This window comes from Mesorhizobium sp. NPDC059025, from assembly GCF_042739655.1.
Taxonomy (GTDB): Bacteria; Pseudomonadota; Alphaproteobacteria; order Rhizobiales; family Rhizobiaceae; genus Mesorhizobium.
Map to the genome: position 1 here is coordinate 1 of NZ_JBHYIM010000015.1, position 112,403 is coordinate 112,403.

107 protein-coding genes, 1 tRNA gene and 1 pseudogene (1 of these 109 running past the window's edge) are annotated in these 112,403 nt (G+C 64.0%); 55 read left to right on the forward strand and 54 right to left on the reverse strand.

The annotated features are described in order from the left end of the window. From ACFWYE_RS26625 to ACFWYE_RS26645, 5 genes and pseudogenes are all read left to right on the forward strand, one after another. A pseudogene (locus tag ACFWYE_RS26625) lies at positions 1-318 on the forward strand (tryptophan synthase subunit beta); the annotation flags it as partial. Then, complete coding sequence (locus tag ACFWYE_RS26630; RefSeq protein ID WP_379064608.1) at positions 315-560, forward strand: hypothetical protein; 246 nt, start codon at positions 315-317, stop codon at positions 558-560. The pseudogene ACFWYE_RS26625 and the gene ACFWYE_RS26630, both read left to right, overlap by 4 nt. Positions 561-666: 106 nt before the next feature. Next, on the forward strand, positions 667-1,506 hold the full coding sequence (trpA, locus tag ACFWYE_RS26635; RefSeq protein ID WP_379115171.1) for a tryptophan synthase subunit alpha: 840 nt from the start codon (positions 667-669) through the stop codon (positions 1,504-1,506). Positions 1,507-1,560: 54 nt separating this feature from the next. Next, complete coding sequence (accD, locus tag ACFWYE_RS26640; RefSeq protein ID WP_379064612.1) at positions 1,561-2,484, forward strand: acetyl-CoA carboxylase, carboxyltransferase subunit beta; 924 nt, start codon at positions 1,561-1,563, stop codon at positions 2,482-2,484. A gap of 31 nt (positions 2,485-2,515) precedes the next feature. Beyond that, the gene (locus tag ACFWYE_RS26645; protein WP_379064614.1) at positions 2,516-3,847 is read left to right on the forward strand and encodes a bifunctional folylpolyglutamate synthase/dihydrofolate synthase; all 1,332 of its coding nucleotides are present in this window, start codon (positions 2,516-2,518) and stop codon (positions 3,845-3,847) included. A 5-nt stretch (positions 3,848-3,852) separates the two neighbouring features. On the opposite strand, the gene ACFWYE_RS26650 is transcribed toward ACFWYE_RS26645, so the two are convergent. The 15 genes from ACFWYE_RS26650 to ACFWYE_RS26720 all read right to left on the reverse strand — a co-directional run bounded on the left by ACFWYE_RS26650 (position 3,853) and on the right by ACFWYE_RS26720 (position 24,013). Next, positions 3,853-4,617, reverse strand: a complete 765-nt coding sequence (locus tag ACFWYE_RS26650) for a TSUP family transporter (protein WP_379115172.1) — start codon at positions 4,615-4,617, stop codon at positions 3,853-3,855. A gap of 48 nt (positions 4,618-4,665) precedes the next feature. Beyond that, complete coding sequence (locus tag ACFWYE_RS26655; RefSeq protein ID WP_379064618.1) at positions 4,666-4,947, reverse strand: cupin domain-containing protein; 282 nt, start codon at positions 4,945-4,947, stop codon at positions 4,666-4,668. A gap of 233 nt (positions 4,948-5,180) precedes the next feature. Then, entirely contained in the window at positions 5,181-5,504 is a 324-nt protein-coding gene (trxA, locus tag ACFWYE_RS26660; RefSeq protein ID WP_024924257.1) for a thioredoxin, read from the reverse strand. A 73-nt stretch (positions 5,505-5,577) separates the two neighbouring features. Next, positions 5,578-9,096: a double-strand break repair helicase AddA gene (gene addA / locus ACFWYE_RS26665; RefSeq protein ID WP_379115173.1), complete on the reverse strand. Its 3,519-nt coding sequence runs from the start codon at positions 9,094-9,096 to the stop codon at positions 5,578-5,580. After that, a complete protein-coding gene (gene addB / locus ACFWYE_RS26670; protein ID WP_379115174.1) occupies positions 9,093-12,221 on the reverse strand; it encodes a double-strand break repair protein AddB in 3,129 nt (1,042 codons plus the stop codon). The genes addA and addB overlap by 4 nt, the downstream gene beginning before the upstream one ends. Further along, positions 12,218-12,964, reverse strand: coding sequence for a nucleotidyltransferase family protein (locus ACFWYE_RS26675; protein ID WP_379115175.1), 747 nt, complete (start codon positions 12,962-12,964; stop codon positions 12,218-12,220). Before ACFWYE_RS26675 ends, addB begins: the two co-directional genes overlap by 4 nt. Further along, positions 12,964-14,472, reverse strand: a complete 1,509-nt coding sequence (tsaE, locus tag ACFWYE_RS26680; protein ID WP_379115242.1) for a tRNA (adenosine(37)-N6)-threonylcarbamoyltransferase complex ATPase subunit type 1 TsaE — start codon at positions 14,470-14,472, stop codon at positions 12,964-12,966. Before tsaE ends, ACFWYE_RS26675 begins: the two co-directional genes overlap by 1 nt. Beyond that, positions 14,469-17,030 carry an ATP-binding protein gene (locus ACFWYE_RS26685; protein WP_379115176.1) on the reverse strand — a complete coding sequence of 854 codons (2,562 nt, stop codon included), beginning with the start codon at positions 17,028-17,030 and terminating at the stop codon, positions 14,469-14,471. The genes tsaE and ACFWYE_RS26685 overlap by 4 nt, the downstream gene beginning before the upstream one ends. A gap of 289 nt (positions 17,031-17,319) precedes the next feature. After that, on the reverse strand, positions 17,320-18,720 hold the full coding sequence (gene ahcY / locus ACFWYE_RS26690; RefSeq protein WP_379115177.1) for an adenosylhomocysteinase: 1,401 nt from the start codon (positions 18,718-18,720) through the stop codon (positions 17,320-17,322). A gap of 321 nt (positions 18,721-19,041) precedes the next feature. Then, positions 19,042-19,710, reverse strand: a complete 669-nt coding sequence (locus tag ACFWYE_RS26695) for a hypothetical protein (protein WP_379115178.1) — start codon at positions 19,708-19,710, stop codon at positions 19,042-19,044. Positions 19,711-20,185: 475 nt separating this feature from the next. Then, positions 20,186-20,482: an HPr family phosphocarrier protein gene (locus ACFWYE_RS26700; protein ID WP_379064630.1), complete on the reverse strand. Its 297-nt coding sequence runs from the start codon at positions 20,480-20,482 to the stop codon at positions 20,186-20,188. After that, entirely contained in the window at positions 20,479-20,880 is a 402-nt protein-coding gene (locus ACFWYE_RS26705) for a PTS sugar transporter subunit IIA (RefSeq protein ID WP_144378785.1), read from the reverse strand. Before ACFWYE_RS26705 ends, ACFWYE_RS26700 begins: the two co-directional genes overlap by 4 nt. Positions 20,881-21,043: 163 nt before the next feature. Beyond that, complete coding sequence (locus ACFWYE_RS26710; protein WP_379115179.1) at positions 21,044-21,508, reverse strand: HPr kinase/phosphorylase; 465 nt, start codon at positions 21,506-21,508, stop codon at positions 21,044-21,046. Positions 21,509-21,513: 5 nt separating this feature from the next. Further along, the gene (locus ACFWYE_RS26715; protein ID WP_379064634.1) at positions 21,514-23,295 is read right to left on the reverse strand and encodes a stimulus-sensing domain-containing protein; all 1,782 of its coding nucleotides are present in this window, start codon (positions 23,293-23,295) and stop codon (positions 21,514-21,516) included. A gap of 16 nt (positions 23,296-23,311) precedes the next feature. After that, positions 23,312-24,013 (reverse strand): response regulator transcription factor, encoded by a 702-nt coding sequence (locus tag ACFWYE_RS26720; RefSeq protein ID WP_326894229.1) that lies wholly within the window; start codon positions 24,011-24,013, stop codon positions 23,312-23,314. A gap of 366 nt (positions 24,014-24,379) precedes the next feature. Between ACFWYE_RS26720 and ACFWYE_RS26725 the strand changes: the two genes are divergently transcribed. From ACFWYE_RS26725 to ACFWYE_RS26740, 4 genes are all read left to right on the forward strand, one after another. Next, a complete protein-coding gene (locus tag ACFWYE_RS26725) occupies positions 24,380-25,990 on the forward strand; it encodes a phosphoenolpyruvate carboxykinase (protein WP_379115180.1) in 1,611 nt (536 codons plus the stop codon). A gap of 82 nt (positions 25,991-26,072) precedes the next feature. After that, entirely contained in the window at positions 26,073-26,510 is a 438-nt protein-coding gene (gene arfB, locus ACFWYE_RS26730) for an alternative ribosome rescue aminoacyl-tRNA hydrolase ArfB (protein WP_379064638.1), read from the forward strand. 85 nt (positions 26,511-26,595) lie between these two features. After that, positions 26,596-27,066 carry a peptidoglycan-binding protein LysM gene (gene lysM, locus ACFWYE_RS26735; RefSeq protein ID WP_379064640.1) on the forward strand — a complete coding sequence of 157 codons (471 nt, stop codon included), beginning with the start codon at positions 26,596-26,598 and terminating at the stop codon, positions 27,064-27,066. Between the two features lie 106 nt (positions 27,067-27,172). Further along, the gene (locus tag ACFWYE_RS26740) at positions 27,173-27,787 is read left to right on the forward strand and encodes an alpha-ketoglutarate-dependent dioxygenase AlkB family protein (RefSeq protein ID WP_379064642.1); all 615 of its coding nucleotides are present in this window, start codon (positions 27,173-27,175) and stop codon (positions 27,785-27,787) included. A 15-nt stretch (positions 27,788-27,802) separates the two neighbouring features. Here the strand turns inward: ACFWYE_RS26740 and coaA are convergent, their stop codons facing one another. Genes coaA through hisB form a run of 9 tightly spaced genes read right to left on the reverse strand, consistent with a single transcriptional unit; the run spans position 27,803 to position 33,548 of the window. Further along, on the reverse strand, positions 27,803-28,762 hold the full coding sequence (gene coaA, locus ACFWYE_RS26745) for a type I pantothenate kinase (protein WP_379064644.1): 960 nt from the start codon (positions 28,760-28,762) through the stop codon (positions 27,803-27,805). Positions 28,763-28,785: 23 nt separating this feature from the next. Continuing rightward, positions 28,786-29,112, reverse strand: coding sequence for a phosphoribosyl-ATP diphosphatase (locus ACFWYE_RS26750; protein WP_379064646.1), 327 nt, complete (start codon positions 29,110-29,112; stop codon positions 28,786-28,788). Positions 29,113-29,121: 9 nt separating this feature from the next. Further along, positions 29,122-29,916, reverse strand: a complete 795-nt coding sequence (gene hisF / locus ACFWYE_RS26755; protein WP_144378778.1) for an imidazole glycerol phosphate synthase subunit HisF — start codon at positions 29,914-29,916, stop codon at positions 29,122-29,124. After that, positions 29,913-30,761 (reverse strand): arginase family protein, encoded by an 849-nt coding sequence (locus ACFWYE_RS26760; RefSeq protein ID WP_379115181.1) that lies wholly within the window; start codon positions 30,759-30,761, stop codon positions 29,913-29,915. Before ACFWYE_RS26760 ends, hisF begins: the two co-directional genes overlap by 4 nt. Further along, positions 30,758-31,504 (reverse strand): 1-(5-phosphoribosyl)-5-[(5-phosphoribosylamino)methylideneamino]imidazole-4-carboxamide isomerase, encoded by a 747-nt coding sequence (gene hisA / locus ACFWYE_RS26765; RefSeq protein ID WP_379115182.1) that lies wholly within the window; start codon positions 31,502-31,504, stop codon positions 30,758-30,760. The genes ACFWYE_RS26760 and hisA overlap by 4 nt, the downstream gene beginning before the upstream one ends. After that, entirely contained in the window at positions 31,505-31,795 is a 291-nt protein-coding gene (locus ACFWYE_RS26770; RefSeq protein WP_326894135.1) for a DUF1330 domain-containing protein, read from the reverse strand. It abuts the gene before it with no gap. A 10-nt stretch (positions 31,796-31,805) separates the two neighbouring features. Next, complete coding sequence (hisH, locus tag ACFWYE_RS26775) at positions 31,806-32,456, reverse strand: imidazole glycerol phosphate synthase subunit HisH (protein WP_379073216.1); 651 nt, start codon at positions 32,454-32,456, stop codon at positions 31,806-31,808. A 1-nt stretch (position 32,457) separates the two neighbouring features. Beyond that, on the reverse strand, positions 32,458-32,946 hold the full coding sequence (locus ACFWYE_RS26780; protein ID WP_379064652.1) for a DUF2628 domain-containing protein: 489 nt from the start codon (positions 32,944-32,946) through the stop codon (positions 32,458-32,460). A gap of 2 nt (positions 32,947-32,948) precedes the next feature. Then, complete coding sequence (hisB, locus tag ACFWYE_RS26785; protein ID WP_379115183.1) at positions 32,949-33,548, reverse strand: imidazoleglycerol-phosphate dehydratase HisB; 600 nt, start codon at positions 33,546-33,548, stop codon at positions 32,949-32,951. A gap of 237 nt (positions 33,549-33,785) precedes the next feature. On the opposite strand from hisB, the gene hslV reads away from it, so the two are divergent. The 11 genes from hslV to ACFWYE_RS26840 all read left to right on the forward strand — a co-directional run bounded on the left by hslV (position 33,786) and on the right by ACFWYE_RS26840 (position 43,694). After that, the gene (hslV, locus tag ACFWYE_RS26790) at positions 33,786-34,337 is read left to right on the forward strand and encodes an ATP-dependent protease subunit HslV (RefSeq protein ID WP_054312621.1); all 552 of its coding nucleotides are present in this window, start codon (positions 33,786-33,788) and stop codon (positions 34,335-34,337) included. A 2-nt stretch (positions 34,338-34,339) separates the two neighbouring features. Continuing rightward, complete coding sequence (locus ACFWYE_RS26795; protein WP_379115184.1) at positions 34,340-34,867, forward strand: GNAT family N-acetyltransferase; 528 nt, start codon at positions 34,340-34,342, stop codon at positions 34,865-34,867. Beyond that, on the forward strand, positions 34,864-35,463 hold the full coding sequence (locus ACFWYE_RS26800; protein ID WP_379115185.1) for a DUF2585 domain-containing protein: 600 nt from the start codon (positions 34,864-34,866) through the stop codon (positions 35,461-35,463). The genes ACFWYE_RS26795 and ACFWYE_RS26800 overlap by 4 nt, the downstream gene beginning before the upstream one ends. Before the next feature lie 16 nt (positions 35,464-35,479). After that, positions 35,480-36,634 carry a hypothetical protein gene (locus ACFWYE_RS26805; protein WP_379115186.1) on the forward strand — a complete coding sequence of 385 codons (1,155 nt, stop codon included), beginning with the start codon at positions 35,480-35,482 and terminating at the stop codon, positions 36,632-36,634. Positions 36,635-36,646: 12 nt separating this feature from the next. Beyond that, positions 36,647-37,954 (forward strand): ATP-dependent protease ATPase subunit HslU, encoded by a 1,308-nt coding sequence (hslU, locus tag ACFWYE_RS26810; RefSeq protein WP_129412125.1) that lies wholly within the window; start codon positions 36,647-36,649, stop codon positions 37,952-37,954. A gap of 46 nt (positions 37,955-38,000) precedes the next feature. Continuing rightward, positions 38,001-38,294, forward strand: coding sequence for a hypothetical protein (locus ACFWYE_RS26815; protein ID WP_379064660.1), 294 nt, complete (start codon positions 38,001-38,003; stop codon positions 38,292-38,294). Between the two features lie 239 nt (positions 38,295-38,533). Next, the gene (locus ACFWYE_RS26820) at positions 38,534-39,454 is read left to right on the forward strand and encodes a DUF1402 family protein (protein ID WP_379115243.1); all 921 of its coding nucleotides are present in this window, start codon (positions 38,534-38,536) and stop codon (positions 39,452-39,454) included. Positions 39,455-39,647: 193 nt separating this feature from the next. Beyond that, positions 39,648-40,646: an inositol 2-dehydrogenase gene (gene iolG / locus ACFWYE_RS26825; RefSeq protein WP_379115187.1), complete on the forward strand. Its 999-nt coding sequence runs from the start codon at positions 39,648-39,650 to the stop codon at positions 40,644-40,646. Positions 40,647-40,649: 3 nt separating this feature from the next. Continuing rightward, the gene (locus ACFWYE_RS26830; protein ID WP_379115188.1) at positions 40,650-41,483 is read left to right on the forward strand and encodes a TIM barrel protein; all 834 of its coding nucleotides are present in this window, start codon (positions 40,650-40,652) and stop codon (positions 41,481-41,483) included. Positions 41,484-41,547: 64 nt separating this feature from the next. Beyond that, positions 41,548-42,342: an SDR family oxidoreductase gene (locus ACFWYE_RS26835; protein ID WP_379115189.1), complete on the forward strand. Its 795-nt coding sequence runs from the start codon at positions 41,548-41,550 to the stop codon at positions 42,340-42,342. A 260-nt stretch (positions 42,343-42,602) separates the two neighbouring features. Further along, positions 42,603-43,694 carry a 3-deoxy-7-phosphoheptulonate synthase gene (locus tag ACFWYE_RS26840; RefSeq protein WP_379115190.1) on the forward strand — a complete coding sequence of 364 codons (1,092 nt, stop codon included), beginning with the start codon at positions 42,603-42,605 and terminating at the stop codon, positions 43,692-43,694. A gap of 41 nt (positions 43,695-43,735) precedes the next feature. On the opposite strand, the gene ACFWYE_RS26845 is transcribed toward ACFWYE_RS26840, so the two are convergent. After that, positions 43,736-44,845 (reverse strand): Gfo/Idh/MocA family protein, encoded by a 1,110-nt coding sequence (locus ACFWYE_RS26845; RefSeq protein WP_379115191.1) that lies wholly within the window; start codon positions 44,843-44,845, stop codon positions 43,736-43,738. A 151-nt stretch (positions 44,846-44,996) separates the two neighbouring features. On the opposite strand from ACFWYE_RS26845, the gene ACFWYE_RS26850 reads away from it, so the two are divergent. From ACFWYE_RS26850 to iolB, 6 genes are all read left to right on the forward strand, one after another. Beyond that, the gene (locus ACFWYE_RS26850) at positions 44,997-45,818 is read left to right on the forward strand and encodes a MurR/RpiR family transcriptional regulator (RefSeq protein ID WP_379064672.1); all 822 of its coding nucleotides are present in this window, start codon (positions 44,997-44,999) and stop codon (positions 45,816-45,818) included. A gap of 119 nt (positions 45,819-45,937) precedes the next feature. Next, the gene (gene iolC, locus ACFWYE_RS26855; RefSeq protein ID WP_379115192.1) at positions 45,938-47,869 is read left to right on the forward strand and encodes a 5-dehydro-2-deoxygluconokinase; all 1,932 of its coding nucleotides are present in this window, start codon (positions 45,938-45,940) and stop codon (positions 47,867-47,869) included. Between the two features lie 22 nt (positions 47,870-47,891). Then, positions 47,892-49,742 (forward strand): 3D-(3,5/4)-trihydroxycyclohexane-1,2-dione acylhydrolase (decyclizing), encoded by a 1,851-nt coding sequence (gene iolD, locus ACFWYE_RS26860; RefSeq protein ID WP_379115193.1) that lies wholly within the window; start codon positions 47,892-47,894, stop codon positions 49,740-49,742. A 35-nt stretch (positions 49,743-49,777) separates the two neighbouring features. Further along, complete coding sequence (gene iolE / locus ACFWYE_RS26865; protein ID WP_379115194.1) at positions 49,778-50,695, forward strand: myo-inosose-2 dehydratase; 918 nt, start codon at positions 49,778-49,780, stop codon at positions 50,693-50,695. A gap of 16 nt (positions 50,696-50,711) precedes the next feature. Continuing rightward, positions 50,712-50,957 (forward strand): DUF3329 domain-containing protein, encoded by a 246-nt coding sequence (locus ACFWYE_RS26870; protein WP_379064677.1) that lies wholly within the window; start codon positions 50,712-50,714, stop codon positions 50,955-50,957. A gap of 9 nt (positions 50,958-50,966) precedes the next feature. After that, positions 50,967-51,764: a 5-deoxy-glucuronate isomerase gene (gene iolB, locus ACFWYE_RS26875; RefSeq protein WP_379115195.1), complete on the forward strand. Its 798-nt coding sequence runs from the start codon at positions 50,967-50,969 to the stop codon at positions 51,762-51,764. Between the two features lie 76 nt (positions 51,765-51,840). Here iolB and ACFWYE_RS26880 read toward each other — a convergent pair whose 3' ends face one another. From ACFWYE_RS26880 to ACFWYE_RS26905, 6 genes are all read right to left on the reverse strand, one after another. Next, positions 51,841-52,941 (reverse strand): DUF1513 domain-containing protein, encoded by a 1,101-nt coding sequence (locus ACFWYE_RS26880; RefSeq protein ID WP_379115196.1) that lies wholly within the window; start codon positions 52,939-52,941, stop codon positions 51,841-51,843. 101 nt (positions 52,942-53,042) lie between these two features. Continuing rightward, positions 53,043-54,131 (reverse strand): imelysin family protein, encoded by a 1,089-nt coding sequence (locus tag ACFWYE_RS26885; protein ID WP_379115197.1) that lies wholly within the window; start codon positions 54,129-54,131, stop codon positions 53,043-53,045. After that, positions 54,128-55,615, reverse strand: a complete 1,488-nt coding sequence (locus tag ACFWYE_RS26890; RefSeq protein WP_379115244.1) for a di-heme oxidoredictase family protein — start codon at positions 55,613-55,615, stop codon at positions 54,128-54,130. The genes ACFWYE_RS26885 and ACFWYE_RS26890 overlap by 4 nt, the downstream gene beginning before the upstream one ends. 146 nt (positions 55,616-55,761) lie before the next feature. Then, entirely contained in the window at positions 55,762-56,247 is a 486-nt protein-coding gene (bfr, locus tag ACFWYE_RS26895; RefSeq protein WP_379064687.1) for a bacterioferritin, read from the reverse strand. Then, a complete protein-coding gene (locus tag ACFWYE_RS26900; RefSeq protein ID WP_101939490.1) occupies positions 56,213-56,524 on the reverse strand; it encodes a (2Fe-2S)-binding protein in 312 nt (103 codons plus the stop codon). Before ACFWYE_RS26900 ends, bfr begins: the two co-directional genes overlap by 35 nt. Before the next feature lie 92 nt (positions 56,525-56,616). Beyond that, on the reverse strand, positions 56,617-57,921 hold the full coding sequence (locus ACFWYE_RS26905) for an imelysin family protein (RefSeq protein WP_379115198.1): 1,305 nt from the start codon (positions 57,919-57,921) through the stop codon (positions 56,617-56,619). A 567-nt stretch (positions 57,922-58,488) separates the two neighbouring features. On the opposite strand from ACFWYE_RS26905, the gene ACFWYE_RS26910 reads away from it, so the two are divergent. Both ACFWYE_RS26910 and ACFWYE_RS26915 read left to right on the forward strand, forming a co-directional pair. Then, the gene (locus tag ACFWYE_RS26910; RefSeq protein WP_379115199.1) at positions 58,489-59,733 is read left to right on the forward strand and encodes an NAD(P)/FAD-dependent oxidoreductase; all 1,245 of its coding nucleotides are present in this window, start codon (positions 58,489-58,491) and stop codon (positions 59,731-59,733) included. Between the two features lie 129 nt (positions 59,734-59,862). Beyond that, complete coding sequence (locus tag ACFWYE_RS26915; RefSeq protein WP_379115200.1) at positions 59,863-60,738, forward strand: DMT family transporter; 876 nt, start codon at positions 59,863-59,865, stop codon at positions 60,736-60,738. Positions 60,739-60,809: 71 nt separating this feature from the next. On the opposite strand, the gene ACFWYE_RS26920 is transcribed toward ACFWYE_RS26915, so the two are convergent. Next, positions 60,810-62,084: a 4-aminobutyrate--2-oxoglutarate transaminase gene (locus ACFWYE_RS26920; protein ID WP_379115201.1), complete on the reverse strand. Its 1,275-nt coding sequence runs from the start codon at positions 62,082-62,084 to the stop codon at positions 60,810-60,812. A gap of 250 nt (positions 62,085-62,334) precedes the next feature. Here ACFWYE_RS26920 and ACFWYE_RS26925 point away from each other — a divergent pair, with 250 nt between their 5' ends. The 4 genes from ACFWYE_RS26925 to ACFWYE_RS26940 are packed head-to-tail and all read left to right on the forward strand — an operon-like array spanning position 62,335 to position 68,078. Further along, on the forward strand, positions 62,335-63,477 hold the full coding sequence (locus tag ACFWYE_RS26925) for an efflux RND transporter periplasmic adaptor subunit (RefSeq protein WP_379115202.1): 1,143 nt from the start codon (positions 62,335-62,337) through the stop codon (positions 63,475-63,477). Then, entirely contained in the window at positions 63,474-64,538 is a 1,065-nt protein-coding gene (locus ACFWYE_RS26930) for an efflux RND transporter periplasmic adaptor subunit (protein WP_379115203.1), read from the forward strand. The genes ACFWYE_RS26925 and ACFWYE_RS26930 overlap by 4 nt, the downstream gene beginning before the upstream one ends. A gap of 10 nt (positions 64,539-64,548) precedes the next feature. Further along, the gene (locus tag ACFWYE_RS26935; protein WP_379115204.1) at positions 64,549-67,611 is read left to right on the forward strand and encodes an efflux RND transporter permease subunit; all 3,063 of its coding nucleotides are present in this window, start codon (positions 64,549-64,551) and stop codon (positions 67,609-67,611) included. Beyond that, entirely contained in the window at positions 67,608-68,078 is a 471-nt protein-coding gene (locus tag ACFWYE_RS26940; RefSeq protein WP_379115205.1) for a hypothetical protein, read from the forward strand. Before ACFWYE_RS26935 ends, ACFWYE_RS26940 begins: the two co-directional genes overlap by 4 nt. Before the next feature lie 27 nt (positions 68,079-68,105). Here the strand turns inward: ACFWYE_RS26940 and ACFWYE_RS26945 are convergent, their stop codons facing one another. The 6 genes from ACFWYE_RS26945 to ACFWYE_RS26970 are packed head-to-tail and all read right to left on the reverse strand — an operon-like array spanning position 68,106 to position 75,191. Next, positions 68,106-68,561: a MarR family winged helix-turn-helix transcriptional regulator gene (locus tag ACFWYE_RS26945; RefSeq protein WP_379115206.1), complete on the reverse strand. Its 456-nt coding sequence runs from the start codon at positions 68,559-68,561 to the stop codon at positions 68,106-68,108. Next, the gene (locus tag ACFWYE_RS26950; RefSeq protein ID WP_379115207.1) at positions 68,558-69,142 is read right to left on the reverse strand and encodes an amino acid synthesis family protein; all 585 of its coding nucleotides are present in this window, start codon (positions 69,140-69,142) and stop codon (positions 68,558-68,560) included. Before ACFWYE_RS26950 ends, ACFWYE_RS26945 begins: the two co-directional genes overlap by 4 nt. After that, positions 69,135-70,028, reverse strand: coding sequence for a UPF0280 family protein (locus tag ACFWYE_RS26955; RefSeq protein WP_379115208.1), 894 nt, complete (start codon positions 70,026-70,028; stop codon positions 69,135-69,137). Before ACFWYE_RS26955 ends, ACFWYE_RS26950 begins: the two co-directional genes overlap by 8 nt. Then, positions 70,025-71,560 carry a 6-hydroxynicotinate reductase gene (locus ACFWYE_RS26960; RefSeq protein ID WP_379115209.1) on the reverse strand — a complete coding sequence of 512 codons (1,536 nt, stop codon included), beginning with the start codon at positions 71,558-71,560 and terminating at the stop codon, positions 70,025-70,027. The genes ACFWYE_RS26955 and ACFWYE_RS26960 overlap by 4 nt, the downstream gene beginning before the upstream one ends. Next, positions 71,557-74,337 (reverse strand): molybdopterin-dependent oxidoreductase, encoded by a 2,781-nt coding sequence (locus ACFWYE_RS26965; protein WP_379115210.1) that lies wholly within the window; start codon positions 74,335-74,337, stop codon positions 71,557-71,559. The genes ACFWYE_RS26960 and ACFWYE_RS26965 overlap by 4 nt, the downstream gene beginning before the upstream one ends. Then, a complete protein-coding gene (locus tag ACFWYE_RS26970; RefSeq protein WP_379115211.1) occupies positions 74,334-75,191 on the reverse strand; it encodes an FAD binding domain-containing protein in 858 nt (285 codons plus the stop codon). The genes ACFWYE_RS26965 and ACFWYE_RS26970 overlap by 4 nt, the downstream gene beginning before the upstream one ends. Before the next feature lie 265 nt (positions 75,192-75,456). Here ACFWYE_RS26970 and pncA point away from each other — a divergent pair, with 265 nt between their 5' ends. The 3 genes from pncA to ACFWYE_RS26985 all read left to right on the forward strand — a co-directional run bounded on the left by pncA (position 75,457) and on the right by ACFWYE_RS26985 (position 78,254). Continuing rightward, positions 75,457-76,056, forward strand: coding sequence for a bifunctional nicotinamidase/pyrazinamidase (gene pncA, locus ACFWYE_RS26975; protein ID WP_379064717.1), 600 nt, complete (start codon positions 75,457-75,459; stop codon positions 76,054-76,056). A gap of 94 nt (positions 76,057-76,150) precedes the next feature. After that, entirely contained in the window at positions 76,151-77,548 is a 1,398-nt protein-coding gene (locus ACFWYE_RS26980; protein WP_379115245.1) for a sodium:proton antiporter, read from the forward strand. A 73-nt stretch (positions 77,549-77,621) separates the two neighbouring features. Then, complete coding sequence (locus ACFWYE_RS26985; RefSeq protein ID WP_379064719.1) at positions 77,622-78,254, forward strand: HAD family hydrolase; 633 nt, start codon at positions 77,622-77,624, stop codon at positions 78,252-78,254. Between the two features lie 30 nt (positions 78,255-78,284). Here the strand turns inward: ACFWYE_RS26985 and ACFWYE_RS26990 are convergent, their stop codons facing one another. From ACFWYE_RS26990 to ACFWYE_RS27015, 6 genes are all read right to left on the reverse strand, one after another. Then, positions 78,285-79,052, reverse strand: coding sequence for a class II aldolase and adducin N-terminal domain-containing protein (locus ACFWYE_RS26990; RefSeq protein ID WP_379115212.1), 768 nt, complete (start codon positions 79,050-79,052; stop codon positions 78,285-78,287). Between the two features lie 75 nt (positions 79,053-79,127). Then, entirely contained in the window at positions 79,128-79,568 is a 441-nt protein-coding gene (locus tag ACFWYE_RS26995) for a DUF3995 domain-containing protein (RefSeq protein WP_379064723.1), read from the reverse strand. Between the two features lie 41 nt (positions 79,569-79,609). Continuing rightward, the gene (locus ACFWYE_RS27000; RefSeq protein ID WP_379064725.1) at positions 79,610-80,212 is read right to left on the reverse strand and encodes a glutathione S-transferase family protein; all 603 of its coding nucleotides are present in this window, start codon (positions 80,210-80,212) and stop codon (positions 79,610-79,612) included. 57 nt (positions 80,213-80,269) lie between these two features. After that, positions 80,270-80,863 (reverse strand): hypothetical protein, encoded by a 594-nt coding sequence (locus ACFWYE_RS27005; RefSeq protein ID WP_379064727.1) that lies wholly within the window; start codon positions 80,861-80,863, stop codon positions 80,270-80,272. Positions 80,864-80,886: 23 nt separating this feature from the next. Continuing rightward, positions 80,887-81,243, reverse strand: a complete 357-nt coding sequence (locus ACFWYE_RS27010) for a GFA family protein (protein WP_379115213.1) — start codon at positions 81,241-81,243, stop codon at positions 80,887-80,889. An 85-nt stretch (positions 81,244-81,328) separates the two neighbouring features. Continuing rightward, complete coding sequence (locus ACFWYE_RS27015; RefSeq protein WP_379115214.1) at positions 81,329-81,586, reverse strand: DUF1272 domain-containing protein; 258 nt, start codon at positions 81,584-81,586, stop codon at positions 81,329-81,331. Positions 81,587-81,852: 266 nt separating this feature from the next. Here ACFWYE_RS27015 and ACFWYE_RS27020 point away from each other — a divergent pair, with 266 nt between their 5' ends. From ACFWYE_RS27020 to ACFWYE_RS27030, 3 genes are all read left to right on the forward strand, one after another. Further along, on the forward strand, positions 81,853-82,107 hold the full coding sequence (locus ACFWYE_RS27020; RefSeq protein WP_326894184.1) for an acyl carrier protein: 255 nt from the start codon (positions 81,853-81,855) through the stop codon (positions 82,105-82,107). Positions 82,108-82,117: 10 nt separating this feature from the next. Continuing rightward, on the forward strand, positions 82,118-83,326 hold the full coding sequence (locus tag ACFWYE_RS27025) for a beta-ketoacyl-[acyl-carrier-protein] synthase family protein (protein ID WP_379115215.1): 1,209 nt from the start codon (positions 82,118-82,120) through the stop codon (positions 83,324-83,326). 184 nt (positions 83,327-83,510) lie between these two features. Then, on the forward strand, positions 83,511-84,215 hold the full coding sequence (locus ACFWYE_RS27030; protein WP_379115216.1) for a glutathione binding-like protein: 705 nt from the start codon (positions 83,511-83,513) through the stop codon (positions 84,213-84,215). 99 nt (positions 84,216-84,314) lie between these two features. Here ACFWYE_RS27030 and ACFWYE_RS27035 read toward each other — a convergent pair whose 3' ends face one another. The 4 genes from ACFWYE_RS27035 to ACFWYE_RS27050 all read right to left on the reverse strand — a co-directional run bounded on the left by ACFWYE_RS27035 (position 84,315) and on the right by ACFWYE_RS27050 (position 87,030). Continuing rightward, positions 84,315-84,932: a nucleoside triphosphate hydrolase gene (locus tag ACFWYE_RS27035; RefSeq protein WP_379115217.1), complete on the reverse strand. Its 618-nt coding sequence runs from the start codon at positions 84,930-84,932 to the stop codon at positions 84,315-84,317. Positions 84,933-85,014: 82 nt separating this feature from the next. After that, positions 85,015-86,115, reverse strand: coding sequence for a hypothetical protein (locus ACFWYE_RS27040; protein ID WP_379115218.1), 1,101 nt, complete (start codon positions 86,113-86,115; stop codon positions 85,015-85,017). A gap of 274 nt (positions 86,116-86,389) precedes the next feature. Beyond that, positions 86,390-86,465, reverse strand: a tRNA-Ala gene (locus ACFWYE_RS27045). A 175-nt stretch (positions 86,466-86,640) separates the two neighbouring features. Continuing rightward, positions 86,641-87,030, reverse strand: a complete 390-nt coding sequence (locus ACFWYE_RS27050) for a TIGR02300 family protein (protein WP_379064738.1) — start codon at positions 87,028-87,030, stop codon at positions 86,641-86,643. A 203-nt stretch (positions 87,031-87,233) separates the two neighbouring features. Between ACFWYE_RS27050 and aroA the strand changes: the two genes are divergently transcribed. Then, positions 87,234-88,586: a 3-phosphoshikimate 1-carboxyvinyltransferase gene (gene aroA, locus ACFWYE_RS27055; RefSeq protein WP_379115219.1), complete on the forward strand. Its 1,353-nt coding sequence runs from the start codon at positions 87,234-87,236 to the stop codon at positions 88,584-88,586. A gap of 119 nt (positions 88,587-88,705) precedes the next feature. Next, the gene (locus ACFWYE_RS27060) at positions 88,706-90,328 is read left to right on the forward strand and encodes an ABC-F family ATP-binding cassette domain-containing protein (protein WP_379115220.1); all 1,623 of its coding nucleotides are present in this window, start codon (positions 88,706-88,708) and stop codon (positions 90,326-90,328) included. 71 nt (positions 90,329-90,399) lie between these two features. Here ACFWYE_RS27060 and ACFWYE_RS27065 read toward each other — a convergent pair whose 3' ends face one another. Beyond that, positions 90,400-90,930 carry a dihydrofolate reductase family protein gene (locus ACFWYE_RS27065; protein WP_379115221.1) on the reverse strand — a complete coding sequence of 177 codons (531 nt, stop codon included), beginning with the start codon at positions 90,928-90,930 and terminating at the stop codon, positions 90,400-90,402. Between the two features lie 163 nt (positions 90,931-91,093). Here ACFWYE_RS27065 and cmk point away from each other — a divergent pair, with 163 nt between their 5' ends. From cmk to ACFWYE_RS27080, 3 genes are all read left to right on the forward strand, one after another. Then, the gene (cmk, locus tag ACFWYE_RS27070) at positions 91,094-91,744 is read left to right on the forward strand and encodes a (d)CMP kinase (RefSeq protein ID WP_379115222.1); all 651 of its coding nucleotides are present in this window, start codon (positions 91,094-91,096) and stop codon (positions 91,742-91,744) included. 232 nt (positions 91,745-91,976) lie between these two features. Continuing rightward, entirely contained in the window at positions 91,977-93,677 is a 1,701-nt protein-coding gene (gene rpsA, locus ACFWYE_RS27075) for a 30S ribosomal protein S1 (protein ID WP_379064750.1), read from the forward strand. Positions 93,678-93,852: 175 nt separating this feature from the next. After that, positions 93,853-94,227, forward strand: coding sequence for a VOC family protein (locus tag ACFWYE_RS27080; protein ID WP_379064752.1), 375 nt, complete (start codon positions 93,853-93,855; stop codon positions 94,225-94,227). A gap of 186 nt (positions 94,228-94,413) precedes the next feature. Here the strand turns inward: ACFWYE_RS27080 and ACFWYE_RS27085 are convergent, their stop codons facing one another. Genes ACFWYE_RS27085 through ACFWYE_RS27100 form a run of 4 tightly spaced genes read right to left on the reverse strand, consistent with a single transcriptional unit; the run spans position 94,414 to position 98,328 of the window. Then, complete coding sequence (locus ACFWYE_RS27085; RefSeq protein ID WP_144378733.1) at positions 94,414-95,121, reverse strand: SDR family NAD(P)-dependent oxidoreductase; 708 nt, start codon at positions 95,119-95,121, stop codon at positions 94,414-94,416. A 59-nt stretch (positions 95,122-95,180) separates the two neighbouring features. Then, a complete protein-coding gene (locus ACFWYE_RS27090) occupies positions 95,181-96,758 on the reverse strand; it encodes a 5-guanidino-2-oxopentanoate decarboxylase (RefSeq protein ID WP_379064754.1) in 1,578 nt (525 codons plus the stop codon). Further along, positions 96,755-97,486: a TetR family transcriptional regulator C-terminal domain-containing protein gene (locus ACFWYE_RS27095; protein ID WP_379064756.1), complete on the reverse strand. Its 732-nt coding sequence runs from the start codon at positions 97,484-97,486 to the stop codon at positions 96,755-96,757. Before ACFWYE_RS27095 ends, ACFWYE_RS27090 begins: the two co-directional genes overlap by 4 nt. After that, a complete protein-coding gene (locus ACFWYE_RS27100; RefSeq protein ID WP_379115223.1) occupies positions 97,456-98,328 on the reverse strand; it encodes a dimethylarginine dimethylaminohydrolase family protein in 873 nt (290 codons plus the stop codon). Before ACFWYE_RS27100 ends, ACFWYE_RS27095 begins: the two co-directional genes overlap by 31 nt. A 211-nt stretch (positions 98,329-98,539) precedes the next feature. Here ACFWYE_RS27100 and ACFWYE_RS27105 point away from each other — a divergent pair, with 211 nt between their 5' ends. The 6 genes from ACFWYE_RS27105 (at position 98,540) to ACFWYE_RS27130 (ending at position 104,388) form a co-directional block, all read left to right on the forward strand. Continuing rightward, positions 98,540-99,355: an ABC transporter ATP-binding protein gene (locus tag ACFWYE_RS27105; RefSeq protein WP_379115224.1), complete on the forward strand. Its 816-nt coding sequence runs from the start codon at positions 98,540-98,542 to the stop codon at positions 99,353-99,355. Positions 99,356-99,422: 67 nt separating this feature from the next. Then, entirely contained in the window at positions 99,423-100,220 is a 798-nt protein-coding gene (locus ACFWYE_RS27110) for a transporter substrate-binding domain-containing protein (RefSeq protein WP_379064762.1), read from the forward strand. Positions 100,221-100,460: 240 nt separating this feature from the next. Then, positions 100,461-101,210 (forward strand): ABC transporter permease, encoded by a 750-nt coding sequence (locus ACFWYE_RS27115; protein ID WP_379115246.1) that lies wholly within the window; start codon positions 100,461-100,463, stop codon positions 101,208-101,210. After that, positions 101,210-102,010 carry an ABC transporter permease gene (locus ACFWYE_RS27120; protein ID WP_379064764.1) on the forward strand — a complete coding sequence of 267 codons (801 nt, stop codon included), beginning with the start codon at positions 101,210-101,212 and terminating at the stop codon, positions 102,008-102,010. Before ACFWYE_RS27115 ends, ACFWYE_RS27120 begins: the two co-directional genes overlap by 1 nt. Before the next feature lie 154 nt (positions 102,011-102,164). Further along, complete coding sequence (locus ACFWYE_RS27125; RefSeq protein WP_379073221.1) at positions 102,165-103,166, forward strand: Ldh family oxidoreductase; 1,002 nt, start codon at positions 102,165-102,167, stop codon at positions 103,164-103,166. 244 nt (positions 103,167-103,410) lie between these two features. Then, a complete protein-coding gene (locus ACFWYE_RS27130; protein WP_379115225.1) occupies positions 103,411-104,388 on the forward strand; it encodes a complex I NDUFA9 subunit family protein in 978 nt (325 codons plus the stop codon). A gap of 83 nt (positions 104,389-104,471) precedes the next feature. On the opposite strand, the gene ACFWYE_RS27135 is transcribed toward ACFWYE_RS27130, so the two are convergent. Continuing rightward, on the reverse strand, positions 104,472-105,410 hold the full coding sequence (locus ACFWYE_RS27135) for an undecaprenyl-diphosphate phosphatase (RefSeq protein WP_379064768.1): 939 nt from the start codon (positions 105,408-105,410) through the stop codon (positions 104,472-104,474). A 252-nt stretch (positions 105,411-105,662) separates the two neighbouring features. On the opposite strand from ACFWYE_RS27135, the gene ACFWYE_RS27140 reads away from it, so the two are divergent. From ACFWYE_RS27140 to ACFWYE_RS27165, 6 genes are all read left to right on the forward strand, one after another. Beyond that, a complete protein-coding gene (locus ACFWYE_RS27140; RefSeq protein WP_379064770.1) occupies positions 105,663-106,355 on the forward strand; it encodes a glutathione S-transferase family protein in 693 nt (230 codons plus the stop codon). Beyond that, positions 106,336-107,502, forward strand: coding sequence for a tRNA epoxyqueuosine(34) reductase QueG (gene queG / locus ACFWYE_RS27145; RefSeq protein ID WP_379115226.1), 1,167 nt, complete (start codon positions 106,336-106,338; stop codon positions 107,500-107,502). The genes ACFWYE_RS27140 and queG overlap by 20 nt, the downstream gene beginning before the upstream one ends. After that, the gene (locus ACFWYE_RS27150) at positions 107,499-108,401 is read left to right on the forward strand and encodes an SDR family oxidoreductase (RefSeq protein ID WP_379115227.1); all 903 of its coding nucleotides are present in this window, start codon (positions 107,499-107,501) and stop codon (positions 108,399-108,401) included. The genes queG and ACFWYE_RS27150 overlap by 4 nt, the downstream gene beginning before the upstream one ends. A gap of 207 nt (positions 108,402-108,608) precedes the next feature. Beyond that, entirely contained in the window at positions 108,609-109,703 is a 1,095-nt protein-coding gene (gene mepA / locus ACFWYE_RS27155) for a penicillin-insensitive murein endopeptidase (RefSeq protein WP_379115228.1), read from the forward strand. Between the two features lie 172 nt (positions 109,704-109,875). Then, a complete protein-coding gene (locus ACFWYE_RS27160) occupies positions 109,876-110,892 on the forward strand; it encodes a glucokinase (RefSeq protein ID WP_379115229.1) in 1,017 nt (338 codons plus the stop codon). 173 nt (positions 110,893-111,065) lie between these two features. Beyond that, a protein-coding gene (locus ACFWYE_RS27165) for an ABC transporter ATP-binding protein (protein WP_379064780.1) crosses the window boundary here: on the forward strand, positions 111,066-112,403 show its 5' portion. Its footprint extends 504 nt past the window's final position; only the first 1,338 of its 1,842 coding nucleotides appear in the window; its start codon is at positions 111,066-111,068; its stop codon lies beyond the right edge, outside the window.

Genomic DNA, 112,403 nt, shown 5'->3' on the forward strand with positions numbered 1-112,403 from the left:
GATGACGGGCAGATCCTGGAGGGCCATTCGATCTCGGCCGGCCTCGACTATCCCGGCGTCGGTCCCGAGCACAGCTTCCTGCGCGACACGGGCCGTGTCGACTACCAGCCGATCCTCGACGACGAGGCGCTGGAAGCGTTCCAGCTGTGCACCCGCACTGAAGGCATCATCCCGGCGCTGGAATCGGCGCATGCGATCGCCCATGCCGTCAAGATCGCCCCCACCATGGCCAGGGACAAGATCATCATCGTCAACCTGTCAGGCCGCGGCGACAAGGATGTCCACACCGTCGCAAAGATGATGGACATGGAGATATGAGCACTTTCGAGATCTATCACTCCAGGCACAATCCCCACCACTATGTGGCGGTGGAGGCCGGTGACCAGCGCGAGAACGCCAAGGGCGTGCGCGACAGCCAGAACCTGAAGTTCCTCACCAATGTCGCCGATGACGGCGAGCCGCGCATCGCCTTCGATCCGAACCAGGCGCGCAGCCGCATCGCTCGCGACGGCTTCTATGCCTTCGCCGTGACCATCGAAATCCGCGAACATCCTGAATGAGACGGATGCCTGCGTTCCTCGACCTTGCAGTGCCCGGCTCCGCAGCCGCCGGCGCAACAACTCCGGTTCATTCGACCCAGATCCATTCGACTATGAAGGGCATGGCATGACCACCCGCATCGACCGCCGCATGGCGAAGCTGAAGCAAGAGGGCCGTCCGGCGCTCGTCACCTATTTCATGGGCGGCGATCCGGACTACCAGACCTCGCTGTCGATCATGAAGGCACTGCCGAAAGCCGGCAGCGACATCATCGAGCTCGGCATGCCGTTCTCCGACCCGATGGCCGACGGCCCGGCGATCCAGGCCGCCGGCCTGCGCGCGCTGAAGGGCGGCCAGACGCTGCAGAAGACGCTTGCCATGGCGGCCGACTTCCGCACGGGCGACGACGAGACGCCGATCGTGCTGATGGGCTATTACAACCCGATCTATGTCTATGGCGTCGACCGCTTCCTGACCGAGGCCAGGACCAGTGGCATAGACGGGCTGATCATCGTCGACCTGCCGCCGGAGATGGACGAGGAACTGTGCATCCCGGCGCTGAAGGCCGGCATCAACTTCATCCGCCTGGCCACGCCGACGACCGACGACAGGCGCCTGCCCAAGGTGCTCGAGAACACGTCCGGTTTCGTCTACTACGTGTCGATGACCGGCATCACCGGTTCGGCACTGGCTGACACAACCAAGGTGGCGACCGCAGTACAGCGCATCAAACAGCATACCGAACTGCCGGTCTGTGTCGGCTTCGGCGTCAAGACCGCCGAGCAGGCGCGCACCATCGGTGCCTCCGCCGACGGCGTGGTGGTGGGCACGGCGATTGTCAATGCGGTGGCCAATGTGCTCGGCCCGAAAGGCGAGAAGACCGCCGATCCGGCCGAGGCAGTGGCCACGCTGGTCAGCGGGCTTGCACAAGGCGTGCGGTCGGCCCGCCTTGCTGCTGCCGAATAGTTTTCCTACCTCTTTCCAGATAAGCCCTACGAAACAAGGGCAGGAGCCGAAGCGATGAACTGGATCACCAACTTCGTTCGCCCGAAGATCAATTCGATGCTGGGTCGCCGGGAAGTGCCGGAGAACCTCTGGGTGAAAGACCCGGAAACCGGCGAGATGATCTTCCACAAGGATCTGGAGGGGAACCAGTTCGTCATCCCCTCGTCCGGCCACCACATGAAGATCTCGGCCAAGGAACGGCTGAAGTTCTTCTTCGACGACGGCAAGTACGAGGTCATCGACAACCCCAAGGTCGCTGTCGATCCGCTGAAATTCCGCGACGAGAAGCGCTACACCGACCGCCTCAAGGAAGCGAAGACCAAGACCGGGCTTGAAGACGCCATCCTCAACGCCACCGGCACGATCGAGGGTCTGCCCGTCGTGGTCACGGTGCAGGACTTCGCCTTCATGGGCGGGTCGCTCGGCATGGCCGCCGGCGAAGCCATCATCCGTGCCTTCGAGGTCGCGCTGCAGCGCAAGCGCCCGCTGATCCTGTTTGCCGCATCCGGTGGCGCACGCATGCAGGAGGGTATCCTCTCGCTGATGCAACTGCCGCGCACGACGGTTGCCGTCGACCGCCTGAAGGAAGCCGGCCTGCCTTATTTCGTCGTGCTCACCAACCCGACCACCGGTGGCGTCACCGCCTCCTACGCCATGCTGGGCGACGTGCACATCGCCGAGCCAGGCGCACTGATCGGCTTCGCCGGCCCGCGCGTCATCGAACAGACGATCCGCGAGAAGCTGCCCGAAGGCTTCCAGCGCTCCGAATATCTGATGCAGCATGGCATGGTCGACATGGTCGTCTCACGCCTGGAGATGAAGAAGACCGTGGCCGGCCTGCTCAAGCTGCTGCTCAAGCAGCCGGCGGAAAAGAAGGCCGCAGAGCCGGAAATCCTGCCACCGGTCGTGGCCAAGCCGGAAGCACGGCCGCAGGCATAAAACCTATCCAAGTGCAGCGCGGAGGCACCGCATGACCACACTCTCCGCCGAGCGTCAGATCGAACATCTGATGACGCTGCATCCGAAAGGCTTCGACCTTTCGCTGGACCGCGTCAGCCGACTGCTGGAGCGGCTGGGCAATCCGCAGGACAAGCTGCCGCCGGTGATCCACATCGCCGGCACCAACGGCAAGGGTTCCTGCGCGGCCTTCTCACGCGCGCTGCTCGAAGCTGCCGGCTATCGCGTGCATGTGCACACCTCGCCGCATCTGGTGAACTGGCACGAACGCTACCGGCTCGGTGCCGAAGGCGGCGGCAGGCTGGTCGAGGACAAGGTCTTCGCCGATGCCATTGCCCGCGTCGCGGAAGCCAATGCAGGCGAGACCATCACCGTCTTCGAGATCCTGACCGCCGTCGGCTTCCTGCTGTTTGCCGAGCATCCTGCGGATGCCGCGATCATGGAAGTCGGCCTCGGCGGGCGGTTCGACGCCACCAACGTCATCAAGCGGCCGGCGGTCTCGGTGATCATGCCGGTGTCGCTCGACCATGAGGCTTATCTCGGCGACCGCGTCGAGCTGATCGCGGCGGAAAAGGCCGGCATCATCAAGCGCGGCTGCCCGGTGGTGGTCGGCGCACAGGAATTCGAGGCGGCACAGCTGGTGCTGATCGAGACGGCCGAGCGGCTGCGTGCGCCGCTCTCGGTCTATGGCCAGGATTTCCTCGCCTTCGGCGAAAACGGCCGCATGGTCTATCAGGACGGCGACGGGCTGATGGACCTTTCGCCGCCGCGCCTGCCCGGCCGCCACCAGTTCGCCAACGCCGCGGCAGCCATCGCAGCCATCAAGGCGGCTGGTTTCGAGATCGGCGAACGCGACGCCGACCAGGCGATGACCAGTGTGTCCTGGCCAGGCCGCATGCAGCGGCTGACGCAGGGACGGCTGGTCGATCTGGCACCGCGCGGTGCCGAGATCTGGCTGGACGGCGGTCACAATCCCGGAGCCGGCACGGTGATTGCCGAGGCGCTCGCAGAACAGGAAGAAAAGACGCCGCGGCCGCTTTTCCTGATCTCGGGCATGATCAACACCAAGGACCAGACCGGCTATTTCCGCGCCTTCAAGGGTCTGGCCAGGCATGTCTACACGGTGCCGGTGTCGATGAGCGATTCCGGCGTTCCCAACGACGAACTGGCGGCACGTGCCGCGGAAGCTGAGCTGTCGGCCGAGCCGGTCAGTTCAGTCGCCAATGCGCTGATGCTGTTGCGCGATACCTGGGACGAGAGTGAAGTCCCGCCGCGTATCCTGATCGGCGGGTCGCTCTATCTCGCCGGTGCCGTGCTGGCCGAAAACGGCACCCCGCCGAGCTGAAGCCGCTAAGCCACAAGATGCAGGGCGGCCGGCAACGCCAGCGACAGGCCTGACAGGAAGAGCAGGACGAAGACGATCCTTCGCATCGCCTGCTGCGACAACGACGGTGGCCAGCGGCGCGCCGCATAAGTCATCAGCATCACCGTCGGTATGGCCAGGACGAGCGCGACAGGCGACATGGACGGCATGTTGCCGCTTGCCACCACCACGACGAGCCGGACCGCCTGAGCGACGCCGAAAGCGGTGACCAGCGTTTCGCGGATGCGTGCATGCGACAAGGGCTGACGGAAGAGATGATAGACGAGCGGAGGGCCGCCGGTCGCAAACAGCCCGCTCATCAGGCCCGAGATCACGCCGAAGCCGACAAAGCTCGCGTCGGATGACCGTTTTTCCAGTCCGGCCGGCCTGACGGCGAGTTGCAGACTGGACAGCATGATGACCAGTCCCAGTCCGATCTTGAGAAGGTCCGCACGCGTGTCCGCCAGCCACTCCAGCAGCGCGTAACCCACGAACAGCGAAGGCAGGCTCGCAACCAGGATCAGCCGCAGCTCCCGAGGCGCCACCTCGCGCCAGCCACCCTGGACCAGCATCTGGGTGGCATTGACCAGGGTCAGCATGCCAACCATGGCAGCGGCATCCGGCAGCGGCAGCAGGCCGACAAGCGCGACGGCGCCCATCATGACCAGGCCGAAGGCAAAGCCCGTCAGCGTCTGGACGTAGGCGGCGACGGCAGCAAAGCCGACAAAGACAACGAGAGGCCCTAAACCCATGACATCCCGGCTGGCGCACGCAAGCTGGCTGCTGAGGTCACGACGCGTCTATTTCAGCTCGATTTCGATGAAGGCGTACTCGCCGTCATTGGCGTTGATGACATCGTGCTCGACGCCTTCGCCACGGAAATAAGGCACGCCCTTCTTCATCTCGGCGAGACTCTCGCCGTCCTTGGTCAGCAGCTTCACCTTGCCATCCATCAACGGCACGACGACATAGTCGTGGCCATGGCGATGCCAACCCGTATTGGCGCCCGGCGCGAAGCGATACTCGGTGACGATGACACGATCGTTGTCGATGAAGACGGTGGCTTTTGCGGTTCCGGTCATGTGCTTCTCCTCCCCGAGCAATTCCAGGAAAAGTGTCTGACGGTTTTCCGTCCGGAATTGCGTAAAACAAAGCGCTGGAGCGTTTCCGCGTTTCCATGGAAGACGGAAACGCTCCAGCGGAAAAAGCAAAAGGCATCAGGCGTGACAATGCGAGGGCCAGTACCAAGGTTCGGTGGGGGCAAACAAAAAGCCCGGCACGAGGCCGGGCTTTCTGGATCGATATCGTGATGGGATCAGGCGACGGCGCCGTTGATCCAATGCGACAGCGCGGTCTTGGGCGCGGCGCCAACCTTGATGTCGGCCACTTCGCCGCCCTTGAAGATCATCAGGGTCGGGATCGAACGAACGCCGAACTGCGCGGCGAGTTCCGGGTTCTCATCGATGTTGAGCTTGGCGACCTTGACCTTGGCGCCCAGTTCGCTCGCGATGTCTTCCAGCGCCGGGGCGATCATCTTGCAGGGACCGCACCACTCGGCCCAGAAATCGACGACGACCGGCACATTGGCCTCGAGCACGTCAGCGCGGAAATTGTTGTTGTCGACCTTGACGGTGGCCATAGCCAAGTCCTTTCGGATGTTTCGTTGTGCTAGATGTGGTGCTGCAGGCAGCTCCATTCAAGCAGAGTTTGTGTCACGCCTCGGTGAGTCGGGCAAGGGCATCGTCCATCGCCGCCGTCGGCAGCTCGATCAGCCGCGGCGCTTCGGTGAAGAGCAGGCCGGCTGCGACTTCCCTGCCGGGATAGAGCGGTTTGAGCAGGGCGCGATAGAGGCAGAGCTGCAGGATATAGGCCGCCGGCACGTCGACCAATGTCGCGGGCGCCGGGCGATTGGTCTTGTAGTCGACGATGAAGACCCGATCGGCGCCGACCGCCAGCCGGTCGATCTTGCCGGAGATGATGCGCGGCTTGCCTTTCACCGTCAGGCTGCCCATCACCGAGACCTCCGCACGCGAGCCGGGCGCAAACAGCGGCGCGAAAAGCGGATCGACAAGGATGCTGGCGACCGATGCCAGTGCCTGCTCGCGATCGGCCTCCGTCCAGTCGCTGCCGGCCCGCGCCAGATAACGACGGGCCGCAGCCATATGCTGTTCCTGCGCGAGGTCGGGCAGCATCTGCAGCAATTTGTGCATGGCCAGGCCGCGCCGCACCGCCATTCCGGGCTCGCCGTCAGCATCCAGCACCGGCGAGCGGCGGTCCGGGATCGGTTCGACCGTCTCATCGATCAGCGCCGATGCGCCGGACGGCGACAGCGGCCGCGGCAGCTCTTCGACCGTCGGCAAGGGCTCGAACAGGGACGCTGGCACCGATGCGAAAGTCTCGGCTTCGAGCTGCTCGCCGGCTTCAGCGGCGGCGAGCGGCGGAAACTTCGTCCAGCGGAAGCGAAACACATCACCTTCGTCGACCGGATGCGGACGGCTCTCGGTCTCCTCGGCGCCGGCGAGAGCCCGCATCACCAGGGAATGCCAGGTGCCTGGGCTGGGTGTGCGCTTGCCGTGATAGCCGCAGACGATCAGCCTGTCTTCAGCACGGGTCATGCCGACATAAAGCAGCCGGCGGTACTCGTCGTCGGCGAGATCCCGAGCGCGCGCCGCTACGGATTGGGAAAAACCATTGGCGACTTCAGCGGCCGAGCGCCACAGGAAACCCTTGCCGAGCCAATGCCTGCCGGATCCGTCGAACGGCATCAGCCGCGGCAGATGCTGGTCGCTGAAGGGCGCGGCACCGCCATCGACCAGGAAGACCACCGGCGCCTCCAGGCCCTTGGCGGCGTGCACCGTCATCACCCGGACCTCGTCGCGGGTCTGGTCCATCTCGCGTTTGATCTCGGGGCCGGCATTCTCCAGTGTCGACAGGAAGGCTTCCAGTCCCGGCAGGCCGGCGCGTTCTTCGGCCAGGCAGAAATTGAGAAACTCGTCGAGGATGTCGCCGGCCTCCGGCCCCAGCCGGGCGATCATCCTGCGCCTGACGCCATCGCGTGCGAGCAGCCCGGCATAGAACTCGAACACCGGCTTGAAGGCGACCTCGTTGGCCCAGGCATCGAGCTGCGCGACGACGTTTGCCAGCGTTTCGTCGCTGTCAGCGGCGGCACGCAATGTCCTGTAGAGCGAGGTGCCGCCAGTGCGATGCGCGGCAAGCTCGAACAGGGTCTCTTCGGCCAGGTCGAAGATCGGGCTGCGCAGCAATGCCGCCAGCGAAAGGTCGTCCTGCGACTGGATCAGGAAGCGGCCAAGCGCAACCAGATCCTTCACCGCGATATGGCCGGGCAAGCTCAGCCTGTCGGCGCCGGCAACCGGGATGCCCTTCTCCTTAAGGCTCCGGGACAGCGCATGCACGAAGCGGTCGCGCTTGCGCACCAGCACGACGACGTCGCCGGCCTTCAGCTTGCGGCCCTTGCCTTCTATGACCTCGCCGCTGTCGATCCAGCGCTTGACGGTCCTGGCGATCTGTTCGGCCAGCCGCACCGCCGGCGCGCTGACATGGTTGACCGGCAACGTCCAGTCGTCGGGCTCCTCGATCACATCCGCCCCGAGCGACGGCCAGACCTCGACATAGCCCGGCGCATCGTTGCGGATCGCCCTGTGGTCGAGCGGATCGGGATCGTTGCTGATGCCACGGCGCGTTTCCGACGTGGCGAAGACGCGGTCGACGGCGGCCAGCACGTCGCCTGTCGAGCGGAACGACCAGGTCAGTTTCAGATCGGCAAAGCCCGCCTCGGCTTCCCGTACGCGGCGCGCGAACAACTGCCGGCTCTCGTGGAAGGAATCCGGCGCCGCGCCCTGGAAGGAATAGATCGACTGTTTTTCGTCGCCAACGGCAAAGATCGTGCGCCGTACCAGCCGCGCACCTTCGCCGGCAAAGAACTCCTCGGCCAGACGCCTGACGACGCCCCATTGATCCGGGCTGGTATCCTGCGCCTCATCGAGCAGGATGTGGTCGATGCCCTGGTCGAGCTTGTATTGCACCCAGGGGCCGGCGTCGGTGCGCGACAAAAGGTTGACCGTGCGCGTGATGAGATCGTTGAAATCGAGGAAACCGCGCCCGCGCTTCAGCTGTTCGTAGCGGCTGATCAGCCAGTCGGCGACCGTCAGCGCCGCGACGGTGCCCTCCAGCATGCGAAACAGCGCCAGCCGGTCGGCGGTGCGGACAATGGCGGAGGCGGCGGCCTCGTACCTTTGAGGCAAATCGGGCAGCCGGTCCAGCAGGGCTTTCTTGAATGTCTTTGCCGGATCGTAGGGATCGCCATCCGAACGCAGGAAACCTTTCGCGAGCAGCGGCAATCGCCGCACCGGGTCCGCCTCGGAGAAGCCAAGGCCTGCGTAAGGCACGATGTTGTTGAGCACAGCCCGGGCATCGGTCGCCTCGGCGGCTTGCACGAAAGCCGCGAAATAGGAAGGTTCGAAGCCCGGCAGCGGCCACAGCGAAGCGGCAATGCCTGCGGCCGTTTCGCCGGGGCCGAAACCGAACTCGTCGAAAAGCGGGCGGAAGCCGTGGCCATCGCCGCCGATGGCATCGATGAAACCACGCAGGCCATCACGCTTGCGCATGATTTCGGACAGCAGATCGTCCAGACCTTTCTCGCCGCCGCGCTCGAGCACGGTGGCAAAAGCCTCGGCCAGTTCCTTACCGCCCGGCGCACCGGCGCCGGTGATCATGTCGCGCCGCGCCTGCGTCAACAGCGCCTGCTCCATCTGCGGGTCGAGCATTTCGAAATGCGCGGCGATGTTGGCTTCCAGCGGAAACTGGTGCAGCACCGATTCGCAAAAAGCGTGAATGGTCTGGATCTTCAGGCCGCCCGGCGTCTCAAGCGCTTCCGCAAACAGCCGCCGCGCCCGGCGCATGGTTTCGCCGTCGGGGATGTGGCCGTCGAGCGCGGTGATCTTCTTCTCCAGTTCCGCATCGGGCAGGACGGTCCATTCCGACAGGGTCGAGAAGACACGGTTCGACATGTTGGCGGCGGCGGCGCGCGTATAGGTCAGGCAGAGGATCTTCGACGGATCCGTGCCGCGCAGCAAAAGGCGGATGACGCGTTGCGCCAGCACATGCGTCTTGCCGGAGCCGGCATTGGCCGACACCCATGCGGATGTGCGCGGGTCGGAGGCACGTGCCTGGCTTTCGGCGGTGCCGGACGGAATGGGATAGAGCTTCTTCAAACCTCCCCTCCCTCATCCGGGCCATCGCCGCCGGCAGACCATTCCAGGACACGGGCGAGGTGATCATAGTCGCCGTCGGTCTCGCCCTCACGAAAGGGCAAGGCCCGCGACAGGTAGCCGGTCTGCGGATCGGCGTAGTGGAGCAGCAGCTTCTCGAGTCTGGCCCAGGCCTCCTCACCGAGGTCGGACGCGGTGCGCGGCTTGCGGTTGTATTCGAGGATCGACTCCTGCTCGACCTCGCCATTGGCCTTGAGCCTGACGAAAGCGAGTTCGGCCGGGTCGCGTGCGCCGACGTCGCGGAAAGCACCGCGCTTCAGGAGAGCGGCCTCCAATGCCAGCTGTGGCGCCAGCAAGGTATGCGCCTGCGCCTTCGATGGTGATGAACCCGTCTTGAAATCAAGAATATCGGCCATGCCGGCGGCGAGAATGTCGACCCGGTCGGCGTAGCCGGACAAGGTGATGCCGGATTGCCCCACAACCGTCTTCTCGGCGCGTTCTTCCGACTGCCGGCGCACCACATTGTCCGCACGCGAGCGCTCCCACTCGATGATGCCGGAGGCCAGTTTCTCGAAGCGCGGCCACCAGACGGCTTCGACATCGGCCGGCAGCGCGGCCTCGGCGAAACAGGCGCGACCGGCATCGAGGAGCATGCCAAGCGCTTCCGGCGCACGGGGATCGGCTACTGCCTGCGAGAAGTGATGCAGGATGGCGTGGAACAGCGTGCCGCGCTCGGCGGCGCCCGGGTCGCGGATCACCGGCTCAAGCGGCATCAGTTTCAGGATGCGGCGGGCATAGACGGCGTAGGGATCGCGCCGCAATGTCTCGATCTCGGTCACCGAGAAATGTTGCGGCCGGCTTTCCAGGGGTGGTTTGGGTTGCGGCCTGGACGCGAAATCCACCTTCGGACCGGCGTCGAGACCCCTCGCCCAGGCAAGCAGTTCATTGCCTCGCCGGCGCAACGGCTCCGCCTGATCCTTGCCTATGAAGGTGAGCAGCCGCTGCAGCCAGCGCGATGCGACGGCGGGCGCATCACCGGCACGCGCCGAACGGGTCAGCACGACGGTCGGTGCCCCCATCGCCATCTGGAAATCGTGGGCGGCAAGGCCGATGCGCCGCTCGGGCGGCTCCAGGTCGATGCCGGTCTTCATCAGCCGCGACATGAAACGGTCACCCTCAGGCTTGCGCGGCCAGACACCTTCGTTGAGACCGCCGACAACGAGCGTGTCGACGTGCTGCAGACGGGCTTCCAGCGTGCCCCAGATGGCGATCGCCGCATCGGCGCCGCGCGCCGGCTTGACCATTTCCGGCGCGATCAGCGCCATCGCCACATCAGGCCATTCCTGCGGCGAAAGCGTGAAGACCGCATCGGCGCCGACAAGGCCGCGCAGCAATTCAGCCAGCTTCTCGCCGGCGTCACCATCATAGAGTTCTGAAAGAGAACCGTCCTCGGATCGGCCAAGTGCCTCCAGCGCGACGACGCTTGCACGCACCAGGGACGCGACATCGCTTTCCGGCTCGCCGCGGCAGGCCGCTAGCGGGGCCAGGGCATCGGCCAGGTGCGAGAGCATGGCCTGCGCTTCCTCGATGCGCTTTGCCGACAGCCGCGCCAGCCAGAATGGCCGGCGTTCGGCTTCCTGCGCCAGCGTCCAGCGGGCCTCGAACAGCTCGGCCAGCGAAACGATGTCGGGCCGGCCGGTACCGCCGCGCAGGGTCACCAGTTCGACCGTCTCGGCAGCACGCCGTACGTCGGAACGCGGCAGGCCGAGACCGAGCAGCGGATGCTTGAGCAGCGCCAGGATCGCCACCGGATCGCCGGGCCGCAGCACGGTGTCGAGCAGCAGCCGCAGCAGGCTGGCCGGCGGTGTGTCGGCCAGCGGCCGGCCGCCTGAATCGTCGGCGACGATGCCAAACCGCAGCAATTCGGCGGAGACGCGGCGCGCCAGTGCGCGATCGCCGGTGACCAGTGCCGCGCGACGGCCCGGCTCAGCGACCGCCCGACGCAAGGCAAGCGCGATGCAGGCCGCCTCGTCGCGTTCGTTGGCCGCCTCCACCAGGGTGACCTCCTGCAAGGCAGCGGAAATCTGCGACGCCTGGAAAGCTGCCCGCGTCTCGGTCCACAATTCGGTGGTTTCGGCCGGTCGCAGCGCTTCGGAGACCAGGGCAGCGCGCCGGACCAGGGCATCGTTGGCGGTGCCGATCTCCTCGACATCGCCGCGCAGGATGCCGATCGTGCCGATCAGCCTGGCGAGACCATATTGCGGATGACCCAGCAGCGCCGGCCGGGGATCCGGCGCAGTGAGTGCGTCGAAGGATGGCCGATCGATCGCCGTATCGAGTCCAGGCAACACCACGGCACCATTCGGCAGCCCCGCGATCACGGCCAGAAGATCGGCTGTGGCGGGGATCGAACCGGTCGAGCCCGCGGCAATCACCGGTCCGGCCGGCGGATTGTGCCTGAGACGCTCGGCCTCCAGCCGGATCAGCGCGCTGCGGTGCGCCGCCGGGTTCGAACGATCGCGTTCGACCAGGATACCCGGCCAGGCTTCGGTGACGATCTTCAGGAAATCCAGTGTCACCTGCCACCAGCCGGCCAGATTGCCCTCGACCAGCCCGGCAAGCCGGGTCCAGTCGGAACCTTCCGTCTCGATCTCGTCCATCAGCCGGGCGAGGTCGCGCGCCAGCCACACGGCATCGGCCGCCGAAGCCGGGACGATGACCTCCTCGTCGAACAGGGCCGCGACATGGGCCGGGAGATGGCGTTTCCAGGCGCGCACCAGCGGCGCCAGCAACAAAAGCCTCTCCAGGGCGGCGATGGGTGGCGCGAGGTCGATGGCGCCAGCATCCTCGCCGTCCTGGTCGAAGGCCGCTTCGTCCTCGTCGAATTCACCGAGCGGCTTGATGACCGGGAGGATGGTCGAGGCTCCGCCCAGACGTTCGGCGAAAACGCCGCGCAGGGCGCGGGCGGCGCGGCGCGTCGGCACATAGAGGGTTGTGCCGGCCAGGGCCAGGGGATCGCCGTCATGCCGGAAACCCGGGATCAGGTCACCTTCGATCAGCGCATCGGCGAGCGTCGACAGGAACGGCGAGCCGGGCGCAATTGTGAAGACGCGGGGCGGACCGCTCATCGCTGGTCTGGGCGGGGCGCGTCGGCGAAGGCCCTTGTGACCGCAGCTTCCGCCGGTGCGATGGCATCCGGCGTGCCGACCGTGACCCAGTGGCCCTGCATCACCAGGCCGAACAGCCTGCCGGCAGCGATGGCACGGTCGAAATAGGCGTTGAGTGAATGCGGCTCGGCAGCAACGGCTTCGAACAGGCCCGGATCGGCGATGGCCGCGCCGGCATAGATCAGCCCGCTCGGGTCGCCTTTGGCGCGGGACAGGCGCCCGTCCGGCGCGATCAGGAAATCGGTGCCGCCCGAATGGCCGGTGGTGAAAGGGAGTTCTGCCAGCATCAGCAGAATATCCATCGCCGAACCATCCCAGGCAAGGGCGAGCCGTTCGAGATTGGGCTTGCCGGCATCGAGCCAGAACGTGTCCGCGTTGACGATGTAGAAGGGCTTGCCGCCGAGTTCGGGCAGCGCCTTGACGATGCCGCCGGCAGAATCCAGCAGCCGCTCGCTCTCATCCGAGATGACGATCCGTGGCCGGGTGCGCGCCGCGACATGGCGCACGATCTGTTCCGGCAGGTAGTGGACATTGACCACCGCCTTTTCGACGCCAACCTGCTGCAGGCTGTCCAGCCCCCAGTCGAGCAAGGTCTTGCCGGCGATCGGTACCAGCGGCTTCGGGATGGTATCGGTGACCGGCCGCATGCGCTTGCCGAGCCCGGCGGCGAGCACCATCGCCGTGGTGGGGCGTTCGGCGGCCATCAAGCCGGCTCCTCGAGCACGCCGAGACGATCATAAAGCACCCGTACTTCAGCCAGGGCGGGATGGACCAGCAGCCGGCGGAGATAGTCGCGGATGCGCGGCAGATGTTTCAGATAAAACGGCTTGCCGTCACGCCGGTCGAGGCGCACGAAAATCCCCAATATCTTCGAATGCCGCTGCGCGCCCATGATGGCATAGGCCACGTCGAAGGCCGACCTGTCAAAACCGCCGGCCGCGGTGCGGGCAGCGACATAGGCGTCGACGACAGCATGTTCGAACGCAGGCTCGATGGTGACGCGCGGATCGAGCGCGAGCGATGCGACGTCGTATGCCGAAGGGCCGATCAGCGCATCCTGGAAATCGATGACGCCGAGTCTGTCGAAGCCGGTACGGCCTCCACGCCAGATGAAATTCGGTGACTGAACGTCGCGCAGCATCAAGCTCAGTTCGCCACCGCGCAGACGGTCCAGCACGGTGTTCCAGGCGACACGAAACGCATTCCGCTCCTCCTCGCTTGCCGCATGTCCGCGAATGGCGGGCAGATACCAGTCGATCAGCAGTTCCGCTTCGATCAGCATCGCGTCGCGGTCGAAGGGCGGCACGACATGGATTTTGTCCGATGTCACGGCGCTTCGATCGGGCCAGCGCTTCCGATGCATGAAGGCAAGCAGTTCGGAAACCAGCGCATAGCGCTCCAGGATGGGCGCACCGTCGGAAGCCAGAATGCCCTCGGTCCCCAGATGATCGATAAGCAGGAACCCGTCGTCGAGATCCTGCGCATGGATTTCCGGCGCAGCGATGCCAGCTTCGCGAAGCAGCCTGTCGACCCCGACGAAGGCGGCAACTGTCTGCGCGGTGTGGGCTATCTCGGCGTAGGGTTTGCCGTCGCGCACCGGCGGGCCAAGCACCAGCCGTGGCGAATTCATCAGGACGCGCGGCGCATGGTCGGCCAGCGAGACGATTTCGTAGGAGCGTGCCGAGGCGTCGCCGACGAAATGCCGGCGCCGTGCCGCGCCCCAGCCGGAACCCTGCAGGAAATCGCGCATGGCCAGCGATCGCGCTATGCGCTGATAGCCGGCACCGTCGCCCAGGATGCGCACGGAGCGGCCTTCATCCTGGTGCGCAAGCTCGACGGCGATCGTGGTATCCGGCAAGCGATCGTCCGCCCGCTCGGGCCATTCGATCAGGGCGGCGCCATCCTTCAGCACGTCGGGAAAACCGAGTTCTTCCAGCTCGTCGGAGAAAGAGAGCCGATAGAGATCGAAGTGATGCACCGGCACGCGTGTGTCGTAGCTCTGCACCAGGGTGAAGGTCGGGCTTGGCACCTCGAGCGTGGTGTCGTCGGCCAGCGCGCGGATCAGCGCGCGCGCCAGCGTCGACTTGCCGGCTCCCAGGTCGCCGTGGAGTGCCAGCACGTCGCCCGGGCGCAGGGCCATGGCGAGATCCTCGCCGAGACGCATCGTCGCCGCTTCGTCGGCAAGAAACCGCTCCAGCATCGGCAACGCTATTCGGCCGCTGCGCGGATGCCGGTCGGGGCTGCCGGAAACAGGCAGATCACCGTGGTGCCGCGGTTTTCGCCAGTCTCGATGCGGACGCTGCCACCATGCAGCTCCACGAAACTCTTGACGATGGAGAGTCCGAGGCCGGCGCCACGCCGACGACCGCCGTTCACGCGCGGTTCAAAACGGCGGAACACCGAATCGAGAACATCCGGCGGCATGCCGGGTCCGTCGTCGTGAACGGAGAACTCCACGCCTTCGGCGGTTTCGCGGCAGGTCAGCGCGATCGTGCTCTTCTCGGGCGCATAATTGGCGGCATTGCTGAGCAGATTGTAGAGGATCTGTCGGACGCGGGTCTCGTCGCCGTGGAAGCTCTCGGGCGCCGCGGCGATGTCCACGCCCAGCCGGATCGAGTGCTCGGCCAGCCGGTCGGCGACCAGTTCCGCGGCAGCCGCCACGGTGCTCTCGACCTTAACCTCGGAAATTTCCAGCTGCATGATGCCGGCATCGACGGTGGCAAGGTCGAGAATGTCGTTGACGATGGTCAGCAGAACCGAGGACGACGAGCCGATATGGTCGAGATATTCCTGCTGCCGGGTGGTCAGGGGGCCTGTTGCCGGCAGGGACAGCAGTTCGGTGAAGCCGATGATGTTGGTCAGCGGTGAACGCAGTTCGTAGGAGACGTGCTGGACGAACTCGTTCTTCAATTGATCCGACTTCAGCAGCGCGTCGTTCTTCTCCTTCAGCGCCCGCTCGACATTCACGCTGTCGGTGACATCGACAAACGTCAGCATAACCTGGCCATTCGGCAGGTGGATGACAGCATAGCGCAGCGTGCTGCCGTCCTCCAGCGTGACCTGGCCATGCCGGTCGCGGCGCTCGTCGTCAAAACCGGTGACTGCCGCAACGAAGCCGGCCCAGGGCCCGTCCGCGGCACGCGTGGCGCAGAGGTCACGGATCAGGGAGACGTGAATGCCCGGCTGCGTCGCATCGTTCGGCAGGGCCCACATGGCGGCGAAGGCCGGATTGGACAACCTCAGCCGGCCGTCCGGCCCGAACACCGCGACGCCCTCGGCCAGATTGTCGAGCGTTTCGCCCTGTACGCGCACGGCCGTCTGGTAGCGGCTCTCGAGATCGATCTTTTCCGTCAGGTTCTCGAAGACCCAGGTGACGCCGCCCTTCGGCTGTGGATTGCCGACCACGCGAATGGTCTTGCCGTCAGGCAGATGCCACCAGTGTTCGACCGGCTCGACCGAACGGTACGCCGACAGCAGGCTTTCCTTCCAGCGGCGCCACTCCGGCTGCTCGGCGATCTTGCCGCCACTGCGCAACCGGTCCAGCAGAAGCGCATTGTCGGGCGTGCTGACGAGAAAGGCCGTGTCGAGCCCCCACAGCTTCTGAAAGGCCTGGTTGTAGAAGCGCAGCTTCTCGTCGGCGTCGAATATCGCCACCGCGGTGTTGAGCTGATCGAGCGTATCGGCATGGCTGCGCACGGTGCGCTCATACTCCTCGCGCACGGTGTCTGCGGCACTGACATCATAGGCAAGGCCAGCCGACCCTTCGATGCCGGCAACATCGGTGACGGAGAAGACATGCCGGTCACCGGCAATGACGGTCGACAGCGTCTGTTCGAACACCGGCCGCTGCTGGTGCTGGCTGATGATGGCGTCGCGCGCCTGCCCACCGAGGAACTCGCGACCGTCCCTCAGGGCGGCTTCGCGATCGCTGGCCTCGACTGCGCTCCAGTAGGCGCGGTTAACCCACTTCAGGCGACCATCGGCACCGCGCAGCCAGAACGGCATTTTCAGCGCATCGAACAGACCGAGCATGGTATCGTGCTCGGTCGCGACCTGCTGGTGTTCCAGCCTGAGCCGCGCCAGATTGCGCTGTGTCTCCGACAGGGAAATGAACCGCACGATGGCGTGCGCGGCACTCTTGCGCCCCTGCACATCGAGCGGCGCACCGGCCTGGGTTTCCGCGACGAGATCGAAGGAAGTGCCCTTCTCCCGCAACGCAGCGATCGCATTCTCCAGTGCCGCGGCCGAACGCGGCATCAGCCAGCGCCCGAAAGCGAGGAACGCGGCGCGTTCATCCGGCGCTCCGGTCTCGATCGGCAGGCTGCCGACGATGTCCGACTTCCTGTTGTCAGCCGCCCACATGACCACGCGCTGATCGCGCAGGTTGAGCAGTGCTTCGGAGCGCTGCAGCGAGACATTGGCATCGGCAAGGCGGGCGCGCAGATCGGTGTTCTCGACCGAAGTGCGCTGGCGTTCGCGGATCAGTACAATGGCGGAGATGAGTGCCGCGCCGAGCACCCCGACGGTGACGGCCAGCTGAATGACTTCGATGGTGCCGATCGGCAGGCTGGTGGCCTTGACCGTTGTCTCCTGGGCCTGGGCGGCCAGGTTGCCAAAGGAGAAGGCCAACGCCGTGCCGCCAAGCAGGCGCGAAAGACGTCGGCGCGGCGAAAGCCCTATGCCGGCTGCCGCGAGGCGATCGATGATCGCCGAATCCTCTTTGCCGCCGGTTACGGCCTGTCCCGCCTCGTGCGGGTCTTCCCCCGGCATATGCTGGTCCTCTCCGCCTGAATACAAGCCGCCCCCGACCCGCCATCGTCCCGAATCCGGAGCACTGCGTGGTCCGCCCCGGACACGCAAAGAACGCCCCGTTACCGGAAACCCGCGCATCATGCCGTGAGTTGGATCGGATCGCGGCCGCGCGCGAGCAGGAAGCTTCGCGAATCACCTCACAATACCTGCTCGCCGAATCGACGTGAAGGCGGCGGTTCCGCAAAAATAAGGCCGGACGAAATGTCAATCGCCCGGCCTCAATATCTTGTAGTACAATCAGATAGGGTTAATAGCGGTAGTGTTCCGGCTTATAAGGCCCCTGCGGCGTCACGCCGATATAGGAGGCCTGCTCACCGGACAGTTCCGTAAGCTTGGCGCCGAGCTTGCCGAGATGCAGGCGAGCCACCTTCTCGTCGAGGTGCTTCGGCAGCGTGTAGACCTTGTTTTCGTACTTGCCGGGCTGCGTCCACAGCTCGATCTGCGCCAGCACCTGATTGGTGAAGGAAGCCGACATCACGAAGCTCGGATGGCCGGTGGCGTTGCCGAGATTGAGCAGACGGCCCTCCGACAGCAGGATCATGCGCTTGCCGTCCGGGAAGGAGATCATGTCGACCTGCGGCTTGACATTGGTCCATTTGAGATTGCGCAGCGAGGCAACCTGGATCTCGTTGTCGAAGTGGCCGATATTGCCGACGATCACCATGTCCTTCATGGCGCGCATGTGGTCGAGCGTCACGACATCCTTGTTGCCGGTGGTTGTGATGACGATGTCCGCGGTCGGAGCGGCATCTTCCAGCGTGACCACCTCGAAACCGTCCATGGCAGCCTGCAAAGCGCAGATCGGGTCGACTTCCGTGACCTTCACGCGGGCGCCGGCGCCGGACAGCGACGCGGCCGAGCCTTTGCCGACATCGCCATAACCGCAGACCACGGCGACCTTGCCGGCCATCATGACGTCGGTGCCGCGACGGATGCCGTCGACCAGGGATTCCTTGCAGCCGTACTTGTTGTCGAATTTCGACTTGGTGACCGAGTCGTTGACGTTGATCGCCGGGAAGGGCAGCAGGCCCTTCTTCTGCAGCTGGTAGAGGCGGTTGACGCCGGTGGTGGTTTCTTCGGTGACGCCGCGGATTGCCTCACGCTGCCTTGTGAAGAAGCCGGGGGAAGCCTGGAGACGCTTCTTGATCTGCGCGAACAGGATTTCCTCTTCCTCGCTGCCTGGCTTCGACAGCACGTCCTCGCCGGCCTCGGCGCGCGCGCCGATCAGGATGTACATGGTGGCGTCGCCGCCATCATCGAGGATCATGTTGGAAACGCCGCCATCGGCCCACTGGAAGATCTTGTCGGTGTATTCCCAGTACTCTTCCAGCGACTCGCCCTTGACGGCGAAAACCGGAATACCTGTTTCGGCGATCGCCGCGGCGGCGTGGTCCTGGGTCGAGAAGATGTTGCAGGAGGCCCAGCGGATTTCCGCGCCGAGCGCCTTCAGCGTCTCGATCAGCACGGCGGTCTGGATGGTCATGTGCAGGGAGCCGGTGATGCGGGCGCCCTTGAGCGGCTTTTTCTCGCCGAATTCCTCGCGGCAGGCCATCAGGCCCGGCATTTCCGTCTCGGCGATCTCGATTTCCTTGCGGCCCCAGCCGGCAAGCGAAATATCGGCGATCACATAGTCCTTGCTACCCGTCATGGCGGTGCTCCGGTTGATTTGCTGTGCTGACGCGCTCGCGCCGGATGGCGCAAAAGATGAACGCGGCGTTGGCGACTGCCTAGCAGATCAAGCCGAAACAGACAACGGGATATAAAGAAATCTTTATCTGCGCATATGACACAAGCTCCGCGGCGCGGGCTGGGCGACCAGCAGTCTTTCAGGCGTTTCGGAGAACCGGTTCCCCGTGCGTCGCAGGCTCCGCCCGCATTCCTCGTTCCGCCGGTTCTGGCCTGGACCCGGACTGGCGAACCGTCCTGAGAAGCCCAGGCCGCGCAGGCTGGCGCCGGCATCCGCTCCGTGTCAGGCGTCGCGGGGTCTCAGCCGCCCGGTGTTTTCGACAAGCCAGCCGTCGTGCAACCACAACTCAGTTGTTCTGCGCCCTTGAAGATTGGCCCAGACGATATCGCGCTCGAAAACCATCACCTCGCGATCCGCGCCGACGATGACCCAAAACCAGCGACCATCGGCGGTATCACGCATCTTGACCTTCATTCCCGGAAGAGTGACGGGGCCACCCTCGACACGAACCTGTTCGTCATGGGGTGCGATGAAGCTGATCCGCAGGTTCGGCAGAAGGTCGGGTGCATGGCTGGAAAGAAAGCGCATAGCGATTGTTCTCGCCTCTTCCTGGCTCGGAAGCGTGCCATCGCGAAGCGCCATATCCATCCGGGTAAAGCCCTTCAGCTTTCCGGACAGGTCAACGACCACGCTGAAGTGCTCACCGCCGAGCCCGGGATTTCTGCCGTCCCTTCGCTCATAACGAATGAGGCGCGCCGGCGATCCGTCGACGGCAATATCGGCATCACGGACACGACCGTAACCTGCGGGGATGGGCAGCGAGGCCAGCATGGTTTCGAAACCTGTTGAGACCCGGCCGTCTGCTCCTCCGGCAAAGGCTGTCGTGATGACCCCGAAGGCGATGAGCGCCAGTGCGGAAACATGAATCAGAGGCCTTTGCATGCGGTTCATTCGACTGCTCCTTCTGAAAACTCGCACGGAAACGGGTACAGGGCTTTTTTAACGAAACGGCACGTTCTGTATCCATTATCTAAACGGCCCGTTTCGTTGTGTCAAGGATGCACATTCAAGAGGATCGCCACGAAGTCGGAATTCAAAGCAGCGGCGCTTATGGCGACCGCCGGATGGAAGTCCGACCCGACGCGCACCAAACGGACAACGGATATAAGAAATCTCCAGCCGGCTGAGCCAGGCGATGCCGGGCGAAACGACTGTCGAGGCCAGGTCGACATCCAGCTTTTCCAGTATCCTGCGGAAGCCCGGCACAACCATAACCGTGCGACCCGTGCCGTTTGCGCCGCTGGCCGAGCCGCCACCACGCTCTCGGCCGGATCGACGATCGCATAGCTGCCTATGCCGGCGTCAAACACCGCTATTGGTTCCGACAGAGATGAAGCTCAGGACAAGCCCGGCGGGACCGTGAAGGTCAGATCTCTTCGCCGAACTTCGAGGCGACGAGTTCATCGAGCGCGGCGATCACCTGGGCCGCCTCGCGCCCCGTGGCCGTGACGCGGATCGAGCAGCCGGGGCTGGCGGCCAGCATCATCAGTCCCATGATCGAGGTGCCACCGACCTTGGTGCCATCCTTCTCGACATGAACGTCTGCTTCGAAGCTGCCCGCCACCTGGACGAATTTGGCGGAAGCACGGGCATGCAGTCCGCGCTGGTTGATGATCCGCATATCGCGGACAACATAGCCGGCGTCGGAGGACATGGTGTTCATTTGCTGGTCAGGAGCTGGCTGGCGACGTTGATGTATTTGCGACCGGCTGTCTGCGCCTCGTCGAGCGCCGTGACCATGTTGTCGCTCTTGCGAACGCTGGAGAGCTTGATCAGCATGGGCAGGTTCATGCCGGCGATGACTTCGATGCGGCCCGCCTCCATCACCGAGATGGCGAGATTGGACGGGGTACCCCCGAACATGTCGGTCAGCAGGATGACGCCGGCGCCGGTGTCGACACGCCGTACCGCTTCGACGATGTCGCTGCGGCGCTGCTCCATATCGTCTTCGGCACCGATCGCAACGGTTTCGAAATTGTCCTGCGGTCCCACGACGTGTTCCACGGCAAGGCGGAACTCATCGGCCAGTCGACCGTGCGTCACGAGCACGAGTCCGATCATTCTTTGGCGGCTCCCGTCATGGCCCCTTCACAGGCGCATCTTATTCTCGCCATCTGTCCAGACGGCGGGAGCGCTATCTTGTCGACGCAAGTCGCGTTGACAAGCCCCAATTTGCGCCAGTGCGAGCCATTTTGACGCATTGCAGCATAAAACTTCCGTTGCGTCATCGAAAAGACGCGATCGACAGCCGCGCCGAAATCGCTGCCACGGCGGCAGTGACGTTGCGGGCCGCGACGTCGAGCGCAGGGATCTCGCAACCGGCGATGGTAACGGTTGCGTCAGCCTGAAACCGCTGCATCTCCGGGGCCGGAACCAGCCGGACACACAGATCGATCAACGCTTCCGGCTGATACGCCACCGGTTGCGGGCCAATGCCGGCAACCTCGGCCAGACCGGCGATGGCGGGTGGTGCGGCACAAAGCAGCCGGCCGTCATGGCTGGAAATCAACAGCTGGTCGTCGGCGATCAGTCGCGAAAACAGGCCCTGTCCGCGAAAATAGCCGACCAGCGCCAGAGCCAGCGTCGATTTTCCAGATCCCGATGCGCCGGTGATGAGGATGCCGCGATCGCCGGTCAGCAGCGCGGTGCCGTGGATGTTCGGCGCAGGCTTTGCCCCGTCTGCGGCCAAGGCGTTCAGCCTTCGGCCGGAAGGGCGACGACGAAGCGGGCGCCCCGGATTTCGCCCGGCTTGGTGCCGGGGATGTTCTCGGCGGTCAGGGTGCCGCCGTGGGCCTCGACGATCTGCCGGCTGATCGACAGGCCAAGGCCCGAATTCTGCCCGAACGCCTCGCCGGCGGGCCGATCCGTGTAGAACCGCTCGAAGATGCGCTCGATGTTCTCGGCGCGGATGCCCGGACCATTGTCGTCCACCGTCAGGATGTTGAACTTGCCCGACCGGGCGAGCGACAGCGTGATCTGGCCGTGACCGTCGGGTACGAACGAACGCGCGTTCTCGATCAGATTGGTGATGACCTGGCCGAGGCGCAGGTCGTGGCCCTGGACATGATAACCCTTGGCGCCCTGCGGCAGCTTGGCGACCTTGAGTTCGATCTCGACCGACTTCTTGTGATGGGAAGCCTCACGTGAAACGCTGACCAGATCGGAAACGAATTGCTTGAAATCGACCCTGGCGGCATCGTCACGCGCCAGTTCGGCGTCGAGGCGCGAGGCATCGGAAATGTCGGTGATGAGGCGATCCAGCCGCCTGACGTCATGCTGGATCACTTCCATCAGCCGGCTGCGCGAGGTCTCGTTCTTCGCCAGCGGCAAGGTCTCCACGGCACTGCGCAGCGACGTCAGCGGGTTCTTCAGCTCATGCGAGACGTCGGCGGCGAAACTTTCGATCGCCTCGATACGGGCATAAAGCGCATTGGTCATGTCGCGCACCGCGATCGACAGGTTGCCGATCTCATCCTGGCGGTCGGAAAAGTCGGGTATCTCCTCGCGGTTCTTGATCGAGCGGCGCACGCGCACCGCGGCAGCCGACAGGCGGCGCAGCGGATTGGCGATGGTGGAAGCAAGCAGCATCGACAGGATCGCCGTCACCAGCGCCGCCACGCCGAAGACACGCAGGATCGCCTTGCGTTCGGTCGCCACGATCTTGTCGATGTCGCCGCCTTCGGTGGACAGCATCAGCACGCCCAGCACCGCTCGGGGGCGCTGGATGGGAACGGCGACCGAGACGATCTGCTCACCCCTCTCGCTAACTCTGACAAAGGTGGACGGTCCACCTGTCAGGGCCTTCATCACCTCCGGGAAGACGGTACCGTTGCCGCCCGGCTGTTCCTTGTAGACCGGCAACGAACGGTTCGAGAAAATGTCGAAGACGAATTTCTGGACGCGCTCTACGAGGTTCGGCTCCTCATCCTCCAGAGGCGGCAAATCATAGCGCAGAACCTGGCCTTTTGAATAAAGATGCCTGGAATCGAGCAGCAGGTTGGCATCGCGGTCATAGATGCGGGCGCGGGTGCGGGTCGGCGAAATCAGCCGCCGCAACAGCGGCGCCACCCGCTCGGGGTTGATCGGAAAATCGAGATTGTCGAGCTGATCCGCTGAAGGGCCAAGGCTTTGGCCGGCCTGCAGCTCAAGCAGCTTTTCCGGATCGATGCGGATGGCATCGGTCTCGACCGTCGCCGAGGAGGCGACCGCACCGGCGATGATCTCGCCCTGTGTCATCAGGCTTTCGACGCGCGCGTCGATGAGGCCGTCGCGGAAGGTGTTGAGATAGAGAATGCCGACGACCAGCACGGCCAGGCCGGCGAGGTTGAGGAAGAGGATGCGCCGGGTGAGACTGGAAAAGATGTGATGGCCGAGGAAACGGCGCATCGGCACCGTTACCCTCGACAAGGCTGCGGGCAGGATACGCGACGACCGTCGCGTGGCCGAAGGCCTGTTCCGCTCTACCTCTGCTGCCATCGGATCCCGGTCAATCTCAGGCTTCGCGGAACCGGTAGCCGACCCCGTAAAGCGTTTCGATCATCTCGAAGTCGTCGTCGACGGCCTTGAACTTCTTGCGCAGCCGCTTGATGTGGCTGTCGATCGTGCGGTCGTCGACATAGACCTGCTCATCATAGGCCGAATCCATCAGCGCATCACGGCTTTTCACAACGCCCGGGCGCTGCGCCAGCGAATGCAGGATGAGGAACTCGGTGACGGTGAGCACGACGGGCTCGCCTTTCCAGGTGCAGGTGTGGCGCTCCTGGTCCATGACCAGCTGGCCACGCTCCAATGAACGCGAAGCCTGCGTCGGCGCCTTGGCTGCTGCCTCGCGGGCGCTGGTACGGCGCAGAACCGCTCGCACGCGCTCCACCAGAAGGCGCTGTGAAAACGGCTTCTTGATGAAATCGTCGGCACCCATCTTCAGGCCGAACAGTTCGTCGATCTCGTCATCCTTGGACGTCAGGAAGATGACGGGCAAGTCGGTCTTCTGGCGCAGACGACGAAGCAATTCCATGCCGTCCATGCGCGGCATCTTGATATCCAGGATCGCAAGATTCGGCGGACGCGCCGCAAGCCCCTCGAGCGCGGATGCGCCATCCGTATAGGTTTCGACCCGGTATCCTTCCGATTCCAAGGCAATCGAAACCGATGTCAGGATGTTGCGGTCGTCATCGACCAGCGCGATTGTCGCCATTTCCAGCGGCTCCCTCATGAGCGGGTGTCCCTTCGTACCGTAGGAAGGGGCTTTTGCAGGACAAATTGGGTACAAAATGTGGCACGCCGCCAGTCGTCCTACATCGGCCAAGCGCTTATGTCCACAATGAGCCCCTTGCCTCCCTATCGCCAGGATTGGACGCCGGGCGCCACCCGATCCTTTGGTCAACGGCTGGGGACAACCCGTATTTTTGCAGCTTTTAAACGATTTAAACATCTTTCAAAATTTTTAAATCGATTAATGATTTGATATCGTTTGCTTTTTCTGATTTTGGCCATTTTCCGAAGCTTGGATCACCCGATCCTGGGGCAACCACCGAAGCGACAATCAACAGGGAGAATATCGATGGCGGAACGCGGCAAGCGTAACCCCGCATGCGGACTCGACGCGATTGGCCTGAAGACGACAGGCACGGTGCGCTACAATTTCGGGGCTGCCGAGCTCTATGAGGAAGCGCTGCGCCGCAACGAGGCGAAGTTGACCGCTCTCGGCGCCCTCGTCGCCGAGACCGGCCAGCACACCGGCCGTTCGCCCAAGGACAAGTTCGTGGTGCGCGATGCCAAGACGGAAGACAGCGTCTGGTGGAACAACAACAAGGCCATCACTCCTGCCCAGTTCGACACGCTGCTTGCCGACTTCCTGGCGCATGCGGCTGACAAGGATCTCTATGTGCAGGATCTCGTCGGCGGCGCCGACACGGAGCTCAGCCTGCCGACCCGCGTCATCACCGAGTTCGCCTGGCACTCGCTGTTCATCCGCAACCTGCTGATCCGTCCCGAGCAGGAAGCGCTGTCCAGTTTCCTGCCGAAGATGACGATCATCGACCTGCCGTCCTTCCGCGCCGACCCGACCCGCCATGGCTCGCGCACCGAGACCATGATCGCGCTCGATCTGACGCGCATGATCGTGCTGATCGGCGGCACCTCCTATGCCGGAGAGATGAAGAAGTCGGTGTTCACCGCCCTCAACTACCTGCTGCCGGAACAGGGCGTCATGCCGATGCACTGCTCGGCCAACGAAGGCCCCGATGGCGATGCCGCCGTGTTCTTCGGGCTGTCCGGCACCGGCAAGACCACGCTTTCGGCCGACCCTTCGCGCACGCTGATCGGCGACGATGAGCATGGCTGGGGACCACATGGCATCTTCAACTTCGAAGGTGGCTGCTACGCCAAGACCATCAAGCTTTCGGCGGAGGCCGAGCCGGAAATCTTCGCAACCACCCGGCGCTTCGGCACCGTGCTGGAGAACGTCATCCTCGACGACCAGCGCGTGCCGGATTTCGACGACGGCCGGCTGACCGAGAACACGCGCTGCGCCTATCCGCTGAATTTCATTCCGAATGCCAGCGCCAGCGGCCGCGCCAATCATCCGAAGAACATCATCATGCTGACCGCCGATGCTTTCGGCGTGATGCCGCCGATCGCAAGGCTGACGCCGGCACAGGCGATGTACCACTTCCTGTCGGGCTACACGGCCAAGGTGGCCGGCACGGAAAAGGGCGTGACCGAGCCCGAAGCGACGTTCTCGACCTGCTTCGGCGCGCCGTTCATGCCGCGGCATCCTTCGGAATACGGCAACCTGCTGCGCGAACTGATCGCCCGTCACGGCGTCGATTGCTGGCTGGTCAACACCGGCTGGACCGGCGGCGCCTACGGCACCGGCCGCCGCATGCCGATCAAGGCGACCCGCGCGCTGCTGACTGCCGCGCTGAACGGTTCGCTCAACCAGGCCGAGTTCCGTACCGATCCGAACTTCGGCTTCGAGGTCCCGGTGGCCGTGGAGGGTGTCGACGGCGCCATCCTCGAGCCGCGCTCGACCTGGGCCGACAAGGCCGGCTATGACCGCCAGGCCGCCAAGCTGGTCGGCATGTTCATCGACAACTTCGGCAAGTTCGAAGATCACGTCGATGCGGCCGTGCGTGGTGCCGCGCCCCGCGTACAGGAAGCAGCGGAGTAAGCTTCCTTCCCAGCTCTGCCTCCAGCGGGCCCGACTCAGGTCGGGCCTTTTCTTTTTGCCGCCGCCGCGCCATCACTGTGTCATGGCAAATGACGAGATCATCACGGTAAGCGCGGAGGCGGTCATCCACCCGGATGACCTCGAGGAGAGCTTCATCCGCTCTTCCGGCCCCGGCGGGCAGAACGTCAACAAGGTTGCCACCGCCGTGCAGTTGCGTTTCAACGCAGCGCTCGCGGCAGGCCTTTCCGAGCGGGTGCGCGACCGTGTCATCCGCTTTGCCGGGCAGCGCGCCACCAAGGACGGCGTCATCGTCATCGAAGCTGGCCGCTTCCGGACCCAGGAGCAGAATCGCGCCGATGCGCGCGCACGACTGACGGCATTGGTGGCCAAGGCAGCTGAACCACCGCCACCTCCGCGCAAGAAGACCAGGCCGAGCAAAGGCGCGGTCGAACGGCGGCTGAAAAGCAAGGCCGGGCGCTCAACGGTCAAGAAGCTGCGCGGCAGGGTGGGCGAAGAATAACGGCCAAGTTCCGCAACGGGACTTCCCATCTGCGCTTTCTGATGCAAGGTTGGTGCTCCCGTTTAACAGGCATGGAGACCTCACCATGGGAATTTTCGATTTCGTCAAAGGCGTCGGCAAGAAGCTCGGCATTGGCGACGATGAGGAAGCCGCACCAGACGCCGGCACGCTGAAAAAGGAACTGGATTCGCACAAGCTCGGCACCGACGGCGTGCAGATCGAGGTCAAGGGCGATACGGCCGTGCTGAAGGGCGAGGTCAAGGACCAGTCGATCTTCGAAAAGGCTGTGATTGCCGTCGGCAACACGCTGGGTGTTTCGAAAGTTCAGGCGGACGAGCTCAAGGTCGGCGCCGATACCGCCACCGCAGCGCCTGCCAAGGCCCCGGTTTTCTATACGGTGAAGAAGGGCGACAATCTGTGGAAGATCGCCGAGGCACAGTATGGCAAGGGCAACGGCGCCAAGAATCCGCTGATCTTCGAAGCCAACAAGCCGATGCTCACCCATCCCGACAAGATCTATCCGGGCCAGGTCCTGCGCATCCCCGAGCTTTCCTGATCCGGCTACCCGAGTCAAAACGACAAGGCGGCGGCTTTCGGGTCGCCGTTTTTCGTTGGCGGGTGCATTGTTGTCCCGCACACCACGCGAATCCGGAAACCAGCCCATGCTCGTCCTGCCCAAAGGCGTCCGCCATATGCCCGGCTATCTCGCGCGCCCGGCCCAGGAAGCCCTGGTCGAGGCTGTAAGAGCCGTCGTGCAGGAAGCACCGCTCTATGTGCCGGCCATGCCGCGCACCGGCAAGGAGATGAGCGTGCGCATGACCAATTGCGGCGCGCTCGGCTGGGTCACGGACAAGGAGCAGGGCTATCGTTACCAGGCGACGCACCCGGCGACGGGAAAGCCATGGCCTGCCATCCCGGAAAGCCTGCTTGCGCTGTGGCGCGAGGTTTCAGGCTATCCGCATGCGCCGGAAGCCTGCCTCGTCAATTTCTACACGGCGGAGGCCAAAATGGGGCTGCACCAGGACCGTGACGAACAGGAATTCGCCGCCCCGGTGGTATCGATCTCGCTCGGCGACGATTGCCTGTTCCGTGTCGGCCAGACGGTGCGCGACGGCAAGACGGTGTCGTTCAGGCTGAAATCCGGCGACGTCGTTGTGCTGGGCGGAGACGGCCGCCTCGCCTTCCACGGCGTCGACCGCATCTATCCGATGACCTCGGCGCTGCTGAAGAATGGCGGGCGGATCAACCTGACTTTGCGGCGCGTGACGAAGCCCTGACCTCACCCTTGAGGGCTAGAGTTTCCGCAGTGCCACTTCCTCGACCAGGTGGTTGGCGCCCTTGCGCAGGATGAGATCGGCGCGAGGACGTGTCGGCAGAATGTTCTCGCGCAGGTTCTTGAGATTGATGTTTGCCCACAAACCCTCGGCGATGGCGCGAGCGGCGGTCTCCGACAGTTGCGAATAGCGATGGAAGAAGGATTCCGGATTGCGGAAGGCGGTCTCACGCAGCCGCATGAAGCGGGCGATGTACCATTCGTGGATGAGCTCTTCGTCGGCGTCGATGTAGATCGAGAAGTCGAAGAAATCCGACAGGAACGGCACGAATTTGCCATCCATCGGCAGCCTGCCGGGCTGCAGCACGTTGATGCCTTCAAAGATCAGTATGTCCGGCCGGTCGATGGTGACATAGGCGCCCGGCAACACGTCATAGGTGAGGTGCGAATAGAGCGGCGCGCGGACGTCGCGTTCGCCGGATTTGATCGATGACAGGAACCGCAGCAGCGCACCGACGTCGTAGCTGTCGGGAAAACCCTTGCGCTCCATCAGCCGGTCGCGGCGCAGCACCTCGTTGGGAAGAAGAAAACCGTCGGTGGTGACCAGGTCGACCTTCGGGCTCGACGGCCAGCGTGCGAGCAGTTCCTTCAGAACGCGCGCGGTGGTCGACTTGCCGACCGCCACGGAACCGGCGATGCCGATGATGTAGGGCGTCTTGACCACGCTCGCCTTGTTGAAGAAGGCTTGGCGCTGGCGAAACAGCATCTGGCTGGATTCGACATGCGCCGACAGCAAGCGCGACATCGACAGATAGATGCGGGTGACTTCTTCCAGATCGACCGGGTCGTTCAGCGAGCGCAGCCTGTCGATCTCGTCCCTGCCGAGCGTCAGCGGCGTGTCGGCGCGGAATTTGGCCCAGTCGTCGGCGGAAAAGAAAAGATAGGGAGAATATTTCTCGGTCGGCGTGAGCTGGTCCATCGAGTTCCCCGCCCTTTCCAGCATCAGCCCCGCCCGTCCCGCGAGGCCTTCTCGGCGATGCCTGAACGCCCGGTCCGGCGTTCGAGTTCCGCCAGAACGTCATCCAGCGGCACACCGGCGATGCCGAGCACCACCAGCAAATGATAGAGGAGATCGGCGCTTTCCGAAACGAGGCCCTGCCGGTCGCCCTTGATGGCGGCGATGACGGCCTCGACGGCTTCTTCGCCAAGTTTCTGCGCGGCCTTGTCCATGCCGCGCGCATAAAGCTTGGCCGTCCACGATTCCGGGTCGCCGGAATGCGCGCGTTCGCGAATGGTCGCCTCGAGATCGGACAGCGAAAAGCCAGTCATAATAGCCGTTTAGGACCCTTTGGGGAGCGAGTCGAGTCGCATCGGCAGACCAGCCGCCGCCATGTGCTGCTTGGCCTCGGCGATCGTGTAGGTACCGAAGTGGAAGATGGAGGCGGCAAGCACGGCGGTGGCATGGCCATCGCGGATACCGGCGACCATATGGTCGAGATTGCCGACGCCGCCCGAAGCGATCACCGGAGCGCGCACTGCGTCCGCGACGGCGCGGGTCAGGGCGATATCGTAACCAGCCTTGGTACCGTCGCGATCCATCGAGGTCAGCAGGATCTCGCCGGCGCCGAGGTCAACGACCTTGCGGGCAAATTCGACGGCATCGATGCCCGTCTTTTCGCGGCCGCCATGCGTGAAGATCTCCCAGCGATCGGCTTCACCTGCCGCCGACACCTTCTTGGCGTCGATGGCAACGACGATGCACTGGTTGCCGAACTTGTCGGCGGCTTCCGCAACGAAGGACGGATTCTTCACTGCCGTCGTGTTGATCGACACCTTGTCGGCGCCGGCCAGCAGGAGCCTGCGGATGTCCGCAACCTGGCGCACGCCGCCACCGACGGTCAGCGGCATGAAACACTGTTCGGCTGTGCGGGCAACGACATCGAAGATGGTTTCGCGATTGTCGGACGAGGCGGTGATGTCGAGGAAGCAGAGCTCATCGGCGCCGGCCGCGTCATAGGCCTTGGCGGCTTCCACCGGGTCGCCCGCGTCGACCAGATCGACGAAGTTGACGCCCTTCACCACGCGACCGTCTTTGACATCCAAACAGGGGATTACGCGTGCCTTCAATGTCAAAGGGGAGCTCCCGGTTCTTCCACCGTGGCCAGCAGCTCGGTGAGCAATTGTCCAACCAGCGGCGGCACTTCGGCCTGGGCGTCGAAGGCCGGGTCATAGGCCGAGATGGTGATGCCTACGACCGGCACATCCTTGGCCATGATGCAGGCTGCACGGCGCAGCTGCACCGGATTCGGGCCGCCTTCCGTCGTGTAGCGGTTGGCCTGCAGTTCCTTCGGATCATGCACGTCGAGGTCGATATGCATGTGGGTGCGCGTCGCCCCGGCTGCCTTGAGCCTGGTTACCGCTCCTACAGCGCCACCGCATTCGGTGCGGATGATCGGCAAGGTTTCGAGAAGCTTCCTTTCATCCGGGTCGAGGTCGCGTGCATTGACCAGGATGCAGCGCGACGAATCGACCGGCTTGAAACCCGGTATCTCCAGCGCCATCGGTTTCCAGCACAGGCCAAGCACCGTCGACAGCGCCATGCCGTCAAGGAAGCCATAGATCGAGGTTTCGGGCGTGTTGAGGTCACCATGCTGGTCGGCCCAGATGATGGAATCGGCATCTTCGCCGGCGACCGACCCGGCAGCCGTCAGGCAATTGCCCGTCAGCACGACGGGAAACCGGCCCTCCTCGCGCACGGCACGCACCTTTTCGGAAACCGCGTTGCAGACCGCGAACCCCGTCGCGATCTCCCGGCCCGGCTCGTCACCGACCTTGCCGATGTCTTCCACGTCGACTTCGTGGCCGGCGAGCGTCAGCGCCTCGACCAGCCCACCGGCAATCAGCGCGTCGGGGCCCTGGCCGCAGCCGCCATGGAAATGGCCACTGTCGTAGGAGGCGAGGATGATCGACAGTTTCACCAGGCAGCCTCCTTCGTCTTGCCCTTCAGGATTGCCAGTGCTTCGGTGGGATCGATGCGGCCATCGTAGAGAGCGCGGCCGGAAATGGCGCCTTCGAGCCTGGCGGCATCGGGCATGGTCATGCGCACGATGTCGGCGATCGAGGCCAGTCCGCCGGAGGCGATGACAGGGATGGAGACGGCTTCGGCAAGGTCGATGGTCGAATCCCAGTTGATGCCGGTCAGCACGCCGTCACGGTCGATGTCGGTGTAGATGATGGCCGCGACACCGGCACCCTCGAACTTCTTCGCAAGCTCGACCACGCCAAGGCTGGAGGCTTCCGCCCAGCCCTCGACCGCCACCTTGCCGCCCTTGGCATCGATGCCGACGGCGATCTTGCCGGGAAATGCCCGGCAGGCTTCCTTGACCAGTTCGGGATCGCGCACGGCGACCGTGCCAAGGATCACGCGGGCAAGCCCGCGATCCAGCCAATCCTCGATCTGCGGCAAGGTGCGGATGCCGCCGCCGAGCTGCACCGGATTCTTGGTTGCCTTCAGGATGGCGCCGACGGCCGCGCTGTTGACGCTCCTGCCCTTGAAGGCACCGTTGAGATCGACGACGTGAAGCCATTCGAAACCCTGCGCCTCGAAGGCGCGCGCCTGGTCGGCAGGATCCTCATTGTAGACGGTGGCCGTATCCATGTCGCCAAGCTTCAGGCGAACGCACTTGCCGTCCTTCAGGTCGATTGCCGGAAAAAGGATCATCTATGCCCCCTCGACGATGGCGACCTTGCCGACCGATCCGGCCAGCCGATGCTTCAGTGCTTCCTGATATTCCGGCGAATTGTAGCAGGCGAGCGCCGTCTCGTAGGATTCGAACTCGATGATCACATGCCGGTTGCCGGTCGGGCCTTCCGGCTCGGTGTGGCGGCCGGCACGCACCAGGAATTTGGCGCCGTATTTGGCGAAGGCCGCGCCGTTGGTTTCGATATAGGTTTTGTAGATGTCGAGGTCTTGGACATCGATCATGGCCATCCAGTAGCCTTTCTTGCTCACGATATCCTCCTCACGGCTTCCAGCGCAGGAAATTGGCGATCAGGGCAAGGCCGAGCGCCTGGCTCTTTTCAGGATGGAACTGCGTGCCGGCAAGGTTGTCGCGCGCGACGGCAGCCGTCACCAGCCCGCCATAGTCGGCCTCGGCGAGCACCTGGTTCGGATCACGCGCATCAAGATGGTAGGAATGGACGAAATAGGCATGAAGACCGTCCGGGCCGGTCGGTATGCCGGCAAACAGCGGATGTTCCCGCTTCACCTCGATCGTGTTCCAGCCGATCTGCGGAATCTTGAGCGTGGTGTCGGCAGGCTTGATCTCCCTGACGTCGCCGCCGATCCAGCCAAAGCCCGGGGTAATCGTCTTTTCCAGCCCGCGCTCCGACATCAGCTGCATGCCGACACAGATGCCCAGGAACGGCCGGCCCCTGGAGATGGCGACGTCCTGCACGGCTTCCCACATGCCGTCCACCGCATGCAGGCCGGCAGCGCAATCCGCATAGGCGCCGACGCCCGGCAGCACGATGCGGTCGGCGCGGCGCACCCGTTCCGCATCCGCCGTCAATTCAATGTCGGCGGCTATGCCTGCCTCGCGCGCTGCGCGCTCGAAGGCCTTGGTGGCCGAGCGCAGATTGCCCGAGCCGTAGTCGATGATGGCAACCAGCATGTCAGTGTCGTCCGGGATGGGAAAGTCCAAGCGCCATGCCGGTCTGCACCGAGCGCGCGGGATTGGCGGCGGGCACGATCGTCGGGCGTGGCTCCGTTGGCTCGACCACGGGCTCGGAGGCTTCGCGCCCGAATGCGTAACGGGTTTCTGCGTCGGCCAGGTTCTCTGCCTCGACCACGCCCCATTCGCTCCAGCCCGCCCGGCGCAGTGCCGCGGCCCGCAATGCCGCCCCTTCGAAGCCGACGATGAGGGAGACAAGCAGGGTCAGCAGTGAACCGGCGACCGCCAGCCCTTCACTTTCGCCGACGAGGGACAGCGCGCCGAGAACGATGAAAGCCAGCACGGCGGCGAACCAGAGGCGATGCCACAGCAGCCAGAGTGGCGGCAGGATGAACGCCAGCCAGGAAAACCCGTCACGGATCAACCGTGTTCCTTCGGGCTTCGTGCCGAGGCCATCGGAAGGCGGCTCCATGACGATAAAGCTGGCCATCTCTACCCCTGCAGCGAACCCTTGGTGGAAGGAACCGCGTCCGGCTGGCGCGGATCGCTTTCGAGCGCGGCGCGCAGGGCGCGCGCGACGGCCTTGAAGCAGGTTTCCGCGATGTGATGGTTGTTGGCGCCATAGTGGTTCGTCACGTGCAGCGTGATACCGGCATGCTGCGACAGTGCCTGGAAGAACTCACGCACCAGCTCGGTGTCGAAAGTGCCGATCTTCGGCGCCGAAAAGGCCACGTTCCAGACCAGGAACGGCCGGCCTGACACATCGACCGCGGCGCGCGTCAGCGTCTCGTCCATGGCGAGATCGATCGAGGCATAACGCATGATGCCGCGCCGCTCGCCGAGCGCCTTGGCCAGTGCCTGGCCGATGACGATACCGGTGTCTTCGACGGTGTGGTGATCGTCGATGTGCAGGTCGCCTTTTGCTTTCACCGTCATGTCGATCAGCGAGTGGCGCGACAGCTGGTCGAGCATATGGTCGAAGAAGCCGACCCCGGTCGACATGTCGGACCTGCCGGTGCCGTCGACGTGAACCGACACGGTGATGTCGGTTTCCTTGGTCTTGCGGCTGATTTCGGCCGAACGGGGTGCCATGACCTCATCCTCGCTACAGGAAAACGAGTGCGTTCTAACAGCATGGTCCGGCGATTGCCAGTTGCCAAAACCGCCAGTCGAAACATATGCCTTCGGAGTCTATTGTGGACACGGGAGTCGGGTTGCGGCAGCTCCATTCCGGGTTTGCAAACGGGATGACGCTGCATACATATGCCGCAACTCAACTCGTAACGCGCCAATCGCCTCGGAAGGGATGGCGCGGAATCGGAGCAACATATGTCAGACGAACGTTCCATGCACTCCACGACCATCGTCACCGTGCGCAAGGGCGGCAAGGTGGTGATCGCCGGTGACGGCCAGGTCAGCCTTGGCCAGACCATCATGAAAGGCAATGCGCGCAAGGTTCGCCGCATCGGCAAGGGCGGCAGCGTCATTGCCGGTTTCGCCGGCGCGACAGCCGATGCCTTCACGCTTCTGGAGCGGCTGGAAGCCAAGCTGGAGCAGTATCCCGACCAGCTGATGCGGGCGAGTGTCGAACTCGCCAAGGACTGGCGCACCGATCGCTACCTGCGCCGGCTGGAGGCCATGATGCTGGTGGCCGACAAGAATGTTTCGCTGGCGCTGACCGGCAATGGCGACGTGCTGGAGCCGGAACAGGGCGTGATGGCGATCGGCTCGGGCGGCAACTATGCGCTGGCCGCCGCGCGTGCGCTGATCGACACCGACAAGGATGCCGAGGAGATCGCCCGCAAGGCCATGCAGATCGCGGCCGACATCTGCGTCTACACCAACCACAATTTCGTTGTCGAAACGCTGGACGCCGCCTGATCGTGAATTCTCCGAAAGCGCCCAGCTACGGCTTTCGTCCACTGACGCATGAGGACATGCCGCTTCTGGCGCGCTGGCTCGTGATGCCGCATGTCGCAGCATGGTGGGGCGACAAGGAAACGGAGATGAAAGGCATCGCCGAGACGATCGACAGCGTCGATACCGAGCCTTTCATCATCGAACTGGACGGCAAGCCGATCGGTTACATCCAGAGCTACGACCCGCATCTCGATGATGGCGAGAACCCGTTCCAGGACCAGCCGACCGGCACGCTCGGCATCGACCAGTTCATCGGCGAACCCGAGCTGGTCGGCAAGGGCCACGGCACCCGGCTGATTACGGAATTCGTCGAGATGCTGTTCGAGGAAGGCGCGCCGCGGGTCATCCTCGATCCGGATCCGGCGAACAAAGCCGCTGTCAGAACCTATGAAAAGGTCGGTTTCCGCCCGGTCCGTCGTTTCCGGACGGAGAATGGCGGGGACGCGCTGCTGATGGCGATCGACAATCCAGAAGAAGCGGACGACGAATGACCGCTGCGGGCGCCGGCGATCCGCCGCGGCACCAGCGGCCGGCCTGGCTGGCCGGCATTGCCATTGCCGCCGCACTTGTCGTCATCCAGGCGCTGGTTCTCCACTTTCAGGGCCATCCGGCCATCTGCACCTGCGGCACCGTCAAGCTGTGGCATGGCATCGTACAGAGCTCGGAGAATTCCCAGCACATTACGGACTGGTATACCCCCTCGCACATCATCCATGGCTTCCTGTTCTATGCGCTGGCGAAACTCCTGTTCCCGCGCTCGTCAATCTGGGTCCGGCTTGCCTTTGCGCTGGTGATCGAGGGCGGCTGGGAGATCCTGGAAAACAGCCCGATCATCATCGATCGCTACCGCGCCGGCACGATCTCGCTCGACTATTTCGGCGATTCCATCATCAATTCGGTCTCGGACACGCTGGCCATGGTGGCAGGCTTCGCCGCCGCCCGCTATCTTCCCGTCTGGCTGGTCGTGACCATCGCCATTCTGTTCGAGCTCGGTACTGGCTACATGGTCCGCGACAATCTCACGCTCAACGTGCTGATGCTGGTCTATCCGCTGGAAGCGGTCAAAGCCTGGCAGGGGGCCGCATGATGACAGGGTATCTGTTGTGATCAGCCAGGAAACGCTCGACAGCGCCGTCACCCAGGGCGTCATCACCACGCAGCAGCGCGACCGGCTTTATGCGCTGGAACGCAGCGGCTCCTTCACCACGGAAGACGCTTCGGAATCGGCCGAGGAAAACCTGCGGCTGATCGGCGGCGGCAACGATCTGTTCGTGACCGTCGGCACGGTCCTGCTGACGGTCGGCTTCTATTTCGTGCTCAACACGCTGCTTCCCGGCCAGCGATTGTGGATAGCGGCGCTGGTGGCGGTGTTTTCCTGGGGGCTCGCCGAAGTCGTGACGCGCCAGCACCGCATGAAACTGTCCTCGACGGTGCTCAGCCTGTTTTTCGTCATCTCCTTCACCGTCGCGCTCGGGCTTGAGATCTTCGCGCGCTATCCGATCCAGAAACCGGAATCGATCTGGCAATTGCTGGCGCTTCGCCAGCAGGTCTCGGGCGCCGGCTATCTGTTCCTCGGCGGCGTCATGGCGGCGGTCGCGCTCTATTTCTGGCGCTTCAGGGTGCCGATCCTGGCCGGTATTTTCGCGATCGCGGCGACACTGCTTGCCTTCCTGCAGACCGCGCTCCTGCTTTATGATGGGGTGACCACCGGAGCGGTCGCCCCGCCGCGACTGGAAGACATGCCGGAGCTGATGCGGGCGGCGCTCTACATGCCGCTGATCTGCGGCCTGATCGTCTTCGGCACGGCCGTCGCGCTCGATGTGTACGACCGCGAGCGCCGCAAGATCTGGTCCGACTGCGCGTTCTGGCTGCATGTCGTGTCGGCGCCGATGCTGGTGCACCCTCTCTTCATCATGGCCACCGGCCAGGATGTCGTGATGGGCCGCATCGAACCCGACGCCAACGCCACGATCATGCTGGCGATCCTGATCATCGCCTTCGTCTATGTGGCGCTCGCGATCGATCGCCGATCGCTGCTGGTGCCGACGCTTGCCTATTTCGGATCGCTGGGCATCTACTATCTGGTCAATTCGACCGCCAACAGCACCGGCATTCCGCCCTTCGCCCTGATCCTGCTGGTGGTCGGCGCCCTGATCATAACCTTCGGCGCCGGATGGCAGCATATCAGGCGCTTGATCGTACGCCCGACGCTCCCCACATCCGTGCTCAACAAACTCCCTCCCATCAAACAAGCGTAGACGTGTAATTTCATGAGCAATTTCTCCCCCCGCGAAATCGTTTCCGAACTCGACCGTTTCATCATCGGCCAGAAGGATGCCAAGCGCGCCGTCGCGATCGCGCTGCGCAACCGCTGGCGCCGCCAGCAGCTGGAAGGCCAGATGCGCGAAGAGGTGATGCCGAAGAACATCCTGATGATCGGGCCGACCGGCGTCGGCAAGACCGAGATCTCGCGCCGCCTGGCCAAGCTGGCGGGCGCGCCCTTCGTCAAGGTCGAAGCGACCAAGTTCACCGAAGTCGGCTATGTCGGCCGCGACGTCGAGCAGATCGTGCGCGACCTGGTCGAGGTCGGCATCGGCCTGGTGCGTGAAAAGATGCGCGAGGACGTCAAGGCGCGTGCGCATGTCAACGCCGAGGAGCGGGTGCTCGAAGCCCTGGTCGGCAAGACGGCTTCGCCGGCGACCCGCGAGAGCTTCAAGAAGAAGCTGCGCGACGGCGAGCTGGACGACAAGGAGATCGAGATCGAGGTGACCGATACCGGCAATGGCGGCATGCCCGGCTTCGAGATCCCCGGCATGCCGGCAGGCGTCGGCGTGCTGAACATCAACGACATGCTGTCGAAGGCCATGGGCGGCAAGCGCACCAAGATGCGCAAGACCACGGTCAAGGAAAGCTATGACCTTTTGATCCAGGACGAGTCGGACAAGTTGCTCGACCAGGACGAAGTGGTGCGTCGCGCCCTGGAGGCGGCCGAGAATGACGGCATCGTCTTCCTCGACGAGATCGACAAGATCGCGGCGCGCTCGGACGTTTCGGGCGGACCTTCGCGCGAAGGCGTGCAGCGTGACCTGCTGCCGCTGGTCGAAGGCACGACGGTGGCGACCAAATACGGACCGGTCAAGACCGACCATATCCTGTTCATCGCCTCGGGCGCCTTCCATGTCTCCAAGCCGTCGGACCTTTTGCCGGAACTGCAGGGCCGCCTGCCGATCCGTGTTGAACTCAGGGCGCTGGAAAAGGAAGACTTCGTGCGCATCCTGACCGAGACCGAGGCCAGCCTGATCAAGCAGTATATCGCGCTGATGAAGACCGAAGGCGTCGAGCTGGACTTCACCGACGATGCCATCGATTCGCTGGCCGGTATTGCCGTCGATCTCAACGCAACCGTCGAGAACATCGGCGCGCGCCGGCTGCAGACGGTGATGGAACGCGTGCTGGACGAGATCTCCTACGACGCGCCGGACCGCAACGGCAGCAAGGTGACGATCGACGCCGACTATGTGAAGAAGCATGTCGGCGACCTGTCGAAGAACACCGACCTGTCGCGCTTCATCCTGTAATTTGTAGCAAGGGGTCGCCTGGTAGCGTCATGCGTCAGAACTCAAGATGACGACTGCCGGGCGGCCTGTTGCCACCGTCGTGAACTGTGCCGCCGCGTCGGACGGCGGTTCGCTTTGGCTCCAGCTCTCGATCGATGGACAGATCAAGGATTACGGCCTCGACCGATCGCTCGCGTCGCGCGGCACCGCTCGGTATGGAAGCGTGAGTGGAGAGCGTGGCCCTCTTTCGAAAGAGGAAATCTCGGAGCTGGTGCTTATGCTTGATGTGCCGCAGCAGGGCATGTGCGCCGGGCTCGTCGAGGAGTTCGTGCGGTTCCTGAAGACGTCGGGCCTCAGCTAGACTTCGCCAAGACGTCCGTCGAAAATACCGGCCAGCGTCCTGTCCCGGTGTGGCCAAATGGAAGCAGGCCCGGGCCTTTCGCCACAATCCCGCACGAAGGGCTCGACTCGCCTGCCCGCTTTTCCTAGAGCAAATCCAGCGTGAGGCCTTTTGCGGCGTCGCGGGTTCCCGGATTGCACGATTTCGAGCGGTCGCTGATGAAGAAACTGGTCACTTTCCTTCTCGCTTCGGTGCTGACCATGGCGCCGCTGGCTGCGGTGCATGCGACCACGCTGGTACCGCCCGGCAACCGCAATGTCGAACAGCCGCCAATCCCCGGCTCCTCCAGCAAGCGCACCAAGGCGACCAATACGTCTTTCGACGCCAAATACCGCAAGGTCTATGCTTTGCTGCAGAATGACGCCGAGCTGCGCGGCAAGATCAAGAAGGCCGCGGCTGCCTACGGTGTCGATCCCATCCACATCGTCGGAGCGCTGGTCGGCGAGCATACCTACAATGTCGGCGCGTATGACCGCCTGCAGACGTACTATGTCAAGGCGATGTCCTATCTCTCCTCGAAGCTGACCTTTGCCTACAAGGGCGAAGACGTCTCCGAATTCATCCGTCGGCCGGAATTCCAAAAATGCGCCAATGAGACCGGCAGCAACGACATCTGGGAATGCCGCGAGCAGGTGTGGAACCGCTCCTTCAGGGGCAAGACCGTTGGCGGCACGAGCTTCCCCAACGACCGCTTCGGTGCGACCTTCTTCCAGCCCTATTATGCCGGCCAGACCTTTGGCCTCGGCCAGCTCAACCCGCTGACGGCGCTGCAGATGAGCGACATGGTCAACAAGGTGTCGGGCCTGCCCAGGCTCGACGTCGACGACCCGAACGAGATCTACAAGACGATCATGGACCCGGACATGACGCTGCCCTACGTCGCCGCGATCGTGAAGACCTCCATCCAGGCCTATCGCAACATCGCCGGCTTCGACATCTCGCAGAACCCGGGCCTTACCGCCACGCTCTACAATGTCGGCAACCCGGAAGCGCGTGCCTCCCAGCTGAAGGCCGAAAACGACCGCCGCCGCGCTGCCGGCGAGCCGGAAAAGCTGCCTGAGGAGAACTACTACGGCTGGCTGGTCAACGACAAACTGGCCGAACTGAAGGCGCTGTTCTAGTTTTCGACCCGTCGCCCCGGCCGTTTCGGCGTTGAGACTTCGCTGAACGTTCGAGAGCGCATTTGTCATGCGCATGGAGCTTGACGGCTCTCCGGAATATGGAATAAACATTTCATACAGAATATTTCTGGTTCTTTCGTTCTAAAATCCGGACGAAGGCTCCTGCTCTCCAGCCCTTATCGATGAGGTTGTCATGACAGTGCGTTTTGGTCTCCTCGGTGCCGGACGTATCGGCAAGGTGCACGCCCGGGCGGTCGGCTCGAACCCGCAGGCCAAGCTGGTCGCCGTTGCCGACGCCTTCGAGAAAGCGGCCAAGGAACTGGCGACAGGCTACGGCGCGGAAGTCCGCTCCATCGAGGCGATCGAGAAGGCTTCGGACATCGACGCCGTCATCATCTGCACGCCGACCGATACCCATGCCGATCTGATCGAGCGCTTCGCCAGGGCCGGCAAGGCGATCTTCTGTGAGAAGCCGATCGACCTCGACGTCAAGCGCGTCGAGAAATGCCTGGCCGTGGTCGACAAGACCAAGGCGGCACTGATGGTCGGCTTCAACCGCCGCTTCGACCCGCATTTTGCCGCCGTGCGCAAGGCGATCGACGATGGTGTCATCGGCAAGGTCGAGCAGGTGGTGATCACCTCGCGCGACCCCGGTGCACCGCCGGTCGACTACATCAAGCGGTCGGGCGGCATCTTCCGCGACATGACCATCCATGATTTCGACATGGCGCGTTTCCTGCTCGGAGAAGAACCGGTTGCGGTGTCGGCCCACGCTTCCGTGCTGGTCGACAAGAAGATCGGCGAGGCCGGCGACTTCGATTCCGTCAGCGTCATCCTTGCAACCGCGTCGGGCAAACAGGCGGTCATCTCCAACTCGCGCCGCGCCACCTACGGCTACGACCAGCGCATCGAAGTGCACGGCTCCAAGGGCATGGTGGCGGCCGAGAACCAGCGCCCCGTCTCCATCGAAGTGGCGAGCGAGAAGGGTTACACCCGGCCGCCGCTGCATGACTTCTTCATGACCCGCTACATCGATGCCTATGCCAATGAGATCGCTACCTTCATCGAGGCGACGACCACCGGCAAGAAAGCCTCGCCCAGCGGCATCGATGGCCTGATCGCGCTGAAGATCGCCGATGCGGCGCTCAAATCCGCCGTCACCGGCAAGGCGGTCGCGATCAAGGCGAGCTGAACAATGTCGGCGCAGCTAGACTTCGCGCTGAACCATATGGCGACACCCCGGCTGAACTGTCGGAAATTCCTCGACCTCGCCGCGTCACTTGGCTGCATCGGCGTCGAGCTCCGCAATGACCTGGCCGACAAAAGGCTCACCGATGCCGCGTTCTTCGATGGTGAAGCACCGGAAGCGATCGGCGCCTATGCCCGATCGAACGGCGTCCGTTTGCTCGGACTGTCCGAAGTCTATGGTTTCAATGCCTGGTCGGATGCAATGCGCGCCAGGGTTCAGCTGCTGATCGACCAGGCGGGACGGGCAGGCGCGGAATCGATCAGCCTGATCCCCCGCAACGATGCTCCCCAATATGGCGAAGGCGAACGCGAAGAGGCGTTGCGCCGTTCGCTCGGCGAAATCCTGCCCATGCTGGACAAGGCCGGTCTCATAGCGCTGATCGAGCCGCTGGGCTTCACCTCGTCATCATTGCGCCTCAAGGCGGACGCCGTCGCGGCTATCGAAGCGGTCGGCGGCAAGGCGCGTTATCGATTGGTGCACGACACCTTCCACCACCACCTGGCAGGCGAGAAGGAATTCTTCCCCGAATATACCGGCATCGTCCACATCTCGGGCGTGGTCGATCCGGCGCTGACGGCGGAAGAGATACGGGACGGGCATCGCATCCTCGTCGACGGCCGTGACCGGCTCGGAAATATCGAGCAGATCCGCGACCTGCTTTCCCTTGGCTATGGCGGACCGTTCTCCTTCGAACCGTTTTCGCCGGATATCCACGCGCTGGACAATCCCGCCGTGGCGCTGCGCAACAGCATGGACTTCATCCGCGCCGGTCTTGCCTGAAAGGCGGCTTGACCGGCGTGTTGAAGCAGGCGGGGGTCGAACAGATCGGAACCGGGAGGCCTGAATGACCACACTCGATACACGCAACAGCGCGACGCGCGCGCTGATCACCGGCGGCGCACAAGGGGTCGGGCTGGCCGTGGCACGGCAGCTCGTCGACGAAGGCTGCAAGGCGCTGGTCCTGCTCGGACGTTCCGAGGCAAAAGGCCGGATCGCCGTCGCCGAACTGGAAAAGAAGGGTGCCGAAGCGATCTTCGTCAGCGCGGACCTCGCCGACCCGGCCGCCTGCCTCGCTGCCGTTGAAACAGGCTTGAAGCGGTTCGGCAGCCTGAATGCCCTGGTCAATGCGGCAGCTTCGGCCGCGCGCGGCTCGCTGGTCGAGACCACACCCGACATATTCGACGAGATGTTCGCCATCAATGTACGCGGGCCGTTCTTCCTGATGCAGGGCCTGGTCAAGCATCTGCTTGCGAGCGGTCAGGCAGGCTCCATCGTCAACGTGCTCTCGGTGAATGTGCATGGCGGCCAGTCCTTCCTGTCGTCCTATTCGGCTAGCAAGGGCGCGCTGGCGACACTGACGAAGAATGTCGCCAACGCCTATCGCCGCAACCGCATCCGCTGCAACGCCGTGCTGCCTGGCTGGATGGACACGCCGGGCGAGGCTGACACGCAGGCGAAATTCCATGGTGCGGGAGCCGACTGGCTGGCCAGGGCCGAGGCTGGCGCGCCGATGGGGCAGCTGGTGAAGACGCATGAGATGGCGGGCCTCATCACCTACATGCTGTCGCCCCAATCCGGCGTGATGACCGGCGCGCTGGTGGATTACGACCAGAACGTGCCGGGCATCATCGGCGAATAGGCGGGCCGGCAACGGACCGCGCGACGACGACGCGTTCCGGTCGGCTGGGACAAGGGGCGTGACAAACACCGCGGCTTCCGCTACAAGGCACGCCATGATCCACCTGACCGCCTCGTTTTGGTACTTTAGCTACGGTAGCTCGCTGGCGGCGGGAGGATTGCGCTCGATCTGAAGATTGCAGCATAAAGATCCGAACAGCCGCCAGACCTGGCGGCTTTTTTGTTTCAGCCGGCAGGTCTCCCAACCAGGAGCAGAAAGCCGTGTTGACCACCACTGACGACCTTCGGGTCAAGGAACTCAAGGAACTGAGCACACCTGACCAGGTGATGCAGGAGATACCGCGCACGCTGACGGCGACCCGAACGGTCACCGCCTCGCGCAATGCGATCCATGCCATGTTGACCGGCACCGACGACCGGCTGCTGGTCGTGGTGGGTCCCTGTTCGATCCACGACCCGGCCGCGGCCATAGACTATGCCAACCGTCTGGCGGCGTTGCGCGAAAGTCTGTCCGACCGGCTCGAGATCGTCATGCGGGTCTATTTTGAAAAGCCACGCACCACGGTCGGCTGGAAAGGCCTGATCAACGATCCCGATCTCGACGGCAGCTTCAACATCGACAAGGGGCTGAGACTGGCGCGCAACGTGCTGGCGGCGGTCAACAATCTCGGCCTGCCGGCAGCGACCGAATTCCTCGACATGACGACGCCGCAATACATCGCCGACCTCGTCGCCTGGGGTGCGATCGGTGCGCGCACGACCGAAAGCCAGATCCATCGCGAACTGGCATCGGGCCTGTCCTGTCCGGTCGGCTTCAAGAATGGCACCGACGGCAATGTCCGCATCGCCGCCGACGCGGTGAAGTCAGCTGCGCACCCGCATCATTTCATGGCGGTGACCAAGGGCGGACGCAGTGCGATCGCGGCCACCACCGGCAACGAGGATTGCCATGTCATCCTGCGCGGCGGGCTTGCGCCGAACTATGACGCGGCAAGCGTCGAGGCGGCCAGTGCGGAACTCACCCGCGTCGGCCTCGCCCCGCGGCTGATGATCGATGTCAGCCATGCCAACAGCAGCAAGAAGCCGGAGAACCAGCCGAAGGTCGCGGCCGACGTGGCGGCACAGGTCGCAGCAGGCGACGAGCGCATCATCGGTCTGATGATCGAGAGCAATCTCGTCGCCGGCCGGCAGGATGTCGTGCCCGGCAAGCCGCTGGTCTACGGGCAGAGCATCACCGACGGCTGCATCGACTGGGCAACGACCGAGACGGTGCTGCGCGGGCTTGCCGATGCGGTCGAACATCGCCGCGCCGCACGCCATGCGCTGATCGCCAAGCGGCCCGGCGCGGCGTGAACAGTTGCCTGGCGTCGGAAGCGTCTCGTCGCCAGGCAATCTCAGCGCACGTCGACCCAGCGCTTTTCCTCGAACGAGCGTGCCATGGCATGCACGGTACGCTCGATCTCCAGCCCTTCGTCAAACTCGATGAGGTTTGCCTCTTCGCCCCGGATGCGGCGGATCAGTTCCCGGCACTCGATCGTCTTGAGGTCGTTGAAGCCCAGCCCATGACCCGGCGCCGGGATGAAACGGTCATAAGGCTTGTGGACGGGTGCTGCCAATATGGTGCGGTAGCCCTGCTCGGTGGCACGATCCGAGGTGACATAGAGCTGGAATTCGTTGAACCGTTCCTGGTCGAACAGGATCGAGCCCTTCGAACCGAATATCTGCACGGCAATGCGGCCCTTGCGTCCCCAGGCGGAACGATTGACGAGCAGCGTACCCGAGACGCCATTGTCGAGATGGATGAGGCTGCTGGCGATATCATAGGTCTCGACGGCGCGGCGGCCCCCACCGGCCAGAGCACGGTCGGCATAAGGCCTGGCCATGTCGCACATCACGCTGGCGACACGGCCGAACAGCGCCTTCACCAGCGACAGCGGATGCACGGCGAAGTCATCGAGCGCGCCATAACCGGAAGCAGCCTCATGCTTCCAGTTGAACAGCGCCTCGGGGGCAGCCATGAAGTCTTCGTCCATCTCGATGCGCAGATGGCTGATATCGCCGATGACGCCTTCGTCAAGCAGTGCGCGGATGTGCCGGACCGTCGGGCCCTGGATATAGTTGTAGCCGAGCGCGGCAACCCTGCCGGAACGGCGCGCCGCCGCCAGCATCGCTTCGGCATCGGCGAACGATGGCGCCATCGGCTTCTCGCACCAGACATGCTTGCCTGCCTCGAGGGTGGCAATGGCCATCTGAGGATGGAACTGGTTCGGCGTGGTGACCGAGACGACATCGACGGCCGGATCCTCGATCAGGCGGCGCCAGTCACTGGAGGCCTTGTCGAAGCCGAATTCGTCGGCACGCTGTCGCGCCAGTTCCGTACTGGCCTCGGCGAGATGGACAAGCCGCACCGGTTCGACATCGCCAAAGACGGTACGCACAGACGTCCAGGCCAGCGCATGACACTTGCCCATGAAGCCGGTTCCGATCAAGCCAACGCCGATCATGTGCACTCTCCCTGACTGTGTGACGATACTCTTTTGAACTCTTTAGTCCATTTCTGTATTTGATGGAATATATGATCCATTTTGGATGGCATCTTTTCCGCGAACCGCTATGCTCTTGCGATTGGAGACAGAACAGGGGATTCTTGAACCCATGAACCCTCGCCTGCCGCAAGACTATGAATCACTCCGCAACCTCGTTCTGGAAAAGCGTTCCGCGCTGCCGAAGCGCATCGCGCAGATCGCGGCCTATGCACTCGACAATCCCGACGAAATCGCTTTTGGCACGGCCGCCAGCATCGCCGCTTCCGCCGGCGTGCAGCCTTCCACCCTTATCCGTTTCGCGCAGTTTCTCGGTTTCGACGGTTTCACCAGCCTGCAATCGGTGTTCCGCGAAAGGCTGCGCGAACGCACCGTCTCCTATGAAGACCGGCTGAAGGCACTGCGCGGCGGCGGTGTCACCCAGAACCGCACCATCCTCGACGGCTTCGTGGAGTCCGCGACACGATCGCTCGAAGCCGTATCGCGCGCGCTCGACGACGGCCTGCTCGACCGCGCCGTGGAAGTACTGGCCAGGGCCGAGACCATCTATCTGGTTGCGCGCCGTCGCTCCTACCCGATCACCTCCTACATGGCTTATGCGCTGGGCAAGCTGAAAATCCGCTACACGCTGGTCGAATCCGCCGCCGGCCTCGATCCGGAGATCATGTCGTTCGCCACGCCGAAAGATGCCGTGGTGGCCATCAGCTTTTCGCCCTACGCCTCCCAGACCGTGGACTATGCCCGCGTGCTCTCCGACCAGGGCGTGCCGGTGGTGGCCATCACCGACAGTGCCTTTTCCCCGCTCGCCCAGTCGGCCAAGGTCTGGTTCGAGGTGGCGGAGGCCGATTGCGCCGGCTTCCGTTCCCTGTCAGCCACCATGGCGCTGGCAATGACGCTGGCCGTGGCAACGGCCGAGCGGCGCAATGGAACGTGAATTCCAAAAATAGCCCAATCATTCCATATTGACTGTGGAATGGAATTAATATTTCATAGCCTGGAGTACCGACGGCGTCCTGGGACGCCAGAAAAACCTGTCGTTTCAGGGAGGAAAGCATGGCGAGCCTTCGCAGCGCCGACAAGGCGCTCGACGTCATCACCATCGGCCGCGCCTCGGTGGATCTCTACGGCCAGCAGATCGGCTCCCGGCTGGAAGACATCACCTCCTTCGCGAAGTCGGTCGGCGGCTGCCCGGCCAACATCGCTGTCGGGACCGCGCGACTTGGCCTGAAGTCGGCACTGCTGACACGCGTCGGCGACGAGCAGATGGGTCGTTTCATCCGCGAACAGCTGCGGCGCGAGAAGGTCAATGTCGATGGCCTGCGCACCGACCCCGAACGATTGACGGCTTTGGTACTGCTCTCGGTCGAGGACGAGGGTGTCTCGCCGATGATCTTCTACCGCTCCGACTGCGCCGACATGGCACTGTCCGAAGACGACGTCGACGAGGCTTTCGTCGCGTCGGCGCGTGCGATCACGGTCACGGGTACACATTTTTCCCGCCCCAACAGTGACGCCGCCCAGCGCAAGGCAATCCGCATCGCCAAGGCAAATGGCGGCAAGGTGGTGTTCGACATCGACTATCGCCCGAACCTGTGGGGCCTGGCAGGCCATGCCGAAGGGTTCGGCCGCTACATCAAGTCCGACCGTGTCTCGGCACAATTGAAGACCGTATTGCCGGATTGCGACCTGATCGTCGGCACGGAAGAAGAAGTGCTGATCGCATCGGGCGAAGGCGACCTGCTGGCGGCGCTGAAGACCATCCGTTCGCTGTCTGCCGCCACCATCGTGCTGAAGCGCGGCGCCAAGGGCTGCATCGTCTATGACGGGCGGATCAGCGATGACCTCGAAGACGGCATCGTCGGCGACGGCTTCGCCATCGAAATCTACAACGTGCTGGGTGCCGGCGATGCCTTCATGTCCGGCTTCCTGCGCGGCTGGCTCGGCGGGGAGGATCTGGCGACGGCCGCCACCTGGGCCAATGCCTGCGGGGCGTTTGCGGTGTCGCGCCTGCTCTGCGCACCGGAATATCCGACGTTCACGGAACTGCAGTTCTTCCTGGGGAACGGCTCGAAACACCTGGCGTTGCGCAAGGACGAGGCGATCAACCATGTACATTGGGCGACCACCCGCCGGCGCGACATCCCGCTGCTGATGGCACTGGCCTGCGACCATCGTGTGCAACTGGAAGATATCGCGAGCAAAGCCGGCGCGGATGTCTCCCGCATCAACGCATTCAAGGTGCTTGCGGTGAAGGCTGCCGCGAAAGTTGCAGCCGGGCGCGACGGCTACGGCATGCTGATCGACGAGAAGCATGGCCGGGAAGCGATGTTCGAATTCGCCCGTCATCCCTTCGCCTGGCTCGGCCGCCCGGTCGAACTGCCGGGCTCGCGACCCCTGCGTTTCGAATTCAGCCAGGATATCGGATCGCAGCTGGTCGACTGGCCCGTCGATCCCTGCATCAAGTGCCTGTGCTTTTATCACCCAGACGATCCGGAGGCCCTGAAACGGGAGCAGCAGGAGAAACTGCGCGCTCTGTTCGAGGCCGCACGCAAGGTCGGCCGCGAACTGCTGGTCGAGATCATCGCCGGCAAGCATGGCAAGGTTGACGACGACACCATTCCGCGTGCCCTTGAAGAGCTCTACGCGCTCGGCATCAAGCCCGACTGGTGGAAGCTGGAGCCACAGGCTTCGGCCGGCGCCTGGGCGAAAGTGGAGGAGACGATCGTGCGCAATGATCCGCTCTGCCGCGGTGTCGTCCTGCTGGGCCTCGAGGCGCCGCTCGACGAACTTGAGGCGGCTTTCGCCGCTACCGCGAACGCGCCGATCGTCAAGGGTTTTGCAGTTGGCCGCACCATCTTTGTGCACGCAGCCGAACAATGGCTTGCCGGCAAAATGAACGACGAGCAGGCCGTCGAGGATATGGCGCGGCGCTTCGAGGAATTGACCAGGGCCTGGCTTGCCGCACGAGACCGCAAGGCGGCATAAGACCGGTCGGAGGAGACGCATGATGACCAAGACCGTTCGCCTGACCATGGCGCAGGCGCTCACCCGCTTCCTCGCCGCCCAGATGACCGTGATCGACGGCGAAAAGCTGCCGATCTTCGGTGGCGTCTGGGCGATTTTCGGCCATGGCAATGTCGCCGGCATCGGCGAGGCGCTCTATCAGCTGCGGGACGAATTGCCGACCTTCCGCGCCCACAACGAGCAGGCCATGACGCATGCGGCGATCGGCTACGCCAAGGCGCATTTCCGCCGCCGTTTCATGGCCGCCACCACCTCGATCGGTCCAGGCGCGGTCAACATGGTCACGGCCGCAGCGCTTGCCCACGTCAACCGGCTTCCGGTGCTGCTTCTGCCAGGCGACGTCTTCGCCAACCGCCTTCCCGACCCGGTGCTGCAGCAGGCCGAGGATTTCTCGGATGGCACGGTTTCCGTCAACGACTGTTTCCGCCCGGTCTCCCGCTACTTCGACCGCATCACCCGGCCGGAACAGATCATTCCCGCACTGGCCCGCACCATGCAGGTCCTGACCGATCCCGCCGAATGCGGCCCGGTGACGCTTTCGCTGTGCCAGGACGTCCAGGCGGAAGCCTATGACTATCCCGAGCGCTTCTTCGAGGAGCGCATCTGGCAGGTGCGCCGGCCTCGCCCCGACCGCACCGAACTGAATGACGCCGTCGCGGCATTGAAGGCCGCCAGGAAGCCGCTGGTGATCGCCGGCGGGGGCGTGCTCTATTCCGGTGCGTCCGCCGAGCTGGCACGTTTCGTCGAAGCGGCCGGCATTCCGGTCTGCGAGACGCAGGGCGGCAAATCCTCCCTGGCCGACAACCACCCGCTCAACATGGCGGCTGTCGGCGTCACCGGCACCACGGCCGCCAATCGGCTGGCCGAAGAGGCGGACGTCGTCGTCGCGGTCGGCACCCGGCTGCAGGATTTCACCACCGGCTCCTGGGCGCTGTTCCAGAATTCCGCCAAGACCATCATCGGCCTCAACGCACAGCCCTTCGACGCCGGCAAACATCGCGCCTTGCCGCTGGTGGCGGATGCCGCGGAAGGACTGGCGGAGCTGGCGGCCGGCCTGAAGGGTTGGAAAGCCCCGGCGAGCTGGACGGAGAACGCCACCAAGGGCAAGAACGAGTGGCAGGCCGCCGCCGCCAGGGTCACGGCTCCAACCAATGCGGCCTATCCTTCCGACGCGCAGGTGATCGGCGCGGTCCAGCGCGCGATGGGCTCCGGCGTCACCGTGCTGCATGCCGCCGGCGGGCTGCCGGGCGAACTGCACAAGCTGTGGCAGGCCGGCGCGCCCGGTTCGTATCATGCCGAATACGGCTTCTCGACCATGGGCTACGAGATCGCCGGCGCGCTCGGCGCCAAGATGGCAAGGCCGGACCAGGAAGTGATCGTCATGCTCGGCGACGGCTCCTACCTCATGCTGAATTCCGAGATCGCCACCTCGGTGATGCTCGGCCTGAAGCTGACCATCGTCCTGCTCGACAATCGCGGCTATGGCTGCATCAACCGGCTGCAGATGGCGACCGGCGGCGCCAACTTCAACAACCTGCTCAAGGACGCGCGCCACGAGACGCTGCCCGACATCGACTTCGCTGCCCATGCCGCCAGCCTCGGCGCGATCGCGCAGAAGGTCTCCTCGATCGCCGACCTGGAAAGCGCCCTGGCGACAGCGAAGAGCAACAGCCGCACGACGGTTATCGTCATCGACACCGACCCCCTGGTCTCGACCGAGGCCGGCGGGCACTGGTGGGACGTTGCGGTGCCGGAAGTCAGCGCCCGCAAGGAAGTCAACGCCGCCCGCAAAGGCTATGAGGAAAAGCGCAGGCTGCAACGCGTCGGCGACTGAGCTCGCCACCCAATCATCGAGACCGGAGTTCTGAATTGAAAGCCAAACTGGGCATGTCCCCCATCGCATGGTGGAACGACGACCTCGTGGAACTGAGCGATGACGTCTCGCTCGAGGAATGCCTGAGGCAATCGCGTTCGGCCGGTTTTACCGGCATGGAGCAGGGTCGCCGTTTCCCGGGCACACCGGAAGAGATGCTGCCGATCCTGAGAAAGGCCGACGTCACGCTCTGCGGCGGCTGGTTTTCCGGCACGCTGGTCAACGAGGAGCTCGCAGTCAACAAGGACCGCATCGCCCCGATGATCGAGCTGTTCAAGGCGGTCGACGCGCCCTGCATCGTCTATGGCGAGGTCGGCCGCTCGATCCAGGGCGATCGCTCCAGGCCGCTCGCCACCAAGACCGTGCTGAGCGATGACGAGATGAAAGCCTATGCCCGCAAGGTTACGGAGTTCGGCGAGTGGTGTGCCGGACAGGGCATGCCGCTCTCCTATCACCACCATATGGCGGCGGTGGTGCAGTTCGAGCATGAACTCGACGCCTTCATGAAGCATTCGGGCGAGGGCATTCCGCTGTTGCTCGATGCCGGCCACCTGGCCTTTGCCGGCGGCGACGTGCTGCGCGCCATCGACAATCATCACCGGCGCATCAACCATGTGCACGTCAAGGACGTGCGCATGGACGTCATCAAGGCGCTGGACTGGCAGAAACAATCCTTCCTCGATGCAGTCGCACTTGGCGCCTTCACCGTACCGGGTGACGGGTCGCTGGATTTCGGCGCGATCGTGCAGAAGTTCGCCGGCTATGGATATGAAGGCTGGTTCGTCGTCGAAGCCGAGCAGGATCCGAAGAAGAACCCTCCCCTGAGGATGGCCCAGGTCGGACACAAGGAACTGATGCGCGTGATGGCCGCTGCAGGCTATACGGTAGAGACACAGGGCTTCCCTACCAGTTGAAGAAACGGACATCGCGATGAACAAGGACAACCAGCATCCCTTCTTCCGGCCATTGTGGCGCCGGCTCGCGGTGATTGCGGTGTGCGTGATCTGGTCGGCCGTCGAATTCGCGGTGGGAACGCCATTCTGGGGTACGCTGGTCGGAGGCATGGCCGTCTACGCCGTGTGGACGTTCCTGATCAGCTACAAGCCCGACGACGGAAGCCAACAGCCAGGTGAAACCAAGACGCCCGAAACCGGGACTGCCGACAACAGGGATTGAGGAACGAACATGTCGAAACTGCTGGTGAAGGCCAGGACAGGCCATGGCCATGTCGCAAACGTCACGCCGCAGAACGCCGGCTGGACGCATGTCGGTTTCGACCTGCACCGGCTGGCGCCGGGACAAAGCGTGTCAGGTGAGACGGGCGACCGTGAAACCTGCCTGGTGTTCGTCACCGGCAAGGGCAAGGCCACGGCCGGCGGGCAGGAACTCGGCCTGCTCGGCGAACGCATGTCGCCTTTCGACGGCAAGCCCTGGTCCGTCTACGTGCCGCAGGGCTCTGGCTGGTCCGTCATCGCGGAGACCGAACTGGAGCTTGCCGTCTGCACGGCACCGGGACTGAATGGCGGCCTGCCGGTGCGGGTGATCGGACCCGACGATCTCGGCCAGGAAACGCGCGGCAAGGGCACCAACACCCGCTACGTCACCAACATCCTGCCTGAAGGCGAGCCGGCGGATTCGCTGCTGGTGGTGGAGGTGATCACGCCGGGCGGCCATACATCCAGCTACCCGCCGCACAAGCACGATCAGGATAACCTGCCCGCCGAATCCTATCTGGAAGAGACCTACTATCACCGGCTCAACCCGCCGCAGGGCTTTGCTTTCCAGCGCGTCTATACCGATGATCGCTCCCTGGACGAAGCAATGGCGGTGGAAGACGGCGACGTGGTGCTGGTGCCCAAGGGTTACCACCCTTGCGCCGCCTGCCACGGCTACGATCTCTATTATCTCAACGTCATGGCCGGGCCGAAGCGGACGTGGAAGTTCCACAATGCCGTGGAGCATGAGTGGCTGGTAAACAGGTAAGGGAATAGGGGAGTAAGGCGGTAGGGCAAACGGGGCTGTTGAACGACACCAGCCCGCTCCCTTATTCCCCCATTTCCTACTCCCTTATTCGCAGCATGTGATTGTCCCAGACAAAATCCGGCTCCTTCGCCGTGTTGCCGTCGGGCTGCATGATGACGCCGGCGCCGGTGGTGGCGAGGAATCCGTCATGGTCGGGCGCCAGGCCGCAGACCTCGGTCAGGCTGCTGGTCTTGAGCACCTTGCCGCTGGCCGCCTCGATCACCGCGAAGGCATTGCCTTGCGGTGATGACACGGCAACCGTGCCGGCATCCGGATTGGCGGCCACCGAGCCGATATAGTTGCGGAAGCCGGTCAGCACATCCTTCGGCATGTCGAGCAATGCGAGGTCCTTGCCGCGCTCGGCACGCCCGACCAGCAGCGGCTGCTCCGTCGCCGGTCCGCGATGCTGGCAGCCGAACCACACCGTGCCCCTGGCGTCGAGATCCATGTGGCGGATGGACAGCTGATGCAGCGCCGGCGGCAGCTCATGCTTTTCGATCAGGTCGCCGGTGACGCGGTCGACCAGCACGTAGGACGGCTTCATGGTGGCGATGTTGAGCTCGGCGCGACCGAAATCGGGATGCGTCTCGATGCCGCCATTGGCAATCGCGATGGTGCGGCCATCCCCGAGCAAAAGCAGTTCGTGCGGACCGACGCCGTAGGTCGGGAACTCGCCTATGCGCTTGAAGCCAGCCTTGGCATCGTAGACGCCGACCATGCCGGCGGCGTTGTCGAAATCGTTTTCGGTGGCGTAGAGCAGCGCGCCATCGGTCGAGAATGCGCCATGGCCGAAAAAATGCCGGTCGGGCAGGCTGGCGATGGTCAGCGGTTCGCTGCTGCCCTTGTGGTCGAAGACAACAAAGAAGGTACCCGGCTGGCGAGCGAACACCGCCGAGCGGCCCGAGACCGGATCGAAGGTGACGTCATGGCCACGGTCGGGCAGATCGACGGCGTGCAGCATCTTGCCGGCTTCGGACAGCACAGCGGCACCGTAGCTGCCGTCACGCTTCATATAGGCGGTGGCGAAGACCGCATCGGCTTCCAGCGTCGCGGCCCAGGCCTGCGGCGCGAGCGCTGCCAGAAACCCGGCGCCTGCGGCCTTCAGGAAATCACGGCGGTCAATGAGTGGGGTTCGCATGATAACCTCAGAAGCAATTCCAGGAAAAGTGCGTAGCGGCTTTGCGTCCGGAATTGCGTAAAAACAAAAACGACAGCGTTTCCGTAAGAAACGGAAACGCTCTAGTCGCCGTCCAACGAAGAGAACCCGGCGGTCAGGCCGAAGGCACCTGAAAGCCGTGTGCCGAACAGGTTGCTCAGGCTGCTGGTGATGAGCTGGAAGTGCTCAAGGGCAACGCGACGCTTCGGGTCAGCCAGCACCTCGGTGGCGGGCCCGGATGCCTGCCTGGCCGCGGCAACGCCGTTGACCAGCTGGATCTCGATCGAATCGGCGATCCAGCGTTCATCCTTGGGCAGTGCATCGCCGAGATTCGAAGCCTGGAACAGGCGGTTCATGCCGTCGAGATTGGCGGCAAGCGAGGCACCGGTGAGACCCGAGCGCCAATAGATCGCCTGCTTCGGCTTGTCCTCATCCGGGCTGGCCCCAAAGAAGCTCTTCAGGCGCTGATCCCGCACCAGCTCAAGTCCGTTGATGAAGGCGCCCATCAATTCGGTCACCGCCTCACTGCCGTCGCGGTAGAGTGGGTTGTCAGGACCGGGGCTCGCCCATTGAGCGGCGAAACCATCCGGCTTCGCCCAGGCAGCAGACACCTCGGTGGCGATCGTGTCGATGTTGCCGGCGATGGCCAGGCCGTAGGCGCAGCGATAGGCGCCGTCCTTGCCGGCGAGTGTCTCCGCGTCCTGGCCATGGAGCACGAATTCCAACGCACCCAGCCCCTGCATGGCGATGCTCTTGCCGGCAACGCCGGTAGCATCCGCGGCTGATGCGTCCTTATCGGCCAGTGCCGCCTGTACCTGCTTCAGGCCAAGTCCCTTGCGGTCCGGCCAGTAGAGCATGCGCTCCAGACGGTTGTTCTCGGTGATCGGCCCGAAACGAACGATTTCGACGGTCGACCAGGCCGTCACCGCGCCTGCGAACTCGGTTCGCGCGCTATCGAGAGCCTGTTGCGACGGCGCCGCGCACAGGGCCTTGACGGCCTTGGCTGTCGACGCCGTGTGTTGCTGCAGCGACGCGTAGGCCGGGCGGATGAAGCCATCGACCGCACCGTTGACGACATCCGAAGCCTGCACGGCCGCTCCGGCCGGCTGGGCGGCGGCAAGGGCCATCGGGAAAACAAGCAGGGCGGAAAATTTGCTTAGGCGTTTCATCATAGCGACTCCAGGAACTTGATCAGCGCGTCACGCTCGTCGGCGCCGGCGGCGGCGAAGCGGTCGCGGGCCTTCCGGCCTTCGCCGCCGTGCCACAGGATGGCTTCGGTCAGATTGCGGGCACGGCCGTCATGCAGGAAGAAGGTGTGACCGCTGACACGCTGGGTCAGGCCGATGCCCCACAGCGGCGGCGTGCGCCATTCGTTGCCGGTGGCGTCACCGACGGCCTGGCCATCCGCCAGGCCTTCGCCCATGTCGTGCAGCAGGAAATCGGAATACGGCCAGATCAGCTGGAACGACTGCGCCTTGTTCGGCGCATCGCGGCGGGTGACGAATTTCGGCGTGTGGCAGGACGCGCAGCCCATCTCGTAGAAGGCCTTCTTGCCTGCCAGCACGGGCTGCTTGTCGACGTCGCGTCGTGCCGGCACGGCAAGGTTCTGCGAGTAGAAGGTGACCAGATCCATCACCGGCGTTGGCGCCTCCACTGGCCCGAGCCGCTCCTGAACGCCGTTCGGCATGTCCAGGCAGGCTTTCTGGGCCTTGGTGCAATCGCCCCAATGCCTGGGCACTTCCGGCGTCGAAATGCCGATGTCGCCGGCAAAGGCATCCGCCGATTGCTGGCGGATCGATGGCGTCTGCGCCTTCCAGCCGAAGCGACCGAGGGCGAGTTCGCCGGTGAGCTCGTCGCGCACGATGTTGGGGCGACCGGAGATGCCGTCGCCGTCGCGATCTTCAGGATCAGCATTGGCCAGGATGTCGGCGGGATGAATCTGCTCGATCAGGCCAAGCCCGATCATGGCCGGGGTCACGCGCGGCGACAGCGTCGTGGCCGGATCCATGGGACCATAGCCGAGACCGTCGACCACATAGCTCGGCTTGCGCAGCGACACTTTGGTGCCGTCACCAAGCGTCACCGGTTGCTCGACATAGGTGATGCGCATGCGTCCTTCGCCGGCAAGGCCGGGAACGGCGAGGTCCTGCAGCTGCGTGCCGTAGGTCGGGTCGGGAAAGTTCAGCACCTTGCGCTCGGCGCGCTGCGCTTTTTCTTCCTCGGTCGAGGCCTCGCGCGCCAGTCTCAGGAACATCGAGGTGGCATCGGCTTTGCCTTCCGGCGGGTGGCCGCGGCCGTCCTTCAGGTGGCATGTCTGGCAGGCACGGGCATTGAACAGCGGCCCGAGCCCATCCGACGCCTGCGTCGACGATGGCGAGGAGACCCAGTTCTTGCGGAAAATGGCGTTGCCGAGCTTGAAGGTGCCTTCTTCCTCGAAAGTGATGTTGGCCGAGGACTGTGAAAAAGCGTCGGCGGTGACGCGTTTCCTGGAGGTGCCGGCGCCGCCCTGCATCAGCTCATACTCCTCCGGCCTGGAGAAGTCGGTCGTCGGCCTGGTGATGGCCTCGACGCGAGCGCGATCCTTTTCGGAAAGATCGGTGCGCGTGGTCGGCAGATCAGGCGCATCGCCGGCCAGCACGAGCGCGGTCGGCGACATGGTTGCAAGCAACACGGCAATCGCCAGATGATTGGTATGTCGAAAAATACCGACCACCCCGGTGGCGGGTTGGTCGGTTTGTTCAGCTTTCCATCCGCGTGATGCGCGGCGCAACAAGTCTACGATGCGCCGCATGCGCGCATGTCCTATTCCGCTTCGTTGGCCGAATCCGCGTTGAGCAGGCCATACTTCTCTTCGCCGAGCGAGCCGAGCAGATCGAGCTGGGTTTCGAGGAAGTCGATATGGCCTTCCTCGTCGGCGAGCAGTTCCTCGAACAGCTTCATGGTCACATAGTCGCCATGCTCATGGCAGATATCACGCGACTGCTTGTAGGAGGCGCGGGCGTCATATTCGCCAGCCAGATCCGATTCCAGCACTTCCTTGACATTCTGGCCAATCCGCAGCGGCGCGACCGACTGCAGGTTCGGATGCCCCTCAAGGAAGATGATGCGGGCCACCAGCTTGTCGGCGTGCTGCATTTCCTCGATCGATTCCGCCCGCTCCTTCTTTGCGAGCTTGGTGTAGCCCCAGTCCTCCAGCAGGCGATAGTGGACCCAGTACTGGTTGACGGCACCGAGCTCTAGGAACAGAGCTTCGTTAAGCCGCTCGATGACCTGTTTTTCGCCCTTCATGGGTTTTGCTCCCGTATTGGACGCGCAGTTCTCTCACGCGATCCAGATGTGAAACGATATCCACGCCGCCCGCCTCCGAGCGGGCGTGGTAGTTCTCGGTGACCCGAATGATCGTTTCCACCACATTTGGGAAGCAGCCGCAACAGCGACCACGCTTGCGCATCGAATGATAGACTTTCGCCGGCACGATAAGCTGCCAGGGATCCTCATCCAGCAAGGCGATGATGGCCTGCTCGATCTCCTTTTCAGTGATGATATTGCAATGACAGATCAGCATTTGCGGTTCTGGATGGCTGGCGGCGCTTCATCGGCGCCGCGTGGCTTTCTGGGTTTCTCTCAACACCCGCCTGAACGGCAGGTGCCATGCTCCTACTTGAATACCTTCTCGGGCGAATCGAGGCTGGCCGAGCCTTCGAAGGCGATGGCGTCCAGCTTCAGTGCCGCAACGACGCGTTCGATCGACTTGGTCTGGTCGACCAGCGCGTCGATCGCCGCCTGCACGGTGGCATTGCCTTCCTTGTTGCCTTCGCCGATCTGCTGGTCATAGGCCTCGCCTTTTTCGGCGCGCGCCTTGATCGCTTCCATCTTGGCGACGCTGGTTTCCAGCTTGCCGGTGAGCTCCTTGTCGAGCGCCGGATCGGTCGCCTTGACGAGATCCGCCACCGAAGGACCGGAAACGGTGCTGCCGTCGACGCGCTTGTAGCTGGCGAGGTAAGCGTCACGGATGCCGACGGCATCATAGAGGTGCGAGTTGTAGGTGTTGTCGGAGAAGCAGTCGTGCTCCTCTTCCGGATCGTGCAGCAGCAGGCCGAGCTTCATGCGCTCGCCGGCCAGTTCACCATAGGAAAGCGAACCCATGCCGGTGAGGATGACAGCGATGCCGGCCTTCGGATCGCCTTCCTCCAGCGCCTTGCGCGCCGCGCCGCCGTCCTTCCAGTTGCCGACCATCTCCTGGAGGTCGTCAACCAGCAGGTCGCTGGCCGCTTTCAGATATTCGGCACGGCGGTCGCAATTGCCACCGGTGCAGTTCTTGGTGTCATAGTCGGTGAAGGGGCGGTTGCCGGCGCCCGGACCGGTACCGTTCAGGTCCTGGCCCCACAGCAGGAATTCGATGGCGTGATAGCCGGTGGCGACGTTGGCCTCGATGCCACCGGCTTCCTGCAGCGAGCTTGACAGGAATTCCTTGGTCAGCTTCGATGCATCGACCTTCTTGCCGTCGATCTCGATCTCCTTGTTGGCGATGACATTGGCCGTATAGAGCGCGTTCTGGTCGGAGTCCGTGCCATAGCTCTTGTCGACATAGTCGATCAGGCCCTCGTCCAGCGGCCATGAATTGACGCGGCCTTCCCAGGCATCGACGACCGGGTTGCCGAAACGATAGACTTCGGACTGCTGATAAGGCACGCGCGCCGCCTTCCAGGCGGTGCGGGCCGCGTCCAGCGTTTCCTGCGACGGCTTGGCGATCAGCGCGTCGACGGCAGAGTCCAGTGCCTTGGCGGTGGCCAGCGAGTCCTCGTATTTCGCCAGCGCGATATCGGAATAGGTCTTGATGACCGCCTTCGGATCGGTCTCTGCCTTGGCAGGCAGCGCGAAAACGGCCGTGGTCAACGCCAGCGTGGCGGCGATCGCGGCAATCTTGCCGCCGAAGCGTGCCGTCACCTTGTTGTTCTGCATTTCAAACGTCTCCCTCGGGACCATCTTAAAGACCGGCCACCCGCGCCGGGAAGCAAGGCCCGACCGGCAGATGGCGCAATGTGTGAGAAAAAGGCGTGCAGACGCGGCGACGGTTGTCGCCAAAGGCCGAGCGGATAACCGCCGAAAGGCGCGGCGCACGCGGGAAAAGCAAAGACTGCCTCCAATCGAAAGGGTTCAAGGCCCAGACATCAAAGGAATGCGCGGGGTTGCGCGAGCCTCCATAAAGCTGCGAGAACGGCGAAAGTCAACGCAAATCGGCAATAAAGCCTTTCAAAACAATAGTTTGGAATTATTCTAAACTAGAAGGATCAAGTTTAAACCGGACAAGCTGGCGGATCCTCACCCACACCTCGCCAGCTTAGCTTTTGTTTTATCAAGCGTTCTCGCCGGAAAACCCCGGCGGATTTTGGCACGCAACTGCCATGGCCCGGGAATGGCATTGACAGCCGGCTGTCCAGGGTGCGACCCGGATGTGGCCTCTTGTGGCGGCAGCGGACAATCGCCACTTGCGGCTTCGATCTAAATTCCATGTGAAGGCAGGTTGCGATGAAGAATGGTGTCGTCATTGTCGGAACTGGCCATGCCGGGGTTCAGGCCGCGGCCAGCCTGCGCGAGGAGGGCTATGACGGCCCGGTCGTGCTGCTCGGCGACGAGACCGACCTGCCCTATCACAAGCCGCCGCTGTCCAAGACCTTCATCAAGGACGCCGAGGCCAAGCCGCAGCCGCTGCGCGGCGAAACCTTCTATTCCGGCCACAACATCGACCTGCGCCCCGGCCTGCGCGTCGAGCGCATCGATGCAGGTGCTGGCGTCCTCGACATTGCCGGCGGCGGCACGATCCCTTTCGACCGGCTGGTCCTGGCGACCGGTTCGCGGCCAAGATTGCTGCCCCTCCAGGGTGGTGACCTCGCCGGTGTCATTTCCCTGCGCTCGCTGGACGATGCCCGCATCATCCGCGATCTGAGCGCAGCGGCTTCGGATGCCGTCATCCTCGGCGGCGGTTTCATCGGACTGGAGATCGCGGCGACGCTCAGTGCCGGCGGGCGCAAGGTGACCGTGATCGAGGCGGCCGACCGGGTGCTCGGCCGTGCCGTGGCGCCGGTGATCGCTGCCCATGTCCATGAGCGGCTGATAGCCGGCGGCGTGCGTATCCTGACCGGCACGACCGTAGCCAGGCTGGAGGGCGAAAACGGCCATGTCGCTGCAGCCGTGACCTCGTCCGGAGACCGGCTGCCGGCGCAACTGGTCATCGTCGGCATCGGCGTGGTGCCGAATGTCGAGCTGGCCGAGGCGGCGGGCATCGCCACCGGCAACGGCATCCGCATCGACACAAGCATGCGTACCTCCTTGCCGGAGGTGCTGGCCGTCGGCGATGTCGCCAACTACCGGCATTGGGCGACGGACACCGATGTGCGGCTGGAGTCGGTGCAGAACGCCACCGACCAGGCAAAACTTGCCGCCCGCACCATCCTTGGCCGCGAAGAGACCTATTCGGCGGTGCCATGGTTCTGGTCCGACATCGGCGACATGAAACTGCAGATGGTCGGGCTGACGGCGGCCGGCGACCGGCACATCGTCGTGGGCGAGGCCACCGAGAACAAGCTGTCCGTCTATCATTTCTGCGGCGACCGGCTGATCGCCATCGAATCCATCAATCGGCCGGCCGACCATATGCTCGGCCGCAAGATGCTCGGCGCCGGCTTCTCGCCGACGGCCGAGCAGGTACAGGCCGGACCCGACACGCTGAAAGCTGCCCTCGCCGCACACCAGCAGGCTGCGCCTGCCGCCTGAGCGACGCGCACACGCCAGGAACTGGATCAGGGCTCACGCGCCGCGTGGAACTGCGTGAACACCGGCTGACACGCTATGGGATTTTCGGTTGCGCCGCGCGGCTGCAATTGAGTTTCCACGAGGTCGAGCTTGCAGAACCCATCGGATAAAGCGACCGAAGGCCAAGCACCCTCGCAGGTTGGGCTGGCCGTGCTGATGGCGGTCGCCGCGATGATCTCGGTGCAACTGGGAGCAGCGCTGGCAAAACCCGCGATGGACGGTTTCGGCCCGTTTGCGGTGACCTGGGGCCGCCTTGCCTGGGCGGCGATCCTGCTTTGGCTGATCGTGCGCCCCGATATCCGGAGCTACCGGCCGCGGGACCTGGTTGCCGCGATCGCCCTGGGCGCCACGATCGCGATCATGACACTCACGTTCTACCTGGCGATCATGCGCGTGCCGCTTGGCCTTGTCGTCGCCATCGAGTTCCTTGGGCCACTCAGCGTTGCGGCATTCGGCTTTGCCCGCAGCTGGCGCCTGATCTGGCTGGTGCTGGCCTTCGTCGGCGTGCTGCTTCTTGTGCGAAACCTCGAAAGCTGGACGATCGATCTGCTTGGCCTGGTGTTCGCGCTGGCGGCGGGCACAGGCTGGGGCACCTATATCGTGCTGAACAAGCACGTCGGCAGCGCCTTCAAGGGTCTCGACGGCCTGGCCATCTCCTTCGTCGCGGCGGCGCTCATCGCCATGCCCTTCGGCCTGTACGAGACCGGCCTCGGCCTTCCCGCGAGCCTGATCGTGCAAACGGTCGGCCTGGCGGTGCTGACCCCGCTCTTACCCTATGTGCTGGAAATGCAGGCCCTGCGCAGATTGCCCTCGGCCACGTTCGGCATCCTCATGAGCGCCGAACCCGGTATCGGCGCGCTTGCCGGCTATCTCATCCTGCACGAGCCGCTGAGCCCGCAGCAGATCACGGGCATCGCCTGCGTCATCTGCGCCAGCGTCGGGGCAACGGTCAGCGCCCGAAGCTGACGTCCGGCGACGATAAAAAAAAGCCGGCGCTCTAATGCGCCGGCCTTTCCATTCAGAGCTGCAGATAGAGCTTAAGCCCTTACTTCACGGATCGAAGTCTCCAGGATATCAAGCGCCTCGGTCATGACATTGTCCTGGACGGTGATCGGCGCCAGGAAACGGATGACGTTGCCGTAGACGCCGCAGGTGAGCAGGATCAGGCCCTTGTCCAGGGCCTTCAGCCGGACATTGTTGGCGAACTCGGCCGACGGCAGCTTGGTCTTGGCGTCGTTGAACTCGACCGCATTCATGAAGCCGGGGCCGCGGATGTCGACGATCTCGGGCACGTCGTCGCGCAGGGCCTCCAGCCGCTGCTTGAGCCGGGAGCCGAGCAAATTGGCGCGGTCGTTGAGTTTTTCTTCCTCGATCACGTCGAGCACCGCATTGGCGGCGGCGACGCCGAGCGGGTTGCCGGCATAGGTGCCGCCGAGACCGCCGGGGTTCGGCGAGTCCATCAGTTCGGCGCGGCCGGTGACGGCGGAAAGCGGGAAGCCGCCGGCAAGGCTCTTGGCCATGGTGGTAAGGTCCGGCGCAACGTCATGATGCTCCATCGCGAACATCTTGCCGGTGCGGGCAAAACCGGTCTGCACCTCGTCGGCAATCAGCAGGATGCCGTGCTGGTCGCAGATCTTGCGCAGCGCCGCGACGAAATCGCGCGGCGCTTCGTAGAAGCCGCCCTCGCCCTGCACCGGTTCGACGATGATGGCAGCGACGCGGGCCGGGTCGACATCGGCCTTGAACAGCTTGTCGAGTGCAGCCAGCGAATCCGCCGTCGTGATGCCATGCAACGCGACCGGGAACGGCACGTGGAAGACGTCGCCGGGCATCGCGCCGAAGCCTGCCTTGTAAGGCTGGACCTTGCCGGTCAGCGCCATGCCCATGAAGGTGCGGCCATGGAAAGCGCCGGTGAAGGCGACGACCGCCTGGCGGCCGGTGGCGTGGCGCGCGATCTTGACGGCATTCTCGACCGCCTCGGCACCGGTGGTGGCGAAGATGGTCTTCTTGTCGAATTTGCCCGGCAGCAGCCCGTTCAGGCGCTCGGCCAGACGCACATAGTTCTCATAGGGCACGACCTGGTGGCAGGTGTGGGTGAAACGGTCGAGCTGCGCCTTGACCGCCTCGATCACCTTGGGGTGGCGGTGGCCGGTGTTGACCACGGCGATACCGGAGGCGAAGTCGATGTAGCGGCGGCCCTCGACGTCCCAGATCTCGGAATTTTCAGCGCGTTCGGCATAGATCTGTGTCGTCATGCCGACGCCGCGTGAGATGGCGGCATTCTTGCGGGCGGAAATGGTCGCGTTGCTCATCGTGCTTCTCTCCTTGGGGCTTCGTTGCCCTGTACTTGCGGCCTTCGCTAGCCTTCTGGCTTTATTTTCGATCCAACTCAAGCCGGCAGCCTGGATCAAGCCATTGGGCCTGCGCAAGTCGCTTTTCTCCGGATTCCGCCGCGTCAGCGGTACGGAATCAATGACCTATTTCAAATTCCGGACCGCAAGGTATCCTGCCTGCTGGTTAGCGCTCCTCGCGGTTGAGGCGCGCCCGGCGCGGAGGTGTTCCATGGCGAGACGACGACCGGTCGCGTTGAGCACCGCAGCCTGCCGGCGACCGTCCATGCGCCTGGCCTGCATGCTCCTCGCAGCGGCGGCGACTGCGGCGCTCGTTTCCGGGTGCCAGCGGCAGGAGGCCAAGAAGGCTGAAAAGCTCCCCGTTCTGGTCGCCACGCAGAAAGCCGCGATTTCGGACTATGCCGACACGGTGTCGCTCACCGGTGTGATCGCCGCGCGCACGCTGAACAACCTCTCCTTCCGGGTCGGCGGCCGGGTTGCGGAACGGCTGGTCGAGGTCGGAGACCACGTCGACACAGGCCAGGTGCTGGCCCGCATCGACCCGCAGGAGCAGGAATCGGATCTGAGGACGGCGCAGGCGAACCTGGATGCGGCGCAGGCACAGCTGACGCAGACGTCGGCCGCCTTCGACCGCCAGAAGACGCTGCTTGGGCAGGGCTATACGACACGACGCGACTACGATCAGGCCGACCAGGCGCTGAAGGTGGCGCAGGGCAGCGTCGAAGCGGCACGGAGCGCGCTCGCCAACGCTAGGGAAAACCAGTCATTCACCGAACTGCGCGCCGGTGCGCCGGGCATCGTTACGGCCCGCACGGTCGAGGCAGGCCAGGTCGTGCAGGCGGCGCAGACCGTCTTCGTCGTCGCCGAGGACGGCGACCGCGACGCGGTCTTCAACGTTCAGGAGACGCTGGTGGCCGGCGTGCATGGCAGCGGACCGCCACCCGTCACCGTCGCATTGCTGGCGAACCCCAAGATCACGGCGCAGGGTGTCGTGCGCGAAACCTCGCCTGTGGTGGACCCGGCTTCCAGTTCGGTGCGCGTCAAGGTCGCCATCCCCGAGACCCCATCCGCGATGCCGCTTGGCGCGGCGGTCGTCGGCAGCGTCAGCGGCATGCACGGCCAGGCGGTGACGCTGCCCTGGCAGGCGCTGACCTCAAGTGACGGCAAGCCGGCGGTCTGGGTGGTCGATCCCGCCAGCAAGGCGGTCGCCATCGCCCCCGTGACCGTGCTCGCCTATGGCACCGCCACCGTCGCCATAGGCGATGGATTGAAGGCAGGCCAGACCGTCGTCACCGCAGGCGGCCAGTTGTTGAGCCCCGGCCTGGTTGTCGAGACCACGGAGGCGGCGCAATGAGGTACATACTGATCCTGACAGTTCTGCCTGTTGCAGCGCTGCTTTCCGCCTGCTCGCAGGAGAAGGATGACAAGACGGCGGAGACGCCGCGACCGGTGCTGTCGGTCGTGGTGCAACCCCGCGCGGCCGAGAGCTTCGGCTTCGCCGGCACCATCGAGCCGCGCTACAGCGCAGGCCTTTCTTTCCGGCTGCTCGGCCGCGTCGTCGCCCGCGACGTCGATGTCGGCGACACCGTCGCCAAGGGCGCGACGCTCGCCGCGCTCGACCCGACCGCGCTCGACCTTGCCGTGCAGGCGGCCAAGGCCGAACTCTCCAATGCGGAGGCGCAAGCCGCCAATGCCAATGCCAGCGAAGAGCGCATGCGACAGTTGCTCGCTTCGAAGAACGCTTCGCAGGCTGTCTACGACGCCGCCAGACAGGCGCAGCAGGCAGCCAACGCCAATGTCGAACGCGCCCGCGCCTCGCTGGCCAAATCAGAGGAACAGCTGGGTTACGCCCGGCTTTTCTCGGATTTCGACGGGGTCGTGACGGCGGTCGGCGCCGAGGTCGGCCAGACCGTTTCGCCCGGGCAGATGGTGGTCACCGTGGCCCGTGCCGACACCCGCGAGGCGGTCGTCGACATTCCGGACTGGCTGACCGGCGACCTTGTCGCCGACGCACCCTTCGAGGTTGCGCTGCAGTCCCTGCCGTCGATCAGGACGCAGGGCAAGCTGCGCGAACTGGCGCCGCAGTCCGACGATTCCACCCGCAGCCGTCGTGTCAGGCTTTCCTTGATCGATCCGCCGGATGCGTTCCGGCTGGGCTCGACCGTCACGGTGACCCGCGCGTCGACCATCAAGCCAGCGATCGAGCTGCCGTTGTCGGCACTGCTGGAGAAGGACGGCAGGACTCAGGTCTGGATCGTCGACGAGAAGACGGCAAGTGTCGCTCCGCAGGATATCCAGGTGACCGCCCGCACCGGAGGCACCTTCACGGTGGCGGACGGCCTGGCCGCCGGAACGCGCGTCGTAACCGCCGGCGTCCACAGCCTGACGCCCGGCCAGAAGATCAAGCTGCAGTAGGAGCGGACACGTGAAGCGTTTCAACCTGTCCGACTGGGCACTCGAGCACCGCTCGCTGGTCTGGTATTTCATGCTGGTCTTCATCGTGGCCGGCGTCTTCGCCTACATCAATCTCGGCCGCGAGGAAGATCCCTCCTTCACCATCAAGACGATGCTGATCCAGGCCAACTGGCCGGGCGCCTCGGTGGATGAGCAGGCCAAGCAGGTTACCGACCGCATCGAGAAGAAGCTCGAGGAACTCGACAAGCTGGACTTCACCCGCTCGGTCACCACCGCCGGGCGCACCATCGTCTTCGTCAATCTCAAGGACAACACCAAGGCGCGTGACGTGGTGCCGACCTGGCTGCAGGTCCGCAACATGATCGAGGACATCAAGCCGCAATTCCCGCAAGGCGTGCTCGGACCTTTCTACAACGATCGTTTCGGCGACGTGTTCGGCAACATCTATGCCTTCACCTCCGACGGGCTGTCGCCGCGCCAGCTGCGCGACTATGTCGAGAACGTGCGCGCGGAAGTGCTCACGGTTCCGAATGCCGGCAAGGTGGAACTGATCGGCGCGCGCGACGAGGTCATCTATCTCGAATTCTCGACCCGGCAGATCGCCGCGCTCGGCCTCAACCAGCAGCAGATCATCGCATCGCTGCAGGCGCAGAATGCGATTGCACCTTCCGGTGTCATCCAGTCCGGTCCGGAACAGGTCAGCGTGCGCGTCACCGGCCAGTTCAGCTCCGAGGAAAGCCTGCGCGCCATCAATCTCAGGGTAAACAACCGCTTCTTCCGCCTCAGCGATGTCGCCACGATCACGCGCGGCTACACCGACCCGCCGGCCTCGCTGTTCCGCTTCAACGGCGAGGATGCGATCGGGCTCGCCGTGGGCATGAAGCCGAACGCCAATCTGCTGGATTTCGGCAAGGCGCTCGAACACAAGATGGAAGAGGTGAAGGGCGAGCTGCCGATCGGCGTCGGCGTGCATCTGGTCGCCGACCAGCCGCTGATCGTCGAAGAAGCTGTTTCGGGCTTCACGCGGGCGCTGTTCGAGGCGGTCGCCATCGTGCTTGCCGTCTCCTTCGTCAGCCTGGGCGTGCGCGCCGGCTTCGTGGTCTCGCTGTCGATCCCGCTGGTGCTGGCCATCACCTTCCTGGTCATGACCTATCTCGACATCTCGCTGCAGCGCGTTTCACTGGGAGCGCTGATCATCGCCCTCGGCCTTCTGGTCGACGATGCGATGATCGCGGTGGAGATGATGGTGGCCCGCCTGGAGGCCGGCGATCCGCTCAACAAGGCGGCGACCTATGTCTACACCTCCACCGCGTTCCCGATGCTCACGGGTACGCTGGTGACGGTGGCCGGTTTCATCCCGATCGGCCTGAATTCGAGTGCCGCGGGTGAATACACCTTCACGCTGTTCGTGGTCATCGCGGTCTCGCTCCTGATCTCATGGATCGTCGCGGTGCTGTTCGCACCGCTGCTCGGCGTCACGTTCCTGCCTGCGACGATGAAGAAGCACGATGACAAGCCAGGCCGCTTCACCACGCTCTTCCAGCGTGTCCTGCTTTGGTCGGTGCGCCGCCGCTGGCTGACCATCATCGCCACGGTCCTGCTGTTCCTCGCCTCGCTTGCCGGGCTGACCCTGGTGCAGCAGCAATTCTTCCCGGCGTCCGACCGGCCGGAGCTGATCGTCGACTGGAACCTGCCGCAGAACAGCTCGATCGCCGAAACGCGCGCGCAGATGGAGCGTTTCGAGAAGATGGCGCTGGTCGGCAACAAGGACGTCGACCATTGGAGTTCCTACGTCGGCCAGAGCGCAGTGCGTTTCGTGCTGGCCTATGACGTGCAGCCGTCCAATCCGTATTACGGACAGACCGTCATCGTCACCAAGGGTGTCGAGGAACGCAACCGCGTGCATGCGGCGATCGACAAGATGCTGCGGGAGGATTTCGTCGGCACCGACACCTTCGTCAAGACGCTGGAGCTCGGGCCGCCGGTCGGCCGGCCGGTGCAGTATCGCGTCAGCGGCCCGGACGTGCAGGTGGTGCGCAGCCTGGCGCAGGATCTCGCCGGCCGCATTTCGGCCAATCCCAAGCTCGCCGCGCCCAATTTCGACTGGAACGAGCCCGAGCGCGTGCTGAAGGTGGACGTACTGCAGGACAAGGCGCGCCAGCTCGGCATCACCTCGCAGGACATCGCCTCGGCGCTGAACAGCGTGGTCGGCGGCGTCACCATCACCCAGGTGCGCGACTCGACCTATCTGGTCAATGTCGTGGTTCGTTCGCGCGAGGCCGAGCGCAGCTCGCTGGAAACGCTGAAGAACATGCAGTTGCCGACCGGCAGCGGCGAATCCATCCCGCTCGCGGCAGTGGCCAATTTCGACTACGCGCTGGAGCAGCCGACAATCTGGCGGCGCAGCCGCATCCCGACGCTGACGGTGCGGGCCGGGCTGGTCGGCGGCGCATTGCCGGATACGGTGGTCAACGAACTGAAGCCGACAGTCAATGCCTTCATCGCCGAGCTGCCGGCCGGCTACAACGTCGTCACCGGCGGTTCCGTCGAGGAAAGCGCCAAGAGCCAGGGGCCGATCGCCGCGGTGGTGCCGCTGATGCTGTTCGTCATGGCAACGATCCTGATGATCCAGCTGCAGAGTTTCCAGCGCCTGTTCCTGGTGGTGGCGGTGGCGCCGCTCGGCCTGATCGGCGTGGTCGTGGCACTGGTGTCCTCCAACTCGCCGATGGGCTTTGTGGCCCTGCTCGGCGTGCTGGCGCTGATCGGTATCCTGATCCGCAACTCGGTGATCCTGATCGTGCAGATCGAGGACCTGGTCAGGGAAGGCAAGGACCGCTGGCTGGCGGTGATCGAGGCGAGCGAGCATCGCATGCGGCCGATCGCACTCACCGCCGCCGCCGCTTCGCTGGCGCTGATCCCGATCGCGCGCGAAGTGTTCTGGGGACCGATGGCCTATGCGATGATGGGCGGCATCATCGCCGGCACGGCGATCACTCTGCTTTTCCTGCCGGCGCTCTATGTCGCCTGGTTCCGGTTGAAGGAGCCGGCAGAGGAACAGCCGCTTTCCCCATGACCGGAGAGTACGACAAGCGGCGCAGACTGCAGGTCGGTGATTTTACGCCGGGGGAAATCGCATCCGATCTGTCGTGGGTGCCGGATACCGTCTCGCTGGGGTTGTTGCCGCTGACCGCGGCAGCCTATGTGCAGCAATATCTGGCCGATCCGGAAGAATGGTGGTGGACAACGAACGATTATTCGCCAGCTGAGAGCGCCGTCGTGTTGAAACGAACTCTCGCCATTATCAAGCAAGCCCGGCGGCCCGACCACGACAAGGCGCTTGGTCAACTGGGCGTTGGCCCGCTCGAGAACATGATGAGCAACGAGCTGCTCGACAGCCTCCAGTGCTGGATGCCGTTCACCCCTGCCCTGTGCCACGCACTGGACCAGACGAGAATGGAATTCGAGCCGCCTGACGTTCAAAGGCGGGCGACTGCGATGATCGCGGCTTCAAGGCGTCAGTTCTCGTCGGAACGTGGATGAGCGACCAAGGCTCCCCGCGCGAGCACGTCAGGCAAGCTTGCCGAGCAGGCGCAGGAACTGCGCAGCCTCTTTCGCCGTCAGCGGCGCCAGCGTCTCCTCGGTGATCGCCTTGGCCAGGGGGATCAGCTCTTCGACGGCATGGTGTCCCGCCGCCGTCAGCGACACCAGCAGCAACCGCCTGTCGGTGTCGTGTTTCCTGAGATCGACAAAGCCGCGCGACCTCAGGCGGTCGATGACCCCCTTCACAGTCGCCGCGTCCATGGCGATCATCTGGCCGAGCTGGTTCTGGGAGGCCTCGCCCACTTCATGGAGCCTGGCCAGCGCGGCGAATTGCGGCGGCGTCAGATCGGCGATGCGGCTGGCGAAAATCGCGACATGGCGCTGGTGCGCCTTGCGCAGCACGAACCCGACCTGATCCTGCAGGCGATAGCTTTCGTCGGGCTCAGCGCCGACCAGTGCCAGGGATGCCTTGGCGGTCGTCATCGCTGACCGTCCCAGGCCTTGATGTCCCTCACCTCCAGCCCGCCCATGCGGTTGTGGATGCGCGGACCGCAGGTCATCACCAGGCAGAAAAGGATCTCGTCGGACCGCGGACCATCGGCGATGCCGACTTCCATGGCATCGAAATGCGAGCGCACGTAGGAAGCATTGATATGGCCGATCGGCACGTCGAGACGTGCGCCGAAACCGCCGACCTTCTTGGCTGACGGCACGATCGCCTTGGCCTCGCCAAGCCGTTCACGCATCGCGTAGCCGCCCGGCACATGCCAGAGGGCGCCATGCTCAAGCTCGCCGGCACTGCCGACGATGGCGCCCTTGCCGTAGCCGTCGATGACATGGGCATCGCCGCCGAGCGCTGCGATCAGCCGGTCTGTCAGGACCAGACCGAGCGGCTTCAGGTCCTCCATCGCGCTTTGCAGGTCTTCCACATAGCGCCCGGCGAAAGGGTTCCTGACCACCGCCATCGCCGCTGCGCGGCGGCGCGGTACATTCACCGCCGGCCCGCCATCATGGACGATTTCCTCGGTGAGCACCGCGATCTTGCGAATGGGGAATTCAGGCATGGACGAGATCCTTGGTTTTGTCGGATGGGCGCAGGCGGCCGCTGCGAGGATCGGGAAAACTCCCGGCGAGAGCGGTGGCCCCGTTGAGAAACAATGCTGCCGCGGCGATCAGCCCGCGCCGCCGATACTCCTCGGCGACGATCAGGCCCGCCTCCAGCGCTTGCGCGGTTTCCCGGGGCGATACCATTGCAACCCCGACCGTCACAAGCCGCGCACCGAGATCGCTGTCGGGGGCAAGTTCGAATGCCGGTTGCCGTTTGACGGCAGAATGGCCAGGCAGGTCGACGGCGTTGGCGATCAGTGTGGCGGCAGCATCGGCCGCCGCTCCGCAGTCGGCAAGCACGGTCACTGCATCGGCAATGCCGAGCGAAAACGATCGGCCACGCCAGCCGCTGGTGGCAACACCGCGCACACCGTCTTCGGCGCGCACGAGAATCCGATCCGCGAAGCCGTATCCGGTTCCGGCAATCGCCAGTTTCATCGACTGGCGAGGGGCCAGGTGCAGTGCGCTGTCGCCGCCATTGTTGACGTAGGCACGATCCAGTTTTCGTCCTGAAGCCATGGCGGCCAGCACTTCATCGGCGACAGAGCCCGCTACAGCCGCCATCGGCGTTATGAAGCGCTCCGCCAACGGCGAGACGGCGGCTTCCATGCGTCGCGCGGTCGGCCCGGCGAAGGTACGACGGGCACCAGAGGCGGGTCGGCGCAACGCCGGCAGTTCCTCGACCAGTTCCGGCAGGATGGTCTGGAAACGCGCCACCGCCTGTTCGTAGGCCGCGCGCATTTCAACGGCCTCGCCGAAGGCCTCGACGACCAGATCGATCGGCCCGTGATTCAGATGCAACCTCCTGCGATCGGCCAGCCAATGTGCCTGAGGCCTGTTCACAGATCAGCTCCGTTACGCCTGAGCTGCGCCAGGGGTGGCCAAGGGTTCGTTTCGGGTGCTCCGGTGCTGCTGCGAGGATTGAGATATTCGCCCCCGCGCGAAAAGATATCGGCAAGGCTGCGGATTTCGGCTTCATAGCCGCCCAGCCTGAGATAGTCGTCACGCCGCAAGGTGAATTCGATCGGCGCCACCAGCGCCGGTGTCGGCACATAGCCGAACGCACCCTGCGGCACCCGGCTGACATCGACCATCAAGGTGATGCCGCCGCCCGGCCAGACATAGACCGGCGCGCCGCCGACGGTGACGTAGGTCTCCAGCCGCTGCACGGAGCGCGTGAGGTTGACCGGGTTCTCCGTCACGCCTGCCCTGAGGCTGCCGCCGGCACCACCGATGAACAGCACCGTGCACAATGCCGGCTCGCAATTCTCCTCGATGAGCGACACCGATTTGTGCAACTGTTCGGGGAACGGCTTTTCGACCGGCTTCAGCGCTTCATCCAGCTCGTAATAGGCAAACTGCTCGCCGGTGGTGGAAACCATCAGCAGCGACAGGCCGGGCCGGGCGCCTTTGCCGGCATTCCAGGGACCGAGGATCGACAGCGGATCATCGATGGCCGTGCCACCCCAGCCGAGACCGGGTTCCGAGACCTTGAAATAGCGGCCCGGCGTGGAGCGGCGGCCGATGATGCGAATGCCGGTGTCCGGCCAGCCGAGCACCTTGCCGGCCTGATGTTCGGAAACCACACCGGTTATGTGATCGTCCACCACGACGACTTCGTCGACAAGCCCGCGCCATTGCGCGGCGAACATGCCGATGGTGGCCGAACCGCAACCCACCCGCATGCGATGTTCCAGCTTGCCGTCGATCACCGGCGCCTTGCCGGCCTGCACGACGACGGTGGCGCCACCGTCGATGGCAAGCTCGACCGGCTGCTGGTTGCACAGCGCCAGCAAGGCGTCGCAGGTGGCACGCCCTTCCGCCTTGGAGCCGCCGGTGAGGTGATGGACGCCGCCCAGTGACAACATCTGCGAGCCATATTCGCCGGTGGTGACATGGCCGATGGCCTCGCCGCCGGCGCGCACGGTCGCCGTCTCGTCGCCGATATGCCGGTCGGTGTCGATCTTCACCTTGACGCCGCAATAGGAGAAGATGCCCTCGGTCACCACGGTGACGAGATCCACCCCTTCCACGTCCTGGCTGACGATGAAGGGCGCCGGCTTGTAGTCCGGATAGGTGGTGCCGGCACCGATCGCGGTCACGAAACGCCGGCCTGTGTTGACCAATTCGCCGGACCACGTCTCCCCCTCGGCGACGAAAGGCACCACGGCCTGGCCGGTCTCGGCGGCATGGTCGAGGATGGTCAGCGGATCGAGGCGCACGACGTGGCCTGCGCGGTTGCCATAACGATCACAGGCACCGGTGCGGCCTTCGGCGATGTAGCACATGACCGGGCAGGCATCGCAGCGGATCTTCTCGGCAAGCTGTTTTTCGCCGGGATCGCGCGTGTCGAAACGTTCGGCGAGTTCGCTCATCGGCCCGCCTCCCTGATTGCCGACAGGATCCGTGACGGCGTCGCCGGTACTTTCGCCATCATCACGCCGGTGGCATGGCGGATGGCGTTGAGGATGGCCGGTGCCGTCGGAATCAGCGAATGTTCGCCGAGCCCCTTGGCGCCGAAAGGTCCCTCGGGGTCTGGCACCTCGACCAGGATCGTCTCGATCGGAGGCACGTCGCCGATGGTCGGGATGAGATAATCGTGCAGGTTTTCGGTGCGACCGGGGATGTATTCTTCCATCAGCGCCATGCCGATGCCCTGGGCGATGCCGCCTTCGATCTGTCCTTCGGCCAAGATCGGGTTGATCGCCTTGCCGACATCGTGCGCTGCCGTGATCTTGATCAGCCGCACCGTGCCGAGGCGCATGTCGACTTCGAGTTCGGCGAGCTGCGCCCCGTAACCATAGACGGCATAGGGCTTGCCCTGCCCCTTGGCGTCGAGCGCTGAAGTCGGCGGATCATAGGTCTCCTCGGCACGGAAGACGAAGCCGTCATCGTCCGCCGCCAGTGCGGCGAGATCGATGCGGCGCGTGGCATCGCCTTCGTGGATAAGCAGCAGGCCGCTTCCGAACGAGAGCGTGGCCGCACCGGAGACATTGGCATAGCGCAGGACGTGCTCGCGCAAGGCGCGTCCCGCCTTTTCAGCAGCCTTGCCGGTCACGAAGGTCTGGCGCGACGCCGACGTCTTGCCCGCGTCCGGAGAAATTGCGGTATCAGCGCCCTTCAATTTCAGCGCTTCCAGCGGAATGCCGAGCGCGTCGGCGCAGATCTGGGCAATGACCGTGTTGGAGCCCTGGCCGATATCGACCGCGCCCTGATGGAGAACGACTTCGCCCGTCGGCGCGATGCCCAGCTTGATCGTCGAGGGATTGGGCAGTGAAGTGTTGCCGCAGCCATACCAGCAGGACGCAATGCCGACCCCGCGCCGCAACGCGTGCCTTGCCGCTTCCTCGCCGGCGTTGAAGCTGTCCGCCTCGGCCAGAGCGCGGGTCCAATGTGTCGCGAGTGCCTCGAGACAGGCGCCGATGCCGACGCCGGCTTCAAGCTTCTGGCCGGTAACCGTTTCCGAGCCGTTTCGCAGGCAATTCTTCAGCCGGAATTCCAGACGATCGATGCCGAGCCTGTCGGCCAGCTGATCGTACAGCGCCTCCTGCATGATCGTTGCCTGCGGCACGCCAAAACCGCGGAACGCGCCGGAGATCGGACCGTTGGTATGGATGGCCCGGCCTTCGGCGCGGTAATGCGGTGTCGCATAAGGACCCGAGGCATGCACCGGCACGCGGTTGGCCACCGTCGGCCCCCAGCTGGCATAGGCACCGGTGTTGAAGTCGCCTTCGAACCGCATGGCGCACACCCTGCCGTCGGCCGCCACGCCAACCGTGGCCCGCATGGCAGCGGGGTGGCGCTTGGTCGTCGCCATCATCGATTCCGTGCGGGAGAAGGCAAGGGCGGCCGGACGACCGGTCTTCAAGGCGACCAGACCGATCAACGGCTGCACGGAGATGTCGAGCTTGGCGCCGAACCCGCCGCCGGTCGCCGTCGGCACGATACGCACCTTGTCCGGGGCGAGCCCGAGAACACGCGCGGTATCGTCACGGTCCATGTAGGGCGCCTGCGTACAGGCAACGACGACCAGCGTGTCGCCATCCATCCAGGCGTAGCCCGCCTCCGGCTCGATATAGGCATGTTCGACATAAGACGTCTCGATCGTTGCCGAGGCGGTGGCGAAGGCTGCCGCCAGAACCTTGTCTGGCTCGCCGCGCTCCACGAAGCCTTTCGTCAGCAGATTGCCGGCACGATCCGGGTGGATGGCGGGGACATCTCCGGCCTGGGCTTCGTCTGCCGAGAGCAGATGCCGCGACTGCACCCACGTGACCGGGAAATCCGTGAGATCGAGATCAGCGGCGACAACCCGCTCGGCGGCAACCAGAGCCACCGCTTCTCCGCGAAAACGGACAATACCTTCCGCCAGCGCGGGCTGGTCGGCAAAGGTCGGAATGACGCCGAACAGGTTCCGGCCCGGAATGTCGGCTGCCGTGAATACACCGGCGACGCCGGGATGCGCTGCCTGCCAGGCTGCGAGATCGCCGAACGCAAACCGTGCGTGATGATGCGGCGAGCGCACGACCAGAACGGCCAGGGCATCTTCAGGGAAAGAGTCGGCACCGAACTTCTCGGTGCCCGTGACCTTCGGCACGCCATCCAGCCGCACTGGCGAGGATCCCACCGCCTTGCCCGCGACCGGCAGCCGCAAATCGAGATCAATGCCGCCGTGCTGCCCGGCCGGATCGCTGCCGGCGACATCCAGCACCGCGGCAATGATCTTGCGATAGCCGGTGCAGCGGCAAAGGATTCCGCCCAAAGCGTCGCGCACCTCCGCTTCGCAGGGATGCGGGTTGTTCTCCAGCAGCGCGGTCGCGGTCACCAGGAGGCCTGGCGTGCAGATGCCGCATTGCGCGGCACCGTGTTTGAGAAACGACGCTTGCAGCATGGACAGCCGGCCATTGGCCAGTCCTTCGACGGTTGTGACACTGGCTCCATCGACGGATGCGACCGGCGTCAGGCAGGCGCAGACCGGCTCGCCATCGACTAGCACGGTGCAGGCCCCGCAATCCCCGGCATCGCAGCCAACCTTGGTTCCGGTGAGCTGCAGTTCGTCGCGCAGGACCGATGAAAGCCGGCTGACAGGCGAGACCGTGACGGAGGCCCGGGCGGCATTGACCTGGAAGCTTATCTCTCCGCGCGGCATGCTCATGCCGCAACCTCCGCGGGCGGTCGGCGGGCCGCTGCCTGGACAGCGCGGGAAACGATTTCACGGGCGGCATCCAGGCGGTAAGCCGCAGAGCCACGCACGTCGTCGATCGGCACAAGTTGCGGCATCGCCGCGGTCTCGACGATGTCGCCGAGCGGACCATCGAGCCTCTGGCCGGCAAGCGCCTGTTCGAGATGGGGCAGGCGTGTGGCGACGGCCGAGCAGGCGCCGACGGCGATTGCCGCATGCCGGATGATCCTGTCTTCGACGGTCAGCCGGATCGCCGCCATGGCAATCGAGATCACCAGATACCGCCGTGCGCCGAGCTTTACGAAAGCCGAACTCCCGGCCGCACTGGCCTTGGGCACACGGACAGCGGTCACCAGCTCATCCGGCCTGCGCGCGGTGCGGCGATTGCCAAGGATGAAATCGGCGAGCGGCAGATAGCGGGTCCCGCCGGTCGAGCGCAGTTCCACCTCGGCATCCAGCACCAGCAGCGCGGGTACGCCGTCCGCGGCGGGCGACGCGTTGCAGAGGTTGCCGGCAACCGACGCGACATTCTGGATCTGCGGCGAGCCGACTTCGCTTGCGGCCTGTTTCAGCCCGTCGAAGGCGGAAGGCAGAGGCTGGCGGATGATGTCCGTCCAGGTCGTGCGGGCGCCGATCGACCAGTGTGTATCTTCCTCGACAACGCCGCGCAGCGTGCCGATGCCGTTTATGTCGAGGATGTTCTCGCGAATGGGCCGGCTGCCCTGGGCGGGGTAGAAGTCGGTGCCGCCGGCAAGCACGCGCCACGATGTTTCGTCGAGCAGCGTGAGCGCTTCGTCGAGCGTGGCGGGTTTCGCGTAACGGATCACGCCTGCCTTCCCGGTTCCTCCCGAAGGAGGTTTTCTCCCCTGACGATCAACCGGTGCATCGCCGGCAAATTCATTCGTATGCAAATGATATCAGTCGCACCGGCTTTGTCAAAGCGGACGGCGTTTCCGGGCCGACTTCGACAGTCTCGCGCTTTAGACGGTTGACGCGGGCGACCATCTGATTGAGGTTCTCCACCCCGGTCGTCCAGGATGTGTCCTCAACACACCCGAGGCGACGGTCTCCTGTAAGCCGAAAGGGAACGCGATGGCCGACGAAGCACTGATCGTTGTCGATTTGCAGAACGATTTCTGCCCGGGCGGCGCGCTTGCCGTGACCGGCGGCGACGAGATCGTGCCGCTGGTCAACGACCTGATCCGCAACGCCGAGCACGTGGTGATGACGCAGGACTGGCATCCGGCCGGTCATTCCAGCTTTGCATCGAGCCATCCAGGCAAGCAGCCTTTCGAGCTGATCGAGATGCCTTATGGCCCGCAGACCCTGTGGCCGGATCACTGCATCCAGGGCAGCCTCGGCTCCGATTTCCATTCCGGGCTTGCCTGGAGCAAAGCCGAATTGATCATCCGAAAAGGCTTTCGCCCAGGGATCGACAGCTATTCGGCATTCTTCGAAAACGATCACACGACGCCGACCGGCCTTGCCGGCTACCTGCGTGAGCGCGGCATCGGCGCCATCACACTGGTCGGTCTGGCAACGGATTTCTGCGTGGCTTTTTCGGCACTCGACGCCATCCGACAGGGTTTCGCGACGACGGTGCGTCTGGATGCCTGTCGGGGTATCGATCTGAACGGCTCGCTCGACGCGATGCTGGGCCGTATGCGCGACGCCGGCGTGGTGCTGGCTTAAGTATGTTGGGGCGTGGTCCTTTCCGAGAACCGGCTCCGGCTTTCCGGGATCACGCTTTGGGCATTTGAGGGGCAGAGTGCATTTCAGGAAATTTCTGGCGGCCATTGCGTTGCTTTGCGGGAGCGCGGTTCCCGCTTTCGCTTCGGAGGGATTGCCCGGCGCGACCATGCCGCTCTGGTGGGCACTGCCCTTCGCCGGGCTGCTGCTGTCGATCGCCAGCGGCCCGCTACTGTTTCCGCACCTCTGGGAACACCACTACGGCAAGATCGCGGCAGGCTGGGCCGCGCTGGTTGTCGGCCCGCTGGCGCTGGCTTTCGGGGTCGACCTTTCTCTCGGCGCCGTCCTGCACGCGCTGCTCACCGAATACATGTCGTTCATCATCCTGCTGTTCGCCCTGTTCACCATCGCGGGCGGCATTCTCGTTGCCGGCAACATCCACGGCACGCCGTGGACGAATGCCGGCCTGCTGCTGGTCGGGGCGATCCTTGCCTCGGTGGTCGGCACCACCGGCGCCTCGATGATCATGATCCGGCCCGTCATCCGCGCAAACGACAACCGGCCGTTCAATGCGCATGTCGTCGTCTTCTTCATCTTCCTGGTGTCCAACATCGGTGGTTCGCTGACGCCGCTCGGCGACCCGCCACTGTTCGTCGGCTTCCTGCGCGGCGTCGACTTCTTCTGGACGACGGCGAACCTGTGGCGCGAAACGCTGTTCGTCACCGCCCTGGTGCTGGCTGCATTCCTGGTGCTGGACTTCGCGCTGCACTGGCGCGAGGCCGGCCAGCCGAAGATCAAGGACCCGACGCCGGATTCCAGGGTGCGCCTGCGTGGCCTGCCGAACCTGCCGCTGCTCGTGGGTGTGATCGCCGCGATCCTCATTTCGGCGTCATGGAAGCCCGGCATCGAGATCCCGGTGTTCGGCGTGATGCTGGAATTGCAGAACCTTGTGCGCGACGCCATCATCCTGGCGCTCGCCTTCGTCTCGCTGGCGGTGTCGCGCAGCGAATACCGCAGGGCCAATGGCTTTGCCTGGGGCCCGATCGCCGAGGTGGCAAAACTCTTTGCCGCGATCTTCATCTGCATCGTGCCGGTGATCGCCATCCTGAAGGCCGGCAACGATGGTGCCCTGGCGCCCCTGGTTGCCCTGGTGACGGCGGCCGACGGAACGCCCAACGATCTCGCCTATTTCTGGTTGACCGGTGCGCTGTCTTCGTTCCTCGACAATGCGCCGACCTATCTCGTCTTCTTCGAACTGGCCGGCGGCAACGCGCGCCACCTGATGGCGGAGCTCGCGACGACGCTCGCCGCGATCTCGGCGGGTGCCGTCTTCATGGGAGCCAACACCTATATCGGCAACGCACCCAATTTCATGGTCTATGCCATTGCGCGTCATCAAGGCGTCAGGATGCCGGGATTCTTCGGCTATATGTTATGGTCGGGGGCAGTGCTGATCCCGACTTTCCTCATCGCCGGATTTGTCTTCTTCCGGTGAAGGCCTTAGAGCGCACTGGGCGACATTGTCACGTCGCCTCAAACCTATAAAAAGAACGGCGAAAGGATAACCGATGACGCCAAAAGCCGTTTTCTGGGACATGGATGGGACGCTCGTCGACAGCGAGCCGCTGCACGATGCCGCCCTGGTTTCGGCCATGCGCAGCGTCGGCCTTGAGGCGCCTGCCGACCTGCATGAGCGTGTGCTCGGCAAGACCGCCGCTTTCGTCTACGACATGATGCGCGATGAATTCGGCCTGACGCTGCCGTTCGATGAATGGATCGCGCTCAAATATGATTACTATATGGCCAATGTCGCCGGCCTGCAGCCGCGACCGGGCGCAATCGAAATCTATCAGGAGCTGCGGGCGCTCGGCGTGCCTCAGGCAGTGGTTTCGAATTCCGACCGGCTGATCGTCGACGCCAATCTCGGCGCGGTCGGTCTTTCGCATGCCGGCATGAAGACGGTGAGCCGCAATGACGTGCGCGAAGGCAAACCGCATCCCGAGCCATTCCTGCGCGCGGCCTGGCTGTTCGGTGTCGACCCCGGCGAGGCGGTAGCGATCGACGACAGTGTCACGGGTGCGATGTCCGGCCTGGCCGCCGGCATGAAGACGATCTTCTGGCCGGAGAGGCCGATGCCAGGCCCTGACGGCGCGGTCGTCATCGACACCGCGGACGAACTGCGCGCCGAACTCGGGCTTTAGAGCGATCCCGGCAGAGCCGGGACGTATCCGTCAGCTGCGATAGACGGGTTCCTGCTCGTCGAGGATCGCCTTCAACTCGGCCAGATGCCGTTCCGCCTGGCCGGGATAGTCGTCCATCTCCGATGCCGTCTTTTCGGCGATCTCGTCCGAGAGCACGCGCAGCGGCCGGCCGGTCCACAGAGCCTTGATGTAGGTTTCGGCCGCGCGCTCGAAATAGAACATGCGGTTGAAGGCGTCCGCCACGCTGTCGCCGATGACCAGCACGCCGTGATTGCCCATGATCATCACCTTGTGCCTGGGATTGGCCAGCAGTTGCGAACAGCGCTCGCCCTCCTCCTCGAAGGCAAGCCCGCCATAGTGCCCGTCGACGACGGTGCGATTGAAGAAGGCAGCAGAATTCTGGTCGATCGGCGGCAAGGTGGAGTCGGCCAGCGATGCCAGCACGGTGGCATGGATCGAATGCACATGCATGACGCAGCGTGCGTGCGCGACATTGCGATGGATGGCGCCATGCAGGCCCCAGGCGGTCGGATCCGGCGCATTGGGGCCCTTCAGGGTCTCCGGGTCGTTGGCGTCGATCAGGATGAGGTCGCTCGCCTTGACGCGCGAGAAGTGCACCTGGTTCGGGTTCATCAGGAAGCGCGTGCCGTCCTCGTTCACCGCCAATGAGAAATGATTGGCCACCGCTTCGTGCATGTTGAGGCGCGCGGTCCAACGGAAGGCGCAGGCGAGATCGACCCGCTCGTCGTAGAAAGGCAGGTTGCTCAGCGATTCCTTCTGCAGGCGTGCCAGGGTCATGGTCTTCTCCTCGATTTCAAGAGGAGCATGACGCGCGCCCGACGTCACGGCAACTGGAAACGGCTGATCCAGATTTTACGTCGGGAACTGCGAGACTCCCAGGAGCACGAAGCCGGCACCGATCAGCAGGCAGAGCGGCGAATAGAAGCTCCGGTCAAGCCGAGCGAACGGCTGCTCCGGCGTCTGATGTCGCCACCACGGCGTGAAGCCGAGCACACCACGACCAAGGAAAACCAGCGCGATCATCACCGATGTGGCGGCAAGGCCCTGCTGCGGAAACGGCGTCGCGAAAACGCCCATGAGCGCCAGCGGCCACAGGGTCGCCAGAACCAGGCAGGCCGCAACGGCGAAACAGGCGAAGGTCGAAGGCATCTCGGTGACGCCACGCGTTCCGACAACAGCCCGGGCACACGAGGCGGCATCATGGCCGGGCCAGATACCGCCGATACCCCAATAGACGTGCAGCGAGGTGATCACGAGCAGGATTGCGGAAAGCGCGAAGGCAAGGACGATCATGAACAGTGTGCTCGAATGGGGCGATGAACTGAGCCGGCTGGCTATTGCGGGCCGCAAACGGCTTGCGACCGCGTCCGGGCCGGCCGCCCCAGCACGCGATCCATGTAGGCGTTGACGCTGTCGGATGCGATCGGGAACTTGCCGGCGCGCGCCCAGGCGCCCATGTCGCCCAGCAGCACGTCGACTGCTGAAAACCGATCGCCCAGCGCGAATTGTTTTTCACCCAGGCGACGGTCCAGCGCCTTCACCTCCGAGGCAAAATCATACGCCGCGGCCGGCCCCACATCGACGCGTACCTCGCTTGGCAGGATGAAACGGTGGCGCAGCTTGTTCCACAGCGGCGCTTCGAACTCCGACTGCGCGAAATGCATCCAGGAATCCATCTCGGCGCGTCCGGCTACGCCCGCATTGGCGCCCATGCCCTTGTCCGCATGCTTGTCGGCCAGATAGACACAGATCGCTGCGGAGTCGGTAACAGTCAGACCGTCGTCGACCAGGATCGGCACCTTGCCAGACGGGTTCAGCGCATAGGCCTCCGACGAGCGCAGTTTCACCGGAACGAACTCATAGGGTTCGCCGAGCTCTTCAAGCATCCACGTCACGCGGGAAACCCGCGATCCGCGCGATCCGACAGCCTTGTACATGCCGCTACCTCCGTGCATCGCGTTTCTAGACCATCGTGATCATCTACCCAAGCAGGCTCAAACGATGGTGTCGAAGAGCCGCAGGATCCACCAGGCCTGATAGATCATTGTGAAGATGATGAAAGCGATGTGGAAGCGCCGGCTCGTCGTATAGATGGCGATACCGCACAGGATGACGAACAGCGGCGTGCGGATCAGGTATTCGTGGCCGAAACGCGCGAAATGCGCCTCGCCCTTCAGCAGAGTGTCGACGACATCGAGCAGGTAGGTCGCCGCCAGCAGGCCGAAAAACCAGTTCCGGCGCGCAAAGAAGTAATCCTCGTAGCTTTTGTAATCCTGCATCGAATCGGGAAACAGGAAGGCGCACAGCAAATAGAGTGTCACCGAATAGCTGATGATGAAGAGATATTTGCCGAAGGTCCAATTGGCGACTTCAAAGAGGCCGAACTGCCACCACCAGAAATGCACCAGCGTCAGCAGCAGCGAGGCGACCCAGGCAAGATGCACCGGATAGAGCTTGTAGGCCTTGGGATGCTGGATGATACGGGCAACCCCGGACAAAAGCCGCGTCACGCCGAGACCGATCACCATGCCCATGACGATGCGCAGATGTGGGAAAACGTCATGCGCCTGGGATAAAGGCTGCTCCATCACGGTTCACCCTCTGCAGCGCGTCAACGGTCGCGCCCGTTGAACTTCTGCGGCGTCAGTGCGTCGGGTTCGACCCCTTCGAGGCAGCGTGCATTGATGGCAACCGATGCCGTACCGTCTGGCTTGGTTCCGCGGGCGAAGGATTCGATGCCGCAGACCCGGCAGAACAGATGATGGATGACATGCTTGTTGAAGAGGTAATCGGTCAGCACATCCTCACCCGAAAGCAGGGTGAAATTCTCTGCCGGGGCGAAAGTCAGGATACTGCCCAACCTGCCGCAGCGTGAACAGTTGCAGGATACCGTGTGGTCGAGGTCGACTGTCGCCTCATATGTCACGGCGCCGCAGTGACAGCTGCCATGGTACGTCTTCATCGCCATGTGAAATCCCTCGCGTTTGTCCGTCCTTGGTTTCGTCAGTCGCAGCTTTTCTTCGCAAACCGTGGAGCGCTTATGCCGAATCTGCTCAGGCGGCTTCGGCGTGTGGCGCACAGCCTTCGGCTTTGAACACGCGCCTGGTCGATGCCGGGTACTTCTGCAGGAGTGCCGCCGGCCGGATCGGCCGCGCCGAGAAATTGCCGCCGCAGTTCGGGCAGACACCCTTCAGCACCGACTCGACGCAATCCGCGCAGAAGGTGCATTCGAAGGTGCAGATCATCGCGTCGGTGGCATCGGGCGGCAGATTCTTGTCGCAGCATTCGCATCCGGGGCGTAGTTCGAGCATTTCGTTCTCCCATTCGTCGGATATCGGCGACTGAAGCCAGTCTTTCCCCTTTGTCGTGGAAAGTTAGCGATCCCGCAAGTTAAGTATCGAGCAGCTTTGTCCATATCGGTTGTTGCCTCGCCGGGTTTCGGTTCCTATAGAGGAGGCGGCCTTGATGCCGCCACAACGGGCGGCTCTACGCGTCATGCATCCGTCAGGAGCAACGAGAACAGGGGCGTCGAGACGCCTCCCAGGCACGAAATGCGGATTTGGGGGAAGGACTTCGAATGGCTGACGAATTGGCAAACGAGATCATCGCTAAGATCAAGGCTCATGCCGAGCCTGGTGGCGAGGAGATCACGACCAATACCGAGCTGACGGCACTCGGCATCCATTCGCTCGAGCTTACCGAAATCATCTTCGATCTCGAGGAAGCCTATAACATCGAAATCGAGATGAACACGGTCGATGCCTGGAGCAACCTCAAGAATGTCGGTGACATGGTTGAGGCCGTTCGCGCGCTGATTGCGAAGAAAGCCTGACCGAGGCTCCATGCGTACACGCGTCGTTATTACCGGTATCGGCGGCATCTGCGGGCTTGGCTCCGATGCCATCTCCATCTGGAACGAGATGAAGGCAGGCCGCCCGGCGATCGGGCAGGTGGTCGGCGCGGATCTGCATCAGCTGAAGGTGCAGGTCGGCAGCGAGATCAGGACGCTTCCGGAACATGGCCTGGAGCGCAAGCGGCTGGTCACGCTCGACCGCTTCAGCCTTCTTGCGATCATCGCCGCCAGCGAAGCCATGCAGCAGTCTGGCCTCATTGTCGGTGCCGAGAACACCTATCGCATCGGCGCAACCGTCGGCGTCGGCGTCTGCGGCTGGGAAACGGTCGAGGAAAATTACCGAGCGCTGCTGCTGAATGGCCGAAGCAGAGCCGATATCTTTTCCGTGCCCAAGGTCATGCCGGGTGCGGCAGCTGGCCAGATCAGCATGCAATTCGGCCTGCGCGGTCCCGTCTTCGGTGTCACCTCGGCCTGCGCTTCCGCCAACCATGCCATTGCCTCGGCCGTCGATCAGATCCGGCTCGGCAGGGCGGACGTCATGCTGGCCGGAGGCGCGGATGCTCCGCTGGTGTGGGGTATCATGAAGGCCTGGGAAGCCTTGCGTGTCCTTTCGCCAGACACATGCCGTCCGTTCTCCGCTGACCGGCAAGGGCTGGTGATGGGCGAAGGCGCCGGCATGGCCGTGCTGGAAAGCTATGAACATGCCATGGCGCGGGGCGCGACCATCCTCGGCGAGATCGCCGGCGTCGGCATTTCGGCGGATGCGTCGGATATCGTCGCGCCGACGGTCGAGGGCCCCGAGGCGGCCATGCGCTTCTGTCTCGCCGATGCTGGTTTCAACCCGGAAGACGTCGATTATCTCAACGCACACGGCACAGGCACCAAGGCCAACGACCAGATCGAGACCGCCGCGATCAAGCGCGCCTTCGGCGATCACGCCTACAAGCTCTCCGTGTCGTCGACCAAGTCGATGCACGGTCATGCGCTGGGTGCATCCGGAGCGCTGGAGATGATCGCCTGCGTCATGGCCATCCGTGACGGTATCGTGCCGCCGACAGCCAACTATCGCGAAGCGGATCCGGACTGCGATCTCGACATCACGCCGAATGTTGCGAAGGAACGCCCTGTTCGCGCGGCGCTGAGCAACGCCTTCGCCTTTGGCGGCACCAACGCCGTGCTGGCGTTCAAGGCGGTTTGATCCTGGAGCGTTTCCGTTTTCCGCGGGGATGCTCCAGCTCCTTGTTTTCATACAATTCCGAACGCAAAACGGTTGCGGATTTCACTGATATGCTCTGGCGCCTCTTGAATGCGGCGCAGGCAGGTCTAATTTTTGCACACCCACCCAGGCGGGGCGTTCGCGCCGCCCTTTCCCCGAGGCAACAATGACCGATCTTTCCGCCTTCCCGATCAATGCGCGCTGGCCTGCACAACACCCTGACCGTCTGCAGCTTTATTCGACGGCAACGCCCAATGGCGTGAAGGTGTCGATCATGCTGGAAGAGATCGGCCTGTCTTACGAGCCGCATTACGTGAATATCGGCCAGGATGAGAGCTGGACTCCCGAATTCCTGTCGCTCAACCCGAACGGCAAGATTCCCGCGATCATCGATCCCAATGGCCCGGACGGCAAGCCGCTGCCGCTGTTCGAATCCGGTGCCATCCTGATTTATCTGGCCGAGAAGACCGGCAAGCTGCTGCCGGGCGATGCGGCGCTGCGCTACGAAACCATCCAGTGGGTGTTCTTCCAGATGGCATCCGTCGGCCCGATGTTCGGCCAGCTCGGTTTCTTCCACAAATTCGCCGGCCGCGAGATTTCGGACAAGCGCCCGCTCGAGCGTTACCGCAACGAATCGCGTCGCCTGCTTGGCGTGCTTGAGAAGCGCCTCGAAGGTCGCAAATGGATCATGGGCGACGACTACACCATTGCCGATATTTCGCTGCTGGGCTGGGTGCGCAACCTCATCGGCTTCTATGAAGCAGGCGAACTGGTCGGCTTCGCCGATTTCAGCAATGTCGCGGCCTGGCTGGAGCGTGGCCTAGCTCGGCCTGCCGTCCAGCGCGGCCTCAACATCCCGGCCAAGCCCTGACGCTCCAGAGCATCCCGGGAAAAGTGCGCAGCGGTTTCCGGCCCGGAATTGACTAAAACAAATAAGCGTTTCCGTGAAAAACGGAAACGCTCTCGGCGGTCAGCCCTGCCGGATGACCAGGTCCGCCGACCGGCGGCGGGCCAGCACGCGTTCGATGTTGGGCGTATCGTTGGACGCGATCCAGGCGATGGCGTCCTCGTCGCTGCGGCCATGCTCATGCCAGCGCTGGCGTAGCCGCCGCTCGAGCTCGCCGCGGGTCACCTCGACAAAGATGGTAAAGTCGAACAGCGGCGCCAATCGAGACCAGGGCTCTTCGTCCAGAAGCAGGTAATTGCCTTCCACCAGGATGAAGCGGGTGTCGCTGCTGACAACGCCAGCCGCCGCCCGCGACAGTTCGATGCTGCGGTCGAAGACCGGGATGGCGATGTCCGGCTCGACCGCGCGTATGCGCTTCAGCAGCACCTCGAAACCCGCGAAGTCAAAGGTTTCCGGTGCGCCCTTGCGGGCGCGCAGACCACGCCTGTCGAGGATGATGTCGTCATAGTGGAACCCGTCCATCGGCACCACTTCCGCCGTTCCATCCGGCAACACGTCGTGCAGGGCCGCGGAGAGCGTTGACTTGCCGGCCCCGGGGGGACCGGCAATGGCAACAACGAAGCGTTTCGCCTTGGCCGCACGCTTGAAGATGGCGGCGGCAATGGTGGCAATCTCGGACATAGGCCGTTCCCTGCTCCAGTGGCGGCATCTTGCCGGCCATCCGCGAAACTTTCAAATCTCCCGTGGTGGGAGGATGTCCGGCTCAGCCGCTGCTGTCGATGCGCAGGAATTGCGCATCGTAAGGGACATCCAGCACGGCGCCGGCAGTGGTCGTAACCCGCAATTGGCCCGTGGCGGCGGAAACATCGTGCACCGCCTTCCCCGTTGCCGCCGGAACGGCACCGATGACATGGCGGAAGGCAACGCGCCGGTCCGGACCGAGCTCGAAGGCCGTCGTCACCCCTTCCCGCTTCAGCCAGTTGTCGCCCAGCGAAGCGGCATGGCCGACCGCGGTACGGCCGTCCTCGACGCCGAGCACACCGCGATGACGGCCGTTCCAGGGTGCGTAATCGCGCCCGCCATTCGAGATCCACAGCATGGTGATCGGCAGTTCAGCCGGTTTCTTCAGGATCAGCACGACATCCTTTTCCGCGGTGCGCGTAACCGCTGTCCAGCCGGGGCCACCGTGCTCCGCCTCGACCAGCGTGACGAAGTCCTCATGGCGCCTGTCCATGCGGTAATCGGTGAGGTCGACGGTCGCGCCATCCTTGCCGGGAAAATGGCGCAGGTCCTCGCTGCGGGCCGGATAGGCGAGCAGGTAGCTGCCACGTGCCGGATCGGGCTCCAGCGGATCGCCATCCGTCACGGCGACACGCTTCGGTGAAAAAGCAAGATGTCCGCCTTCGCGCATCGCCGTCATGGGGTGATGCGCAACGGAAATCGCGCCGTCGCCACCGATGAAGGCATGCTCCTGATACAGGAACGGATGACCGTCGCGAAGCGTGAGGATCTTCTCGACGGTGGCACCCATCACGGCGCGCTGGAGACGGAACGTTGCTCGCCAGCCGTCCGCCGTCGCCGAACTGTCGATCAAATCCCATGGGCTGTTTGCGGGCCAGCCATGCAGCGGCGCCTCCTCGATGTTGCTGCGCGAAAACGGCGCACAGAGGAAATCGCCGGAAAGCCGTGTCACGCCGTCAGGCAGGCCCTGCGGCATGGTTTCGCGCGGCTCGTCGATCCAGGGTGCCCGGTGCAGCGGCTTGAGCAGGCGCCCGTCCGCCTCGATGGTGAGGTCCGCGATATGGCCGACGGCGGTGTCGACCGAAACCGAAATGCCCCTGGCCTTGAAGGTGACCGTATCCATCGCCTGCCTCCGATTCGCGTGTCGCCAGCAAAGCGTGACGGCCGGGTGACGCGCAAGATGCGGTCGGGCTATGGCAACCGCTTTTCAGACACTTCAGGGAATCTGGCAGCCACGTTCAGGACAAACAGGACTGGCGCCGCTCGATCCGTTATGGAGAAAATTGGGGGGAGGTGAGAGGAGAACCTGGAACCGGAACAAGGCCGCGACTGCAGCCTGGCTTTTGCCCGCCCCCGTCGGAGGCATGAGCGAAACGAACCGCCGGATATCTGAAAAATGGTGGAGCCAATCGGAATCGAACCGACGACCTCTTGAATGCCATTCAAGCGCTCTCCCAACTGAGCTATGGCCCCACTCCGGCTTCTGCCGGCCGCCGTTTCCGGCGGGATATTCCGGCAAGGTTGGGACCCCGCCGGTCAGTGCAGGGCGGCTTCTAGCGCCGCCTTGCCGCAATAGCAAGTCTTTCGAAACAGCTTTTTTCGCAAAGCCGGCTCGAAAATTGGCGGACGCTCTGCGTCCGCCAAAATATCAGACGTCGTCGTCGTCGTCGCCGACGCCGATCATGTCGGAAACGTCGTCGTCTTCTTCTTCCTCGTCTTCAAGGAAGGTGTCGTCGTCATCGTCGCCCAGGTCGACGTCGTCATCGTCGTCGCCCATGTCAGGCAGGTCGTCGCCGCCCTTCGCCTCATCGTCGGCATCCTCGAGCGATACGATCTCGGCGCCTTCGTCCTCGTTTTCGACTTCCTTGTCCTCAGCCTCGTCCTCTTCTTCGAGCACGGCAGCCTTGCTGTCCTGGAAATAGGAAAGGGGATAGCTCTTGCCCGTATAGGGAGAGACGATCGGATCCTTGTTCAGATCATAGAATTTGCGGCCCGTTTCGGGGTCAACGCGTTTTGTGCCAAGTTCGGGTTTTGCCACGGCAAGCCTCGTACAAAAAGATTGGTCCCCTTAATCGCAGTTTGCGGCGCTGTCAAAGCCTAATGCCACTGCCTTCGCATGAGCCGTTTTGCCGCCTTTTTCGGGATGACGGCACGAAACGGGCGTGTTAGGAACTTCCCTGCAAAAATGACCACCCCAAGGCCTTGAGCCAGGCTCGGCCCGACAAATCCAGGACATCCGACATGGCGCATGACGCCACACCACAACCTGCGACCGCGCGGCGCTCGCCGCCGCTTTCCGGCACGGCACGTGTGCCCGGCGACAAATCGATCTCGCACCGCTCCTTCATGTTCGGCGGCCTGGCTTCCGGCGAAACCCGCATCACCGGCCTGCTCGAGGGCGAGGACGTGATGCGCACCGGACAGGCCATGAAGGCGATGGGTGCTCATATCGAGAAACATGGCGACGAATGGGTGATCCGCGGCACCGGCAACGGCGCGTTGCTGCAGCCCGAGGCGCCGCTCGACTTCGGCAATGCCGGCACCGGCTCACGCCTTACCATGGGCCTCGTCGGCACCTATGACATGGAAACCACCTTCATCGGCGACGCCTCGCTGTCCAGCCGCCCGATGGGCCGTGTGCTGGAGCCGCTGCGCCAGATGGGCGTGCAGGTGCTGCAGGCCGCACCGGGAGATCGCATGCCGATCACCTTGCGGGGACCGAAACATGCCGCACCCATCACCTATCGCGTGCCGATGGCTTCGGCGCAGGTGAAATCCGCCGTGCTGCTGGCCGGCCTCAACACGCCGGGCATCACCACCGTGATCGAACCGGTGATGACGCGTGACCACACCGAAAAGATGCTGAAAGGCTTCGGCGCCAATCTCACGGTCGAAACCGACGAGCGCGGCGTGCGCCACATCTTCATCGAAGGCCAGGGCAAACTCAGCGGCCAGGTCATCGCTGTTCCAGGCGACCCGTCTTCCGCCGGCTTCCCGCTGGTGGCCGCGCTGATCGTGCCCGGCTCCGACATCATCATCGAGAACGTGCTGATGAACCCCACCCGCACCGGCCTGCTGCTGACGCTGCAGGAGATGGGTGGCCAGATCGATGTCCTCAACCCGCGCAACGCCGGCGGCGAAGATGTCGCCGACCTGCGCGTGCGTTCATCGGAACTCAAGGGCGTCACCGTTCCGTCCGAACGCGCACCCTCGATGATCGACGAGTATCCGGTTCTGGCGGTCGCGGCCGCGTTCGCCGAGGGCGAAACGCTGATGCAGGGACTGGAAGAGCTGCGGGTGAAGGAAAGCGACCGGCTCGCCGCCGTCGCCAACGGCCTCAAGCTCAATGGCGTCGACTGCACGGAAGGCGAGGCTTCGCTCAGCGTGCGCGGCGTGCCGGGCGGCAAGGGCCTGGGCTGCGAGACAAAAGGCGAGGCGGTGAAAACGCATCTCGACCACCGCATCGCGATGAGCTTCCTGATCATGGGGCTTGCCAGCGAAAAGCCGGTCACGGTAGACGACCGCGCCATGATCGCCACCAGCTTCCCGGAATTCATGGGGCTGATGACGCGTCTGGGCGCCGAGATCGACTGACCGCAGCGCCTCCATCTTGTCATGGACCGGGTGATACAAGCTCGGTCCATGCCCTCCTATTCCCTGCCGGGACCTGCGGCTGCAGCCGGCACTCTTGAAGAACGCTCAGAGCCTGAACCATGATCCGCCTCGAAAATATCGGCAAGCAGAACGGCAAGCAGATCGTCTTCATCGAGGCCTCGGCCACGATCCAGCGCGGCGAGAAGGTAGGGCTTGTCGGCCCGAACGGCGCCGGCAAGACCACGCTGTTCCGCATGATCACCGGCGAGGAACTGCCCGACGAGGGGCAGGTCGCGATCGATCGCGGCGTGCGGATCGGCTATTTCAACCAGGACGTCGGCGATATGGCCGGTCGGAGCGCAGTTGCCGAGGTGATGGACGGCGTCGGCCCGGTCAGTGCGCTGGCGGCCGAAATGGCCGAACTGGAAGCCGCCATGGGCGATCCGGACCAAGCCGACAACATGGACGAGATCATCACCCGCTACGGCGAGGTGCAGGGCCGTTTCGACGAGCTGGACGGCTATGCGCTGGACGGCCGCGCCCGTGAGGTGCTCGACGGGCTGGGTTTCAGCCAGGAGATGATGAGCGGCGACGTCGGCAAGCTGTCGGGCGGCTGGAAGATGCGCGTCGCGCTCGCCAAGATCCTTTTGATGCGGCCAGACGCCATGCTGCTCGACGAGCCGAGCAACCATCTCGATCTCGAAAGCCTGATCTGGCTGGAGAACTTCCTGAAAGGATATGACGGCGCCATCCTGATGACGTCACACGACCGCGAATTCATGAACCGGATCGTCGGCAAGATCGTCGAGATCGATGGCGGTGCGCTAACCAGCTATTCCGGCGACTACGAATTCTACCGCCAGCAGCGCGCCGTCGCCGAAGTGCAGCAGCAGGCGCAGTTCGAGCGGCAGCAGGCGATGCTGGCCAAGGAAATCGCCTTCATCGAACGGTTCAAGGCGCGCGCCTCGCATGCCGCGCAGGTGCAGAGCCGCGTCAAGAAGCTGGAGAAGATCGACAAGGTCGAACCGCCCAAGCGCCAGCAGACCGTGCGTTTCGAATTCCAGCCGGCACCGCGCTCGGGCGAGGACGTGGCGACGCTGAAGAATGTCTCCAAAAGCTACGGCAGCCGCACCATCTATGACGGGCTCGATTTCCAGGTGCGCCGGCGCGAACGCTGGTGCGTGATGGGCGTCAACGGCGCCGGCAAGTCGACGCTGCTGAAGCTGGTGGCCGGCGCTTCGGAGCCGGACGACGGCACGGTCTCACGCGGTCCCAGCGTCAAGATGGGCTATTTCGCGCAGCATGCGATGGAGCTGCTCGAGGGCGAGCGCACAGTGCTGGAATCGCTGGAGGATTCTTTCCCGCAGGCCGGCCAGGCACCATTGCGCGCACTCGCCGGCTGCTTCGGCTTCACCGGCGATGAAGTCGAGAAGAAGTGCCGGGTGCTGTCGGGTGGTGAAAAAGCCCGGCTGGTGATGGCCAAGATGCTGTTCGATCCACCGAACTTCCTGGTTCTGGACGAGCCGACCAACCACCTCGACATCGCCACCAAGCAGATGCTGATCGAGGCGCTGTCGCGCTATGAAGGAGCGATGCTGTTCGTCAGCCACGACCGCCATTTCCTGGCGGCGCTGTCCAACCGCGTGCTGGAGCTGACGGAAAACGGCATGCACGCCTATGGCGGCGGCTACACCGAATATGTCGAGCGCACGGGGCATGAAGCACCGGGCCTGCGCGGATAGGAAGCGCAGACTGGCGGTCTCAAGGCTGACGTTGAAGTGCGCAGCGGCTTCCGTGAAAAGCGGAACCGCGCCTATGCCGGCGCATATTCCAGCGCCACGACGCCGTTGCTGAACGGCGCGGCCGAAATCAGCGCGAATTTCTGCTGTTCTCCGGGCGCGAAAAACGGTTTCCCCTGGCCGACCGCAAGAGGATAGCTGAGCAGCCGGATGCGGTCGACGAGACCGTGGTGCAGCAGTTGCTGGGCCAGGCTGATGCTGCCGTGGACATAGATATTGCCGCCGGCGGCTTTTTTCAGCTCCCTGACGGCCTCGGGCAAAGGCCCCTCCAGCCTTTGAGCAGGCTTCCAGTCGAGCTGCCTCACCGTGGTCGACGCGACATGTTTCGGCAGCGCGTTGAACCTGTCGGCGAAATCCCCCGTCTCGTGCGGCCAGGATGCCGCGAAGATCTGGTAGGTCACGCGACCCAGCAACATGGCGCCGCTGTCGGCAAGCTCCTCTTCCTTGAACCTGTCCATCTCGGCATTCCAGGCAATGCCCGTCAGCTTTTCGACCTCGGCTATACCGTCGGCGCTGATGAATTCGGTGACGATGACTTTCCTCATTCGGCCCTCCATCGCGGGAAACGCATGCTGGAAAGAATGCAGCAAGGATAACAACGGCGCACCGCCTGCACAAATTCCGCCGGTCCGTCATTCTGTCGATCGGAAGCGGGTTTGGTCAGGAACAGACTTGCTTTCCATCGGCGTCTCCGCTTGAAGCATGGCCATGCCTCACACTCTCACCATAGCCATCGACGGTCCGGCGGGCGCCGGCAAGGGAACCCTGGCCCGGCGGCTGGCAGACTACTACCACCTGCCGCATCTCGACACCGGCCTCACCTACCGCGCCGTGGCGCATATGCTGCTTGCCAAGGGCTGGCCGCTTGGCGACGAGCCGCATGCCGTGGAAGCCGCCCGCCTGATCGATCTCGGCGATCTCGATCGCTCGGTGCTGTCGGCGCATGCCGTTGGCGAGGCCGCCTCCAAAGTCGCCGTCATCCCGGAAGTGCGCCGCATCCTGGTCGAAAAGCAGCGCGCCTTCGCGGCACAACCTGGCGGCGCGGTTCTCGACGGCCGCGACATCGGCACGGTCGTGTGCCCTGGCGCGATGGTAAAGCTCTATGTGACCGCCAGCGCGGAGGTGCGGGCGCGGCGCCGGCTGGCGGAAATCGAGGCCAATGACGGCACCGGTGATTTCGCCACCATTCTCGCCGACATCACGCGCCGCGACGAGCGCGACATGGGCCGGGCCGACTCCCCGCTCAGGCCCGCCGGCGACGCGCACTTGCTTGATACGTCGCAAATGTCTATAGAAGCCGCGTTTCTGGCGGCCAAGACGATCGTTGACGACGTTCTGGTCAAAGGAGACAAGGCCTGATCCGGCGTTTTCGCCGCTCGCTGTTGCGAGCTTTGTGAAAATACCCATATCGGGCGGGAGCATGATCTCTGAGAGGTCATGCGACAAACAATGAATAGAACCCGGCCTGCCAGCATTCTTTGCGCCGAACCGCCGCTTCAACGCGGCACAGGGTCTTGACCCGGAATACCGGCAGGTCATCGCAACGCTAACCCACGGCGCCAGCCTCCAGGCGAGGCTTTCAGGAGAAAGTATGTCTCAATCCATTCCGACTCGCGACGATTTCGCGAGCATGCTCGAAGAATCGTTCTCGGACGGTCATTCGGGCGAAGGCCAGGTCGTTCGCGGTATCGTCACCGCGATTGAAAAGGACATGGCCATCATCGACGTCGGCCTCAAGGTCGAAGGCCGCGTGGCACTGAAGGAATTCGGCGCCAAGGGCAAGGACGGCAGCCTCAAGCCGGGTGATACCGTCGAAGTTTATGTCGAGCGCATCGAAAACGCGCTGGGCGAAGCCATGCTCTCGCGCGACAAGGCGCGCCGCGAGGAAAGCTGGGTCAAGCTGGAAGAGAAGTTCGCCAAGGGCGAGCGCGTCGAAGGCGTCATCTTCAACCAGGTCAAGGGCGGCTTCACCGTCGATCTGGACGGCGCCGTGGCCTTCCTGCCGCGTTCGCAGGTCGACATCCGTCCGATCCGCGACGTCACCCCGCTCATGCACAACCCGCAGCCGTTCGAGATCCTCAAGATGGATCGCCGTCGCGGCAACATCGTCGTTTCGCGCCGCACCGTGCTTGAAGAGAGCCGTGCCGAGCAGCGTTCCGAGATCGTCCAGAACCTCGAAGAGGGTCAGGTGGTCGAAGGCGTGGTCAAGAACATCACCGACTACGGTGCGTTCGTCGACCTCGGCGGCATCGACGGCCTGCTGCACGTCACCGACATGGCCTGGCGCCGCGTCAACCATCCGACCGAGATCCTCAACATCGGTCAGACGGTCAAGGTGCAGATCATCCGCATCAACCAGGAAACCCATCGTATCTCGCTCGGCATGAAGCAGCTCGAGAGCGATCCGTGGTCGGATATCGGCACCAAGTTCCCGATCGGCAAGAAGATCACCGGTACGGTCACCAACATCACCGACTACGGCGCGTTCGTCGAGCTGGAGCCGGGCATCGAGGGCCTGATCCACGTTTCGGAAATGTCGTGGACGAAGAAGAACGTGCATCCGGGCAAGATCCTGTCCACCTCGCAGCAGGTCGACGTGGTCGTGCTGGAAGTCGATCCGGCCAAGCGCCGCATCTCGCTGGGTCTCAAGCAGACGCTGGAGAACCCGTGGCACGCCTTCGCCGCCAACCACCCGGTCGGCTCGACCGTGGAAGGCGAAGTCAAGAACAAGACCGAGTTCGGTCTGTTCATCGGCCTCGACGGCGACGTGGACGGCATGGTGCACCTGTCGGATCTCGACTGGAACCGTCCGGGCGAGCAGGTCATCGAAGAGTACCAGCGCGGCCAGATGGTGCGTGCCCAGGTTCTCGATGTTGACATCGACAAGGAGCGCATCTCGCTCGGCGTCAAGCAGCTTGAGCGCGATACGGCCGGCGATGCCGCCGCTTCGGGCGAACTGCGCAAGAACGCCGTCGTCACCTGCGAAGTCACCGGTGTGAAGGATGGCGGTCTGGACGTGCGGCTGGTCGAAAGCGGCATCGACACCTTCATCAAGCGCTCCGACCTGTCGCGTGACCGCGACGAGCAGCGTCCGGAACGCTTCACCGTTGGCCAGAAGGTCGACGCCCGCGTCATCGCCTTCGACAAGAAGACCCGCAAGCTGCAGGTCTCGATCAAGGCGCTGGAAATCGCCGAAGAGAAGGAAGCCGTTGCTCAGTACGGCTCGACCGACTCCGGCGCTTCGCTGGGCGACATCCTGGGTGCCGCGCTGAAGAAGCAGGGCGGCAACTAAGCCAGCCTCCGGCACTGCCTTCGCGGCAGTGCAAAATCGACAAGACCCGCCGGAGCGATCCGGCGGGTTTTTTGTTATGGCTGCGACGAAGAGACCGCCTTGCAAGCCGGCAGGCAGCCGAGGACAGTGCCTCCGCCAGCATTGGTGCTGGTGTTGTCCGGGAGGCAGTTCTGCAATGATCGACCACGTCACCGTCGCCGTCAGCGACCTTGCCGCGAGCAAGCTGTTCTACGAGACGGCCTTCGTGCCGCTCGGCTACCAGCTTTCATTCGGAGAGGAAGGCGTGTTCTGGGCCTTCGACATCGGTGACGGCCTGTTCGAGATCATGCAGTCGGCAACCCCTGGACCGCTGACGCGTCTGCATGTCGCCTTCCGCGCGAAAAGCCATGCCGAGGTGGATGCCTTCTATCAGGCCGCACTGGCCGCCGGAGCAACCGACAACGGCGCGCCGGGGCCGCGCCCGGCCTATACGCCGAACTACTATGCTGCCTTCGTGATCGACCCGAACGGCTACAACATCGAAGCCATGATCGACGCGCCATTTTCCTGATCTCACGCCAGTTCGCTTCGCTCACGGCTCCGATGGGGCGGCCGGACGGCCGACGGGCGGTCGCCCTTGCGAACCCACGGGTTCGGGCTGATCTCACGCCAGCTCGCTTCGCTCACGGCTCCGATGGGGCGGCCGGACGGCCGACGGGCGGTCGCCCTTGCGAACCTATGAGTTCGAGTTCGCCGCTCAGGCGCGCCCGTAGAGCGGGACCAGTGTTCCGCTCATCGCCTCGTTGCGCGGTGAAGCGAGATAGACGATCGTTTCGGCCGCGGCGTCCGGGCTTACCCATTTCGAGAAATCGGCATCCGGCATGTCGGCGCGATTGGCGGGTGTGTCGAGCGTGGAAGGAGCAATGGCGTTGACCAGGATACCCTTGCCTTTCAGCTCCTCGGCCAGCGCAACCGTCATCGCCGCCACCGCAGCCTTGCTTGCCGCATAGGCGACCATGCCGGCGCCGCGTCTCGGTTCGAGCCCAGCGCGAGCCGAAACGTTGACAATGCGGCCGCGCGTTCCGGAAGCGAGCATGGCGCGCACCGCGGCCCGGCTGCACAGGAAGGCGGTGCGCGCATTGGTGTCCATCATCTCGTTGTAGGCAGCCGATTCGGTCTTCTCGACCGGTGCCATGGCGAAACCGCCGGCCAGGTGGATCGAGGCCCATAGGTCCGGAACACCGGCGTAGAAGGCGGTGACGGCTTCCGTGTCCTCGAGATAGACGTTGTTCACCAGATGCACGCGATCGTGTTTGCTGAACGGGAAATGCGCCGGCGCCGCGGCATGGCTGTTCGGCACGTGGCAGATGGCGCCTTCCTGCAGGAGCTGCGCCACCACGGCACTGCCCAGCGCACCCGTTCCGCCGGTGACGACAACATGTTTTTGGTCCAGCGTAGCCGCCATCCGCGACAACTCCTGCTCAGTCATTTGATGGATTTCCGAAAATCGCGCCTTTCGCGCTCTCACTCAACCGAAATCTCTATGAGGAAAGGCTTTTTTGTCGCTCGCGCCCTGCCGAGGGCCTGCCCAAGCCCGGCAGGCCCCTCCAATCTCTGGGAACCAATGCCATAAGCATCCGCCAATTTGCAGAAATCCGGCGGTGCAGGCGAGACGCCGACCGGCTCAACACCGACATCGCGCATGGAGGTTTCGATTTCCCGATAGCCGCGATTGTTCCAGACGATGAAGATAACCGGCGCCTGCAAATCGAGTGCCGCTGCGATCTCCGGCAGCGTGAACTGGAACCCGCCATCGCCGGTGAGGCACACCACCGGCGCACCCGGAACAGCCAAGGCCGCACCGATCGCCGCCGGCGGACCGTAGCCCAGGGCACCAAAACCGGTAGCCGCGTTGAACCAGCCGGCTGGCCGATCATGATCGTAATAGAGATTGGCGGCATAGATCGGCTGCGTCGAATCGCCGACGATGATGGCCCCGGGCAGGCTCGTCCGAATAGTCTCGACGGCCGCCACCTGGGCCTGCATGGCAGGACCGATCTCGGCAAACGCGGCCGAACGTGCCGCGGCGGCCCGCTCAGGGCCGCTCGCCGAAGCCTTCGGACGATCGATTGCCGCTGCCAGCGCTTCGAGCGCGGCTCCACAATCGGCTTCGATGGCGACCGTTGCCGGATGCCGCTGGAGCTGGCCCGCGTCGATATCGATACGCACCAGCTGGCCCGGCACCACGAAACCGCCATCGCCATACATGTCATAGTCGGTCGGTCCGAACTCGGTACCGGCCGCCAGCACGACGTCGCTGTCGGCCATCAGCGCCCGCACGGCCTTGAGGCTCGGACTGGCGGGGACAGCCAGTGCATGGCCATGCATCAGGCCGCGGGCGTTGGCGGTCTGGACAACCGGGGCGTCGAGGCATTCGGCGAGCAGGCGCAGCGCGGCCTCGGCATGGCGGGCGCCACCGCCGGCGAGGACAAGAGGTCGACGAGCGCGGCCTAGAAGCGCCGCGGCGTTCCCGATCGCGACGGCATCCGGCATATTGGGGCGGGCATCGGAGCGCACCGGCTTCATCGCTTCGGCAGGCAGGCCCATGACGTCGAGCGGGATTTCGATGTGCACGGGACCGGGGCGGGCGGTACGAAAAAGATCGAAGGCGCGACCGAGAACGGCAGGCAATCGGGCCGCGTCGGTGATGCGCTCCGAAAACGCCGCCACCTTGGCCATCATGCCCTGCTGATCCGGCAGTTCGTGCAGATAGCCCAGGCCGCGCCCCAGCGTTGCCGTTGCATTGACGCCGGAGATCACGAGCATGGGTACCGAATCGGCCCGCGCCTGGCCCATGGCCGTGATGGTGTTGGTGAGGCCGGGTCCGGTGATGACGAAGGCAACGCCCGGTTTTCCGCTGGCGCGCGCATAGCCGTCGGCCATGAAACCGGCGCCCTGCTCGTGGCGCGGCGTGACGTGGCGGATGCGCGAACCGGCAAGGCCGCGATAGAGTTCGACCGTATGGACGCCGGGAATGCCGAAGACGGTGTCCACGCCATGCGCCTCGAGCAGCGCTATCAACGCTTCGCCGACGGTGGTCATTGGCTTTCTCCATTTTGAGCAAGGGGCATGATTCTCTTCCGAAAACTCCGCTGGTTCTCGGAATCATGCTCCAGCGGCGCAAGATTCAGCTGGGCTTCGACAGCCCTGATGCCGATCGCCGCCAGTTCGCCGGGCGAGAACATCTCGCCGGCCAGGCAGCCTTCGATCCAGAGTCCGTCGATGATTGCGTTGATCGCGATGGCATGGTGGCGCAGCTGGCTTGCGTCCGGCTTGCGCTGTTCGGCGGCAAGCACTTCGGCGACGACCGCTTCCACCTCGTTGCGAAAGGCGAGATAGCCTTCACGATGGGCGTGGGCCAGAGCAGGATCCGCGGATGCCCGGCCGATAAAGGTCGCCCAGAGCGAAAACACCCGCGCATCGATGATCGGCGCGCCGAGGTTGGCGGCGACGAAAGCCGCAAGACGCTGACGCGGCGACGCGCCCTCTGCAACAAGTGCAGCCTTGGCCTGCTCCGTCATGCGGCCGACCAGCGTCGTATAAGCTTCCTGCAGCAGCTCTTCCTTGCCGGGGAAATAGTGCCGGATCAGCCCGGCGGTAACGCCGGCACGCAACGCGATGGTGCGCAGGGTGGCGCCCTGCAGGCCACGCTCGGCCACGCTGTCCAGGGTCGCCTCGATCAGATCCTGTCGCCGCCGCTCCTCGCCTTCGCGACGGAACTTGCGCCGGGACGGCGCATTCATTGCCGCAGGATCGGCCGCGTCAGGCATGTCGGCCCGCCTTCGCAGGCGATGCAGAGCGCATCCGCCTCGAAGATTTCGACGGTGCAGCCGGCTGCTTCCATCACAGCCTTGGTCCTGGGGAAACCGGCAACAGCAATGACCTTGTGCGGGCTGGTCGGCAGCACATTCAGGCTGAGGCCGTTGGAAGCGGCGAACTCTTCGGCATCACCTTCGACCAGCCTGATCCCGCGCGCCTTCAGCATCTGGTAGAAAGGCGCCGGCAGAAGCGGCGAGTAGACCAGAGCAAGATCGTCAGCCAGCGGGCTGATCACCGACATCAGATGCAGGCAGGCCTCTTCGCCCTGCCACAGCGGCAGGTCGAAGCCGTAGACGGAAATACCGAGCGGCGTCAGCAGGTTGGAGACCTGCTGGATGCCTTCCTGGTTGGAGCGGACACCACGCCCGATCGCCAGCGTGCGAGCGTCCACCCACACGCAATCGCCACCTTCGACCTGCCCTGGCGCCTCGACACGACCCAGGATCGGAATGCCCAGTCTCTTGTAGGTTTCCTCGTGCAGGGATGGCTCCCTGGCGCGCAGCGGCTTGCCCATGGACAGGATCAGCGCGCCACGGTCCGTCATCAGCGACGGATCGTGTGTGAACACCGAATCCGACAGCCCGTCGGCCCTGTCCTCGATCCAGTCGATCTCGGCCCCGGCAGCTGCCACAAGATCGGCGAGGGCCTTGTGCTGTACCGCCGCTTTCGCCGGATCGAAGCCCGGCCCATAGTGCCAGGCGGCCCGGTCGGCGGCCCGCATGGCATTGGTCGCCGACCGCATCAGCACGCGCCGCAGCGGCGCCGCCATGGACTGTGATCCGAAAGCGCTCATCGATGCCCTTTTAAGCTGAAAAAAGTCGACAAAATTTCATCGAAGGCTATTTATACACTTGCGCAACAAGGCCGCAAGTGCCGTAATGAGCGGGATTGACGGGCTCGCGCTGCCGGGTCCATGCTGAAGTCTGGAGCGGGACAGTACAGCGTATGTTGATTAGCCGGATAGTCGTTCGACGAACTGCCGTCGATCGTACGGAGATCACACTGTGAACGCGGCGAGTGCCGCCACGATCCCATCCGGCAAGGCGCAGAATGGCGCCGCCGAAGCCATCCATGTCGAGAACCTGCATAAGAAATTCGGCGAGCTTCATGTTCTCAAGGGCGTGTCGCTGTCGGCGCGCGACGGTGAGGTCGTGGCCATCATCGGCGGCAGCGGCTCCGGCAAGTCGACGCTGCTGCGTTGCATCAACTGTCTTGAGAACCCGACCAGCGGCATCATTCGCGTCAATGGCGAGGAGATCAAGCTCAAGGCGGACAGCCACGGCCATACCGTGCCGGCAGACCGCCGCCAGATCGAACGCATCCGCTCGCGGCTGGGCATGGTGTTCCAGAGCTTCAACCTGTGGAGCCACATGACGCTTCTGCAAAACGTCATCGAAGTGCCGGTGCATGTTCTTGGCGTGAAGCGAGATGAAGCGATCGCCACCGCCGAAAAGCTGCTGGTGCGTGTCGGGCTTGCCGAAAAACGCGACGTCTATCCACACTTCCTGTCCGGCGGACAGCAACAGCGCGCGGCGATCGCCAGGGCGTTGGCCATCCAGCCGAGGGTCATGCTGTTCGACGAGCCGACCTCGGCGCTCGATCCGGAACTGGTCGGCGAAGTGCTGCGGGTGATCGCAGACCTCGCGCGCGAAGGACGCACCATGGTGCTGGTCACCCACGAAATGAAGTTTGCCCGCGAGGTCGCGACGCATGTCGTCTACCTCCACAACGGGCTGGTCGAGGAGGAAGGAGCGCCGGAACAGGTGTTCGGCGCGCCGAAGTCCGAGCGGCTGAAGCAGTTTCTGCGCAACGTCGGCTGACCCCTGAGGGGTCGGGCGACGACAAGAAAAGACAACGGGAACACTCAAAAACACGGGAGAACAGGGCATGAAAACATTTCTGAAGACGGCGGTTGCCGCTGCCGCGATCGCGTTGGCGGGGACCTTCGCGGCCAGCGCCGAGCAGGTGAAGGTCGGCTTCTCGCCGGAAGCGTATCCGCCTTTCTACTCGCAGGACTCGTCCGGCAAGTGGGGCGGCTGGGAAGTCGACATCGCCATGGCGATCTGCGCCGAAGCAAAGCTCGACTGCGTGCTGACGCCGATCCCGTGGGATGGCCTGATCCCGGGCCTCAAGACCAAGAAGATCGACACCATCATGAACTCGATGTCGATCACCGCGGAGCGCCAGAAGGAGATCGACTTCTCCGACAAGTACTACAACACCCCGACTTCGATCGCCGGTGCCAAGGACCAGAAATTCGACGCCTCGCCGGAAGGCCTCAAGGGCAAGGTTATCGGCGTGCAGGTCTCGACCATCCATGCCGCCTACGCCAAGAAGCACTTCGCTTCGACCGCGGCCGAGATCAAGGAATACCAGACGCAGGATGAGGCCAACCAGGATCTCGCCGCCGGCCGCATCGACGCCACGCAGGCCGACCAGATCGCGCTGGACGCCTTCCTGAAATCCGACCAGGGCAAGGCCTGCTGCGACATGAAGGGCAACGTCGCGCCCGATCTCGAAGTGCTCGGACCGGGCGTCGGCGCCGGCGTTCGCAAGGGCGACACCGAACTCAAGGACAAGATCAACGCCGCCATCAAGGGCATCCGCGCCAACGGCAAGTATGCCGAGATCACCAAGAAGTACTTCGACTTCGACGTCTATGGCGACGCCGTGCAGTCGAACTAGCACCCCGAGGTTCCGCGCGTCGTTCCCGAGAGACGACGCGCCATCCGGCCGGCGTTCGCGCCAGGCTGGGTCATGAGCCGGCACGTCGGGGGGCGCGCCGGCTCATTCGAGATCCTCCAACGGCGGCATGCGGCGCCGTTCAAGGCGATTTCGAAGAATTATTGCATCGATTTTGAACCAAAAGTCGCGCTCAGCGGAAGGCAATAATTCTTCGAAATCGCCTCAGTCGGAGTGACGGCACTGACAGACATTTTCCTTTCGGCCTCGGCGGCCAGCCTTGCCGAACTTCTGGCATTCGATCCACCCGGATGGGGCGGCAATCTGCTGCGTGGCCTGCTGGCCTCGGTCGGCATTGCCTGCGGCTCGTTCGGCCTCGGCCTGCTGATCGGTATCTGTGGCGCCTATGGCAAGCTCTATGGCAGTCCGGTGGTGCGCGATCTGTTCGGCCTCTACACCACCATCGTGCGCGCAGTGCCTGAGCTGGTGCTGATCCTGCTGCTCTACTTCGCCGGCACCGATCTGGTGAACAGGCTGCTCACCCTGCTCGGCTACGCGCCGGTCGACATCAACGGCCTGATCGCCGGCATCTGCGTGCTCGGCGTCGTCCAGGGCGCGTATTCGACGGAAGTGCTGCGCGGCGCCATCCTCGCCATCCCGCAGGGACAGATGGAGGCGGCGCGCGCCTATGGCATGTCGCCGTCGCTGCAGCTCAGGCGCATCACCTTGCCGGCGATGGCACCCTATGCGATCCCCGGCCTCGCCAATCTCTGGCTGATCGCCACCAAGGATACGGCGCTGCTCGCTGTCGTCGGCTTCAACGAGCTGACGCAGACGACCCGGCTGGCCGCCGGCGCCACCAAGGCGTATTTCACCTTCTTCATCGCTGCCGGCGTGCTTTATCTCGCGCTGACGCTGGTCTCCAATGTGATCATTTCCCGCTTCGAACGCTACTCGCGGCGCGGCATGCCTTCCGTGGCGGAGACGCGCTGATGAGCACCACCACAACCACGATCGCGCGTACCTCGGAGTGGCTGCAGCCGCACCGCATCATCCTCATCATCCTTGCGGCGGCGATCGTGCTTGCCTGCGCGTTCACCATGCGATGGGACTGGCTGCCGGCCTATCTGCCGCTTGCCCTGCAAGGCATATGGCGCACCATCTGGCTGCTCGCGGTCACCGCTACGCTGGGCATCCTGCTGGCAATCCCGATCGGTTTCGCGCAGGCCGCCGGCCCGGCATTCCTGGCGGTGCCGGCCCGGCTGTTCTGCACGATCATCCGCGGCACGCCGCTGCTGTTGCAGCTGTGGCTGCTCTACTACGGGCTCGGCTCGCTGTTCCCGCAGTTTCCCTGGATCCGCGATTCGTTCCTGTGGCCATATCTCAGGCAGGCCTGGCCATACGGCGTGCTGGCACTCACCCTTTCCTACGCCGGATATGAGGGAGAGGTCATGCGCGGCGCCTTCGCCGGCGTGCCGAAGGGGCAACTCGAAGCGGCCCGCGCTTTCGGCATGCGGCGCTGGACCGCCTTCCGACGCATCTGGCTGCCGCAGGCGCTGCGGCGAGCCCTGCCGACGCTGGCCGGCGAAACCGTGTTGCAGCTGAAAGCGACACCCCTGGTGGCGACCATCACCATGGTCGATATCTATTCCGTCGCCTCGCGAGTTCGACAGGAGACCTTCGTCACCTATGAACCCTTGCTGCTGCTCGCGCTGGTCTATATGGCCATTACCGGGGTTATCGTCTTTGCGTTCCGCAAGATCGAAGCGCGCATTCCGGCAAGACTCGGCTAGCCGAATTACGGCCCGGATTACGGTTTGGGTGCAAGCTACGGACGCAGCTTGAGCATGGTCCCGAAAAGTTGCAGACTTTTCGGATAAGATCATGCGTCAAAACAAGGAGATAGAGTGTTTCCGTGAAAACGGAAATGCTCCGGGGGTGGAAGGCATGCAGCTCAGTCTCGAACAGGCCACAGCACTTTGCCGCATGGCGGCACTCGGTGCCGGCGCCAGCGATGAAACCGCCCGTTCGATTGCCGCCGCCGCGATCGCCGCCGAGGCCGAAGGCAACAAGGCCGTTGGCCTCTCCCACTACATCGACTATCTGGAGGCGCTTGAGGCCGGACGCATCCGCGGCAAGGCCGAGCCGGTGATCACCCGGCCGGCACTCGCCGTCTATCTCTCGGACGCAAACGGTGGCGCGGCCCATACCGGCTTCGACCGTGTTTTCGACGACCTGGCCAAGGCGGCCAAGCTGTTCGGCGTCACGATCTTCTCGCAGAAAAATGCCTATACCGCCGGTGCGCTCGGTTATTTCACCGGACGCCTCGCCGCGCAGGGGCTGATCTCCTTCGCCGCCACCAACGGTCCGGCCGTGCTAGCGGGCTCCGGTTCGACGAAGCCGGTCTACTGCACCAACCCGATGTCATTCGCCTGCCCGCAAGCCGACGGCGCGCCGCTGATCATCGACCAGTCGTCGAGCGCAACCGCTTTCGTCAACATCCGCAAGGCCGCAGCCGACGGCAAGGCGATCCCGGAAGGCTGGGCGCTGGATGCCGGCGGCAATCCGACGACCGACGCCACCTCCGCCATGAAGGGCGCGCTGCTGGCCTTCGGCGGGGCACGCGGCGCCAACATCGCCCTGATGGTCGAGGTTCTGGCGGCCGGTCTATCCGGCGCGAACTGGTCGCTCGACGCACCGTGGTTCAGCGGCGGCCCGGACAGCCCCGGCACCGGGCTGTTCGTGCTGGCGATCGAGCCCAAGCTGCTCGATCCCGATTTCGAGAAGCGCATGAAGGACCAGATCAACCGGCTGGACCGCCGTTACGGCGTTCACATTCCCGGTCTTTCGAAAGCCGCCGCGACGGAAAAAGCCGCGGCGCGCGGCATCACCGTTTCCAAGGAAATCGTCGAGCGCATCGCCGATTTCGCCGAGCGGCACAAACGCTGAAGCGGGAGCTTCTCGGCGGTCGACGGTCAACGCCGACACGCGTCCATAAAACCAATGGCGGCGACCTCCTGTCGCCCTTTGCCTTTGGCGAGAAACCCATTATGAAACGGCATTGGAGCGCCGCGCGTCCGTGGACGCGCAGAGGACGCTCTAGGACTTTGAACCTACGCATCGCGCTTTCCGAAAATCGATGTCGATTTTCGGGCCGATGCGCTAGCCAAGCTTTCGTGCGCCGGAGCCAGCCATGACCGAAATCCTGCAAACCCCCAAGCTCGTCGTCGTTTTCGGCGGCTCAGGCTTCGTCGGGCGGCATGTGGTGCGCGCGCTGGCCATGCGCGGCTATCGCATCCGGGTCGCCTGCCGCCGTCCCGACCTCGCCGGCCATCTGCAGCCGCTTGGCAATGTCGGCCAGATCCAGCCCATCCAGGCCAATGTGCGCGTGCGCTGGTCTGTGGACCACGCCGTCCAGGGCGCCGACCATGTCGTCAACCTCGTCGGCATCCTTTACGAAGGCGGCCGCCAGCGTTTCGGTGCCGTGCAGGATTTCGGCGCGCGCGCCATCGCCGAGGCCGCCCGTTCGGTGGGCGCCGGCATGACCCATGTCTCGGCGCTCGGTGCCAGCGTCGATTCCGAATCCGACTATGCCCGCACCAAGGCACTCGGTGAAAAAGCCGTTCTCGAGACCATACCGGATGCCGTGATCTACCGGCCATCGATCAATTTCGGACCGGAGGACGGTTTCTTCAACCGCTTCGCCGCCATGGCGCGGTTCTCGCCTGTCCTGCCGCTGCTCGGTGGCGGCGCAACCCGTCTGCAGCCGGTCTATGTCGGCGATGTCGCCGAGGCGATCGCACGCTCGGTCGACGGCGCCGTCGAGGGTGGCAAGATCTATGAGCTTGGCGGGCCGAAGGTACTGACCTTCAAGGAGTGCATGCAGGAGATGCTGGCAGTGATCGAGCGCAAGCGCCTGCTGGTGTCGGTGCCGTGGTGGGCGGCCAGGCTCCAGGCTTCGATCCTGGAACTGCTGCCGAAGCCGCTGCTCACCAATGATCAGGTCACACAGCTGATGTCGGACAATGTCGTTTCCGAAGAAGCGATCCGGCAAGGCCGTACCTTCGCCGCGATGGGCATCACGCCGCGCACGATCGGGGCGATCCTGCCAAGTTATCTCTGGCGTTTCCGTGCCACCGGACAGTTCGATCAACGCAAGCCCGCAGCCTGATCTTTCCAACTTCGCAAGCATCAAAAAAGGCCGGATCGCTCCGGCCTTCTTCTTTGGGCAACTCCTGGAATTGCTCTTTGCGCTCAGCCCCAGATGAACAGGGCAACGAGCCCGACGCCGCCGACGATCAGCCGCCACCAGCCGAACAGCGAGTAGCCGTGCCGCGAGACGTAGCCGAGCAGGCTGCGCACGACGATGACCGCGGTGATGAAGGCCGCGATGAAGCCGACCGCGATGATCGGGAAATCGCCGCTCGTCAGCAGGTGGCGGTTCTTGATCAGGTCGAGCGTGAAGGCGCCGAGCATGGTCGGAATGGCGAGGAAGAAGGAGAATTCAGCCGCCGCCCGCTTGTCGACGCCCATCAGGAGCGAACCGACGATCGTGGCACCCGAGCGCGAGGTGCCCGGGATCATCGCCAGGCATTGGAACAGGCCGATCTTCAGGCACATCGACAGAGGCAGCTCCGAGGCGTTGTGATATTTCGGCTTCAGATCCAGCCGGTCGATCCACAGGAGCACGATGCCGCCCAGGATCAGCATGATGCAGATCAGCTTCGGCGTTTCGAACAGCACCGTCTTGATGAAATCATGCGCCAGGACGCCGATGACGGCCGCCGGCAGGAAGGCCAGGAACACGCCCACCAGCAGGCGCACGCTGTGGTCGCTCGAGATTTCCGGCGGCACGAACATGTTGACGCGACGGCGCCTGACGGTTGCTGCAACCAGTTCGAAAGCGCAGCCGCCCAGCCATATGATCGAAGCGATCGAGCCTATTGCTGCCTCGACCAGCCGGCCGAACGCGCCCGGCCGGCGCAGGAACGCCCAGATCTTGCCGGCATAGAGGCTGAGTATGGCGAGAATGGCGCCAAGCTGGATCAGCACCTCGAAAACCTTGCCGGTGGACTCGAAGCCAAGGAAATGGCCGGCCAGCAGGATGTGGCCGGTCGAGGAAACGGGAAGGAATTCGGTCAGCCCTTCAAGCAGGCCGAGCAGCAGTGCTTCCACCAAAGTCTGGAAATTCATAAAGTACCTCGCGGGCGGCGCGATCGGCAAAGCGGGACCCGGTCTTTGCGTCCGCTCGCGCTCGAATCTGTAGAACAGGCGCTTAGAACACTGCCAAAGTTGCAAAACTGTGACGAATGCAGCGTCGGGGCTTGCTTGTCAGCGTGCCCAACTGCTCCTATAGCTCGCAGCACCCTGACAACCCGTGTATTCGGGCAATAAAGACTTATCGGCGCGGCCAGCGATTCGCCAGCGCATATAATCATTCGGACGATGCTGACGCTTTTCCACCACCCCATGTTCGCCAGTTGCCGCTTCGTACGCCTCGCTTTCGGCGAGTATGGCGAGGAGCTTGCACTGATCGAGGAAAAACCCTGGACGCGGCGCAAGGAGTTCCTGGCGCTCAACCCGGCCGGCACGCTGCCGATCCTGCTTGCCGAAGGCGACGTGCCGATCATCGGCGCCGGCGTGATCGCCGAATATCTCGACGAGACGCGCGGCGTGCTGAAGCGCGAGAAGCGCCTCTTCGTGGAAGGGCCGATGGAGCGGGCGGAAATCCGCCGGCTTACGGACTGGTACCTCGTCAAGGCAGAGAGCGAAGTGACACGCCATCTGGTGCGCGAGCGGGTGCTGAAGCCGCACATGCCGGCGGATGCCGGCGGTGGTTCGCCGGATTCGACCGCCATCCGCGCGGCGCGCGCCAACATCCGCCAGCATATGAAATACACCAACTGGCTGGCCGGAACGCGGCATTGGCTGGCCGGCAGTCGCATCACCTATGCGGACCTGGCTGCCGCGGCGACCCTTTCCGTCCTCGACTATCTGGGCGAGATCGACTGGCGCGAACACGGCGCAGCGCGCGAGTGGTACACACGCGTGAAGTCGCGCCCTTCCTTCCGTCCGCTTCTGGCCGATCGCGTCCGCGGCCTGTCGCCGGTGTCGCACTATGCGGACCTCGATTTCTGACCAGGCCAAGCTGCGTAAACTGATCGACCGTGAAGCGCGGCGTGCCGGCTTCGATGCCGTCGCCATCACCACGCCGGGTGCCATCCCGCAGGCACCGGCGCGGCTGGCCGACTTCGTGGCGGCCGGCTATCACGGCTCGATGGGCTGGATTGCCGAAACACTCGAGCGCCGGGCCGATCCGTCCGTCCTGTGGCCTGATGTCCGCTCCATCATCGTGCTGGCGATGAACTATGGCCCCGATCACGACCCGCGAGCGCTTCAGCAGCTGCCCGATCGCGGCGCGATCTCCGTCTATGCCCGCAACCGCGACTATCACGACGTCATCAAGGGTCGTCTGAAGGAACTCGCCGGCAAGATCGTCGCGGCGGCGGGCGGCGATGTGAAGGTATTCGTCGACACCGCCCCGGTGATGGAAAAGCCGCTGGCCGAAGCAGCGGGGCTGGGCTGGCAAGGCAAGCATACCAATCTTGTCAGCCGCGCGCATGGATCGTGGCTGTTTCTCGGCTCGATCTTCACGACGGCGGAACTCGAACCGGACAGGGCGGAGGAAGACCATTGCGGCTCCTGTCGCGCCTGTCTCGATGCCTGCCCGACCGATGCGTTCCCGGCGCCCTACAAGCTCGATGCACGCCGTTGCATCTCCTACCTCACCATCGAGAACAAAGGGCCGATCCCGCCCGAATTCCGGGGCGCCATCGGCAACCGCATCTATGGCTGCGACGATTGCCTTGCGGCCTGCCCCTGGAACAAGTTCGCCCAGGCAGCCTCCGAGGCAAAGCTCGTTGCAAGGGCCGATCTGCGCGAACCGGCGCTCGCCGATCTGCTCAAGCTCGACGATGCCGGCTTCCGCACACTGTTCTCCGGTTCGCCGGTCAAGCGCATCGGCCGCGACCGTTTCCTCCGCAATGTGCTGATTGCCGCTGGCAACTCCGATGACCAGAGCCTTGTCGCGCCGGCGCGGGAACTGCTTGCCGATCAATCGCCGCTGGTTCGGGGTGCGGCGGTGTGGGCACTGTCGCGGCTGGCGGCTGGCGATACAGTGCGCGAGCTGGCAACGGCAGCATTGCAGGACGAAAACGACAGCGCTGTCCAGGACGAATGGCGATTGGCTCTGGGCGTGACCGACAACGACGGAAGGGCAGCATGACCGGCAACAGGATCTTCATTTTCGGCGCCGGCTATTCCGCCCAGGCATTCGCCGCCCAGAACCCGGATTTCGGGCGCTTTGTCGGCACGACGCGGTCGCAGGGCAAGTTCGACACCCTTCGGCAGACCAACATCGAGCCCTTGATCTTCGATGGAACACTCACATCGGACATTGAAACCGCACTCGCGGAAACCACGCATCTGGTGATCTCGATTGCGCCGGAGATGGCGGGCGAACCCGTGCTGCAGGCGGCGCGCGGCGTGATCGCAACCAGCATGCCGGCGCTGCGCTGGATCGGCTACCTGTCGACGGTCGGCGTCTATGGCGATCATGGCGGCGGCTGGGTCGACGAAAGCGCCGAATGCCGGCCGGTGTCTGATCGCTCCACCTTGCGACTGCAGGCGGAACAGGCCTGGCAAAGCCTTGGCAACGAGATCGGCAGGCCGGTCGCCGTGCTGCGCCTTTCCGGCATCTATGGCCCCGGCCGCAACGCTTTCGTCAATCTGAAGGACGGTACCGCCAAGCGACTGATCAAGCCGGGCCAGGTCTTCAACCGCATTCATCGCGACGACATTTCCGGCACTCTGCGCCATCTTGCAGGGCATGGTACAGGCGGTGTCTTCAATGTCACCGACGACCTGCCCGCACCGCCACAGGACGTGGTGACCTACGCCGCAACCCTGATGAGCGTGCCGCCGCCACCGGAAACCGATTTCGCCACCGCCCAACTTTCGCCCATGGCGCGGTCCTTTTATGGCGAGAACAAGCGTGTCTCCAACGCGGCGGTCAAGGCAGCGGGCTATACATTCCGCTTCCCCGACTACCACGCCGCATTCGACCACATGTGGGCGAGCGGAGACTGGGACAAGGGAGCGGCACGCAGCGCGATGAAGCGCTAGCGCATGACTCCGAAAATCGGAATCGATTTTCGGAAAGGAAGGGTGGCATGCGCCACCCGTCATGCGTCAGTTCAAAATGCTGGAGCGACCTTTGCGCGTCGAAAAGGACGCGCGGCGCTCTGGTGATCGCATGCAACGGTCGCTCCGTGGTATGATTCGGATTGCGACAGCTGCAGTGAAGGGACTGCGCGAGCAGGGAGTGGGCAAGTGACAGAACGGCTGCGAACCATTGCACGCAAGACAATCCTGGCATTGGCGGGCGTGGCGGCATTCGCTGGCGCTTTCGAATTAGAGACGCGTCCGGTCATGGCCGAGGAACTGGCCAAGGACCTGTTCGGCGCTGAAAAACTGCCGGCGGCAACCGAGCCGCAGTCCTTCGGCTTCTATTCCAAGGGCTGTTTCACGGGCGGTGTCGCGATCCCGCTGGAGGGTGACACCTGGACGGTGATGCGTCCTTCTCGCAACCGGCGCTGGGGCCATCCGGCGATGATCGCGCTGCTCGAGAAATTCTCGCGCGACGCCGAAGCTGACGGCTGGCCGGGCCTCCTGCTCGGCGATATCTCGCAGCCACGCGGTGGGCCGATGCTCACCGGTCACGCCTCGCACCAGATCGGCCTCGATGCCGACATCTGGCTGACACCGAAGCCGCGGCGGGACCTGACCATCGCCGAGCGCGAGAACAAGAGCGCGATGCTGATGGTCGATCCAAAGACGCATCGCGTCTACGATCGGCTATGGACGGCCCAGCACACGCAACTGCTCAAGCGCGCCGCCAGCTATCCGGAAGTCGAGCGCATCCTGGTCAATCCAGGCATCAAGAAGAAACTCTGCGATACGGTGACGGGTGACCGCGGCTGGCTGCGCAAGATCCGGCCGTTCTGGGGCCACGACTATCATTTCCATGTCCGCATCGGCTGCCAGCCGGGATCGCATGGCTGCAAGGAGCAGGCGGCGACAGCGGCAGGCGACGGCTGCGACAAGTCACTGGCCTGGTGGTTCACCGAGGAACCATGGCGCCCGAACAAGAACCCGGACGCTCCCAAGGCACGTGACATCATGACCATGGCAAGCCTGCCGAAGGAATGCCGCCTGGTGTTGCAGGCGCCTGGGCCGGTGTCGGCGGAAGCAGCGACCTACTACGGCAATGGCCGGCCGCTGGTCGCCGTGGCCGCATCGCCAGAGCCTGCACCGCCACCGTCGGGCACGATCGGCGAGGCGCCGCTGACCCCGGTGACGGCCAATGCCTTCGCGCCGACGCCGAAGATCGGCATCCCGTTGCCGCGTCCACGTCCCGGCAACTGACATCCCATCGCCTGGAACAGACGAAAGCGCCCTTTCCCGGGCGTTTTTGTTTGTTTATAGCATTCAATCGATTGAGGCGGTTGCAGCCGGCCGAATCGGCATGAAGACTTGCAACAAGGCTGACAATTGCGAACGCAAGGCGAGCCATCGCCGCATCGAACCGGGGATGGGAATGACTGACGCAATCGGCGGGCTGAGATTCCCGATCCTGATCGGCGACATCGGCGGCACCAATGCGCGCTTCTCCGTCGTGCTCGACGCCAATGCCGAGGCCGGCGAGCCGCACATCGTCCAGACCGCCGATTTCGAGACGATCGATGCCGCCATTCAGGCCGCCGTGCTTGACCACTCCTCGGTACGGCCGAATTCGGCGGTGCTGGCGATTGCCGGGCCGGTCGACGGCGATGAGATTCCGCTCACCAACTGCCCATGGGTGATCCGGCCCAAGGTGATGCTGCGCGATCTCGGCTTCAGCGATGTCGTTGTCTTGAACGATTTCGAGGCGCAGGCGCTCGCCGTGGTGGCACTCGGCGACGAACACATGGAAAAGATCGGCGGCGGCGAACCCGAACCCAATGCCGGTCGGGTCGTGCTGGGTCCGGGTACCGGTCTCGGCGTTGCCGGACTGATCCACGCGCTCGGGCACTGGATTCCGGTGCCGGGCGAAGGTGGACATATGGACATCGGCCCGCGTACGCCGCGCGATTTCCAGGTGTTTCCACATATCGAGAAGATCGAAGGCCGCATTTCCGGTGAGCAGATCCTGTGCGGGCGCGGACTGGTCAATGTCTATCGCGCGGTCGCTGCAGCCGACGGCAAGACCGCTCCCTTTACCAAACCGGCCGAGATCACCGCGGCAGCGCTGGCAAAATCCGACCCTGTCGCAGAAGAAGCATTGTCGCTGTTCGTGACCTGCCTCGGCCGAACGGCGGGCGATCTGGCGCTGGTGTTCAAGAGCCGCGGCGGCGTCTTCCTCACCGGCGGCATTGCCCAGAAGATCGTGCCGGCGCTGAAAGCGGGGAATTTCCGCGCCGCCTTCGAGGACAAGGCGCCGCACAGCGAGATGATGCGGTCCATGCCTGTCTATGTCATCACGCATCCGCTGGCCGCGCTGGCCGGGCTCGCAGCCTATGCGCGGGCACCATCCCTGTTTGGCGTCGAGACCGACGGGCGGCGCTGGAGCGCCTGAGCCGCAAGCCAGCCTGTTGGTTCTGATCGCAAAACCACAGCCACCTCGCGGAACCTGCCGCCAAAGCATTTTGCGCGCGTTGCCCATTGGCCATAGGCAAGGACGGCCGATGAGGCTAATAGGATGCCCGACGCCGCAGGGCGACCCGACGAATACAGCGCGCGGACTGAAATTTGGCTTCCAACGAACCAAAAAGAAGGGCTGACCCCAGCGAAGTCTTCGCTGTGTTACGCCGCATCTACCAAGAGGCCGGTCGCGGGCACCTGAAATCCTACTGGCTGGCGGCATTCTGCCTGATCGCCCTGGCCGCGACCACCGGTGGCGCGGCCTGGATCATGCAGCCCATGATCGACGACCTCTTCTACAAGCACCAGTACGACAAGGTGCCGTGGATCTGCGGCGCCATCATCGGCATCTTCCTGGTCCGCGGTCTTGCCACCTATGGCTCCGCCGTGACGCTCGCCAAGATCGGCAACAGCATCGTCGCCTACTATCAGAAGCGCGTCTTCGGCCACCTCATGAAGCTGGGCATCGACTTCTACACCGAGACACGGTCGGGCCAGCTGGCGGCGCGCATCAACGAAAACGTCGCCGGTATCCGCGATCTGTTCTCGATGACGCTGAAATCGATCGCCGGCGACCTCGTTGCCCTGATCGGCCTGGTGACGGTCATGGTCTATCAGGCGCCCTTCCTGGCAGCCAGCATCTTCCTGATCGGGCCGCCGCTGGTCTGGGCGGTCAGCTACATCATGCGCCGCGTGCGCCGTGTCACGCGGGAATCGGTCGAGATCAATTCGCATCTGATCGGCGCCATGCAGGAATCGGTGCAAGGTATCGCGGTGGTGAAGGCCTTCACCATGGAAGAGCAGCTCACCCACAAGATCGGCGACCTCGTCGACCGGGCGGAGTCCCGCTACAACAAGATCGCGCGTGTTTCGGAGCGGCTGGCGCCGGTCACGGAAATGCTGGCCGGTTTCGCCATCGCCGGCGTCGTCGCCTATTCGGTGTATCGTTCGGCTTACAGCAGCCAGCCGCCCGGCAATATCATGTCGTTCATCACCGCATTCATGCTGGCCTATGATCCGGTCCGGCGCCTTGCCCGCACCCAGGTCAATGTCGAGCGCGCCATGGTCAATGCGCGCATGATCTACGAATTGCTCGACATCGAACCCCGGCAAGGCGATGCCGAGGGAGCGAAAGAGGCCAAGGTCGAAAAGGGCGAGATCCGCTTCAACAACGTGACCTTTGGCTATTCGGCTGACCAACCTGTCATTCGCAATCTCAGCTTCACCGCCGCGGCTGGCAAGACCACCGCGATCGTCGGGGCATCCGGCGCCGGCAAGTCAACCCTCGTCGCCCTGCTGCAGCGCTTCTACGACGTCGATGGCGGCCTGATCGAAATCGACGGCCAGGATATTTCCAAGGTCACCAAGCGGTCGCTGCGCGAGTCGATCGCCTTCGTCTCGCAGCAACCCTATTTGTTCGAAGGCACGATCAGCGACAACATCCGC

Excerpts from the sequence above, each read along its gene's own strand:
- ACFWYE_RS26630 (WP_379064608.1), top strand. The coding sequence starts at position 315 with ATGAGCACTTTCGAGATCTATCACTCCAGGCACAATCCCCACCACTAT.
- trpA (WP_379115171.1), top strand. The coding sequence starts at position 667 with ATGACCACCCGCATCGACCGCCGCATGGCGAAGCTGAAGCAAGAGGGC.
- accD (WP_379064612.1), top strand. The coding sequence starts at position 1,561 with ATGAACTGGATCACCAACTTCGTTCGCCCGAAGATCAATTCGATGCTG.
- ACFWYE_RS26645 (WP_379064614.1), top strand. The coding sequence starts at position 2,516 with ATGACCACACTCTCCGCCGAGCGTCAGATCGAACATCTGATGACGCTG.
- ACFWYE_RS26650 (WP_379115172.1), bottom strand. The coding sequence starts at position 4,617 with ATGGGTTTAGGGCCTCTCGTTGTCTTTGTCGGCTTTGCTGCCGTCGCC.
- ACFWYE_RS26655 (WP_379064618.1), bottom strand. The coding sequence starts at position 4,947 with ATGACCGGAACCGCAAAAGCCACCGTCTTCATCGACAACGATCGTGTC.
- trxA (WP_024924257.1), bottom strand. The coding sequence starts at position 5,504 with ATGGCCACCGTCAAGGTCGACAACAACAATTTCCGCGCTGACGTGCTC.
- addB (WP_379115174.1), bottom strand. The coding sequence starts at position 12,221 with ATGAGCGGTCCGCCCCGCGTCTTCACAATTGCGCCCGGCTCGCCGTTC.
- ACFWYE_RS26675 (WP_379115175.1), bottom strand. The coding sequence starts at position 12,964 with ATGGCCGCCGAACGCCCCACCACGGCGATGGTGCTCGCCGCCGGGCTC.
- ACFWYE_RS26685 (WP_379115176.1), bottom strand. The coding sequence starts at position 17,030 with ATGCCGGGGGAAGACCCGCACGAGGCGGGACAGGCCGTAACCGGCGGC.
- ahcY (WP_379115177.1), bottom strand. The coding sequence starts at position 18,720 with ATGACGGGTAGCAAGGACTATGTGATCGCCGATATTTCGCTTGCCGGC.
- ACFWYE_RS26695 (WP_379115178.1), bottom strand. The coding sequence starts at position 19,710 with ATGAACCGCATGCAAAGGCCTCTGATTCATGTTTCCGCACTGGCGCTC.
- ACFWYE_RS26700 (WP_379064630.1), bottom strand. The coding sequence starts at position 20,482 with ATGAACACCATGTCCTCCGACGCCGGCTATGTTGTCCGCGATATGCGG.
- ACFWYE_RS26705 (WP_144378785.1), bottom strand. The coding sequence starts at position 20,880 with ATGATCGGACTCGTGCTCGTGACGCACGGTCGACTGGCCGATGAGTTC.
- ACFWYE_RS26715 (WP_379064634.1), bottom strand. The coding sequence starts at position 23,295 with ATGGCAGCAGAGGTAGAGCGGAACAGGCCTTCGGCCACGCGACGGTCG.
- ACFWYE_RS26720 (WP_326894229.1), bottom strand. The coding sequence starts at position 24,013 with ATGGCGACAATCGCGCTGGTCGATGACGACCGCAACATCCTGACATCG.
- ACFWYE_RS26725 (WP_379115180.1), top strand. The coding sequence starts at position 24,380 with ATGGCGGAACGCGGCAAGCGTAACCCCGCATGCGGACTCGACGCGATT.
- arfB (WP_379064638.1), top strand. The coding sequence starts at position 26,073 with ATGGCAAATGACGAGATCATCACGGTAAGCGCGGAGGCGGTCATCCAC.
- lysM (WP_379064640.1), top strand. The coding sequence starts at position 26,596 with ATGGGAATTTTCGATTTCGTCAAAGGCGTCGGCAAGAAGCTCGGCATT.
- ACFWYE_RS26740 (WP_379064642.1), top strand. The coding sequence starts at position 27,173 with ATGCTCGTCCTGCCCAAAGGCGTCCGCCATATGCCCGGCTATCTCGCG.
- coaA (WP_379064644.1), bottom strand. The coding sequence starts at position 28,762 with ATGGACCAGCTCACGCCGACCGAGAAATATTCTCCCTATCTTTTCTTT.
- ACFWYE_RS26750 (WP_379064646.1), bottom strand. The coding sequence starts at position 29,112 with ATGACTGGCTTTTCGCTGTCCGATCTCGAGGCGACCATTCGCGAACGC.
- hisA (WP_379115182.1), bottom strand. The coding sequence starts at position 31,504 with ATGATCCTTTTTCCGGCAATCGACCTGAAGGACGGCAAGTGCGTTCGC.
- hisH (WP_379073216.1), bottom strand. The coding sequence starts at position 32,456 with ATGCTGGTTGCCATCATCGACTACGGCTCGGGCAATCTGCGCTCGGCC.
- ACFWYE_RS26780 (WP_379064652.1), bottom strand. The coding sequence starts at position 32,946 with ATGGCCAGCTTTATCGTCATGGAGCCGCCTTCCGATGGCCTCGGCACG.
- hisB (WP_379115183.1), bottom strand. The coding sequence starts at position 33,548 with ATGGCACCCCGTTCGGCCGAAATCAGCCGCAAGACCAAGGAAACCGAC.
- hslV (WP_054312621.1), top strand. The coding sequence starts at position 33,786 with ATGTCAGACGAACGTTCCATGCACTCCACGACCATCGTCACCGTGCGC.
- ACFWYE_RS26800 (WP_379115185.1), top strand. The coding sequence starts at position 34,864 with ATGACCGCTGCGGGCGCCGGCGATCCGCCGCGGCACCAGCGGCCGGCC.
- hslU (WP_129412125.1), top strand. The coding sequence starts at position 36,647 with ATGAGCAATTTCTCCCCCCGCGAAATCGTTTCCGAACTCGACCGTTTC.
- ACFWYE_RS26815 (WP_379064660.1), top strand. The coding sequence starts at position 38,001 with ATGACGACTGCCGGGCGGCCTGTTGCCACCGTCGTGAACTGTGCCGCC.
- ACFWYE_RS26820 (WP_379115243.1), top strand. The coding sequence starts at position 38,534 with ATGGCGCCGCTGGCTGCGGTGCATGCGACCACGCTGGTACCGCCCGGC.
- iolG (WP_379115187.1), top strand. The coding sequence starts at position 39,648 with ATGACAGTGCGTTTTGGTCTCCTCGGTGCCGGACGTATCGGCAAGGTG.
- ACFWYE_RS26830 (WP_379115188.1), top strand. The coding sequence starts at position 40,650 with ATGTCGGCGCAGCTAGACTTCGCGCTGAACCATATGGCGACACCCCGG.
- ACFWYE_RS26835 (WP_379115189.1), top strand. The coding sequence starts at position 41,548 with ATGACCACACTCGATACACGCAACAGCGCGACGCGCGCGCTGATCACC.
- ACFWYE_RS26845 (WP_379115191.1), bottom strand. The coding sequence starts at position 44,845 with ATGATCGGCGTTGGCTTGATCGGAACCGGCTTCATGGGCAAGTGTCAT.
- ACFWYE_RS26850 (WP_379064672.1), top strand. The coding sequence starts at position 44,997 with ATGAACCCTCGCCTGCCGCAAGACTATGAATCACTCCGCAACCTCGTT.
- iolC (WP_379115192.1), top strand. The coding sequence starts at position 45,938 with ATGGCGAGCCTTCGCAGCGCCGACAAGGCGCTCGACGTCATCACCATC.
- iolD (WP_379115193.1), top strand. The coding sequence starts at position 47,892 with ATGACCAAGACCGTTCGCCTGACCATGGCGCAGGCGCTCACCCGCTTC.
- ACFWYE_RS26870 (WP_379064677.1), top strand. The coding sequence starts at position 50,712 with ATGAACAAGGACAACCAGCATCCCTTCTTCCGGCCATTGTGGCGCCGG.
- iolB (WP_379115195.1), top strand. The coding sequence starts at position 50,967 with ATGTCGAAACTGCTGGTGAAGGCCAGGACAGGCCATGGCCATGTCGCA.
- ACFWYE_RS26880 (WP_379115196.1), bottom strand. The coding sequence starts at position 52,941 with ATGCGAACCCCACTCATTGACCGCCGTGATTTCCTGAAGGCCGCAGGC.
- ACFWYE_RS26885 (WP_379115197.1), bottom strand. The coding sequence starts at position 54,131 with ATGATGAAACGCCTAAGCAAATTTTCCGCCCTGCTTGTTTTCCCGATG.
- ACFWYE_RS26890 (WP_379115244.1), bottom strand. The coding sequence starts at position 55,615 with ATGTCGCCGACCGCGCTCGTGCTGGCCGGCGATGCGCCTGATCTGCCG.
- bfr (WP_379064687.1), bottom strand. The coding sequence starts at position 56,247 with ATGAAGGGCGAAAAACAGGTCATCGAGCGGCTTAACGAAGCTCTGTTC.
- ACFWYE_RS26900 (WP_101939490.1), bottom strand. The coding sequence starts at position 56,524 with ATGCTGATCTGTCATTGCAATATCATCACTGAAAAGGAGATCGAGCAG.
- ACFWYE_RS26905 (WP_379115198.1), bottom strand. The coding sequence starts at position 57,921 with ATGCAGAACAACAAGGTGACGGCACGCTTCGGCGGCAAGATTGCCGCG.
- ACFWYE_RS26910 (WP_379115199.1), top strand. The coding sequence starts at position 58,489 with ATGAAGAATGGTGTCGTCATTGTCGGAACTGGCCATGCCGGGGTTCAG.
- ACFWYE_RS26920 (WP_379115201.1), bottom strand. The coding sequence starts at position 62,084 with ATGAGCAACGCGACCATTTCCGCCCGCAAGAATGCCGCCATCTCACGC.
- ACFWYE_RS26925 (WP_379115202.1), top strand. The coding sequence starts at position 62,335 with ATGGCGAGACGACGACCGGTCGCGTTGAGCACCGCAGCCTGCCGGCGA.
- ACFWYE_RS26930 (WP_379115203.1), top strand. The coding sequence starts at position 63,474 with ATGAGGTACATACTGATCCTGACAGTTCTGCCTGTTGCAGCGCTGCTT.
- ACFWYE_RS26940 (WP_379115205.1), top strand. The coding sequence starts at position 67,608 with ATGACCGGAGAGTACGACAAGCGGCGCAGACTGCAGGTCGGTGATTTT.
- ACFWYE_RS26945 (WP_379115206.1), bottom strand. The coding sequence starts at position 68,561 with ATGACGACCGCCAAGGCATCCCTGGCACTGGTCGGCGCTGAGCCCGAC.
- ACFWYE_RS26950 (WP_379115207.1), bottom strand. The coding sequence starts at position 69,142 with ATGCCTGAATTCCCCATTCGCAAGATCGCGGTGCTCACCGAGGAAATC.
- ACFWYE_RS26960 (WP_379115209.1), bottom strand. The coding sequence starts at position 71,560 with ATGAGCGAACTCGCCGAACGTTTCGACACGCGCGATCCCGGCGAAAAA.
- ACFWYE_RS26965 (WP_379115210.1), bottom strand. The coding sequence starts at position 74,337 with ATGAGCATGCCGCGCGGAGAGATAAGCTTCCAGGTCAATGCCGCCCGG.
- pncA (WP_379064717.1), top strand. The coding sequence starts at position 75,457 with ATGGCCGACGAAGCACTGATCGTTGTCGATTTGCAGAACGATTTCTGC.
- ACFWYE_RS26985 (WP_379064719.1), top strand. The coding sequence starts at position 77,622 with ATGACGCCAAAAGCCGTTTTCTGGGACATGGATGGGACGCTCGTCGAC.
- ACFWYE_RS26990 (WP_379115212.1), bottom strand. The coding sequence starts at position 79,052 with ATGACCCTGGCACGCCTGCAGAAGGAATCGCTGAGCAACCTGCCTTTC.
- ACFWYE_RS26995 (WP_379064723.1), bottom strand. The coding sequence starts at position 79,568 with ATGATCGTCCTTGCCTTCGCGCTTTCCGCAATCCTGCTCGTGATCACC.
- ACFWYE_RS27000 (WP_379064725.1), bottom strand. The coding sequence starts at position 80,212 with ATGTACAAGGCTGTCGGATCGCGCGGATCGCGGGTTTCCCGCGTGACG.
- ACFWYE_RS27005 (WP_379064727.1), bottom strand. The coding sequence starts at position 80,863 with ATGGAGCAGCCTTTATCCCAGGCGCATGACGTTTTCCCACATCTGCGC.
- ACFWYE_RS27010 (WP_379115213.1), bottom strand. The coding sequence starts at position 81,243 with ATGGCGATGAAGACGTACCATGGCAGCTGTCACTGCGGCGCCGTGACA.
- ACFWYE_RS27015 (WP_379115214.1), bottom strand. The coding sequence starts at position 81,586 with ATGCTCGAACTACGCCCCGGATGCGAATGCTGCGACAAGAATCTGCCG.
- ACFWYE_RS27020 (WP_326894184.1), top strand. The coding sequence starts at position 81,853 with ATGGCTGACGAATTGGCAAACGAGATCATCGCTAAGATCAAGGCTCAT.
- ACFWYE_RS27025 (WP_379115215.1), top strand. The coding sequence starts at position 82,118 with ATGCGTACACGCGTCGTTATTACCGGTATCGGCGGCATCTGCGGGCTT.
- ACFWYE_RS27030 (WP_379115216.1), top strand. The coding sequence starts at position 83,511 with ATGACCGATCTTTCCGCCTTCCCGATCAATGCGCGCTGGCCTGCACAA.
- ACFWYE_RS27035 (WP_379115217.1), bottom strand. The coding sequence starts at position 84,932 with ATGTCCGAGATTGCCACCATTGCCGCCGCCATCTTCAAGCGTGCGGCC.
- ACFWYE_RS27040 (WP_379115218.1), bottom strand. The coding sequence starts at position 86,115 with ATGGATACGGTCACCTTCAAGGCCAGGGGCATTTCGGTTTCGGTCGAC.
- aroA (WP_379115219.1), top strand. The coding sequence starts at position 87,234 with ATGGCGCATGACGCCACACCACAACCTGCGACCGCGCGGCGCTCGCCG.
- ACFWYE_RS27060 (WP_379115220.1), top strand. The coding sequence starts at position 88,706 with ATGATCCGCCTCGAAAATATCGGCAAGCAGAACGGCAAGCAGATCGTC.
- ACFWYE_RS27065 (WP_379115221.1), bottom strand. The coding sequence starts at position 90,930 with ATGAGGAAAGTCATCGTCACCGAATTCATCAGCGCCGACGGTATAGCC.
- cmk (WP_379115222.1), top strand. The coding sequence starts at position 91,094 with ATGCCTCACACTCTCACCATAGCCATCGACGGTCCGGCGGGCGCCGGC.
- rpsA (WP_379064750.1), top strand. The coding sequence starts at position 91,977 with ATGTCTCAATCCATTCCGACTCGCGACGATTTCGCGAGCATGCTCGAA.
- ACFWYE_RS27080 (WP_379064752.1), top strand. The coding sequence starts at position 93,853 with ATGATCGACCACGTCACCGTCGCCGTCAGCGACCTTGCCGCGAGCAAG.
- ACFWYE_RS27085 (WP_144378733.1), bottom strand. The coding sequence starts at position 95,121 with ATGGCGGCTACGCTGGACCAAAAACATGTTGTCGTCACCGGCGGAACG.
- ACFWYE_RS27090 (WP_379064754.1), bottom strand. The coding sequence starts at position 96,758 with ATGACCACCGTCGGCGAAGCGTTGATAGCGCTGCTCGAGGCGCATGGC.
- ACFWYE_RS27095 (WP_379064756.1), bottom strand. The coding sequence starts at position 97,486 with ATGCCTGACGCGGCCGATCCTGCGGCAATGAATGCGCCGTCCCGGCGC.
- ACFWYE_RS27100 (WP_379115223.1), bottom strand. The coding sequence starts at position 98,328 with ATGAGCGCTTTCGGATCACAGTCCATGGCGGCGCCGCTGCGGCGCGTG.
- ACFWYE_RS27110 (WP_379064762.1), top strand. The coding sequence starts at position 99,423 with ATGAAAACATTTCTGAAGACGGCGGTTGCCGCTGCCGCGATCGCGTTG.
- ACFWYE_RS27120 (WP_379064764.1), top strand. The coding sequence starts at position 101,210 with ATGAGCACCACCACAACCACGATCGCGCGTACCTCGGAGTGGCTGCAG.
- ACFWYE_RS27125 (WP_379073221.1), top strand. The coding sequence starts at position 102,165 with ATGCAGCTCAGTCTCGAACAGGCCACAGCACTTTGCCGCATGGCGGCA.
- ACFWYE_RS27130 (WP_379115225.1), top strand. The coding sequence starts at position 103,411 with ATGACCGAAATCCTGCAAACCCCCAAGCTCGTCGTCGTTTTCGGCGGC.
- ACFWYE_RS27135 (WP_379064768.1), bottom strand. The coding sequence starts at position 105,410 with ATGAATTTCCAGACTTTGGTGGAAGCACTGCTGCTCGGCCTGCTTGAA.
- ACFWYE_RS27140 (WP_379064770.1), top strand. The coding sequence starts at position 105,663 with ATGCTGACGCTTTTCCACCACCCCATGTTCGCCAGTTGCCGCTTCGTA.
- queG (WP_379115226.1), top strand. The coding sequence starts at position 106,336 with ATGCGGACCTCGATTTCTGACCAGGCCAAGCTGCGTAAACTGATCGAC.
- ACFWYE_RS27150 (WP_379115227.1), top strand. The coding sequence starts at position 107,499 with ATGACCGGCAACAGGATCTTCATTTTCGGCGCCGGCTATTCCGCCCAG.
- ACFWYE_RS27160 (WP_379115229.1), top strand. The coding sequence starts at position 109,876 with ATGACTGACGCAATCGGCGGGCTGAGATTCCCGATCCTGATCGGCGAC.